This window comes from Meiothermus sp. (genome assembly GCF_026004075.1).
GTDB lineage: Bacteria > Deinococcota > Deinococci > Deinococcales > Thermaceae > Meiothermus.
In genome coordinates, this window is record NZ_BPIK01000001.1 from 321,441 (window position 1) to 432,884 (window position 111,444).

107 protein-coding genes and 2 tRNA genes (2 of these 109 running past the window's edge) are annotated in these 111,444 nt (G+C 62.1%); 55 read left to right on the top strand and 54 right to left on the bottom strand.

Annotated features, from left to right (window positions below):
• Window positions 1-263, top strand: the final stretch of a protein-coding gene (locus Q0X18_RS01570) for a TRAP transporter large permease subunit (RefSeq protein ID WP_297557635.1). The gene continues 1,162 nt to the left of window position 1, outside the view; the window shows 263 of its 1,425 coding nt (coding positions 1,163-1,425); its start codon lies beyond the left edge, outside the window; the stop codon is at window positions 261-263.
• Here Q0X18_RS01570 and Q0X18_RS01575 read toward each other — a convergent pair.
• Both Q0X18_RS01575 and nagZ read right to left on the bottom strand, forming a co-directional pair.
• Window positions 260-1,222 carry a quinone oxidoreductase gene (locus tag Q0X18_RS01575; RefSeq protein ID WP_297557638.1) on the bottom strand — a complete coding sequence of 321 codons (963 nt, stop codon included), beginning with the start codon at window positions 1,220-1,222 and terminating at the stop codon, window positions 260-262. The genes Q0X18_RS01570 and Q0X18_RS01575 overlap by 4 nt on opposite strands.
• A 2-nt stretch (window positions 1,223-1,224) precedes the next feature.
• Window positions 1,225-2,760 carry a beta-N-acetylhexosaminidase gene (gene nagZ, locus Q0X18_RS01580; protein ID WP_297557641.1) on the bottom strand — a complete coding sequence of 512 codons (1,536 nt, stop codon included), beginning with the start codon at window positions 2,758-2,760 and terminating at the stop codon, window positions 1,225-1,227.
• Window positions 2,761-2,941: 181 nt separating this feature from the next.
• Here nagZ and Q0X18_RS01585 point away from each other — a divergent pair, with 181 nt between their 5' ends.
• From Q0X18_RS01585 to Q0X18_RS01635, 11 genes are all read left to right on the top strand, one after another.
• The gene (locus tag Q0X18_RS01585; RefSeq protein WP_297557643.1) at window positions 2,942-3,628 is read left to right on the top strand and encodes an N-acetylmannosamine-6-phosphate 2-epimerase; all 687 of its coding nucleotides are present in this window, start codon (window positions 2,942-2,944) and stop codon (window positions 3,626-3,628) included.
• A gap of 75 nt (window positions 3,629-3,703) precedes the next feature.
• Entirely contained in the window at window positions 3,704-4,543 is an 840-nt protein-coding gene (locus Q0X18_RS01590) for a MurR/RpiR family transcriptional regulator (RefSeq protein ID WP_297557648.1), read from the top strand.
• A gap of 130 nt (window positions 4,544-4,673) precedes the next feature.
• Entirely contained in the window at window positions 4,674-5,918 is a 1,245-nt protein-coding gene (locus Q0X18_RS01595; RefSeq protein WP_297557651.1) for a sugar ABC transporter substrate-binding protein, read from the top strand.
• A gap of 79 nt (window positions 5,919-5,997) precedes the next feature.
• Window positions 5,998-6,912 (top strand): carbohydrate ABC transporter permease, encoded by a 915-nt coding sequence (locus Q0X18_RS01600; RefSeq protein ID WP_297557655.1) that lies wholly within the window; start codon window positions 5,998-6,000, stop codon window positions 6,910-6,912.
• Window positions 6,909-7,790: a carbohydrate ABC transporter permease gene (locus tag Q0X18_RS01605; RefSeq protein WP_297557658.1), complete on the top strand. Its 882-nt coding sequence runs from the start codon at window positions 6,909-6,911 to the stop codon at window positions 7,788-7,790. The genes Q0X18_RS01600 and Q0X18_RS01605 overlap by 4 nt, the downstream gene beginning before the upstream one ends.
• Window positions 7,791-7,916: 126 nt before the next feature.
• Window positions 7,917-9,470 carry a DUF4127 family protein gene (locus tag Q0X18_RS01610; protein ID WP_297557661.1) on the top strand — a complete coding sequence of 518 codons (1,554 nt, stop codon included), beginning with the start codon at window positions 7,917-7,919 and terminating at the stop codon, window positions 9,468-9,470.
• A complete protein-coding gene (locus Q0X18_RS01615; protein ID WP_297557664.1) occupies window positions 9,470-12,724 on the top strand; it encodes a glycoside hydrolase family 38 C-terminal domain-containing protein in 3,255 nt (1,084 codons plus the stop codon). Before Q0X18_RS01610 ends, Q0X18_RS01615 begins: the two co-directional genes overlap by 1 nt.
• The gene (nagA, locus tag Q0X18_RS01620; RefSeq protein ID WP_297557666.1) at window positions 12,725-13,822 is read left to right on the top strand and encodes an N-acetylglucosamine-6-phosphate deacetylase; all 1,098 of its coding nucleotides are present in this window, start codon (window positions 12,725-12,727) and stop codon (window positions 13,820-13,822) included.
• A complete protein-coding gene (locus tag Q0X18_RS01625) occupies window positions 13,819-14,862 on the top strand; it encodes an SIS domain-containing protein (RefSeq protein WP_297557669.1) in 1,044 nt (347 codons plus the stop codon). Before nagA ends, Q0X18_RS01625 begins: the two co-directional genes overlap by 4 nt.
• A 27-nt stretch (window positions 14,863-14,889) precedes the next feature.
• The gene (locus Q0X18_RS01630) at window positions 14,890-15,762 is read left to right on the top strand and encodes a 3-hydroxybutyryl-CoA dehydrogenase (RefSeq protein WP_297557672.1); all 873 of its coding nucleotides are present in this window, start codon (window positions 14,890-14,892) and stop codon (window positions 15,760-15,762) included.
• Window positions 15,759-16,418: a VOC family protein gene (locus Q0X18_RS01635; protein WP_297557676.1), complete on the top strand. Its 660-nt coding sequence runs from the start codon at window positions 15,759-15,761 to the stop codon at window positions 16,416-16,418. Before Q0X18_RS01630 ends, Q0X18_RS01635 begins: the two co-directional genes overlap by 4 nt.
• On the opposite strand, the gene Q0X18_RS01640 is transcribed toward Q0X18_RS01635, so the two are convergent.
• The 16 genes from Q0X18_RS01640 to lptB form a co-directional block, all read right to left on the bottom strand.
• Entirely contained in the window at window positions 16,357-17,268 is a 912-nt protein-coding gene (locus Q0X18_RS01640; RefSeq protein WP_297557678.1) for a DUF4032 domain-containing protein, read from the bottom strand. The two genes, Q0X18_RS01635 and Q0X18_RS01640, sit on opposite strands and share 62 nt — an antisense overlap.
• A gap of 236 nt (window positions 17,269-17,504) precedes the next feature.
• Window positions 17,505-18,113 (bottom strand): helix-turn-helix domain-containing protein, encoded by a 609-nt coding sequence (locus Q0X18_RS01645; protein WP_297557680.1) that lies wholly within the window; start codon window positions 18,111-18,113, stop codon window positions 17,505-17,507.
• 163 nt (window positions 18,114-18,276) lie between these two features.
• Window positions 18,277-19,185, bottom strand: coding sequence for a magnesium transporter CorA family protein (locus tag Q0X18_RS01650; protein WP_297557683.1), 909 nt, complete (start codon window positions 19,183-19,185; stop codon window positions 18,277-18,279).
• Window positions 19,186-19,201: 16 nt separating this feature from the next.
• Window positions 19,202-19,513 carry a divalent-cation tolerance protein CutA gene (gene cutA, locus Q0X18_RS01655; protein WP_297557686.1) on the bottom strand — a complete coding sequence of 104 codons (312 nt, stop codon included), beginning with the start codon at window positions 19,511-19,513 and terminating at the stop codon, window positions 19,202-19,204.
• Between the two features lie 10 nt (window positions 19,514-19,523).
• Window positions 19,524-20,420 (bottom strand): delta(1)-pyrroline-2-carboxylate reductase family protein, encoded by an 897-nt coding sequence (locus tag Q0X18_RS01660; protein WP_297557689.1) that lies wholly within the window; start codon window positions 20,418-20,420, stop codon window positions 19,524-19,526.
• A gap of 9 nt (window positions 20,421-20,429) precedes the next feature.
• Window positions 20,430-20,885, bottom strand: coding sequence for an MOSC domain-containing protein (locus tag Q0X18_RS01665; protein ID WP_297557692.1), 456 nt, complete (start codon window positions 20,883-20,885; stop codon window positions 20,430-20,432).
• 1 nt (window position 20,886) lies between these two features.
• Window positions 20,887-21,588 carry a c-type cytochrome gene (locus tag Q0X18_RS01670; RefSeq protein ID WP_297557694.1) on the bottom strand — a complete coding sequence of 234 codons (702 nt, stop codon included), beginning with the start codon at window positions 21,586-21,588 and terminating at the stop codon, window positions 20,887-20,889.
• Between the two features lie 150 nt (window positions 21,589-21,738).
• On the bottom strand, window positions 21,739-22,983 hold the full coding sequence (locus tag Q0X18_RS01675; protein WP_297557695.1) for a molybdopterin-dependent oxidoreductase: 1,245 nt from the start codon (window positions 22,981-22,983) through the stop codon (window positions 21,739-21,741).
• 120 nt (window positions 22,984-23,103) lie between these two features.
• Window positions 23,104-24,738, bottom strand: a complete 1,635-nt coding sequence (gene mutL, locus Q0X18_RS01680; RefSeq protein ID WP_297557698.1) for a DNA mismatch repair endonuclease MutL — start codon at window positions 24,736-24,738, stop codon at window positions 23,104-23,106.
• On the bottom strand, window positions 24,735-27,296 hold the full coding sequence (gene mutS / locus Q0X18_RS01685) for a DNA mismatch repair protein MutS (protein WP_297557701.1): 2,562 nt from the start codon (window positions 27,294-27,296) through the stop codon (window positions 24,735-24,737). Before mutS ends, mutL begins: the two co-directional genes overlap by 4 nt.
• 61 nt (window positions 27,297-27,357) lie before the next feature.
• Window positions 27,358-27,870: a molybdenum cofactor biosynthesis protein B gene (locus tag Q0X18_RS01690; protein WP_297557703.1), complete on the bottom strand. Its 513-nt coding sequence runs from the start codon at window positions 27,868-27,870 to the stop codon at window positions 27,358-27,360.
• 146 nt (window positions 27,871-28,016) lie between these two features.
• A complete protein-coding gene (locus Q0X18_RS01695) occupies window positions 28,017-28,637 on the bottom strand; it encodes a deoxynucleoside kinase (protein ID WP_297557705.1) in 621 nt (206 codons plus the stop codon).
• Window positions 28,638-28,715: 78 nt separating this feature from the next.
• Window positions 28,716-29,369, bottom strand: a complete 654-nt coding sequence (locus Q0X18_RS01700) for a deoxynucleoside kinase (RefSeq protein ID WP_297557708.1) — start codon at window positions 29,367-29,369, stop codon at window positions 28,716-28,718.
• 93 nt (window positions 29,370-29,462) lie between these two features.
• Window positions 29,463-30,521, bottom strand: a complete 1,059-nt coding sequence (locus tag Q0X18_RS01705) for a S1C family serine protease (protein ID WP_297557711.1) — start codon at window positions 30,519-30,521, stop codon at window positions 29,463-29,465.
• Window positions 30,522-30,699: 178 nt separating this feature from the next.
• Window positions 30,700-32,148 (bottom strand): DUF3084 domain-containing protein, encoded by a 1,449-nt coding sequence (locus tag Q0X18_RS01710; RefSeq protein WP_297557713.1) that lies wholly within the window; start codon window positions 32,146-32,148, stop codon window positions 30,700-30,702.
• Between the two features lie 27 nt (window positions 32,149-32,175).
• Window positions 32,176-32,946 carry an LPS export ABC transporter ATP-binding protein gene (gene lptB / locus Q0X18_RS01715; RefSeq protein ID WP_297557716.1) on the bottom strand — a complete coding sequence of 257 codons (771 nt, stop codon included), beginning with the start codon at window positions 32,944-32,946 and terminating at the stop codon, window positions 32,176-32,178.
• A gap of 104 nt (window positions 32,947-33,050) precedes the next feature.
• Between lptB and gltX the strand changes: the two genes are divergently transcribed.
• Window positions 33,051-34,490 carry a glutamate--tRNA ligase gene (gene gltX, locus Q0X18_RS01720; RefSeq protein ID WP_297557718.1) on the top strand — a complete coding sequence of 480 codons (1,440 nt, stop codon included), beginning with the start codon at window positions 33,051-33,053 and terminating at the stop codon, window positions 34,488-34,490.
• Window positions 34,491-34,505: 15 nt separating this feature from the next.
• Here the strand turns inward: gltX and Q0X18_RS01725 are convergent, their stop codons facing one another.
• A complete protein-coding gene (locus Q0X18_RS01725; protein ID WP_297557721.1) occupies window positions 34,506-35,321 on the bottom strand; it encodes a pyruvate, water dikinase regulatory protein in 816 nt (271 codons plus the stop codon).
• 146 nt (window positions 35,322-35,467) lie between these two features.
• Here Q0X18_RS01725 and ppsA point away from each other — a divergent pair, with 146 nt between their 5' ends.
• Window positions 35,468-37,843: a phosphoenolpyruvate synthase gene (gene ppsA / locus Q0X18_RS01730; RefSeq protein WP_297557723.1), complete on the top strand. Its 2,376-nt coding sequence runs from the start codon at window positions 35,468-35,470 to the stop codon at window positions 37,841-37,843.
• A 306-nt stretch (window positions 37,844-38,149) separates the two neighbouring features.
• Here ppsA and Q0X18_RS01735 read toward each other — a convergent pair whose 3' ends face one another.
• The 3 genes from Q0X18_RS01735 to pyrE form a co-directional block, all read right to left on the bottom strand.
• Window positions 38,150-39,178 carry an NAD(P)H-dependent glycerol-3-phosphate dehydrogenase gene (locus Q0X18_RS01735; RefSeq protein WP_297557725.1) on the bottom strand — a complete coding sequence of 343 codons (1,029 nt, stop codon included), beginning with the start codon at window positions 39,176-39,178 and terminating at the stop codon, window positions 38,150-38,152.
• 92 nt (window positions 39,179-39,270) lie between these two features.
• Complete coding sequence (locus Q0X18_RS01740; RefSeq protein WP_297557728.1) at window positions 39,271-40,335, bottom strand: stage II sporulation protein M; 1,065 nt, start codon at window positions 40,333-40,335, stop codon at window positions 39,271-39,273.
• 23 nt (window positions 40,336-40,358) lie between these two features.
• The gene (pyrE, locus tag Q0X18_RS01745) at window positions 40,359-40,910 is read right to left on the bottom strand and encodes an orotate phosphoribosyltransferase (protein WP_297557730.1); all 552 of its coding nucleotides are present in this window, start codon (window positions 40,908-40,910) and stop codon (window positions 40,359-40,361) included.
• A gap of 38 nt (window positions 40,911-40,948) precedes the next feature.
• Between pyrE and Q0X18_RS01750 the strand changes: the two genes are divergently transcribed.
• The 3 genes from Q0X18_RS01750 to Q0X18_RS01760 are packed head-to-tail and all read left to right on the top strand — an operon-like array spanning window position 40,949 to window position 43,273.
• Entirely contained in the window at window positions 40,949-41,692 is a 744-nt protein-coding gene (locus Q0X18_RS01750) for a hypothetical protein (RefSeq protein ID WP_297557733.1), read from the top strand.
• The gene (locus tag Q0X18_RS01755) at window positions 41,685-42,767 is read left to right on the top strand and encodes an enolase C-terminal domain-like protein (RefSeq protein ID WP_297557735.1); all 1,083 of its coding nucleotides are present in this window, start codon (window positions 41,685-41,687) and stop codon (window positions 42,765-42,767) included. The genes Q0X18_RS01750 and Q0X18_RS01755 overlap by 8 nt, the downstream gene beginning before the upstream one ends.
• Before the next feature lie 5 nt (window positions 42,768-42,772).
• On the top strand, window positions 42,773-43,273 hold the full coding sequence (locus Q0X18_RS01760; RefSeq protein ID WP_297557738.1) for a nucleotidyltransferase domain-containing protein: 501 nt from the start codon (window positions 42,773-42,775) through the stop codon (window positions 43,271-43,273).
• Here Q0X18_RS01760 and Q0X18_RS01765 read toward each other — a convergent pair.
• Complete coding sequence (locus Q0X18_RS01765; protein ID WP_297557740.1) at window positions 43,270-44,139, bottom strand: GNAT family N-acetyltransferase; 870 nt, start codon at window positions 44,137-44,139, stop codon at window positions 43,270-43,272. The two genes, Q0X18_RS01760 and Q0X18_RS01765, sit on opposite strands and share 4 nt — an antisense overlap.
• A 123-nt stretch (window positions 44,140-44,262) precedes the next feature.
• On the opposite strand from Q0X18_RS01765, the gene Q0X18_RS01770 reads away from it, so the two are divergent.
• The 3 genes from Q0X18_RS01770 to Q0X18_RS01780 all read left to right on the top strand — a co-directional run bounded on the left by Q0X18_RS01770 (window position 44,263) and on the right by Q0X18_RS01780 (window position 47,552).
• On the top strand, window positions 44,263-45,153 hold the full coding sequence (locus Q0X18_RS01770; RefSeq protein WP_297557742.1) for a diacylglycerol kinase family protein: 891 nt from the start codon (window positions 44,263-44,265) through the stop codon (window positions 45,151-45,153).
• Between the two features lie 114 nt (window positions 45,154-45,267).
• Window positions 45,268-47,262 (top strand): GGDEF domain-containing phosphodiesterase, encoded by a 1,995-nt coding sequence (locus Q0X18_RS01775; protein ID WP_297557744.1) that lies wholly within the window; start codon window positions 45,268-45,270, stop codon window positions 47,260-47,262.
• Between the two features lie 20 nt (window positions 47,263-47,282).
• Window positions 47,283-47,552 (top strand): hypothetical protein, encoded by a 270-nt coding sequence (locus Q0X18_RS01780; RefSeq protein WP_297557747.1) that lies wholly within the window; start codon window positions 47,283-47,285, stop codon window positions 47,550-47,552.
• A 36-nt stretch (window positions 47,553-47,588) separates the two neighbouring features.
• Here Q0X18_RS01780 and Q0X18_RS01785 read toward each other — a convergent pair.
• Window positions 47,589-47,665, bottom strand: a tRNA-Arg gene (locus Q0X18_RS01785).
• 155 nt (window positions 47,666-47,820) lie between these two features.
• Here Q0X18_RS01785 and mnmA point away from each other — a divergent pair.
• Together mnmA and Q0X18_RS01795 are read left to right on the top strand one after the other, a co-directional pair.
• The gene (gene mnmA / locus Q0X18_RS01790) at window positions 47,821-48,912 is read left to right on the top strand and encodes a tRNA 2-thiouridine(34) synthase MnmA (protein ID WP_297557750.1); all 1,092 of its coding nucleotides are present in this window, start codon (window positions 47,821-47,823) and stop codon (window positions 48,910-48,912) included.
• A gap of 66 nt (window positions 48,913-48,978) precedes the next feature.
• The gene (locus Q0X18_RS01795) at window positions 48,979-49,908 is read left to right on the top strand and encodes a sodium:calcium antiporter (RefSeq protein ID WP_297557752.1); all 930 of its coding nucleotides are present in this window, start codon (window positions 48,979-48,981) and stop codon (window positions 49,906-49,908) included.
• A gap of 83 nt (window positions 49,909-49,991) precedes the next feature.
• On the opposite strand, the gene Q0X18_RS01800 is transcribed toward Q0X18_RS01795, so the two are convergent.
• The 7 genes from Q0X18_RS01800 to Q0X18_RS01830 all read right to left on the bottom strand — a co-directional run bounded on the left by Q0X18_RS01800 (window position 49,992) and on the right by Q0X18_RS01830 (window position 58,463).
• Window positions 49,992-51,248, bottom strand: coding sequence for an ABC transporter substrate-binding protein (locus tag Q0X18_RS01800; protein ID WP_297557754.1), 1,257 nt, complete (start codon window positions 51,246-51,248; stop codon window positions 49,992-49,994).
• 83 nt (window positions 51,249-51,331) lie between these two features.
• Window positions 51,332-52,480: a carbohydrate ABC transporter permease gene (locus Q0X18_RS01805; protein ID WP_297562911.1), complete on the bottom strand. Its 1,149-nt coding sequence runs from the start codon at window positions 52,478-52,480 to the stop codon at window positions 51,332-51,334.
• A gap of 93 nt (window positions 52,481-52,573) precedes the next feature.
• Window positions 52,574-53,767, bottom strand: a complete 1,194-nt coding sequence (locus tag Q0X18_RS01810) for a carbohydrate ABC transporter permease (protein ID WP_297562913.1) — start codon at window positions 53,765-53,767, stop codon at window positions 52,574-52,576.
• A gap of 120 nt (window positions 53,768-53,887) precedes the next feature.
• Window positions 53,888-54,961, bottom strand: a complete 1,074-nt coding sequence (locus tag Q0X18_RS01815) for a GGDEF domain-containing protein (RefSeq protein ID WP_297557756.1) — start codon at window positions 54,959-54,961, stop codon at window positions 53,888-53,890.
• A gap of 137 nt (window positions 54,962-55,098) precedes the next feature.
• On the bottom strand, window positions 55,099-55,869 hold the full coding sequence (locus tag Q0X18_RS01820) for a succinate dehydrogenase/fumarate reductase iron-sulfur subunit (RefSeq protein ID WP_297557759.1): 771 nt from the start codon (window positions 55,867-55,869) through the stop codon (window positions 55,099-55,101).
• Between the two features lies 1 nt (window position 55,870).
• Complete coding sequence (locus tag Q0X18_RS01825) at window positions 55,871-57,700, bottom strand: fumarate reductase/succinate dehydrogenase flavoprotein subunit (RefSeq protein ID WP_297557761.1); 1,830 nt, start codon at window positions 57,698-57,700, stop codon at window positions 55,871-55,873.
• A 10-nt stretch (window positions 57,701-57,710) separates the two neighbouring features.
• On the bottom strand, window positions 57,711-58,463 hold the full coding sequence (locus Q0X18_RS01830; protein ID WP_297557763.1) for a succinate dehydrogenase: 753 nt from the start codon (window positions 58,461-58,463) through the stop codon (window positions 57,711-57,713).
• Window positions 58,464-58,744: 281 nt separating this feature from the next.
• Here Q0X18_RS01830 and speD point away from each other — a divergent pair, with 281 nt between their 5' ends.
• Complete coding sequence (gene speD / locus Q0X18_RS01835; protein WP_297557765.1) at window positions 58,745-59,185, top strand: adenosylmethionine decarboxylase; 441 nt, start codon at window positions 58,745-58,747, stop codon at window positions 59,183-59,185.
• Window positions 59,186-59,209: 24 nt separating this feature from the next.
• Here the strand turns inward: speD and Q0X18_RS01840 are convergent, their stop codons facing one another.
• Entirely contained in the window at window positions 59,210-60,007 is a 798-nt protein-coding gene (locus Q0X18_RS01840; RefSeq protein WP_297557769.1) for an IclR family transcriptional regulator, read from the bottom strand.
• A gap of 129 nt (window positions 60,008-60,136) precedes the next feature.
• Between Q0X18_RS01840 and aceB the strand changes: the two genes are divergently transcribed.
• The gene (gene aceB / locus Q0X18_RS01845; protein ID WP_297557771.1) at window positions 60,137-61,711 is read left to right on the top strand and encodes a malate synthase A; all 1,575 of its coding nucleotides are present in this window, start codon (window positions 60,137-60,139) and stop codon (window positions 61,709-61,711) included.
• 144 nt (window positions 61,712-61,855) lie between these two features.
• Here the strand turns inward: aceB and Q0X18_RS01850 are convergent, their stop codons facing one another.
• Window positions 61,856-62,596: a single-stranded DNA-binding protein gene (locus Q0X18_RS01850; RefSeq protein ID WP_297557776.1), complete on the bottom strand. Its 741-nt coding sequence runs from the start codon at window positions 62,594-62,596 to the stop codon at window positions 61,856-61,858.
• Window positions 62,597-63,212: 616 nt separating this feature from the next.
• Here Q0X18_RS01850 and Q0X18_RS01855 point away from each other — a divergent pair.
• Entirely contained in the window at window positions 63,213-63,833 is a 621-nt protein-coding gene (locus Q0X18_RS01855; protein ID WP_297557779.1) for a 50S ribosomal protein L25, read from the top strand.
• Window positions 63,834-63,928: 95 nt separating this feature from the next.
• Entirely contained in the window at window positions 63,929-64,507 is a 579-nt protein-coding gene (pth, locus tag Q0X18_RS01860; protein ID WP_297557782.1) for an aminoacyl-tRNA hydrolase, read from the top strand.
• Here pth and pstB read toward each other — a convergent pair.
• From pstB to Q0X18_RS01880, 4 genes are read right to left on the bottom strand one after another with little or no spacing between them, the layout of a single operon-like run.
• A complete protein-coding gene (gene pstB / locus Q0X18_RS01865) occupies window positions 64,504-65,310 on the bottom strand; it encodes a phosphate ABC transporter ATP-binding protein PstB (RefSeq protein ID WP_297557785.1) in 807 nt (268 codons plus the stop codon). The two genes, pth and pstB, sit on opposite strands and share 4 nt — an antisense overlap.
• Window positions 65,311-65,312: 2 nt before the next feature.
• The gene (gene pstA / locus Q0X18_RS01870) at window positions 65,313-66,530 is read right to left on the bottom strand and encodes a phosphate ABC transporter permease PstA (protein ID WP_297557788.1); all 1,218 of its coding nucleotides are present in this window, start codon (window positions 66,528-66,530) and stop codon (window positions 65,313-65,315) included.
• Window positions 66,530-67,456: a phosphate ABC transporter permease subunit PstC gene (gene pstC / locus Q0X18_RS01875; RefSeq protein ID WP_297557790.1), complete on the bottom strand. Its 927-nt coding sequence runs from the start codon at window positions 67,454-67,456 to the stop codon at window positions 66,530-66,532. The genes pstA and pstC overlap by 1 nt, the downstream gene beginning before the upstream one ends.
• A 54-nt stretch (window positions 67,457-67,510) precedes the next feature.
• The gene (locus tag Q0X18_RS01880) at window positions 67,511-68,491 is read right to left on the bottom strand and encodes a PstS family phosphate ABC transporter substrate-binding protein (RefSeq protein ID WP_297557793.1); all 981 of its coding nucleotides are present in this window, start codon (window positions 68,489-68,491) and stop codon (window positions 67,511-67,513) included.
• 148 nt (window positions 68,492-68,639) lie between these two features.
• Between Q0X18_RS01880 and Q0X18_RS01885 the strand changes: the two genes are divergently transcribed.
• The gene (locus Q0X18_RS01885; RefSeq protein WP_297557795.1) at window positions 68,640-69,188 is read left to right on the top strand and encodes a molybdenum cofactor guanylyltransferase; all 549 of its coding nucleotides are present in this window, start codon (window positions 68,640-68,642) and stop codon (window positions 69,186-69,188) included.
• A 13-nt stretch (window positions 69,189-69,201) separates the two neighbouring features.
• Here the strand turns inward: Q0X18_RS01885 and Q0X18_RS01890 are convergent, their stop codons facing one another.
• The 4 genes from Q0X18_RS01890 to Q0X18_RS01905 form a co-directional block, all read right to left on the bottom strand.
• Window positions 69,202-69,819, bottom strand: coding sequence for a YceH family protein (locus Q0X18_RS01890; protein WP_297557797.1), 618 nt, complete (start codon window positions 69,817-69,819; stop codon window positions 69,202-69,204).
• Window positions 69,820-70,171: 352 nt separating this feature from the next.
• The gene (gene pdxY, locus Q0X18_RS01895; protein ID WP_297557799.1) at window positions 70,172-71,053 is read right to left on the bottom strand and encodes a pyridoxal kinase PdxY; all 882 of its coding nucleotides are present in this window, start codon (window positions 71,051-71,053) and stop codon (window positions 70,172-70,174) included.
• Between the two features lie 125 nt (window positions 71,054-71,178).
• Window positions 71,179-72,069 (bottom strand): histone deacetylase, encoded by an 891-nt coding sequence (locus tag Q0X18_RS01900; protein ID WP_297557802.1) that lies wholly within the window; start codon window positions 72,067-72,069, stop codon window positions 71,179-71,181.
• A 241-nt stretch (window positions 72,070-72,310) separates the two neighbouring features.
• Window positions 72,311-72,715 carry a hypothetical protein gene (locus Q0X18_RS01905; protein ID WP_297557805.1) on the bottom strand — a complete coding sequence of 135 codons (405 nt, stop codon included), beginning with the start codon at window positions 72,713-72,715 and terminating at the stop codon, window positions 72,311-72,313.
• 41 nt (window positions 72,716-72,756) lie between these two features.
• Here Q0X18_RS01905 and Q0X18_RS01910 point away from each other — a divergent pair, with 41 nt between their 5' ends.
• The 6 genes from Q0X18_RS01910 to Q0X18_RS01935 are packed head-to-tail and all read left to right on the top strand — an operon-like array spanning window position 72,757 to window position 77,330.
• The gene (locus Q0X18_RS01910) at window positions 72,757-73,161 is read left to right on the top strand and encodes a rhodanese-like domain-containing protein (RefSeq protein WP_297557808.1); all 405 of its coding nucleotides are present in this window, start codon (window positions 72,757-72,759) and stop codon (window positions 73,159-73,161) included.
• A 19-nt stretch (window positions 73,162-73,180) separates the two neighbouring features.
• A complete protein-coding gene (locus Q0X18_RS01915) occupies window positions 73,181-74,626 on the top strand; it encodes a UDP-N-acetylmuramoyl-L-alanyl-D-glutamate--2,6-diaminopimelate ligase (RefSeq protein ID WP_297557810.1) in 1,446 nt (481 codons plus the stop codon).
• 4 nt (window positions 74,627-74,630) lie between these two features.
• Entirely contained in the window at window positions 74,631-75,383 is a 753-nt protein-coding gene (locus tag Q0X18_RS01920; RefSeq protein ID WP_297557813.1) for a Nif3-like dinuclear metal center hexameric protein, read from the top strand.
• 1 nt (window position 75,384) lies between these two features.
• Window positions 75,385-75,999, top strand: a complete 615-nt coding sequence (gene tmk, locus Q0X18_RS01925) for a dTMP kinase (protein ID WP_297557815.1) — start codon at window positions 75,385-75,387, stop codon at window positions 75,997-75,999.
• A 45-nt stretch (window positions 76,000-76,044) separates the two neighbouring features.
• Window positions 76,045-76,806, top strand: coding sequence for a glutaminyl-peptide cyclotransferase (locus tag Q0X18_RS01930; protein ID WP_297557818.1), 762 nt, complete (start codon window positions 76,045-76,047; stop codon window positions 76,804-76,806).
• Window positions 76,803-77,330 (top strand): DUF192 domain-containing protein, encoded by a 528-nt coding sequence (locus Q0X18_RS01935; protein WP_297557820.1) that lies wholly within the window; start codon window positions 76,803-76,805, stop codon window positions 77,328-77,330. Before Q0X18_RS01930 ends, Q0X18_RS01935 begins: the two co-directional genes overlap by 4 nt.
• Before the next feature lie 4 nt (window positions 77,331-77,334).
• Here the strand turns inward: Q0X18_RS01935 and Q0X18_RS01940 are convergent, their stop codons facing one another.
• A complete protein-coding gene (locus tag Q0X18_RS01940) occupies window positions 77,335-78,294 on the bottom strand; it encodes a prohibitin family protein (protein WP_297557822.1) in 960 nt (319 codons plus the stop codon).
• Window positions 78,295-78,522: 228 nt separating this feature from the next.
• Window positions 78,523-78,759 (bottom strand): FmdB family transcriptional regulator, encoded by a 237-nt coding sequence (locus Q0X18_RS01945; RefSeq protein WP_297557824.1) that lies wholly within the window; start codon window positions 78,757-78,759, stop codon window positions 78,523-78,525.
• A gap of 157 nt (window positions 78,760-78,916) precedes the next feature.
• Here Q0X18_RS01945 and Q0X18_RS01950 point away from each other — a divergent pair, with 157 nt between their 5' ends.
• Entirely contained in the window at window positions 78,917-79,465 is a 549-nt protein-coding gene (locus Q0X18_RS01950; RefSeq protein WP_297557826.1) for a 5-formyltetrahydrofolate cyclo-ligase, read from the top strand.
• Between the two features lie 9 nt (window positions 79,466-79,474).
• Here Q0X18_RS01950 and Q0X18_RS01955 read toward each other — a convergent pair whose 3' ends face one another.
• The 3 genes from Q0X18_RS01955 to Q0X18_RS01965 all read right to left on the bottom strand — a co-directional run bounded on the left by Q0X18_RS01955 (window position 79,475) and on the right by Q0X18_RS01965 (window position 81,198).
• A complete protein-coding gene (locus Q0X18_RS01955) occupies window positions 79,475-80,470 on the bottom strand; it encodes a M23 family metallopeptidase (protein WP_297557828.1) in 996 nt (331 codons plus the stop codon).
• 62 nt (window positions 80,471-80,532) lie between these two features.
• A complete protein-coding gene (locus Q0X18_RS01960; RefSeq protein ID WP_297557829.1) occupies window positions 80,533-80,898 on the bottom strand; it encodes a DUF86 domain-containing protein in 366 nt (121 codons plus the stop codon).
• A 9-nt stretch (window positions 80,899-80,907) separates the two neighbouring features.
• On the bottom strand, window positions 80,908-81,198 hold the full coding sequence (locus Q0X18_RS01965; RefSeq protein WP_297557831.1) for a nucleotidyltransferase family protein: 291 nt from the start codon (window positions 81,196-81,198) through the stop codon (window positions 80,908-80,910).
• An 81-nt stretch (window positions 81,199-81,279) separates the two neighbouring features.
• On the opposite strand from Q0X18_RS01965, the gene Q0X18_RS01970 reads away from it, so the two are divergent.
• Genes Q0X18_RS01970 through Q0X18_RS01980 form a run of 3 tightly spaced genes read left to right on the top strand, consistent with a single transcriptional unit; the run spans window position 81,280 to window position 82,943 of the window.
• On the top strand, window positions 81,280-81,843 hold the full coding sequence (locus tag Q0X18_RS01970; RefSeq protein WP_297557833.1) for a cob(I)yrinic acid a,c-diamide adenosyltransferase: 564 nt from the start codon (window positions 81,280-81,282) through the stop codon (window positions 81,841-81,843).
• A gap of 12 nt (window positions 81,844-81,855) precedes the next feature.
• Window positions 81,856-82,641 carry a cobalamin-binding protein gene (locus Q0X18_RS01975; protein WP_297557835.1) on the top strand — a complete coding sequence of 262 codons (786 nt, stop codon included), beginning with the start codon at window positions 81,856-81,858 and terminating at the stop codon, window positions 82,639-82,641.
• Complete coding sequence (locus tag Q0X18_RS01980) at window positions 82,638-82,943, top strand: hypothetical protein (protein ID WP_297557837.1); 306 nt, start codon at window positions 82,638-82,640, stop codon at window positions 82,941-82,943. Before Q0X18_RS01975 ends, Q0X18_RS01980 begins: the two co-directional genes overlap by 4 nt.
• Here the strand turns inward: Q0X18_RS01980 and Q0X18_RS01985 are convergent.
• Entirely contained in the window at window positions 82,929-84,695 is a 1,767-nt protein-coding gene (locus Q0X18_RS01985; protein WP_297557840.1) for a WD40 repeat domain-containing protein, read from the bottom strand. The genes Q0X18_RS01980 and Q0X18_RS01985 overlap by 15 nt on opposite strands.
• A gap of 93 nt (window positions 84,696-84,788) precedes the next feature.
• On the opposite strand from Q0X18_RS01985, the gene Q0X18_RS01990 reads away from it, so the two are divergent.
• Complete coding sequence (locus tag Q0X18_RS01990) at window positions 84,789-85,592, top strand: AMP/ADP-polyphosphate phosphotransferase (RefSeq protein WP_297557842.1); 804 nt, start codon at window positions 84,789-84,791, stop codon at window positions 85,590-85,592.
• A 160-nt stretch (window positions 85,593-85,752) separates the two neighbouring features.
• Window positions 85,753-86,739 (top strand): site-specific DNA-methyltransferase, encoded by a 987-nt coding sequence (locus Q0X18_RS01995; RefSeq protein ID WP_297557844.1) that lies wholly within the window; start codon window positions 85,753-85,755, stop codon window positions 86,737-86,739.
• A gap of 116 nt (window positions 86,740-86,855) precedes the next feature.
• Here the strand turns inward: Q0X18_RS01995 and Q0X18_RS02000 are convergent, their stop codons facing one another.
• On the bottom strand, window positions 86,856-87,650 hold the full coding sequence (locus Q0X18_RS02000; RefSeq protein WP_297557846.1) for a class I SAM-dependent methyltransferase: 795 nt from the start codon (window positions 87,648-87,650) through the stop codon (window positions 86,856-86,858).
• A 219-nt stretch (window positions 87,651-87,869) separates the two neighbouring features.
• Here Q0X18_RS02000 and Q0X18_RS02005 point away from each other — a divergent pair, with 219 nt between their 5' ends.
• The 4 genes from Q0X18_RS02005 to Q0X18_RS02020 are packed head-to-tail and all read left to right on the top strand — an operon-like array spanning window position 87,870 to window position 92,200.
• Window positions 87,870-89,501: a PASTA domain-containing protein gene (locus Q0X18_RS02005; RefSeq protein WP_297557849.1), complete on the top strand. Its 1,632-nt coding sequence runs from the start codon at window positions 87,870-87,872 to the stop codon at window positions 89,499-89,501.
• On the top strand, window positions 89,498-89,824 hold the full coding sequence (locus Q0X18_RS02010) for a YraN family protein (protein ID WP_297557852.1): 327 nt from the start codon (window positions 89,498-89,500) through the stop codon (window positions 89,822-89,824). Before Q0X18_RS02005 ends, Q0X18_RS02010 begins: the two co-directional genes overlap by 4 nt.
• Before the next feature lie 35 nt (window positions 89,825-89,859).
• Entirely contained in the window at window positions 89,860-90,384 is a 525-nt protein-coding gene (locus Q0X18_RS02015; RefSeq protein ID WP_297557855.1) for a hypothetical protein, read from the top strand.
• Window positions 90,385-90,394: 10 nt separating this feature from the next.
• Window positions 90,395-92,200 carry a menaquinone biosynthesis decarboxylase gene (locus tag Q0X18_RS02020; RefSeq protein WP_297557857.1) on the top strand — a complete coding sequence of 602 codons (1,806 nt, stop codon included), beginning with the start codon at window positions 90,395-90,397 and terminating at the stop codon, window positions 92,198-92,200.
• Here the strand turns inward: Q0X18_RS02020 and Q0X18_RS02025 are convergent.
• Complete coding sequence (locus tag Q0X18_RS02025; protein WP_119342530.1) at window positions 92,197-93,003, bottom strand: IS5 family transposase; 807 nt, start codon at window positions 93,001-93,003, stop codon at window positions 92,197-92,199. The genes Q0X18_RS02020 and Q0X18_RS02025 overlap by 4 nt on opposite strands.
• A gap of 124 nt (window positions 93,004-93,127) precedes the next feature.
• Here Q0X18_RS02025 and Q0X18_RS02030 point away from each other — a divergent pair, with 124 nt between their 5' ends.
• The 4 genes from Q0X18_RS02030 to perR all read left to right on the top strand — a co-directional run bounded on the left by Q0X18_RS02030 (window position 93,128) and on the right by perR (window position 95,286).
• Window positions 93,128-93,556: a hypothetical protein gene (locus tag Q0X18_RS02030; protein ID WP_297557859.1), complete on the top strand. Its 429-nt coding sequence runs from the start codon at window positions 93,128-93,130 to the stop codon at window positions 93,554-93,556.
• 9 nt (window positions 93,557-93,565) lie between these two features.
• Entirely contained in the window at window positions 93,566-93,823 is a 258-nt protein-coding gene (locus Q0X18_RS02035) for a hypothetical protein (RefSeq protein ID WP_297557863.1), read from the top strand.
• A gap of 72 nt (window positions 93,824-93,895) precedes the next feature.
• A complete protein-coding gene (gene hemC, locus Q0X18_RS02040; RefSeq protein ID WP_297557866.1) occupies window positions 93,896-94,789 on the top strand; it encodes a hydroxymethylbilane synthase in 894 nt (297 codons plus the stop codon).
• 98 nt (window positions 94,790-94,887) lie between these two features.
• Window positions 94,888-95,286 (top strand): manganese-dependent transcriptional regulator PerR, encoded by a 399-nt coding sequence (perR, locus tag Q0X18_RS02045; RefSeq protein WP_297557868.1) that lies wholly within the window; start codon window positions 94,888-94,890, stop codon window positions 95,284-95,286.
• Here the strand turns inward: perR and Q0X18_RS02050 are convergent.
• The 4 genes from Q0X18_RS02050 to ftsH form a co-directional block, all read right to left on the bottom strand.
• Entirely contained in the window at window positions 95,273-96,133 is an 861-nt protein-coding gene (locus Q0X18_RS02050; RefSeq protein ID WP_297557871.1) for an alpha/beta fold hydrolase, read from the bottom strand. The genes perR and Q0X18_RS02050 overlap by 14 nt on opposite strands.
• 6 nt (window positions 96,134-96,139) lie before the next feature.
• Entirely contained in the window at window positions 96,140-96,790 is a 651-nt protein-coding gene (locus Q0X18_RS02055; RefSeq protein ID WP_297557874.1) for a DUF5639 domain-containing protein, read from the bottom strand.
• 23 nt (window positions 96,791-96,813) lie between these two features.
• The gene (locus Q0X18_RS02060) at window positions 96,814-98,340 is read right to left on the bottom strand and encodes a carboxylesterase/lipase family protein (protein WP_297557877.1); all 1,527 of its coding nucleotides are present in this window, start codon (window positions 98,338-98,340) and stop codon (window positions 96,814-96,816) included.
• Between the two features lie 65 nt (window positions 98,341-98,405).
• Window positions 98,406-100,271, bottom strand: a complete 1,866-nt coding sequence (gene ftsH, locus Q0X18_RS02065) for an ATP-dependent zinc metalloprotease FtsH (RefSeq protein WP_297557880.1) — start codon at window positions 100,269-100,271, stop codon at window positions 98,406-98,408.
• A 450-nt stretch (window positions 100,272-100,721) separates the two neighbouring features.
• On the opposite strand from ftsH, the gene Q0X18_RS02070 reads away from it, so the two are divergent.
• From Q0X18_RS02070 to Q0X18_RS02085, 4 genes are all read left to right on the top strand, one after another.
• Window positions 100,722-102,086: a tetratricopeptide repeat protein gene (locus Q0X18_RS02070; protein WP_297557882.1), complete on the top strand. Its 1,365-nt coding sequence runs from the start codon at window positions 100,722-100,724 to the stop codon at window positions 102,084-102,086.
• Between the two features lie 187 nt (window positions 102,087-102,273).
• Window positions 102,274-102,675 carry a methylglyoxal synthase gene (mgsA, locus tag Q0X18_RS02075; RefSeq protein ID WP_297557884.1) on the top strand — a complete coding sequence of 134 codons (402 nt, stop codon included), beginning with the start codon at window positions 102,274-102,276 and terminating at the stop codon, window positions 102,673-102,675.
• Window positions 102,676-102,773: 98 nt separating this feature from the next.
• A complete protein-coding gene (locus Q0X18_RS02080) occupies window positions 102,774-102,971 on the top strand; it encodes a hypothetical protein (protein ID WP_297557887.1) in 198 nt (65 codons plus the stop codon).
• 230 nt (window positions 102,972-103,201) lie between these two features.
• Window positions 103,202-105,517 carry a GNAT family N-acetyltransferase gene (locus tag Q0X18_RS02085; RefSeq protein ID WP_297557889.1) on the top strand — a complete coding sequence of 772 codons (2,316 nt, stop codon included), beginning with the start codon at window positions 103,202-103,204 and terminating at the stop codon, window positions 105,515-105,517.
• A gap of 65 nt (window positions 105,518-105,582) precedes the next feature.
• Here Q0X18_RS02085 and Q0X18_RS02090 read toward each other — a convergent pair whose 3' ends face one another.
• Complete coding sequence (locus tag Q0X18_RS02090; protein WP_297557891.1) at window positions 105,583-106,536, bottom strand: carbohydrate kinase family protein; 954 nt, start codon at window positions 106,534-106,536, stop codon at window positions 105,583-105,585.
• Window positions 106,537-106,609: 73 nt separating this feature from the next.
• Between Q0X18_RS02090 and Q0X18_RS02095 the strand changes: the two genes are divergently transcribed.
• From Q0X18_RS02095 to Q0X18_RS02110, 4 genes are all read left to right on the top strand, one after another.
• Window positions 106,610-106,686, top strand: a tRNA-Trp gene (locus tag Q0X18_RS02095).
• 527 nt (window positions 106,687-107,213) lie between these two features.
• The gene (locus Q0X18_RS02100; protein ID WP_297557894.1) at window positions 107,214-109,241 is read left to right on the top strand and encodes a DEAD/DEAH box helicase; all 2,028 of its coding nucleotides are present in this window, start codon (window positions 107,214-107,216) and stop codon (window positions 109,239-109,241) included.
• Window positions 109,207-110,013, top strand: a complete 807-nt coding sequence (locus tag Q0X18_RS02105) for an IS5 family transposase (RefSeq protein WP_119342530.1) — start codon at window positions 109,207-109,209, stop codon at window positions 110,011-110,013. Before Q0X18_RS02100 ends, Q0X18_RS02105 begins: the two co-directional genes overlap by 35 nt.
• Before the next feature lie 242 nt (window positions 110,014-110,255).
• Window positions 110,256-111,444: the 5' portion of a RecQ family zinc-binding domain-containing protein gene (locus Q0X18_RS02110; RefSeq protein ID WP_297557896.1), read on the top strand. The gene runs 443 nt beyond the window's last position; only the first 1,189 of its 1,632 coding nucleotides appear in the window; its start codon is at window positions 110,256-110,258; its stop codon lies beyond the right edge, outside the window.

Genomic DNA, 111,444 nt, shown 5'->3' on the forward strand with positions numbered 1-111,444 from the left:
CCACCGAGGCCTTTGTGCAGCAAAAGCTATTGTGGTTTGGCATCGTGCTGGCCATGAACCTGCAGACCAGCTTCCTCACTCCGCCCTTTGGTTTTGCTCTCTTCTACCTGCGCGGAGTGGCCCCACCGGAGGTCAAGACCACCGAGATCTACAAAGGGGTGATTCCCTTCATTATCGTCCAGCTTATTGTGCTTGTGATGGTCATTGCCTTCCCCAGCCTGAGCAGTTGGCTGCCCTCGCTGCGGGGGGTACCAGGGGGCTAGGGTATCAGCAGCACCTTGCCAGTGGTCTCGCGGCTTTGCAGCGCCCGATGGGCCTGGGCGGCCTGGGCCAGGGGGAACTCGGCCCCGATTCGGATTTTGAGCTGGCCTTCCAGGGCCCAGCGCATCACGTCGCCGGCCCGCCACTCCAGCTCCTGCCGGGTCTGGGTGTAGTGCCACAGAGAGGGCCGGGTCAGGTAGAGGCCGCCTTTCTGGTTGAGGATTTGTGGGTTGAAGGGGGGCACCGGCCCGCTGCTCTGCCCGTACAGCACCAGCATGCCCCGGATGCGCAGGCTGTTCAGGCTGCCTTCCCAGGTGGACTGCCCCACCCCGTCGTAGACCACATCCACCCCTTTTCCACCGGTAATTTCGCGGACTTTCTGGTCGAAGCCTTCGTAGGGCAGGGCGTAATCGGCCCCGGCTTCCTTGGCCAGGGCCCGCTTTTCCTCCGAGGAAGCAGTAGTGATGACGGTGGCCCCAATTCGCTTGGCCATCTGAATTAAGAGGAGCCCCACCCCACCAGCCCCGGCGTGCACGAGGCAGGTCTCACCGGCCTTGAGAGGGTAGGTGCTGTAAACCAGGTAGTGGGCGGTCATGCCCTGTAGCATGCCGGCCACGGCAATTTTGGCCTCGAGCCCATCCGGAATCTGCACCAGTTTGTTGGCGGGCACCACGGCGTACTCGGCGTAGCTGCCTTGCACATTGGAGTAGACCACCCGGTCGCCGGGCTTCACACCAGCCACCCCCGGCCCCACTGCCTCGACCACACCGGCCCCCTCCTCGCCCACCGTAAAGGGGGTGGGGACGCTGTACAGGCCAGCGCGCTTGTAGATATCAATAAAATTGACCCCAATGGCCTGAAGGCGTACCAGGGCCTGGCCTTCGCCGGGGGTGGGGATAGGGATTTCTTCCAGTTGCAGGGCCTCGAGGCCGCCGGGTTGGTGTACGCGAATGGCTTTCATAGCTATAGACTAACCCGATTTTGGCGCAACTTGAACGGCAAGGAACCCCTGGCCCGCGCGCCGCCCAGCACCTTGACCAGGGCTCGCAGGGTGGGGGCGCGGAAGCCATAGGTCACGAAGGCCGGTTTGCGCAGGCTCAGGATGTGGTAGGGGTTCCACAAAGCGATGTGCGCGGCCCGTTTGCCCAGGGTGAAAGCATGCTTGAGGAGCTGGGTTTCCGCCTCGCTCAGGCTGCCGCGACCGACCGAGACCACCAACAGGTAGTCGGCCTTGGCGGCGGCCTGTTCCAGCCCGCTCTTGAAGGCATCGGCCTGTTTGGGGTCGTAGACAAACTGACTGACCCTGGCGAAGCGGGTCTCGAGCAGATCGGCAAAGTCCTTGACTGCGAGGGTCTCGCCGTAAGGGCCGGCCTCGAAGGTGCTGCCCGCCGAGACTACCAAAATTCGATCCGAGCGCCGGGGGCGCAGCGGCCGGCGGTAGGCGGTAATGCTCCGCAGGGCCACCTGTTCCATGAGAGTCTGGTCGCGCTTCTGCTGGGCTGCGGGGTAGGGCTGGGCCTGGCCGGGGAAGCGCTGGGCTGCCTCCAGCAAACGCAGCTGGCTTTGTCGGGCCTGCGCCTCGGAAAGTGAGCCGTTTTCAAGGGCTTGCTGGATGGCGGTGGCCTGGGCGATATGCACCTCGGGCTTGCCCAGCGACAGAATCATATCGGCCCCGGCCTGCAAGCTTTTTACGGCAGCCTCGCCGATGGAGTAGTTTTTGGTGATGGCTTTCATGTCCAGCGCATCGGTGACGATGATGCCCTGAAAGCCCAGTTTTTTACGCAAGAACCCGGTGAGGATTTTTTTAGAGAGGGTGGCCGGGTGCTGTTTGTCCAGGGCGGGAAAGCGGATATGGGCGCTCATAATCGAGCTGATCTGGGCTTCCACGGCTTTGCGAAAGGGGTAGAGTTCGGTGCGCTCGAGCTCTTCCAGCGTTTTATCCACCACCGGCAGCTCGAGGTGCGAGTCCAGGAAGGTGTCGCCGTGTCCGGGGAAATGCTTGACCGCGGCCATTACCCCGGCCTGCTCAAGGCCCCGGGCCCAGGCCAGCGCCAGCCGGGCTACTTTTTTGGGGTCGGAGCCAAAGCTGCGGTCGCCGATCACCGGGTTTTTGGGGTTGGTGTTCACGTCCACGGAGGGGGCAAAGTTCCAGTTGATGCCCAGTGAGATGAGGGTACGCCCCACCGCCGCCCCCACCGCTTCGGCCGTCTTGACATCCCCCACGGCGCCCAGGGCCATCGGGGAAGGGGCCAGGGCAGACTCCAGTACCCGCTGCACCGCCCCGCCCTCCTGGTCAATGGCAATCCAGGCCTGGGGCCCCAGCAGCGAGCGAATCTCGGCGACCAGTTCGCGAACCTGATCGGGGTTCTGGATGTTTTTGCGAAACAAACATACTCCCCCAAAGCGGTAACGCTCGAGGTGGGCGCGGGTGGCCGCATCCAGGGTGGGGCCGGGGATGTCTACCATCATCAGGCTGGTGGCAAGATACAGGCTTTCCATGAGCACCTCTTCATTGTATGGCCGTGAAGTTCAGGGGTTTTGTAAGGGGATGGGCGTCCTTAGCTTACTGTTCTTTGCTGGGTTTTCGGGGGCACAGACTGGCTGAAACCTACGGCGTCTTGACAAAATACTACTTCATAAACTAGCATTTTCAATAGAAAAAAACTTCAAAGAGGTTCCCTTGCTAAACAGAGCGCAAATTCTTGAGCAGCTTCGTCACGGTTTGATTGCCTCGTGCCAGCCGGTGCGGGGTGGGCCATTGGATCGCCCCCCGTTGGTTGCGGCCTTGGCCCAGGCTACCTTGGCAGGGGGGGCTGTGGGGTTGCGTATTGAGGGCCTGGCAGATTTAGAAGCCACCCGCGCCGCTACATCGGTTCCGATCGTTGGTCTGGTCAAGCGGGAGGTGCCGGGCTCGCCGGTATACATCACCCCTGAGCTATCCGATGTCAGGGCCCTGGCCGAGCGGGGAGCCGACATCATCGCTTTTGACGCCACCCTGCGCCCGCGCCCGGTAGGGGTGGGGACGATGATCGAGGCCATTCATGCATTGGGGTGTCTGGCCATGGCCGACATCTCGACCCTGGAGGAGGGCCTCGAGGCCCATCGGCTGGGCGCCGATTTTGTGGGTTCGACCATGTCGGGCTATACCGAGTATTCACCGCAGCTATCCGGCCCCGATTTGGAGCTGGTGCAGGAGCTTTCCAAGCGAGGCGCGAGGGTCATTGCCGAAGGCCGCATTGCGACACCGGAGCAGGCCAGGGCGGCCCTGGAGGCGGGGGCTTTTGCGGTGACGGTGGGAACCGCTCTAACCCGTATCGAGCTTCTGACGCAAGGGTTTGTGAACGCACTGAGGAGGGTGGCGAAATGAGCCGGGCCGCAGTTTTGTGGTTTGGTGCTGGGCGTAAGACACTGCTCTTAAGCTTTGTCCGGGGGGGATGCACGCATGCCTAATGGGGCGCTGGCATCGTTGCGAAGCCTCGGGGGTCATATGACCCCTGCACTGCGCAAGATTGCCGACTACGTGCAGGAGAATCCGGAAAAACTGCTCTACCAAACGGTGGTGGAGGTAGCCGATGGCTCGGGCTCTTCGGAAGCCAGCGTGATTCGCTTCTGCCGTGACCTGGGTTTTAGCGGGTTCCAGGAGTTCAAGCTGGCCCTGGCCTCTGACCTGGCTGCCAGCCCGGTGGGGCTGGGGCCGCAGGATAACCCCCGAACCCCCGAAGAGGCCCTCGAGTACGTCCTGCATCACGCCAAGCAGGCGCTCGAGGATACCCGCCGCCTGGTAGATTTGAAACTGATAACCAAGGCGGTAAACCTAATTCTGAAGGCCCAGCGCATTGATATCTACGGCGTGGGGGCCTCGGGGGTAACCGCGCAGGACTTTGCCTACAAGTTTATGCGCCTGGGCTACGCTACCCAGGCCTACCCCGACCCCCATATGGCCGCCATGGCGGCTGCAACCCTGGATAAAAAGTCCCTGGCTATCGGCATCACCCGTTCGGGCACTACCATTGACACGGTCAAAGCCATGGAGATTGCCAAGCGTTCGGGGGCGGCGACCATTGCCATCACCCAGCGCACCAAAAGCCCGGTGGCCCGTTTTGCCGATGTGGTGCTGGTCACATCGGTGTCTGAAAGCCCCCTGACGGGCGGGTCGGTAACGGCCAAAATGGGACAACTGCTGGTACTGGATCTGCTCTATACCTTGGTGGCCCTGGGCCGAAAACAGGCTTCGGACTTTATTGCCCGCACGGCAGCAGCCGTGGCGGATAGGAACTACTGAGATGCGCAGCAACAAGTGCCAAGGATTCACTGGCCGCGGGGGTTTTGGGCCCCCTGCGCTAGTTGGATGCTCGAGGCTTCCCATCGGCTTTTCGGGTTGATACCCGTTGGCAATCGTAGGAGGATAAACTATGGTTAAGCGTTTGTTGGCAGCGTCGGCGTTGGCCCTGGGCTTGAGCGCATTTGCCCAGACCCAGATCGAGTTCTGGACCTACTACCTGAGCCCGAACTTCGACAACTACATCAAAAGCACCATTGCCGATTTCGAGAAGGAAAACCCCACCATCAAGGTGCGCTGGGTAGACAAGCAGGACACCATGGAGCGCGACCTGACCGCAGCGGTGGCTTTGGGCCGGGCCCCCGATGTGGTGAACCTCTGGCAGGACTCCACCTTTGCTGCTGCTCAGAACAAGATCCTTACCCCCATCACCCAACTGGTCAACCGCAATGTGCTCAACCAGCTCTACTACCCCAACGTGCTGGACATGTTCGTGATGGAGGGTCAGGTCTACGGGCTGCCCTGGTACGGCTGGCTCGACCAGGGCGTGATGATGTACAACCCCGACCTGCTGCAAAAGGCCGGGGTAGACGTGCGTACTATTCGCAATACCGACGATCTCCTGGCGGCCTCGGCCCGCATTAAGCAAGCCACGGGGGCCTATGGCTGGCTGCCGCCGGTCAAAGACCCCAACGGGGCCAGCTTTCTGGGCCGCTTCTTCCTGGAAGGGCTGCCGATCTACGACAAAGACGGCAAAGCAGCTTTCAACTCTCCGGCCCACGTAGCCCTGCTGCAAAAGTACGTGGATGCCATGAAAAACGACGTGATCCCCCAGGAGCTCTTGCGCAAGGAAGCCTTCCAGCTTTCCAACGAGCTCTATAGCCAGGGTAAGGCTGCCATTGTGGTGGGGGCACCGACTACCCTCAACCGGGTCAAGGAGGCCAACCCCGACCTCTACGCCAAGACCCGCATCGTGCCCGCGCCCTTGGGCAAAGCGGGGATTCAGACTGGCGGCGCCATGAGCCTGGTAATTCCCAGCGCATCGAAGAACAAGAGCGCTGCCATTCGCTTCGCCCTCTTCGTGACCAACCGCACCAACCAGGTCAAGTTTGCCAATGTGGTGCCTATCGTTTCTACTGCGGCGGGCTCGGAAAACGACCCTGGCCTGAAGGCCAAGAGCAACGACCCCCTGGAAATTGGCAAGGGCATGAACTCCGCCTCGGGCCGCCTGATTAACCCCGGCTTCAAGCCCCCCAAAAACACCGACGATGTCTACAAGAACTTCAACGACAACATCGAGGCGGCCTTCCTGGGGCGTAAGACCGCCAAACAGGCTCTGGACGATGCGGTAGCTTTTTGGAACGCCAACGCCAAGTGAGCCGATAGCCAGTAGCGGATAGCTGATAGCCTGTGGATTCTCCGGCCATGGGCTATCAGCTATCGGCCAAGGGTTCTTTATGAAACAACAGGCTTTCACCACCACCCTCATCGCCTATGCTTTTTTGGCACCGGCCTTGGTGCTGATGGGGTTATTTACGTTTTATCCGGTTATTTATGGCTCCTATCTGGGTTTTACCGACTACACCGTGGCCGACCTGGCTACGGGCGAGGGGCCCAAGTGGGTGGGGCTCAAAAATATCCAGTTTGTGTTGGCCGACCCTCTGTTTCAGACAGGTATCCTCAATTCGCTCAAATACTTGCTGGTGGTGCCCATTCTCCAGATTGCTTCGTTGGCGGTAGCGGTGCTGGTCAACCAGAAGCTGCCCTTTATGGCGTTTTTTCGGGTGGGTTACTACATTCCGGTGGTCACTTCCATCTCGCTGGCAGCGGTGATGTGGGAGTGGATTTTTCAGAAAGAAGGTTTTCTAAACTGGTCTTTGCAACTGCTCAACGTGTTGAACAGCGAAGGCCGCTTTAACTGGCTGCTCAACGAAAACACCGCGCTGTGGGCCATCATGCTGGTTACCTTCTGGCGGGGCTTTGGTTACTACATGGTGCTCTACCTGGCGGGTTTGCAGAGCATCCCTGCCGAGCTCGAGGAAGCCGCCACCCTGGACGGTGCTTCGGCCTGGCAGCGTTTCTGGCTGATTATCGTGCCGCTGATGCGACCCACCCTGCTCTTGTGCAGCCTGCTTTCGACCATTGCGGCCATACGGGTGCTCGAGGAGATCATCGTTTTCACCGGAGGCAGCGGTGGGCCGCTCAACAGCACCTACACCGCCTTGCTTTATGTCTACAACAAGAGTTGGGGCAATATGCTCAACGCCAACTTCGGGGTGGCCGGGGCGGCCGGGTTGCTGATTGCCCTGGTAGGGTTTGCCCTGAGCTACGTCAACTTTCGCCTGACCCGTGAAGAAAGGAGCGAGCGATGAGCCCACAGACCCAGGAAGCGGCCCGTTTGCGGGCTCGAGCCGCCCTGCGCAAGGGGCTCGGCACCGCTTTGAGCTACGCGCTCATGCTGCTGATACTGGCCTTTGCCATCTTTCCTTTTTTGTGGACGCTGGCCATTTCGATTACCGATAAACAGGCCAGTGGCATTAGCATCTACGACTTTCCCAGCAGCCTGTTTCCTCCAGCCGTCACGCTGGGTAACTTTTTCGAGGTCATCACCAAACTCAACCTGGGCAAGTATTTCCTCAACTCGGTCATCATCACCGCACTGACGGTGGTTGGAACCCTGGTGGTCTCGGCCCTGGCAGCCTATCCGCTGGCCCGCTTGCAGTTTCCGGGCCGAGCCCTGATTTTTGGTGCCATTGTTTCGACCCTGGTCTTGCCGACCGAGATTGCCTTTATCGTCAATGTGCTGACGCTGCGCGATCTGGGACTTTTGGGCACGTATGCAGGGGTGGTGCTGCCCATCATCGCAACAGCCTTTGGCATCTTTCTGATGCGCCAGGCTTACCTGGCCATTCCCGGCACCCTGATGGAAGCGGCCCGCATAGATGGCGCTACCGAGCTACAAATCCTGTGGCGGGTGATGATTCCCCTTTCGGTGCCCTCGCTGACCGCCTTGGGCATCTTTACCCTGGTGGGCACCTGGAATGCCTTTTTCTGGCCCTCGGTGGCCCTCCTGACCAACGACGACCTATTGCCCATGTCGGTAGCGATTCTCAAGCTCAAGGGTCAGTTCAACTACGACGTGTTCAACGTGGCCGCAGGGGCCATGATTATGATGATTCCGGTACTGGTGGTGTTTTTCATGGCCCAGCGCTTCTTCATGCGGGGCATGGAAGGGGCCGTAAAGGGCTGAATAGGTCAGGCGCACGAACCCAACCGGATAGCGCTTAGGAGGTACGGGACATCTGCCGAAGGGCCAGATGAACGCCAGGCTGCTCAGTGGTTCGGGTAGATTGAGAAACAGGTTGCCATCCGACGTATGAAGCGAGTTCTACTGCTGCCAGCCGATACCAGACCCGTAACCCTCGAGCTGCCCCACCAACTGGCGCGGGTAGCGGGGCTGGAGATGCGCTCGCCTGCACTGGAAATTTTGAACCGGATGAACGAACCGGGAAATACCGCGGCCCTTGCGGAGTGGTTGCGGCGGGAGGCGCCTGTGGCCGATGTGGCCATCGTAAGCCTGGAAACCCTCTGTTTGGGGGGTATGATTCCGGCCCGACGGGTCTCGGATAGCCTGGAAGCGACATTGCAGCGCCTCGAGGTTCTGCGGGAGATCAAGCACAAGCACCCCGGTCTGCGCATCCTGGCCCATGGTGTGGTGGTTCGGGTGGCCCACGACAACGACCCCTTGGAGGAAAAGCCCTACTACGGCGAATGGGGGGCGGCGTTGCGCAAGGTTTCGGAGTGGATGGATCGCCTGGAGCGGCAGCAGGCCGCTGGGCAAGCGCTGGGCGATGCGCCGATGGAGCTGGATCGGGCTCGCTTGCACCTGCCCAAAGAGGTTTTGCAGGACTGGCTCGAGACCCGCGAGCGCAACCATGCCCTGCATATGGCGGCAATTGACCTGCTCAACGAGGGCATCCTCGAGCATCTGTGCCTCACCCTGGACGACACCACCCCCTATGGCCTGGCGGCCCGGGATCGAAGGCGGCTCGAGGCCCGCCTGGACGAACTGGGCCTGTGGAGCGAGGCCGATATCTACCCTGGGGCCGACGAGGTAGCCTGCACCTTGCTGGCAAGGGCCCTGGTCAACCACTCCGGGCGCAGAACCAGGGTCTTGGTGCGTTACCCTTCGGTGCTGGCGGAGCAGGCGGAGATGCTGTATGAAGATCGCCCGCTGGGGGAACTGGTCAGGGCCCATGTGCGGGCTGCGGGAGGCTTGATGGTGCAGACAGTAGAGGAGGCCGACCTGGTTCTGGCCGTGAACGCACCTGCCATCCGGCAAGCCCACCACCAGCCCGACTTTGAGACGGTGGATACTGCAGCCCGCCACCTGCCCGACTTTGTAGACCGTCTGGTGGCCGACCAGGCCGCCGGCCGGATGGTGGCGGTGGCCGATGTGGCCTATGCCAACGGGGCCGAGAACCGCTTCGTGCAATTGTTGTTGCAGTCGGTGAACCTTCCGGGGCTGGCCGGTTTTGCAGCCTGGAATACCGCTGGCAATAGCCTGGGTAGCGCCCTCGCAACAGGAATTTGCGCTTTGTATGGCGACGACCCGGTCTCGCTGGCCGAGGCCAATTTTTCCCGGTTGGTGGACGACTGGCTTTATCAGAGCCGGGTGCGCCCAGAGGTACACGACAAACTAACCGAGGAAATCGGTAAGCCGCCCAGCCCCTTCGACCTGGGCGACCTTAAGTGGGGGGCCGAGCTCGCCATTGATCAGCGTCTTACCCCTTTGGCCTATGGGCTTTGGCAGCAGTTTTTCGCTCCCAGTCTGCCGGGGGTAAAGCTGGAGTGGAACCGCCCCAGGCTGGCCTGGCCGCGTTTGTTTACCGGAGTGTTTCCGTTGCGCCTGGTACGGGAGGATGGGTAATGCAGGATTTGCAGCGTTTGTGGGTTCGCTGGAAGGAGTTATTGGCCTGGCAGAACCTGGAAGCCCAGCCCATTAGAGGGGAGTTTCAGGCTGCGGGTGGCCCCCGGGTCTCCATCCAGCCCGGTGACCTATGGCCTGATCGTAGCTTTCCGGTACGCTTCTTTTTTGAGGTCACCGTACCCCCACCCTGGGCTGGGAAACCTGTCTGGATTCGCATCAAACCGGGGGGGGAGGGTTTGTTGCTCGCTAACGACAGGCCCCTGGGGGGGCTTAACCCTTACCACGCCGAGTACCCTTTGCTGGAACCTGCACAGGGAGACGAAAAGATACGCCTCGAGGTCGAGGCGGTGCCCAAAGGGGTGTTTGGTAGTCCAGTGCAAGAACCCCGGCTCGAGCAGGCCACCTTACTGGTGCCCGACCTCCAGGTGCGGGCTTTATGCACCGACCTGGCCTGCGCGCTGGAGGCGGTGCCATACCTTGCCCCCGACCTGGCCCAACACCTGCTGGACGTGCTGAGCGAAACCTTTTCCCGTATCGAGCTGCCGCGCAGCCCGGCACAGGCCTACCTGAACCAGCTCGAGCGTTCGGCCTGGGCTCAGGAAACCGCCAAGCTGTGGGAGGAGTGGCGCTTCGAGGGGCCGGGCCTTCCCTTGCAAGAGGGGCACCGAAAAAGCCTCGAGGCCGCTCGAGACTTCTTCCGGCAAGCCCTGGCGCACCTCCGCCAACGCTACCCAGCCTCCGGCAAGCTCTTGCTCTCCGGGCATGCCCACATAGACCTGGCCTGGCTGTGGCCCATCGCCGAGACCCGGCGCAAGATCCGCCGTACCTTTGCTACGGTGCTGCACCTGATGGAGCGTTATCCCGAGCTCCATTTCAACCAGTCCAGCGCCCAGGCTTATGCCTGGCTCGAGCAGGACGCCCCGGCGTTGTTTGAACAGGTGAGGGCACGGGTGCAGGAGGGGCGCTGGGAGCTGGTGGGTGGCATGTGGGTGGAGCCCGATGGCCAGCTGCTTTCGGGGGAGTCCTGGGTGCGGCAGTTGCTCTATGGACAGCGCTACTTTCAGCAGAAGTTCGGCATCCGGGCCCAGGTGGCCTGGTTGCCCGACACCTTCGGTTTTGCCGCCAACCTGCCCCAGCTTTTGAAGCAGGCGGGCCTCCCTTACTTTTTCACCACCAAGCTCAACTGGAACGAGACCAACCCCTTTCCCCACGACCTCTGGGAGTGGGAGGGCCTGGACGGCTCGAGGGTGCTGGCCCACGGCTTCTGGAACCCCAACGAGGGCTATAACGGGCGGCTGGAAGCCCTCGATCTGGCGGGCACCTGGAAGAACTTCAAGGGCAAGCGCTACCACGATACCTCGCTGCTTACCTTTGGCTATGGCGATGGCGGTGGCGGCCCCAGCGCCGAGATGATGGAGCGCTACGCCCGTTACCGCGAATTCCCCGGCCTGCCCAGCGTGGAGATTGGGCGGATAGATGGGTTTTACCGGGGCGTGGAGCGCAGGGGGGCCGGGCTTGGTGAAGCTCAGGGTACTCGCAACGGACAGGGGGCAGGGGAGAAGGGGGAAGAAAATGGCGAGGGCTTTATGGGGCCCTGGCCGCTGCCAACCTGGAGTGGGGAACTCTACCTCGAGCTGCACCGGGCCACCTACACCACCCAGGCCGCCCTCAAAGCGCTCAACCAGCGCCTCGAGCAAACCCTGCTGGAGGCGGAGATGGCCTGGACGCTGGCTTCCCTCAAGAAAATAGACCCCCGCCTGACCCTGGATGAACCCAGCTATCCGGCGCGCGACCTCGAGGGTCTCTGGAAGGTCTTGTTGCTGCACCAGTTCCACGACATCCTGCCGGGCTCCAGCATTCACAGCGTGCCAAAGGAGGCGGCCGAAAGCCTGCGGGTGGCCCTGATTCAGGCCGAGGAAGTGCGGCAGGAGGCCCTGGGGCTGCTTTCGGCGGAGGTGCGCAAGGTGCACCCCGAGGCGGTGGCGCATCTGGTGGTGTGGAACCTGAGCACCTCGCCGCGCCCCTTGCGGTTCAAGCTCCTTCGCCCCACCGAGCAGTTCTTCCGCTTGCTCACCAGCACCGGCAACGAGGTACCCTACCAGGAGTCAGGCCCCTATATCCTGATCGCTGCCGAGGAGACCGTGCCGGCCCTGGGCTACCTGGCTTTGGCGGTGGTAGGTCATCTAGACGCCCGCCGAACTCCTGCGGTGCGGGTCAAGGGCCTCGAGCGGGTGCTGGAAAACCAACATCTGCGGCTGGAGGTGGCCCCGGATGGCACCATAAGCCGCCTCTACGACAAAGACCACCGGCGCGAGGTGCTGGCCGGACGCGGCAATCAGATCTGGGTTTATACCGATGTGCCGCGCTACTGGGAAGCCTGGGATCTGGACGCTTCGTATGTCCGGGAGGGCCGCGAAATCCCCGCCACCCAGGTCAAGCTGATTGAGGGAGGCCCCATGCGGGCCGGTATCTGGGTGGAGCGCAAAATAGGCGCGTCGCGCCTCGAGCAGACCTACTGGCTGTGGGGCGGTTCGCGTCGCCTGGAGATCGAGACCACCGTCCACTGGCAGGAGCGCCGCACCCTGCTCAGGGCTTTGTTTCCAGTAAACGTGCGAAGCCATGAAGCCTGGTTCGACACCGCTTTTGGTGCCGTGCCGCGACCTACCCACACCAACACCGGTTGGGATGCAGCCCGTTTCGAGGTTCCGGCCCTGCGCTGGGCCGATCTGAGCGAGGCCGGGTATGGGGTGAGCCTGCTGGGCGGCTTCAAACACGGCTACAGCGCCCGAGGGAACGTGCTGGGTCTGTCGCTCCTGCGGGGGGCCATCTGGCCCGATCCGCTGGCCGATGTGGGCGAGCACCATTTCAGCTATGCGCTCTATCCGCACCCAGGGGACTGGCGCAGCGGAACGGTGGCCCAGGCCGAAGACTTCCTGGCCCCCTTGTTGTCGCTGGCCCTGCCGGTGCATGCCGGAGGCCAGCCTTCCAGTCGCCAGTTTTTGCGCCTGTCGCCCTCGAGCCTGCGCATAGCCGCGTTCAAGCGGGCCGAGGAGGGCTTTGGCTACATTTTGCGGCTCTACGAGGCGCATGGTGGACGGGGTGAGGTGGAGCTCGACCTTACGGCCCTGGGCATTCGCAGTGCCAGCCGGGTGAACCTGCTGGAAGAAACGGAAAAAACCCTTTCCCTGCGGAACGGTCACCTGACCCTTTCCTATGCCCCCTATCAGGTGATTACCCTGAAACTGGAGCTGTAGATGACAGTGCTCGCAGGTACACTGATAACCCCCAAGCTGTCCTATTCGGGCCGTATTGTGTTCTCGGAGCAGGTCGAGGCTCTGGAGCCACTGGATGCCGCCCAGGACTGCCCAGAACGCTACATTCTTCCGGGTTTTATAGACCTGCACGTGCATGGGGGGGGTGGGGCCGACTGCATGGATGGGGAGCAGGCCGTGCGACAGATGGCCCGTTTCCACGCCCAGCATGGCACCACTGCCCTGCTCGCTACCACCGTCACGGCGCCGCTGGAGGAGCTCGAGGCCGCCCTAAGGGGCATCGCTGCAGTGGTGCACAACCCCGGCCCCGGCGAGGCGCGGGTGCTGGGGGTGCACCTGGAGGGGCCGTTTATCAGCCCGGAAAGGCTGGGGGCCCAGCCGCCCTACACCCTCGAGCCCAGCATCGCAATCATGCGCTACCTGCTTTCCCTGGCCCCAATTCGAGTGGTGACGCTGGCCCCCGAACGGCCGGGGGCGCTCGAGCTAATCCGCTTCCTGACCGAGCAGGGGGTGCGGGTGCAGCAAGGCCACACAGCGGCCACCTACGCCCAGTCGCTAGCAGGTTTTGAGGCCGGGGCCCAGGGTTTTACCCATTTCTACAACGCCATGACCCCCCTGCGCCACCGCGAGCCAGGGGTGGTGGGGCTGGGCCTCGAGCGCGCCCGCTGGGCCGAGGTTATCCCGGACGGACTGCACGTGCACCCGGCGGCCATCCGTGCGCTGGCCCGAGCCATCCCCCAGACCTATGCTGTAACCGATGCGGTGGCTGCCGCAGGACGGCCCGAGGGGGAGTACCGGTTGGGGCGGCACCGCGTCTACAAGAAAAGCCAGGGGGTTTTCCTGGCCGATGGCACCCTGGCTGGGAGCGCTCTTACCATGGACAGGGCTGCGTATAATCTGCGCTGCTGGGGCTATACCGTGCCTGAGGTGATGCAGATAACCTCGAGCTTTGCCGCCCAATACCTGGGAATCCCGCATGGGCTGGAAATAGGCCGGCCCGCCGACCTGGTAGTGCTCGACGAGCAGTTACAGCTTGTGGAGGTGTATGTGCGAGGCCAGAAAGTGGAGGTCTCTGGATGAAAGCGGTCGAAACCAAGATGTTCAAAGAGGCCCATCAAGCCCCTGCGGTGGTGGAGCAGGCCTTGCGAGAAAACAAGAGCGAGATGGAGCTACTGGGCACCTTCTTGCGCCGCCATACCCCGCCCTTCGCGCTGACGGTGGCTCGAGGTAGCTCCGACCATGCGGCACTTTATGGCAAGTACCTGATCGAAAGCCTGCTGGGTCTGGTCTGCTCCTCGGCCATACCTTCCATCCACACCGTATACGGTCGCCACCTGTCGGTGAACAAAGCTCTGGTGATCGCAGTTTCCCAATCCGGGGAAAGCCCCGACCTGATCGAGGTCACCCGCCAGGCCCGGCGCGACGGGGCCCTGACCCTGGCCTTTGTAAACAAGGAAAACTCGCCCCTGGCCCAGACTGCCGAGGTGGTGCTGCCGCTCTGGGCAGGCCTCGAGGAAGCGGTGGCGGCCACCAAAAGCTACCTGGCCACCCTGGCCTCGCTGGCCCAGTTGGTCGCCGCCTGGGCCGAAGACAAAACCCTTAAAGAAGCCCTGGCGGTGTTGCCGGAAGCCCTGTACAAAGCCGCACACGCCAACTGGCAGGCGGGGCTGGAGCCGCTGGTGGAAGCGGAAAACGGCCTGGTGGTGGGACGCGGTTATGCTTTTGCGGTGGCCAACGAGCTGGCCCTCAAACTCAAAGAGACCAGCGCCTTTCACGCCGAGGCCATGTCGGGCGCCGAGCTCTTGCACGGCCCGGTTGCGCTGGTAGAGCCCGACTTCCCCCTGCTGGTACTGGCTCCCAAAGACAAACCCCTGCCCGGCATGCTGAGCTTGCTGGAAAACCTGCGCGGTAAAGGCGGACACCTGCTGGTGGCCTCCTCCGAAAGCGAGGTGCTGGAGCTGGCCCATACCCCCTTGCCGCTCCCCGGCAGGCTCCACCCGGTGCTGGACTCCATTCTGCTGGCCCAGGCCTTCTACCCCTTCGCCGCCGAACTCTCGGTGGCCCGGGGCTTCGACCCCGATGCCCCGCGCAATCTGTCCAAGGTGACCCGCACGCGCTGAGGTGCTTCGGATTGATAGGATACAGCTATGGAAATTCGCAAGATTGGTGTGATCGGTGCAGGGCAGATGGGGGCGGGCATTGCCCAGGTGGCGGCCCAGGCAGGTTATCAGGTGGTGCTGCGCGACCTCGAGCAGACCTTCCTCGAGCGCGGCCTTAGCAGCATTAAGCGTTCCATCGGCAAGCTGCTGGAAAAAGGCAGGCTCGATCAGCAGGCCCACGACGCGGCCCTGAGCCGCATTGTGACCACCACCCACCTGGCCGACCTCAAAGACTGCGACCTGGTGATCGAGGCCATCGTGGAGCACGAGCCCACCAAGCTCGAGCTTTTCCGCGAGCTCGACGCCCTCGTCCAGCCCGCGGCCATCCTGGCCTCCAACACCTCCTCGATTCCCATCACCCGCCTGGCCTCGGCCACCCGCCGACCGGAGCGCTTTATCGGGATGCACTTTATGAACCCGGTGCCCCTGATGGAACTGGTAGAGGTAATCCGGGGCTACCTCACCGACGAGGCCACCACCCAGGCCGTGCTGGAAGCGGCCCGCCGCATGGGCAAGACCCCGGTGGAGGTCAACGACTACCCCGGTTTCGTCTCCAACCGCATCCTGCTGCCCATGCTCAACGAGGCCATCCAGTGCGTGATGGAGGGGGTGGCTACGCCCGAGGCCATCGACCAGGTGATGAAGCTGGGCATGAACCACCCCATGGGCCCCCTCACCCTGGCCGACTTCATCGGCCTGGACACCTGTCTCTCCATCATGGAAGTTCTGCACCGGGGGCTGGGCGATGACAAATACCGGCCCTCGCCCCTGCTGCGCAAGATGGTGCAGGCTGGGCTTTTGGGCCGCAAGAGCGGGCGGGGTTTTTACCGCTACGACGAAAAGGGCAACAAGATCGGATGACCCGGCTGGATCACCTGGTGCTGGCCGCCCGGACCCTGCAAGAGGGGGTGGAGTACGTTCAGGACACCCTGGAGGTGCTGCTTCCATCGGCGGGGGGCCGGCACCCCTTGATGGGCACGCACAACCGCTTGTTGAACCTGGGGGGCGGCGTGTATCTGGAGATCATCGCCATTGACCCCCAGGCGCCCGCGCCGGGCCGCCCGCGCTGGTTCGAACTGGATCGCTTCGCGGGGCCGCCGCGCCTTCTGACCTGGGTGGCCCGCACCGAGGGCCTCGAGCGCTACGCTGCGCTGGGGCTGGGCCCGGTGACCAAAGCCAGCCGGGGCGACCTCGAGTGGCACATCACCCTCCCCGAGGATGGGCGCCTGCACTGGGGCGGGGTGGTGCCCTACCTGATTCAGTGGGGTTCCCACCACCCTACCGATACCCTGCCGGACGCAGGCTGCCGCCTGCTGGCCTGGAAGCTACAGCACCCCCAGCCCGAGGCCGTAGCCCCGGTGCTGCAACAACTGGGCCTCGAGTATTCGTTAGAAGTATCTTTACATCCGGGGCTCTGGGCCCTCGTCCAGACCCCCGCCGGACGCAAGGTGCTCTTTAGCCAGGCTGGGGGCTCTGCCGGACAAAAAACCGGCCCAGCCAGTCCAGAAATCGGCTGATGGGGCCTTTCTGGACGCTGCGCTGCACCGAAAGGGCCGCCTCTTCGGGGCCCACATCGTGCCCGATGGCCTGGGACAAAAAGTAGCGGTGGTCGGAGATCCACAGGTACAGGTCGGCCTCGGTACGGCCCGGGAAGTTTTTCAGCACGCCGTTCTCGCGAATCTCCAGAATGGTGGGTAGGTAGAGGTTGTCGTACCAGTCGACAACCGCCTCTTCCCAGCTAATCGAGCGCTTCTGCTCGAGGCCCATGAAATACTGATGGGTGCGGATGTGATCGAGCAGCACGTCGTAGCGGCCAGGCCGGCTGAACAGGATGGGTTCGTGGTTGGGGCGCAGCTGGGGCAGCCGGGTCTTCTCTAAGAACTCGGCGTACTCCCCTTTCAGAATCACATCCTTGATGGTGTCGTGAGGCTCGAGGTCTACCGGAACGTCGAGCTCGATGACGTAGGCATCTATGTAATGCTGGCCTTGGGCTTTGGCTAAAGCCGTGCGGTGGTTGCCGTCTTTTACAAAGTAGGCATCGCCAACCTTGTAAACGTGAATAGGGGGAAACTCCACCCCCTCGAGCTGTGCCTGCCGGAGCTTGGCCCAGCGATCCAGGGTAAAGGGTTCTTTGGGCATGAACTCGGCGTCGAAGTCGCCATAACGATCGACCGAACCAATGATTTTATCTACCTCGATAGTCTGTAGCCCTTTGTAAGACTCGCCCCTGGGGCGCAGGCTGGAAGAAACCGCGCTGTAGGGCAGCAGATCGTTGGGCTGGCCGCGCAGACGGCGTAGAATATCGTGAACTAACACACGACGCGACAATGCCTCGGCCTCTAGCTGGGCTTGGTGTTCTGAATCCATGGGGCTCACCTTGATACGCTTTCGAATCTGCGCTGTGTTGGTGCAGCCAGGCTGGGGCTTCTCCTAATGGCTTGAAATCTGGCGTAAGGCTTTGCTGTGGCGGAATTGGGTTGAGGTTTTCGCCACAACCCGGCTCGAGTATAACCCAGCCCCAAAGCACCCCCGACCGACCATAGCCAAAAAATGAGCACACACCTGCCATATGCAGCGGGTGTGTGTAAGCAGTTTAAGCAGTTCTAGGCGGCCTCTTTGGAAAGGCGCTCGAGGCCGCTGGGGTTTTCCAGCACCAGCTTGCCATAGCCAGAGCGGATGTAGCCCTCGCGGGTCAGCTCGCCGATTACCTTGGTTACGGTTTCGCGCACCGAGCCCACCGCCGAGGCAATCTCGTCGTGGGTGGCCCGAACCCCCACCCGCCCGTTTTTCTCGGTGTAGGCCACGGGGGTACGGGAGAGGTCGAGCAGGGTGGCCGCGATACGGTTCTTGAGACGCTGGCCGGAGATGCGCTGGATGGTCTGGTAGGTCTGGGCCAGGGCTTTGACCAGGCCCTGCACCAGGCTGGCCATTTCTTGGGCCGAGAGCTGGCCAGGGGCCAGGGCGTCTACCTTGGTTTCGGTTACGGCTTCGGCAAAGTAGGTGCGCTCGGCGCCCGAGATGACCTCTTCGCCGAAATACTCACCAGGGCGCACGAACCGCAGGGTTAGGGCGTTGCCTTCGTCGTCTACGCTTTGCAGCCGTACCAGACCCTCCCGCACCCGGTAGAGCTGATCCTTGGGGCTGGGCTCTCCGGGGTAGAGAATGATCTCGCCAGGATCGAAGGTTAGGGTGTCCAGGATGCTGGTTTGCATAGCTTCATCACTCCTTGAATTGCAATATAGCAGGACTTGGTGATTTTGTAAACATTCATGTTGATTTATTTGAAGTGAGTGAGGCCACATTTGGAAAAATGTGTAATGTGGACTGGATACCCAGCTATACGCGTGGACATAGCAGGTTGGATGTGAGCGGCTTTCACCACCAGCCCCGGCGCTTCATCCAGAGGGCCAGCCCGCCCCCAATGGCCAGCAGCCCCCCCCAGAAATACGCCCGCCCTGCGGGCCACTGGTACTCGGTAAAGGCTTCGAAATTGGTGCCGTAGATGCCGGCCCAGAGGGTCATGGGCAGGAACAGCACCGAGATGACCGTAAGGGCCTGCACCACCCGGTTGAGCCGGTTGTTCTGGGCCGAGAGGTACACCTCCAGCACGTTGGATAGCTCGTCTCGGGCTGCATCCAGCCCCTCGTAGACCCGGCCCATGCGGTCGGTGAGGTCGCGGAAAAGATAAGCCTCGCCGCCCAGGAGGGGGAGGCGCTCGAGGTGCAGCAAGGCCTCGCGGGCCTGCGAGACCAGGCGGCGGGTGCGTAGCACCTCGCGGCGGGCGGAAAACACCTGGCGGGGGATTTCGGGGGTGTTGTCGCCATTCAGGGCCAGCTCTTCCAGGTCTTCGACCCGGTCGGTGAGGGCATCGGTGTACTCGAAAAAGGTTTGCACGCCCTGATCGAGCAGGCGTTGCCACAGTCGCAGGCACGCACCCCCCCGGAAGCTATTCCAGATTTGCTCGAGGTAGTCTACCGGCTCGTTGCGGTAGGTGAGCAGCACCTGGGTCTCGGGGAAGTAAAAGTACGAGACCCGCTCAGTGCGGCTGTGGGCGTTATGGGGGGACTCGAGGGTACGAAAGATCAGAAAAAGGTGCTTGGGGTACTCCTCGAAGCGGCTCCAGTGTCCGATCTCCTGGGCATCGGCCAGGGCCAGGGGGTTGAGGGGGTACTGCTTCCCAATGAGTGCCAGTTCCTCGGGTGTGGGGGTTTCGACATCCACCCAGACCTGGGTTTCCAGCAGGCCGCAAGTGGCCCCGTTGGAGAGTTGCTTGGCCCGAATCATGATTTATGGCTTGTTGCTAGCCCACGCTCTGGCCGATCCACTCGAGGTAGCTCTGCGACCCCGTCTCAATCTCGTGAGCGATAATCTCGGGCACCTGGTAGGGATGCAGCGCTTTGATGCGGGTTTCTAGGGCTGGGTAGCGCTCCTGGCGGGTTTTGATGATGAGCAGCAGTTCGCTGCTTTCCTCCACCTGGCCTTGCCAGCGGTAGACCGAGGTGAGGCCCGGTAAGACATTGACACAGGCCGCCAGTTCCTCGTGTACTACCGTATGGGCGATGCGCCGGGCGGTCTCGAGGTCGGGGACGGTGCAAAAAACCGTGAGGTACATGCCTACCAGATTACCGGATGCCCAGCGTTTGCACCGCCAGGCGGGCTGCGGCCAGATCCCAAAGCGCGTGGCCCACGCTCTTGAACAGCACTATACCCGAGGCCGGTCGGGGCTGGTGCAGGGCCGCCTCGAGCGGCTGCACAAGGTTCCAGTCTACCCCGGCTTGCAGCAGGTCGCCCGCCTCCGAACGGGCCCCCTCGAGGGTATCCACGTACAGCCGGGCCTGCCGCACCAGCTCCGGGGCGACCTCGGCCATCTCGGGGCGGTAGGCTCCCACGGCGGCAATAAAGGCGCTCGAGGGGGCCTGCCGCAGCACCGGGGTGGGGCTGGTGGTGGCAGTTACGATCAGACGCACCTCCTCGAGGACGGGCTCGAGGCTGCGCACGGCCTGGGCCAGCAGGCCGCGCCCACGGGCATAGGAGGCCAGGGCTTCGGCGTGCTCGAAGTGGCGCGAGTACACGTACACCTTGTCGGTGCCCAGCCCCTCCTGGAAGGCCTCCAGATGGCTTCTGGCCTGCACACCTGCCCCGATGACGAGCAGGGTGCCGGTGGGGTGGGGGGCCAGGGTCTGGGCGGCCAGCAGCGAGACCGCCGCCGTGCGCCGGGCCGTTACCACTGCGCCGTCCAGCAGGGCCAGGCGTTGGCCGGTATCGGTGCGCATCACCCAGACCTCGGCCCGCACGCTGGGGCGCTCTTGGGGGTGCACCGTCACCAGCTTGGTTACGGTGATCTGGGGGTCGGTGGCCGGCATCAGCAGCAGGGTAGCCCCACCCGCCAGCGGCACCACCAGGCGCTCGGGGGCCTGAACCGCTCCCTGGGCGCGGGCCTCGAGCACCCCGGCGATGGCCTGGGCCAGGGCTGGGTAGGGGAGGGCCTGGGCGGTTTCTTCGGCTGTGAGAATGCGCATGACCCCAGCCTACCCCATGCGGAGCAGGGAATCTGGGGTGAGCACCTCCACCGGGTCGCCCACCCGCACCAGCCCGCCCTGCAGGACTCTGGCGTAGACACCTCGGGCGCTGTAGAGCACCTTGGGTAAGCGCAGGTCGAAGGCCGATAGGGTGTTGCAAACCGTACAGACGGTGGTGAGCTCGAGCACCGCCGTTCCAATCTTCAACCGACTGTGCGGGCCCAGCGTATGGGGGTCGAAATCTATCAGCAGGTTCTCGCCCAGAGCGCCCCAGGGCAGCTCGATGCCGGCCTGGCGCGCTCTAGCGTAGCTGGTCTGCCCCGCTACCAGCACCGCCCGGTCGGGGTGCTTGCCAAAATGCCGGTCGCCCTCCACCCCCTGGCCCTCGACCAGACGAACCTGCAATAAGGCCGGTTTGGGCAGGCTGGGGGCGAGCCCAGCGTGGAGGGAGAGCAGTTGCGGCATTTTACTTGAGCTCGAGCTTGGCCCGCTCGGCGTAGACCTGCGCGGGGGTCATTTGTTTGCGCAGGCCTTTGACCTCATCGGCAGTGTAGGGCTTGAAGTCTTTGAGCAGGCGGTCGTTGCCCCAGGCAGTGGCAATGTAGTTGAGCAGATCGGCGAGCTGTGCATCGCTGAGGCTGGGGAATCCCGGCATGGGGGTGTTGTAGTTGGTGGCGCCTACACGGATGCTGCCCTGCAGGCCGTTGACAACCACCAGGGGCAGGTAGGCCCGCCCACCTTTGGCATTCAGGATGTCGGCGACGTGCCCGGCCAGGGGTGGAAAAGCGCCGGCCACGCCTGCTCCATTGGGTTGGTGGCAGCCCTGGCACACCGCATAGGCCTGGCTGGGGCTGGTCGCGCTCGAGGTGGTCTGGGGGGCGGCGGGTGCGCTGCTTTGTGGGCCAAAATTCTCGGCCAGATACGCCACAAGGGTCTTGCGCTCCTCCGGGTTCACCTGGGCCCCAAAACCGATCATCTGCCCGACGATAAAGTCCCAGTCGTTGGCGTTCAGGCGCTGGCTGGTGACGACTTCCAGCCCATGGCAGACGGCGCATTTTTGCTCCAGCAGGGCCTTGCCAGGCCCCTCCGGTAGCTGTGCCTGCCCTAGCGCCAGGAATAGAGCAGCACACAGTCCAACCCAAGCCCACACGAAGGTTTTTTTCATCATTGGTTCCTAACTGTTTTGTACCAGCTTTACCAAGCTAAATGCAGACCTGGTAGGGGTACATCTTGGTGAAGCCTAGCGAACTTTCTTTGATCGGGGCGGAGAGGCCCCAATGGGAACTTTCCACCCCAACTGGGTACTGGGCAATTTGGGCTAGCCCACCCGAATCCTGACTTTGTCTACGGCGTTCCACTCGTAACCGTTGGGGTTCCAGAAGATGGCCCCGTCAATCGGCTGGCTGCGCCCCAAGGCGTCGGTGGCGCGCGACCAGATCTCGCTGTCGCCGGCAGCCACCAGTACCCGGATGCGCCAGCGGTACCAGCCGTAGGGTGAGGAGGGTTTTTCCAGGGTGGCAGCCTGCCAGCTCCGGCCCTGGTTGGTGGAGACCTCCACGCTGGTGATGGGTGCCGAGCCGTCGTTCCAGGCCACCCCGGTTACGTCAATCAGGCCGCTCACGGCTTCACCCTCGGTGGGGCTGAAGATAATGGACTTGACGTTTTGCCGCCAGTTGGGCCGGCTGTTGTCGAGGGTGAACTGGAAGCTGCTGCCCACTGGGATGGGGTTGTTGGGCACGCGGTAGCGGGGAATCATGGTGTTGTTGTTGGAAGGGGCGGCCTCGAGGCGCAGCTTGTTGACCCACTTTATGTTGTTGATGCCGTAGTACCCCGGCACAATCAGGCGCAAAGGCCCACCGTGTACCGTGGGCAGCGGCTCGCCGTTCATCTCGTAGGCCAGCATACCGTTGGCCAGAATGTCGGACAGCGGGATGCTGCGCTCGATATCGGCGGCGTTGGGGTTGGCGGGCTGGTCGGCGCCCTCGGCGGTGAGAAACCGGGCCTCGGCCTTGATGCCTGCAGCCTCGAGCAGGTTGGAGAGCTTAACCCCCTTCCAGCGCACGTTGGCCATAGAGCCGCGCTCCCACTGGGCGCCGCTGGCTCGGGCATATTTAGAGAAGAAACTGCGGCCGTTGCCCGAGCACTGCAGTACCATCTCGAGCTCTGTGGCCGGCAACGCTTTGAGCTGGGAAAGCCGTAGGGTGATGGGGCGATCCACAAGGCCGGTCACTTCCACCGTCCAGTCGCTGACCTGGGGCGGAGCGGTGGTGGGGGTCATGCCCGGTGGCACCGGCTGGTTGTTGCGGATGTACATGATGCTCTTGGGGGTGAGGGCGTGCTGCCGGAGCAGGCTGACGGGGGTCTCGAGTTCGATGGGGTTGGTGTTGCGTACGATTAGGCCGGGGTCTTTACCCGCTACCAGCGTATCGGCAGTGGGTTGTTGCTGGGCCATGCCCATGCCCATCAGGCCTACCGCTGCACCGGCTGCGGCAGATTTTTTTAGAAAGGTGCGACGATCCATCTCGAGTTGCTCTAGATCCAGCTCTTTTTCTTTTTCCTTCATACGAGCCTCCCTGTCGCTTGACGAAACAATAAAGCTTGGTAAGGTTGGTTGCTGTTTTCTCAACTATAACCACCGACCCATAGATACTCAAGAGGGGTATATAAAATAAAGCTATAACGGCTATTCGCTTCGGGATAAAGCGGGTTCTACTACGGCTCGAACACCCCGCCGGCCAAAGCGCCGGGCCAGCTCGCCCTCGCCCAGTACCAGCACAGTGGGCCGCCCGTGTGGGCAGACCCAGGGCAGTTCGCAGCCGGCCAGCGCGTCCAGCAGGGCCTGGGCCGAGGCGCTGGAGAGCGGGTGTCCGGCCTTGATGGCCGGCAGGCAGGCCAGCCGGGCCAGTACTGTGCGCCAGGCAGCAGCGAAGCTCGAGGCCCCCAGGCTGCCCTTCACTACCTCGCCCACCAGCGAGGGGTAGCCAGCCAGGAAGGCTGGTATGGTGCGGACGCGGTACCTGCCAGGGCCAAAGGGTTCGATCTGCAACCCGGCCTGCTCGAGCGCCTCCAGCCGTTCGGCCAGGTTCATCTCTTCGCCCAGGCTCAAGGAAAGCAGCTCGGGGTGGGGCAGCTCGAGCGGGGGCTCCTCGAGGTAGCGGCGCGACAGCTCCTCGTAGAGGATGCGCTCGTGAGCGGCGTGCTGATCCACCACATACAGCTCGTCTCCGGCCTCGGCCAGCAGGTACAGCTCGCGGAAGCTGCCCAGGTAGCGCAGGTGCGGGAAGTGGGCCCGCTGCACCGGGGCCGGGCCGGTGAGGGGGGTGGGTTCGGGCAGGGCGCGGGCCAGGGGGTGGGCCGAGAGCAGTCCCTGCACGGCCTGGGAGACAAAGCCCAGGATGGCCTCGGGCCGGATGAGCCTGACCCTGGACTTGTCGGGCGAGGTGTTGATAAGCAGGTGATCGGTGGGAAGCTCCAGGTTCAGCACCCCCACCGGAAACTGGCCGGCGGGGAGAAGTTCCTTGTAGGCGGCCAGCACCGCTTGTAGCAAAGGCTCGGGCCACTCCACCGGGCGCCGGTTGAGCGCCAGCAGCAGCCGGTCGCGCCGGGGGCGGGAGAGTTCTGGCCTGGAGAGCAGGCCCCGCAGGGTAAAAGGCCCCTCGGCGGCCTCGAGCGGCAGCAGCCGGTTGGCGACCACCGAGCCCCACAGCAGCTTGACCACCTCTGCAAAGCCACCCCCGGCGTGGGCGATTTTTTCCTCGCCGTCCACCACCAGCCGCAGGGCTATTTCCGGGCGGTGCAGCAGGTAGCGCGAGACCAGGTGCACCACCTTGCGCGCCTCGGCGGCGGGGGCCTCGAGGGCGTTGCGGCGGGCGGGCAGGTGACAGAAGAGCGCCGTCACCTCGACCTGGGTTCCGGCGGGGGCAGGGTGTTCGAGCAGCTCGGTTTTGTCCTGAAAAGCCGTCAGGGTGGCCCCGCCGAGCTGCTGGGGGGGCCTCGAGGTGAGCCGCACCTGGGCGGCCTGGCGGATGGCCCACAGCCCCTCCCCCCGAAAGCCCAGGGTGTGGATATTTTGCAGGTCGGTGAGCTTGCTGGTGGTGTGGTGCTCGAGGGCCAGTTCCAGCTCCTCCTTGGGGATGCCCAGGCCGTTGTCGCGCACCAGGATTTTGTCCAGCCCCCCGCCCCACAGCTCGATGTAGAGCCGAGTGGCGCCCGCGTCCAGGGCGTTCTCAAGCAGCTCCCGCACCACGTCGGCGGGGCCCGAGATCACCTCACCGGCGGCAATCTCGCGGATGAGTTCGGGTGGCAGTTTGCGAATCATACCTGCGAAAGGCGTTCCGCTTCGGCCTCCTGGGGGGCCAGGCCCCGGAGCTGGTCCTGCAGCCGGCGCAGGAACAGCAAGGCCTCCAGGGGGCTGGTACGGGCCAGGTCGAGCTGCAAAAGCTCTTCCAGAATCTCCTTGGACAGCCCCTTCTGGCTGGCTTCCAGACTCTCTAGCACGCTTCTGGCCCGCTGCAAGACGGCCTGGGGGAGCCCTGCCAGCCGGGCTACCTCGAGGCCGTAGCTCTGGCTAGCCGGGCCAGGCAGAACCTGGTGATAAAACACCAGCCCCCCTGCTTCCTCTTTGGCAGCTACGTGGGCGTTGCGGGCCGCGGCCATGCGCAGGGGCAGGGCGGTGAGCTCGAAGTAGTGGGTGGCAAACAGGGTGTAGGCCCGCACCTGGTCGTGCAGGTACTCGCAGGCCGCCCAGGCCAGGGCCAGCCCGTCGTAGGTGCTGGTGCCGCGCCCGATCTCGTCCAGCAGTACCAGGCTCCTGGGCGTGGCCCCCTGCAGGATGCCGGCCAGCTCGTCCATCTCCACCATAAAGGTGCTGCGCCCGCCGGCGATATCGTCGGAGGCCCCAATCCGGGTGTAGATGCGGTCGAAGAGGGGCAGGGTGGCCGACTCGGCGGGTACGAAGGAGCCCACCTGGGCCAGCAGGGCGATCAGGGCGGTCTGCCGCAGGTAGGTGGATTTGCCGGCCATGTTGGGGCCGGTCAGGATCAGCAGCCGGGCCGCCGGGCTCAGCGAAAGATCGTTGGGGATGAAGGGGTTGTTGCGTTCCACCACCGGGTGACGCCCGGCCACAATCTGCAGGGTTCCATCCCGGGAGAAGCGGGGGCGGCTGTAGCTGTACTCCACCGCGGCCTCAGCCAGTGCAGCGTACACGTCCAGCTCGGCCAGCACCTGGGCAGCCTGGCGCACCTCGTCGGCGGCCTGGGCCACCCGTTCGCGCAGCTCGAGGAAGACTGCGTACTCGCGCTTGACGGCCTCGGTCTCGGCCTGCAGAATTCTGCGCTCCTGCTCCTTGAGTTCGGGTGTGCTAAAGCGCATGCGGTCTTTGAGGGTTTGCAGGGCCCGCCAGTCCTGGGGCACCAGGGCGTAGTGGGGCCGGGTGACCTCGAGGTAATACCCAAACACCGCGTTGTAGCCCACCTTCAGGTTGGGGATGCCGGTCTTCTCGCGCGCCTCGCTTTCCAGCCGGGCGATCCAGGCCCGCCCCTCCTCGGCCCGCTGACGCAGCTCGTCCAACTCGGGGTCGAAGCCCTCGCGGATCAGGCCGCCGTCGGTAATTTTGAGCGGTGGATCTTCTACCAGCGCCGCGGCGATCTGCTCGGCCACCGCCACCGGCTGGGGCAGGCGCTCGGATACGCTCAGGAGCGGCCCTACCCCGGCCAGCAGTCCGGCCAGCTCGGGCAGCAGCGCCAGGCTGCGCTGCAAGGCCGCAAGGTCGCGGGGGCTGGCCCGTCCGGCCAGCAGGCGGGCGGCCAGGCGCTCGAGGTCGTGCATTCGGTAGAGCACCTTGCGCACCTCGGCCCGCAGCACCCCGTCCTTTACCAGGGCCTCCACCGCATCCAGCCGGGCTTGCAGGGGGGCTTCCTCCACCAGCGGATGCCGCAGCCAGGCCCGCAGCAGACGCCGCCCCGGCGCGGTGCGGGTCAGGCCCAGCACCCCCAGGAGGGTGCGCTCCTCGCTGCGGTCGCCCACAAAGCTGGGCTCGAAGATCTCCAGGGTGCGCAGGGTGGCCTCGCTAAGCTGCATGAAGGCGCCGGGGTCGTAGCGCACGAAGCTGCGCACCTGGGGCAGCCCGTTTTCCTGCACCCGCAGGGCGTAGGCCAGCACCGCCCCCGCCGAACGCTGCAGCGCGGGGTGCTCGAGGCCGGCGGGCAGGGGGTTGAACTGCTTGTGCAGGGCGGCTTTTCCTACCCCGTCCTGAAAGCCCTCCTCCGAGAGCATCACCGGAAAGCGCCGCTGGAACTCCTGCAAAAAGGTGGGGTTGTGGTACAGCTCCGAGGCCAGCAGCACCTCGGCGGGCCGGAAGCGGAAAAGCTCGTCGTATAGGGCGCTTTTGCTATAGAGCACGCTGCCCCGAAACTCCCCGGTGGAGACGTCCAGCAGGGCCAGGCCGTAGCCGTCGCCGGTGCTGATGGCGGCCAGGTAGTTGGCTTCTGGCTTCAGCAGGTTCTCGCGCAGGATGGTGCCGGGGGTGAGCAGTTGCGTGACCTCGCGGCGCACCAGCTTGTCGGCCTCTTCGGCCAGCTCGACCTGGTCGGCCACCGCCACCCGGAAGCCCAGTTTGAGCAGTTTTTCCAGGTGCACGTCCACCGCGCGCACCGGAATGCCGGCCATGGGGGTGGTGAAGTCCTTGGCGGTTTTGTGGGTGAGGGTGAGGTTCAGGGCCCTGGAGAGCCGCTCGGCGTCCTCGCCGAAGGCCTCGTAAAAGTCGCCGACCTGGAATAGCAGCAGGTAATCGGGATAAGCGTCCCGCAGTTCGACGTACTGCTCGAGCAGAGGTGGTAGGGGCCCCGGCCCCTGGCCCTTGAGGGTCATGCTCCCCATGATACCCCCAAGTAGCCGGGTTCAAGGATGGGCGCTTGTGTTGTGCAGGACAGAGGAAGAACTACCGGGCCACTTCCCAGGCCAGGTGCTCGAGCTCGGGCTTGATTAGCTTTTCCCAGGCTACCTTCACCGCGTTGGGCGAGCCGGGAGTGGAGATCACCACCTTTTGGCGGTAGGTGCCGGCGGTCGCCCGCGAGAGCATGGCCGCGGCCCCCACCTCGCTGTAGGAGAGCATCCGGAACAGCTCACCGAAGCCCGGCATGGGTTTTTCAATCTTGCGGGCCAGCACGTCGTAGGTGGTGTCGCGCGGGGCGATGCCGGTACCACCATTGAACAGAATAATTTGTGCTCCGCTGTTCACCATCTCCTCGAGGGCCCCGGCCACCTGGTCGGGCTCGTCCTTGATGATGCGGTAGCCCACCACCCTGTGCCCCAGCGCCTCAATTTCGGGCTTAAGGTAGTGGTAGTTGGTGTCGGTCTCGGGGGTGCGGGTATCGGAAACCGTCACGATGGCGAGGTTCACCGGGCCCCTGGTTTTGGCGATCTCCTTGTGCTTTACGGTGCTCTCGGACATATCTGTTTATACCGACTTCATAAAGAAACGCATAAAAAGAGGCGCATCTTTGTGCGGCCTGGCTTACTCCTGGATATTATTCTACGCTACACGCTCTCAGACCAGGAGCCTCATAAGCCTTCACACCCATCCCCGCTACAAAAGCCTCATACCAAGGGCTTGCTTAAGCCATAGGCCTCGAGCATCCTGAACACCAAATCGCGGGTTTCTTCGTCGTCGGCGTAGTTAACGCTGTCGCTGGAAATTACCAGCACCGGCGACAGGTCGTAGGCCCTAATCCAGGCTTCATAGAGGCGATTGAGGGAGGCCAGGTACTCCAGGGGAATGTGCTGCTCGTAGTCCCGCCCCCGGCGGGCGATGTGGGCCTGGAGGGTCTCGACCGAGGCCCGCACGTAAATGAGCAGATCGGGTTTCCGCAACGCTGGCGCAATGCCCTCATAGAGGGCCAGGTAGGTCTGCCAGTCGCGCTCGGCCAGGTGGCCCGAGACCCGCAGGTTCTGGGCAAAGATGAAGGCGTCCTCGTAGATGGTGCGATCCTGCACCACGTACTGGGCGGGGTTGATCTGCTCGAGGTGCTGTTTGAGCCGCTTGGCCAGAAAAAACACCTGCGACTGAAAGGCCCAGCGTCCCATGTCGGAATAAAAGTCGGCCAGGTAAGGGTTCTCGTCCACGGTTTCGTAGACCGGCAAGAGCCCGTAGTGCTGGGCCAGTAGCCCGGTCAGGGTAGACTTGCCGGAACCAATGTTGCCTGCGATTGCGATATACATGGTGATTGTGAAGCTAAGGACTAAAAAGCCAGGTTATATGCAGTGAGGCTGGGCTTCCCCAGATCTGGATATCTGGCACTACGAACGCTTCAGGCTGGCGATGGGCGAGGGGTTGGGCTGGTGGTCAGAGCGAGCAGTGAGCCCCAACTTTTCCTGCACCTGCCGGACTATCCAGTCCTGGTCGGCCTCGAGCTCGGCGAAGTTGAACTCCTGGGTCTCGAGAATCCAGAGCGGATGGGGGTAGGTGGCAAAATGGTGCTCGTAAAACTCGTGGAGACGGGCCAGGTACTCCGGTTCCATCTGCTGCTCGAAGGCCCGCCCCCTCCGCTGGATGCGCTCCAGGATGACCGGCAAAGGCGCGCGCAGGTAGAGGGTCAGATCGGGGGTGGGGATTTTGGGCGCCAGACTTTTGTAGAGGTCGTTGTATAGATCCCACTCGGCCCCGGAGAGGTTCATGGCCGCAAAAATGGCGTCCTTGTCGAAGAGGTAGTCGGCCACCACCCCACCGGTAAACAGGCTGGGTTGGGCCAGGGGCAGCAGTTGCTTGTACCTCGAGAGCAAAAAGAAGACCTGCACCTTGAAGCCGTAGCGGACGGGGTCTTGATAAAAAAGTGGCAAAAAAGGATTTTCTTCCACTACCTCGAGCAAACTCTCGGCTCCCAGCCGCTCGGCCAGTAGCCGGGCCAGGGTGGTTTTACCTACACCAATTACCCCTTCAATCGCGACATACATCCGCTTAAGGCTAAAAGCTAAAAGCCCAAAGGGGAAGTCTTGACAAGCGGGGGCAGAAGCCTTTTTCCCCGCCCAGGCAGTCGGCGCGATGGCCTAGCGCCGGGCAATCATGGTCACAACCACGTCCAGCCGCTGCCCGTTGCGCCAGATGGTCAGGTTCACCCGGTCGCCGGGGCGGTAGCGGGCGATGGTCTGGGTGACCTCGCTGGCGTTGCGCATGGTGCGGCCACCCACAGCCAGGATGATATCGCCCAGACTGACCAGCTTGCCGCGCTGGTCGCGCTGGGCCGGGCGCAGGCCGGCCCGGGCTGCCGGGGAGCCGGGTTGCACCTTTTCGATCATGGCCCCGCGGGTGGAGAGCAGGCCCACCCGTCCCAGCAGGATGGGGTCGAGTTCGTCTAGGTCGAGCAGGGTGGCCCCCAGGTTGCCGCGCTGGGGAACGCCGAAGCGCTCGAGGTCGCTCACGCTCTGCCGCACCAGGTCGCCCGGAATCGCCACCCCTACCCCGCCCACGCCGCTCAGGTCGCCCAGGGTGGCGTTGGCTACCCCCACCACCCGGCCCTGCAAATCGAGCACCGGGCCCCCGGAGTTGCCCTGCACGATGCGGGCGTCGGTAAAGAGCAGGTCGCCAATTTCTGCGCCAATCTCGGGGTCGAGGTCGTTTTTCTCGGCAGAAGTGGGGCCAATGCCGGCCAGAATGCCATACGAAGCCAGGTTGCGCTGCCCAAAGGGGCTTCCAATCACCACCAACCCCATGCCCACCGGCAGGTTCTGTGAGCTGCCAAAGGAAAGCTGGGCCGGGGCGGTCACGCCCTGCACGGTCAGTATGGCGATGTCAATGCCCTTGTCCACTGCAAACACCTGGGCCGGAAAGGTGCGCCCATCGAACAACTCCACGCTGATGTCGCGCAGATCCTGCACCACGTGGTAGTTGGTGATGATGCGGCTGGGGGCATAAAAAAAGCCGGAGCCGTTGGTGGGGCCTTCGTTGCCAGTCTGGGGGTCGCGCAGGATGCCAAAAATCTTGACCACTGCCGGTAAAGCCCGGCGGATGACTTCTACCCGGGCCACCTCCTCGGGGGTGGTGAGGCGGGGGGCCTGGGCCAGGGCCTGGGATAGGGTAAGCAGAACCAATAAAATGACCATGCGCATCGTCAACAAACCTTCTACATTGTCATATGCCGGTGTGGAGTTATCAATAGCTGGTTCTTACCGGTGCAAAAGACACTTTTCCCTGTGCAGGTAGAGCAAGGCGTTCAAAAAGGGTTTTGGGGGGTTATTCAAGAAACCTTAATATGCCCCTGAACCTGAATCTGGTCGGGGTATGGCATCACGGCAGCAGCCTGAGGCCCAGCCGGGGTGGATCGGTGGGGTAGAGGTTGTCCAGTGCTACCACTACAATCCGCGCCCCACCCCGTCTACCCGAAAGCTGGGAGGCCAGGACTACGAATTCCTCGAGGGCGATTCCCCCCTTGGCCAGTTTTTCGGGCACCCAGCCTGCCTCGCTGAGCCGGTTTTCGGCGTTCTGGCTCAGGATATCAAGACGCCGGCGCAGCTCGGCCTGGCTGGCCGGCAGGATCAGGTAGGTGGAGGCCAGCACATCCCCCTGGGAAAAGGCCTGTTCGCGGGCCCGGTACTCGACCACCACCCGCGCCCGCCCATCGGCGCCGATGCTTTGGATGCGGGCCAGAAATATCCCCGGCTTGAGGTTTGCCAAAGTCGGGTTCTCCAGGATCTCTGCACCCCGCAACCCGATCAGACGAACCCGGCTGTCGACCCGTCGAGTAATCTCGTTCAAGGCCACCAGTTCGTTGCCTGGTAAGACCAGCTCCTCTGCCAGGAGATTCTGGCGCAGGTTTTTGTCCAGACTGGCGACCAGCGTCTGATTGCGCTCACGCAATTGCTGCAATTCGCGCTGAGCCTCAGTAAGCTTGCTCTTGAGCTCGCTGTTGCTGCGCTGCAGCGCCTCGAGCAGACGGTTATCACTAGGAGGCGTCGAAGTAGAGACGCCGCTCAGGATGGCCACGTCCCCCTCGAGACTGCGCTTGTCGGCCTCGAGCTGGCTCAGACGGCTCTCGAGCTCCTTGGTACGAGCCTGGAGGCTACTCAGGCGGGCTCTGGCCTCGCGGCTGGCGGCTTCGAAAGCCTGTAGCTGCTGCTTGGCTTTACGGGCCTGGGCCAGGAGTTCTGTGCGACTAGCTAGCAATTGCTCCTTTTCCTTCAAGAGCTGCTCTTTTTCCTGCAGCAGACTGGTGCGAGCCTGCCTGAGCTGATCGAGGGTTTTGCGCTGAGCGGTGCTGTCTGCCTGAAGTTTTTCTACTTCCTGGCGTAGCTTTTCCCGCTCCACCAGAGCATTCTCCAGATCCTGGCGGGTTTGGCGCTGGAACTCGGCGTTCTGCGCGAGCTGCCGGGCTAGCAGGGTATTGTTTTTCTCAAACTCATCGCGCTCGAGCTTGAGCTGCTCGTACTGACTAAAGATACTGGCCGCACGGCTTTCCAGTCGTCCCACCTCGGTGCGCAGTCGGTCGCGCTCCTGTCGTACCGCCTCGGCCTGCAAGATGGTCTCGCGGGCATCCCGCACCACCAGAAAGAAAGCCCCAAAAGCCCCCAGTCCAATGAGCACCCCGGTGCCCACGGCCACCAGGGTTGCGGTGGTCTTGGGGCGCAGTCCCAGAAAGCGCCAGTGGCGCTTGCCCACCCGCTTGGCCACCAGGTCGCCCACGTAGGCTACCAGTCCGGCCACGAGCACCAGGAGGATGAGGATGGCCCAGAATGTCATAGGGAATAGATGGGGGCGGCGAAAAGGTCAAAGCTCGTACTCGTCCCCCAGGTAGTGGGTTCGCACCCCTGCGTCTCGAGCGAACTCCTCAGGTGAACCCTGGAAGGCCACCTGGCCGTCGTACATCAGGTAGATGCGGTCGGCAATGGCCAGCGTTTCGCGCACCGAGTGGTCGGTGATGAAGATGCCCACCCCGCGCCGCTCGCGCAGTTCGGAGATGAGTTTCTGAATGTCGTGGACGTTTTTGGGGTCTACGCCGGTGAAGGGCTCGTCCAGCAGGATGAAATCGGGGTTGGTGCAGAGGGCGCGGGCAATTTCCAGTCGCCGCCGCTCGCCCCCTGAAAGGGTGTAGGCATATTTGTCGCGCAAGTGGCTAATGCCCAGCTCCTCCAGAAGCTCGGCAGCCCGCTGGGCCCGCTCGGCTTTGGAGAGGGGCTGGAACTCCAGCACCGCCAGCAGGTTTTCCAGGGCGGTCATGCGGCGGAAGGCCGAGGGCTCCTGGGGCAGGTAGCCCAGCCCCAGTCGGGCCCGCTTGTACATGGGCAGCCGGGAGACATCCCGCCCGCCCAGGCGGATCTGCCCGGCGTTGGGTTCGATGAATCCGACCAGCATGTAAAAAGTGGTGGTTTTGCCGGCCCCGTTGGGGCCGAATAGGGCCACAATCTCGCCGCGGGAGAGCTCGAGGCTTACTCCCCGCACCACCTCCCGCTTGCCGTAGCGCTTGACCAGCCCAATGGCCTCGAGGCGGGTGGCAGGGCTCTTGGTTAGGCCAGGACTCTGTTGCAATGCCGCTTCCATCTGGTTATCAGGGTATCATCACCGGCTAAGGCGGCTGTGAGAGGTATAACCCAAACGCCAGGCTGGGCTTTCGGCTTTGGGCTTTGGGCCTTAAGCTATCGGTTATGGTTGTGACGCGTATCGCCCCCAGCCCTACCGGCGACCCCCATGTGGGGACGGCGTACCAGGCCCTGTTCAACTACGTTTTCGCCAAACAGCACGGCGGCAAGTTCATTGTTCGCATCGAGGATACCGACCGTACCCGCTACAACCCCACCTCCGAGCGGCGCATTCTGGAGATGCTGGACTGGCTGGGGCTTTCCCCCGACGAGTCGCCCATCAAAGGTGGCCCCAACGGCCCCTATGTGCAGTCGCAGCGCCTGCACATCTACCGGCAGCACGTGCAGATGCTGCTGGAAAAAGGAGCTGCTTACCGCGCTTTTGACACCCCGGAAGAGCTGGCTGCTGCCCGCGAGGCCGCGCAAAGAGCCGGCCACAAAGAGCAGGGCTATAACCGGCGCTACCGCGACTACCCGGTCGAGGAGGCCGAGCGCCGGGCCGCAGCGGGGGAGCCCCATGTGGTGCGGCTCAAGGTGCCCCTCGAGGGTAAGACCATCGTCCACGACTTACTGCGTGGTCCTATCGAGTTCGACAATGCCGCCCTGGACGACAAGGTAATCCTGAAGGCCGATGGCTACCCTACCTACCACCTGGCGGCCATGGTAGACGACCACCTGATGGGCGTGACCCACGTGATCCGGGCCGAGGAGTGGATTACCAGCACCCCCTTTCACATCCTGATTTTGCGGGCTTTTGGCTGGGAGGAGCCGGTCTGGTGTCATACCCCCCTGTTGCGCAACCCCGATAAGTCCAAGCTTTCCAAGCGCAAGATGGACACCAGCGTGGACAGCTACCGGGCCCAGGGCTATTTACCCGAGGCCTTGCTCAACTACCTGGGCACCATGGCCTGGAGCATGCCCGACGGGCGGGAAATTTTCAGCCTGCAAGACATGATCGAGCACTTTAGCCTCGAGCGCATCAGCCTGGGCGGGCCGGTCTTCGACCTAAACAAGCTCAAATGGATGAACGGCAAGTACATCCGCGAAGTCCTGACCCTGGACGACCTGGCCGAGCGGGTTAAGCCCTTCCTCGAGCGGGCCGGGCTTGCTTACCCCTCCGAAACTTACCTCAAGCAGGTGCTCGAGGCCATGCGGGCCCGCTTCGAGACCCTGCAGGAGTTCGTGGATAAGTCCCTCTACTTTTTCAGCGAGGCCTACCCCATGCAGGAGAAAGCCCTGGCCAAGCTGCGTGAGGGAGCGGCTTTTCTACCCGAGCTACACGAGCAACTATCCAGGCTTCCGGATATGCTGCAAGACAGCACCGAGCCCCTGCTCAAGTCCTTTGCCGAGGCCAAGGGCGTCAAGGCCGCCGCGGTGATGCAGCCGCTGCGGGCGGCCCTTACGGGCAGCCTCGAGACCCCCGGTATGTTCGATATCCTGACCCTGCTGGGTAAGGAGCGGGTGCTGAAAAGGCTCGAGCGGGCCATTGAGCTGGTCAAAGACTAGAGGGGCCGGCTCCTATCAGCCGATCCGACGCTGTAGACCGGCGCTCTGTACGATGTTGGTGGCAATTTCCTCTATGGAGGCGCTGGTGGTGTCGAAGTACGGAACGCCCAGCCGCTTGAACAGCTGCTCGGCCCGGCGCACCTCGTACTCGCACTGCTCGAGCGAGGCGTACCGGCTGTTGGGCCTGCGCTGAGTACGTATCTGATGCAGCCGGCCTGGGGCAATGGTCAGGCCAAACACCTTATCCTTGTAGGCCCTGACCGGCTCGGGCAGCGTGTCGCGCTCGAAGTCGTCCTCGGCCAGGGGGTAGTTGGAGGCCCGCAGACCATACTGCAGGCCCAAAAACAAGCAGGTGGGGGTTTTGCCTGCGCGACTGACGCCAATCAGGATTACGTCGGCCATCTGATAGTGGCGGTCGCCAATCCCGTCGTCGGTGGCCAGTACGAAATCGACCGCATCGATGCGGGTGAAATAACCGTTATCGTTCACGCTGTGCAGCCGGCCGACCCGGCCTGTGGGGGGCTGGCCGAGTTCGCGCTCGAGCTCTCCTAGGTAGGTACTAAAAAGGTCGAAATGCAGGGCGGGCGCGGCTTTGAGTTGGTCGTACAGTGCCCGATTGGCCAGGGTGGAGAACACGATGGGTCGCACCCGCTCGCGCTGGTAAAGCGAGTTAATCTCGTATACAAGGTCGTAGACCTCTTCCTCGGTATCCGTGAAGGGCCGGGTTACATAACGGAACGAAACCGACTCAAACTGAGCCAGCAAACTCCTGGCCACCGACTCCGCTGTCAGGCCCGTATGATCTGAGACGATAAAAACGGTACGTTCCATAAGTGGGCTTCCAAGAGAACCCAAATAACAGTGTAGTTTATGTGTGTAGCACTCTTTACACAGAACGGCGGGCTATACATACACCAAAACCGGCGGCTCCAATTCGCCTAACACACAAACTACCATCAATCTCAACGAGGTGTGTTATGGCATATATCCGCTGGTTTGAGACACTGAGCATGAAAGACCTCGAGATCGTGGGAGGCAAAAACGCCTCCATTGGCGAGATGATGGCCAATCTTTCCCAGGCTGGGGTGCGGGTGCCGGGGGGGTTTGCCACTACCGCGGAGGCCTTTCGCGAGTTTTTGCGTCACAATCGGCTAGAAGAACGTATTTATAAGGCGCTGCAAAACCTCGATACCGACAACGTGGACGAGCTGGCCCGGGTGGGGGCCGAGATTCGCAGCTGGGTAGAAAATGCCGAGCTACCCAAGGCCCTGGAAGTAGCCATCGTAGATGCCTATATTCGCCTCGAGTCCGCCTCCCAGGGCGGGCTTTCAGTTGCGGTGCGCTCCTCAGCCACTGCCGAAGACCTACCCGAGGCCAGCTTTGCCGGGCAGCAAGAGACTTTTTTGAATGTGCAGGGAGTGGAGAGCGTACTGCAGCACATCAAGAAGGTCTTTGCCTCCTTGTACAACGACCGAGCCATTGCCTACCGTGTGCACCACGGGTTCGCCCACGAGGAGGTGGCCCTCTCGGCGGGCGTGCAGCGCATGGTGCGCAGCGACCTGGGGGCTTCGGGAGTGGCCTTTACCCTGGATACTGAGTCGGGGTTCCGGGACGTGATTTTCGTGACCTCGAGCTACGGTTTAGGGGAGCTGATCGTGCAGGGAGCGGTTAACCCCGATGAGTTTTATGTGTATAAGAAAGGCCTGGCCGAGGGCCGTAACACCATCCTGCAGCGTACCCTGGGAACCAAGCTACAAAAGATGGTGTACGCGGTGGAGGGCCGTGGGGTAGAAACTGTCCCGACGTCGGAACTCGAGCGCCGCAGCTTCTCTCTTTCCGATGCAGAACTGCTGGAGCTGGCTCGACAGACCCTCTTGATTGAGCAGCACTATGGCCGGCCCATGGACATCGAGTGGGCCAAGGACGGGCTGGATGGACAGATCTATATCCTGCAGGCCCGCCCTGAGACCGTGCAGAGCCGTTCGGGACGGGTGCTGGAACGCTTCGAGATGCTGGAGCGTGCGCCGGTGCTGGTAACGGGCCGGGCAGTGGGGCAGCGCATCGGGGTGGGCCCGGTGCGGGTTATTAGCCACCCCCGCGAGATGAACCGCGTGCAACCCGGCGACGTGCTGGTGGCCGATATGACTGACCCCGACTGGGAGCCGGTTATGAAAAAAGCTGCGGCCATCGTGACCAACCGGGGTGGACGCACCTGCCACGCAGCCATCGTAGCGCGGGAACTGAACATCCCGGCGGTGGTGGGGACTGGTAATGCCACCCAGGTACTGCGCGATGGGGATATGGTCACGGTTTCCTGCGCCGAGGGCGATACCGGTCGGGTGTATGCCGGTACGCCGCGCTTCGAGGTGAAGCGGATTGAGCTGGACAACATGCCGCCCATCCCCACCAAGATCATGATGAACGTGGCCTCGCCCGAGCGGGCCTTCAGCTTTGCCAGCTTGCCCAACGCCGGGGTGGGGCTGGCGCGGCTCGAGTTCATCATCAACAACACCATCGGCATCCATCCCAAAGCGCTTTTGCAATTCGATCAGCAGCCTGAAGAACTCAAAGCCGAAATCACCCGGCGCACTGCGGGCTACCAAAGCCCGGTGGACTTCTACCGCGAAAAGCTGGCCGAGGGCATCAGCATGATTGCAGCGGCTTTTGCGCCCAATCCGGTCATCGTGCGGATGTCGGACTTCAAATCGAACGAGTATGCCCATCTGCTGGGGGGCAGCCGCTACGAGCCCAAGGAAGAAAACCCCATGATTGGCTTCCGGGGGGCCGCGCGCTACCGCAGCCCGGAGTTTGCCGAGGCCTTTGCGCTGGAGTGCCAGGCTATCCGGGAGGTGCGCGAAGAGAAAGGCCTCACCAACGTCTGGGTGATGATACCTTTCGTGCGTACGGTGGGGGAGGCCAGGGCGGTAATCGAAATCTTGAAGACCCACGGCCTCGAGCGCGGTCGGGACGGGCTCAAGCTGATCATGATGTGCGAGGTGCCTTCCAACGCGATTCTGGCCGAGCAGTTCTTAGAGTTGTTCGACGGCTTTTCGATTGGCTCCAACGACCTGACCCAGCTCACCCTCGCGCTGGATCGCGACTCGGGGCTGGTGGCCGATCTGTTCAGCGAACAGGACGAGGCGGTGAAGTTCCTGCTCGAGCGGGCCATCGGCTCTGCCCGGCGCATGGGCAAATATATCGGCATCTGCGGCCAGGGTCCCTCCGACCACCCCGAGTTTGCCTTGTGGCTCGTGCAGCAGGGTATCGAGAGCATCTCGCTCAATCCCGACAGTGTGCTGGAAACCTGGCTGTATCTAGCCGAACAGCAAAATATACTGACCAGGGCAGAATAATATCGCTCTGCACGTGGTGTGGAGTAATACGCATTTCGGCAGTATCGTTCACTTCGGCGAGCCTAAACGATACTACCGAAATGCTTTTCTACTCCCTTCGGTCGGCTTGAATCCTTCACCTCTGACTGCGGCGGGCGGCGAAGGATTCAAGCGGAAACGGTATAATATACCCAGCACAGTAAAAACTGCTGTACTGGGCGTTCGCGACCCCCTCTTTTTTGCTGCCAGCCCTGGTGGCAAAAATAGAGTTCAACAAAGCTTGTTGACTTTTGAGGAAGACCTAAAAGGTAGTGGAGACCATACTGCTTACTCCGGTTTGGCCTCGCGGCTCATCAGGCGGATGAGCTCCTGCATGGGATCGGCCCCCTGGTAGATGACCCGGTACACAGCTTCGGTAATCGGGAGATCGGCCCCGGTGGCCCGATCCCAGGCGTGCAGGGCTTTGACCGTGTAGATGCCTTCCACCACGGTTTTCTGGGCCTCGAGCTGGGCCAGGGTCAGGCCCTTGACGATCTGCTCCCCTGCGGTGCGGTTGCGCGAATAAGGGCTGCTGGCGGTGGCAATCAGATCACCCAGCCCCGAGAGGCCCATGAAGGTGGTTTCCTGGGCACCCTGGGCCACACCAAATCTGGTAATTTCGCGCAGACCCCTGGTAATCAGGGCAGCTTTGGCGTTGTCGCCGAGCCTGAGGCCGTCCACCATACCCGCAGCCAGGGCAATTACATTCTTGAGTGCGCCGCCCAGCTCCACCCCCACCCGGTCGGTTGAGGTGTAGACCCGGAAGCTCTTACCCGAAAAGACCCGCTGTACCTGCTGGGCCAGTGCCGGGTCTTGAGCCGCCACTACCGCCGCAGCAGGTAAAAACCGGGCAATCTCCTCGGCCAGATTGGGGCCCGACAATACGGCCACCTGCGAAACCCCGGTCACCGCCTCGATGACCTGGCTCATGCGCAGTAGGTGTTGGTCGGTAAACTGCAACCCCTTAGTGACCGAAACATAGGCGCTGGCCCTGGGCAATTGTGCTAGGGTTTCCCGCAGGGCCTTGGATGGGACGGCCACAACTGCGAACTGGGCTTTATGCAGGGCTTCTTCGGGGTCGGCTGTTGGGTAAAGCGATTCGGGGAACGCTACGCCGGGTAGGTACTCCCGGTTTTGCCGCTCGAGCTGCATGGCCAGGGCGTGCTCGGCCCGACGGGCCCAAAGATAAACCGGAACCCCTTTAGACGAGGCCAGCAAAGCCAGGGCGGTGCCCCAAGATCCTGCGCCCAGCACGGCTATAGGACTTTTCCCCTCACGGGTGCTGTGGCTTTGGGTACGTGACACACCAGACGACATGGACATAACGCTTTGCTCGAGGTCAAGTTTGCGTTGGACAGATTGCTCTTAGGTCAGAGAAAAGCGGTGGCTGAATGCCCCATGCTATCGTTCTATGGGCGCATTAGAAACAGTATCGAGAAAGCCTCGTACCAGGCACCTACCAGCAGGAAGAAAGCCCCAAGGTAAATGGTGAGGCCCAGGGCCCGCAATCCAGCCCGATAGCCTTCGCCCCGCAGGGTTTTGAGCATCAGCACCAGCCCGCCAAAAGTGACCAGGATATAAGCCTGTAGCTCCACCACAATGGTGGGCAGGTGCAGTAGGTAGTTGGCTGCGGGCAGGGCCACCGGGCTCAGGGCAAAGCCCAGCACAAAGTAGCGCAGCGCGTTGAACAGCAGGGCCGGAATACCCAGCAATAAGCCCGGTACAGCTGTGGTTAGCAGCAGACCGTTGGTGAAATTCCAGTAAAAGATCACGGTGGCAAGGCCCAGGACACCCCCTGCCAGGGCGCTGCCCAGACCGATTTGCTCGAGCGCCCCGCCCACCAGCTCCTGCATCAGCCGCACCATCTGGGGGTTGGTATAGGCCACCAGCCCGCCCAGGGCAAACAAACCATACAGGCCGATGTTGGTACCCAGGTACAACCCCCGGTACTGGCGCACCAGGGCCCAGCCTTCGGCCCACCAGCGGGCCAGGGCGCTGTTGCTGCGCAGGGCTACCAGCCAACCCAGGGAGAGGGCTGCAAACAGCACCCAGGCCACGGGGCTTTTGAGCCAAGCTGGTAACAACCCGCCCTCGGGAGTAAACCCTATCCGGGTTACCGCCCCATCCCGGATGGTGACCCGCACCTCGCCGCCGCGCCCAGCTACAGTAGCAGGAAATTTAACGATGGTGCCGTTGGGGATGGACTCTTCTAAGGGCTCATTTAAGTTAACCAAAAGCTCGCGGGGTGGAGGAGGGAAGGCCAGGCTCTGCTCGAGCAGCCGGATGGCCTCCTCGGTGGGCTTGCCCAGGGCTTGCGAGGGATCTGTCTGGTATTTGCCGGCCTGCCAGTCCTGTACGGCCTGACGGGCCAGCTCCAGGTTGGACTGAGCCAGAGCCAGCCCCAGCAACAGCCCGGTTGCCAGCAGCCACCTTCCAATTTGGGGCGGTGCGAGAAAAGCAACACGTCGCAACATATGCTTTAGCCTACCAAGTCTGCCTAGACTTCTTGTAAGGGCTCGCCCCGCTGGCACAAGGGGCAGGTTTCCGGGGCATAGGTAGGAAAGTCGAGCTGCACCAGCGAGCGGTAGGGCACGCTGAACTCGGCCCGGCCTGCACTGCGATCAACGATGGCTCCAACGGCCACGCAGCGAGCCCCCCTGGCCTCGGCAGCCCGGATGGCCTGCTGCACCGAGCCCCCGGTGGTAACCACGTCCTCTACAGCGAGAAAGCGCTCGCCAGGATGAATGGTGAGCCCTTCGCGCACCCGCATACTCCCCTGGCCGTCCTTCTCGGCAAAGAGGGCCCGTACACCCAGGGCCTTGGCAGTTACAAAGGACAGTATGACACCTCCCATGGCCGGGCCAATTACAAAGTCGAGCTCGAGCGTCTCGAAGAGTTCGCCTAGGGCCTGTCCCACGGCCTCGGCGTACAGGGGGTGTTGGAGCAAAGTGGTGGACTGCAGAAACTTGGGAGAGTGCCGTCCAGATCGTAATAAAAAATGACCCTCCAGCAGGGCTCCGGTTTCTTTGTAAAGATTAAGTACGTCCATCACTCCATGCTACTAGAACCGGCTTACACTAGAACAGCATGAGCCAGCGTATTCCCAGAGCCAATCTATACCTGCCGGGTGAAAATGCCCCGCAAGAAAGCCGTCGTCTGACCGAACTACCCCTGCTGATTTTGGTGGGCCTGACTGGTGTGGGCAAAACCAGTCTGCTCGAGCGCCTGGGTTATCCCACCCTGCCCGATCGACGGGAGCTGGTAGACCGCTACGTGTTTCCCCTGTACGGCTACTCCGGCCAGACGCTCGACCGCAGCGAACGTTTTGCCCTTACCCGACGCTTTCGCCAGGAGCATCCCGGCGGGGTAGCGGAGATTTTGCTTAGCGCTCGCGCTGTGCCTACCTGGCCCCTGCTGTTTGACGGCTTGCGTGGTGAGGAGGAGGTGCGATTTGCCCTGGCACACCTGCCTCAAAGCCGCTTTATTGTACTGGAGGCCCGCGATCTGACCCGGCTCTCACGCCTGTTGACACGGGGAGATGCCTTCGACCGGGTGCGGGTCGAACAGAGCGACCTGACTACCCTGCGCGAGCTGGCCCAGGGGGTACTGGGTGAAGAGGAGCTTGAGGAAGCCCTGGGCTGGAACGTTCCCATACCCGAGCTGATTGCCAAGCTCAAGATTGTGGCCGAGGAGCGCAAGAACTACAACCCCGATGCAGCCCGTGAGGCGCTTCAGGACTCGCCGCGGGCCTTGTTTCTGGATACCGAAGCCCTGAGCCTGGACGAAGAGGCGGCGGCCATCCGGGCCTTTGTGGAGCGGAGCCATGCCTAGTCTAAAGCGAATCACCCCACGTCCTTTCCGCCTGCCCCTGCGGGGTGCTTTGCGCTGGGGTAAGGCTTCGGAGCTGGCCGCACTGGAGCATGTTCTGCTCGAGGTTGAGCTTTCTGATGGTTCCATTGGCCGTGCGGAGATTCCGCCGCGCCCTACCATTTACGGCGAAACCCTGGGTACAGTGCTGGCGGCGCTGGAATATCTATCGCCACAGCTTCTGGGCCTCGAGGTCGAGGACACCACGGCCATCCAAAGGGTTCTCAACAGCTTTCCCAACAACCTCACCACCAAGGCGGGCCTGGACATTGCGCTGTGGGAGGCCTGGGCCCATAGCGAAGGGCAGACCCTCTGGCAGGTGTTTGAGCCCCATCAACCTAAGGTGCAGGTCAGCTACATTCTGGGCATTGCCGACGAGACCGAGATGCTGGCCGACGCCGCAGCGGCCTATGAGGCCGGGGTGCGGGTGCTCAAAGTCAAGGTAGGCCGCGACCTGCAAGGCGACTTATTTCGGATAGCAGCCCTCAAGGAGCGCTTCCCCGATATGGCCCTGTACGCCGATGCCAACGAGACACTTTCCCCAGAGGAGGCCCCGGCCTACTTGCAAAAGTGGGCTGGGGCTGGGCTTCTATACGTAGAAGAACCCCTGCCAATAGCCGAGATATTGGCCCGCAAGCGCCTGCGACAGGCCGCCATTCTGCCCCTTATCGCTGACGACTCGGCCTTTACGTTGCGCGACCTGTGGCGTGAGATTCAGCTCGAGACCTACGACATCCTGAACCTCAAACCCGCCCGCACTGGCTATACCCAGACCCTAGAGATGCTGGCCCTGAACCGCGCCGAGGGCAAAAAGGCCATGGTAGGCTCACAGGCTCTCTCCAGCTTTGGAGCCTACCAGACCGCTCTGATGGCTTTCCAGGAAGGGGTCAGCGAGCCGTGTGAGCTGGCCTTTCACCTCAAGGCCGAGGGCGGCTTTTGTACCTTTCCCCCTCTAAAGGAGGGTTGGTTATACTGGGAAGACCTTGCCCAGTGTCGCTTCGACCCCCAGGCCTTCGAGCGTTATGCCCTGAACACGTGATGGCGATGACACCTATTTTGCTGCCCGAACGAATCGTCCAGGTGCTACGGGTTATCTGCCCCATCCTGAACGATGCTCAAGTGGAATGGGCGACGAGCGGCAGCCTGGCCCTGGCCCTGCATGGGTTGCCGGTGGTGCCCAAGGATGTAGTCCTTAAAACCGACCGGGTGGGGGTCGAACAGACAGCCCGACTGCTAGTCGAGTACCTCAGCCATCCGCCGGGTCTGCACCTGGGGGTGCGTTTGATACGCGCGTACATGGCTCAGCTCAAGATTCAAGGCCTCGAGGTCGAGGTCATGGGAAACCTGGAATTCCAGAGCCCAGATGGTCGCTGGAACCCCGCACCAGACTTCCGGCACAGGCGCACTGTAATCGACTACCTGGGCCTCAGCATCCCGGTGGTTTCGCTGGAGTTTTTGTTTGCGCTGTACACCCAGCTCCAGCGCCCAGGCCGGGCAGCCCTGATCAAAGCCCGTTTAGAAGCCCTGGGTGGTGGGTTGGGTTAGTAAAGCTCGAGCGCGTAGGTCACAACGGCACTGGTCTGCTGGAAACCCAGTCGCTTATAAAGAGCCTGAGCGGCTTTTTCGTGGTCATGGGCGCGCACCTGTAGGGTCTCGATCTGCGGATTGGCAAAGGCCCATTCGGCAGCAGCCCCCAACAGCGCTCGCCCCAGGCCCTTGCCCCGGGCTTGCGGCACCACCCCGATGTAAGCGATCTCGGCCTGGGTATCGTCGAGTTCGAGCTCGGCCAGACCCACAGGCTCCCCGGTGGTATCGGCGTAGGCCATAAAAAGCTCGACTTCGGAGCCGATAAAGTGCTGGCGCAGCTCTTCGTCGGTCCAGTGTAGCCGAAGGCTCCAGCCATCCTCGACGCGGCTGTACAGATCGCGGTACACCTTGGGGTCGCAGGGCTCGGCCCGCTCAATCTTGTAGCCGACAGGAACGGGATAAGCCAGATCGGTGCGGCCAATGGCGTAGAAATAAGTGGTGTGCTCAGCAGAAAAGCCCATCTGCTCTAGCAGGGCTCGAGCCTGATGGTTGCTAGCCTCGGGGAAGGCATAAAGGGTGGGATATCCTTCCTGGCGGGCTTTTCTGATCAGGTGCTCCAAAAGCGCTTTACCGTTGCCCCCGCGGATGATGGGGCCCTCGAGGGCTGCCCCGTCCCAGAAGGGAACCAAAGCGCCATATCCCTGTACCCGGCCAGCCTCGAGCCAGACCCAGGCTTTTTCGTCCTCGCCGGCCAGCACCTCCCACCACAGCCCTTCGGGGGTACGTGCCTCAGGGGCCAGCGAACGGCGCTCGGGTGTTTCATCCATCCAGCAGAGCAGCTCGGCGAGCTGCGAAAGGTGGGCTTGTGCGACGGGTCGGTTCATAGAACCTTCCTTAAATATCTCCGGGCTCCTACCCATATACCATGCAAGCGGTGCTGCGGAAACCCCGTTTAGATATGGCTGTATTGTACAACGTCGGCCTCTGCTAGAATCTTACGAAACACAATGCGTAGCTATACGATTTTTGTCATCAATCCAGCAGCAGGGCGGGGGCGGGTGGGCCAGATGCTGGGCCTGCTCGAGGCCGCTATCCGGCGTGCCCAGTCTTCAGATACCGAGATGGTGGTGACCCAGGCCCCGGGGCACGCGATCCAGATTGCCCGGAACGCTCCAGCCGGCAGTCGGGTGGTTGCGGTGGGGGGCGATGGGACGGTACACGAGGTGGTGCGCGGAATCGCCGGTTCAGATAAGGCTATTGGAGTGGTGCCCATCGGCAGCGGTAACGACTTTGCCCGCATGGTGGGACTGCACAAGCTACCCCTTGAGGCTGCTTTGCATACAGCCTTGCGGGGCCCCATCCGCCATGTAGACCTGGGCCTGGTTAATAACCAGCCATATGGAACCAGCCTGGGTATCGGTTTCGATGCAGCAGTGGCTCGGAAGGCTCTCACTGCTCCTACTTTTTTGCGGGGAATGCCGCGTTACTTATACTCCATTTTTGCTGTACTGAAGGGGCTCGATCTGCCTAACCTCGAGCTTATCCAGAACAACCAAATCCTCTACCAGGGCCCTAGCCTGCTGGTAGCCCTGATGAATGGCCCGTGCTATGGTGGGGGTATTCCCATTGTGCCCGATGCACGGCCTACCGATGGCCTTATTTCCGTAGCGGTGGCCGGGGCCTTTAGCCGCCTGGGGGTGGTGGGGATTCTACCCCGGTTGATTGTGGGTAAGCACGTACACCACCCCCGTCTGCACTTCTTTCACGGAACCGAGTTTATCGTCCGCTTCGACCGTCCGGTTCCGGCCCACACCGATGGGGAACTGCTTGAGCCCAGCCACGAGTATCGGGTACAGGTCATCCCTGATGGGCTACGGGTGATTACCCAGAGGGCGTAACCCGGGCGCACAGATTATCGCGAGAGCTGGTGACCAATAACCATGCACATCACCCTGTACCTTGTACATTAGAATTGTGGCTGCTTGGAGCCCCCGCAGAAAGGATTGGCATTGGTGAACGAGGTTAGTTGGAAGCTATTTGCACCGCTCTCGATTGAAGGGGCCACCCTCCTGATTGAGCACCAGGATATGCCTTCTGGTATGGCTATACGCCTGGGAGGGGCTGGGGGTGTGGTACTCAAACCCCAAGAAGCGCAAGAGTTGCTGCTCAACCTGCTTACCGGCGAATCTTGGGTGAGCAGCCGTTTGGTTTGGGCAGCACCACGGCTACACATTGGGCAAAAAGGCTACAACTTAAACGAGCGGGCCAAGCTGGCCCTGATCGAGGCCTTGCAGTCGTTGCTGGTCGAATCCCAGGGTGTGGCTGTCAACCCCATGCCTAAGGAATCCTGGCAGCGTTCACTGCTCGAGATTACCCAGCACCGCTTCGCCAGCGTAGAGGAAGCACTACCCAAGCTAGGGGAGATGCTAATTTCTCTAGGATTCAAGGGCCTCTGCCTGTGGCTGCGTGAAGGCAGTGCGCGCAGCCTGAAACCGGCTGGGCAATATCCCGAAGCGGCTCCACTCGAGGAACTCCAGCCCGAACGCCACCCGGTCTATTTTCAGGTACTTGAGCGCAACCTGCTGATTGCCGCCGACGACACCCGCCAGGATGCCCGCATGAATGAGTTGCGCGACATCCTGATCGGACGTGGTCTGGGGGCGGTTTTGCAGGCGGTCTTGCATGGGGAAGGGGGATTGCGGGGTGTGGTATGGATTGAAAGCCTGCAGCCCCGTAAGTGGAGCAATGCCGACGAGACCCTGGCCCTGGCCGTGGCCCAGGTGATTGATCGTATCCTGCGCCCGCTCAAAGACGAGATTAAAATCCAGACCTCCGAGCGCAAGTCACTGGCGGTTAAGCGCAGCGAATTTGAGCTCAATTTGGCCCAGGCGCTCTCGATGGCCCAGCGGTATGAGCGTTCGCTGGCTTTAATGCGCATTCAGATTGATGGGATGAACAAGGCCCAGACCGAACGGGCTGCCCGGGAGATTGCCTACACCCTGCGCCAGAGCGACTCGCTGGCTTACCTGGGTGAACAGGGCTTCGCCCTGCTGCTATCCGAGGTGCGCTGGACAGCTGGGGCCAGCCGGGTGGCGCACCGCCTGCTGGGCCGTCTACGGGCTGCTCTGTCGGGTTTAAAGGTGGGCATTGGGATTGCTATGTACCCGCAAGACGCCACTACCGTAGACGGACTCTGGGGCCAGGCCGAACAAGCCTGCCAGATGGCTCTCGAGGCGGGTGGGGGTATCCGGTTGCTGACCCCCGGTGCAACCGAACTGCAGGAAGCTATCTCGCAAGATGGCCTAACCCTGCATTTCCAGCCAGTATTCAACCTAAGCGACCTCGAGCTAGTAGCCGTGGAGGCCCTGGCCCGCTGGCCCAGGCCCAAAGGGCTGCATCAAGCCGGGGAGTTCCTGCCCCTGGCCGAGCAGGTGGGCCTGATGAGCGTTCAGGATCGCTGGACCCTGGAAAAAGTGCTCGAGCAGGCCGCCCTCTGGAGGCCTTCTGGGGTTAACGCCCGCTTCAGTATTAACGTCTCTACCGAAACCCTTATCGATCCAAACTTTCCCAGTGTGCTGCAAGAGATGCTCTCGGCTAAGCGTCTTCCGGCCGATACCCTCATCGTAGAACTGCGTGAAGAGGCTATCCTGAGCGACCTCGAGACCACCAGCCGCAGCCTCGAGATCCTCAAGCACCTGGGCGTTCTGGTTGCTCTCGATAATTTTGGTTCCAATCCCCTTCCCCTCACCCAGCTCAAACGGCTACCCATCGACTGGATAAAACTTAATCCCGTCCTTTCGGTCTCAGAAAACGCCATGCTGGCGAAGGCAGCCATCGATATGGTGCATGCTGTGGGCGCCAAGGCTGTGGCCAAAGGTTTGGAGGAACAGTCTCAGCTTACCCGCATGAAAGAGCTGGGCGCCGATCACGGTCAGGGCCATATCCTGGGCTGGCCGGTTCCTGCCGAGGACCTGGGGGCCTTGCTGGTCTGGGGCATCGGCTCGTAAAGCTCTGCTACCATAAGTTCATGACCGAAGGCGCGGTGCTGCTGCTGCGGCTGTTGTTGTGGCTTCTTCCTGGCCTGCTGGCCTTTCTCTCGGTGCGCAGCTTGCTGACCGGGCGTATCCGCGTGGGCCTGGGCTTGCTGGTGGGTGCCGTGTTGGCGGTGTTCCTGATCAAACCCATCCCGGTGAGTCTGGCTTTTTTGCTTATCGGCGGACTGGCGGCCCTGGGGGGCGGGCGCAACCCCCGCTATGCCCGCGAACTGCGCGAGCGTCTGGAGGAGTGGCGAAAATAAAAAAGCACGGAGTGGATAAACTCCGTGCTTTTTGTATGGCGGGCGCGGCAGGATTCGAACCCACGACCTACTGATCCGTAGTCAGTCGCTCTATCCAACTGAGCTACGCGCCCTTGCCGCATTGGTGTGTACCACCAAATGCGTCCTGTAGGTTAACACAGGCGCTGCAAGCTGTCAACACGAACGAGGTTGCACGCCTGGGGGAAGTGTGCCCTGGCTCCTAAAAGCATCGGGTACACTTATCTAGGAGCCTCGAGGCTCCCTTGGTATGGGTAAGCGCGTACTGGCAGCCATGAGCGGGGGGGTGGACTCCTCGGTGAGTGCGGCTTTGCTTAAGGAGCAGGGCTACGAGGTCATCGGGGCCATGATGCGCTTCTGGCCCGATAACAAAAAAGACGACTGCTTCGAGACCTGCTGCTCGCCCGACGCGGCCTACGAGGCCCGGCGGGTGGCTGATATCCTCGGTATTCCCTTTTACCTGCTCGACTACCGCGAGGAGTTTCAGGAAAAAATTATCGATCCCTTTATCGCGGGCTACCGGGCTGGCGAGACCCCCAACCCCTGCGTCAACTGCAACACCCGCGTCAAGTTCGACTCGCTTTTGAAGAAAGCCCGGATGCTGGGCTGCGACTACGTGGCGACCGGGCACTACGTCATCAACCGCGACGGGGGTCTGTACCGGGGCGACCCCAAGAAAGACCAGACCTACTTTTTGTGGGGCACGCCCAAGGAGGCCATTCCCCATATGCTCTTCCCGGTGGGGCACCTGGAAAAGCCCCAGGTGCGGGCCCTGGCCGAGCAGTTTGGTCTGCCTACGGCCAAAAAGCCCGAGAGCCAGAACATCTGCTTTGTGCAGGGCGACCTGAAGGATTTTCTGGCCCAGCACCTCTCGGCCCGTCCGGGGCCGCTGATTGATCTCGAGACCGGCCAGCAGATTGGCGAACACAGCGGGGCGCAGTTCTACACGGTGGGCCAGAAAAAAGGCCTGGGTCTGTGGAAGAGCCACCTCGAGCGCTACGTGGTGCAGGTTAACACCACCACCAACGAGGTGATTGTGGGGCCCAAGGAAGCCTGTATGTGGGGGGGCCTCGAGGCCCGCGAGGTCAACCTGCTGATCGAACCAGAGAACCTACCCGAGCGCCTCGAGGTGCAGGTGCGCTACCGCACTAAGCCGGTGCCGGCCCAGGTGGAGGCCATGGGCGCAGGGCGGCTGGTCATCCGGCTGGAAGAGCCCCAGTTTGCCGTGACCTCAGGCCAGTCGGCGGTGCTGTACCAAGGTGAACGGCTTTTGGGCGGGGGCTTTATCGCCAGGCCGCTGTACAACGCCCTCGGGTTAGGGCGGTCTTTGATACCTGCCTAGCAGAGCACTTCCCGATCCATTTGCTTTTTCCCAAACCCTCCGGGTAGCCTCGAGCAGGAGCTACCCATGTTGTTACTTTTCCTGACCTTTTTTGGAAGCCTGGCCCTGCTGTTGGTTTCGGCGCGCTTGTTTACCGGAGCCGCCGAGCGCATAGGGCTGGCCCTGGGGCTGTCTAGCTTCATGGTGGGCGTGATTATCGTGGGGGTGGGCACCTCGCTGCCTGAACTCATCACCGGGCTTTTTTCGGTGAGCCAGGGGGTTTCCCAGATTGTCAGCGGCAACGTACTGGGGGCCAACGTCTCCAACCTGCTCCTGATTCTGGGGGTCAGCACGGTTTTCTCGGTGCTGCGTCCGGTCTATCTGGGTGAGGCCTATATCGCCATTGACCTGCACTTTCTGGTGGGCTCGGCGTTTGTGCTGGGGGTGGTGATGTTCGATGGGGTGGTGGGCCGGGTGGAAGGGCTGTGTTTGCTGGCGGTGTATGGGGTATATGTGGCCTACTTACTCAAAGAGGGCAGCAGCGGCCAGAAGGGCGAAACCCGCACTTCCATCGCCCCGCGCGACCTTCTTTTGGTGGCCCTTAGCGCGGTGGGCATCTACTTTGGCGCCGAATGGACTGTGAACAGCCTCCAGGGGCTTGCCATGGGCCTGGGCGTACCCACCGCTATCGTGGCGGTCACCATTCTGGCCCTGGGTACCACCCTGCCCGAGCTGGTGGTGAGTATCGGTGCAGCCCGGCAGGGCAAGGCCTCGCTGGCGGTGGGCAACATCCTGGGTTCCTGCATTTTCAACGCGCTGGTGGTGGTGGGGGCTGGTGCGGTTTATGGCACCGTCAAAGTGACACCCGAGCTGACCGGCTTTGCCCTGCCCTTTGCGGTGGGAGCTTCGCTGTTGTTCTACCTGCTGGTGCAGGATCGGCGCATCTCGAGCTGGGAGGGGATGCTGTTCTTGGTGATGTATGGGTTGTTTGTGCTGAAGGTTAGCGGCCTGGCTTGAGGCATAGCAGCTTTTGAAGGAAGATGGAAATGCAATAAAACGCGCGCCTCACGGTAGTGAGGCGCAGCGTGAGCGTGGGAGGTTTAGCGCGTACGGCCCGACAGCAAGTCCTCGGCGGCTTTCTGGGCCTTGTCCAATGCAGCTTTGGGGGTGGCCTGGCCCAGCACAGCCTCTTTGATGGCCTGCCCCAGGATATCGAAGCGGATCTGCTCCCAGTCGGAAAGGGCCGGCTCAAACTTGGCGTAGCGGGCCTGGGTGATGGCCACACCAAAGGCGGGGTTCTGCTTGATGTAGCGGGTTACCACGGGGTCGGCGCCCGAGCCCAGGTTGACGGGCACGTAGTTGGTGGCGACCCCGAAAACCGCCTGCACCCTGGGCGAGATCACAAACTTCAGGAAGTCGGCGGCGACCTTTTTCTCTTTTTCGTCAGCCCGTTTGAAAACCACCAGGTTGGTGCCCTGCACCAGTCCGAAACCAGGCTGCTTGTCGGTGCGGCCCGGCAGGGTGGCCACACCCAGGTCGAACTTGGCGGCCTGGAGATAAAAGCTGTAACCCGCCGAGGTATCGGTGGAGAAGGCGAAGGGGCCCACGCCAAAGTTGGCGTTGATGAAGCCGCTGGTAATGGGCCGGGCCCAGCCGTCTTTGACGCCCTGCACCAGGAGCTCGAGCGTCTCGACGGCCTTGGGCGAGTTGAGCACCAGCTTCCCGTTTTGCAGGTAGCTCCCGCCCAGGGTGAAGAACCAGTACGAGAAGGTCGAGGTGTCGGGCTGGAAGAAATAGACCGGGGCTTTTTCTCCCTGGGAAATTTGCTTGGCGGTGGATATAAACCCTTCGATGGTAGTGGGCACCTTGGCGTTGTACTTCTTGAGCAGGTCGCGGTTGAAATACAGGATCTGGATGCTTTTGTTGAAGGGAACTCCGTAAGCTTGCTTGTTGAAGGTTACCGCATTCACAAAAAGGGGGTTGACCCCTTTCAGGTCCACACCCAGCGCCGACATGGGTGTAAGGGCGTCGGACTCGAGGTACAGCGCCATGTTGTTCTCGAAGGCCTGGGCCATCACTGGCACCTTGCCGCTGGCGAAAGCGGCCTTAATCTTGGTGGAAAGATCGCGGTAATTGCCCTGCGCAATGGGGCGCACGCACACCTGGCCGTTCTGGGTGCGGTTGAACTCCACCACCAGGTTCTCCAGGGCGGTCTTGGGAGCGCCACCGGTAAAGCCGTGCCACAGCTCGGCCACCACGCTGGCCTTCTCACACTGGCTCTTGATGATGTCCTCGGGCCGCTGCTGCGCTAGAGACAGGCTCAGGAAAGCGAAAAAAGCGATGGTTAGATATCTCATCTCACGTCTCCTTTTCGTTTGTTTATACCCACAACAACGTCAGCTAAGGGTCAGGTCGTCTACTACATTACCCTATGGTGGGCCTACTTGATCCCGCTGCGGGCCACCCCCTGGATAAACTGCCGCTGTGCCAGAAAATACCCCAGCACAATGGGCAAAATAGCCAGCGTTGAGGCGGCCATCAGGGCCCCGTAGTCGCTGCCGGCCTCCCCGATGAAAACCTGCAGGCCCCGCTGAATGGTGTACATCTCGGGCCGGTCGGTCACAATCAAGGGCCACAGCAGGGCATTGTAGGCTCCCAGAAAAGTAAAGATGCCATAGGTGACCAGCCCCGGTATCGAAAGCGGCAGGGCAATGCGCACGAGCTGCGTCCAGTAGCTGGCCCCGTCAATCCGGGCCGCATCGAACAGATCCCTGGGCAGCGAGAGGTAAAACTGCCGCAGCAGGAAAATTCCGAATACCGAGGCCAGCCAGGGCACCACTAGGGCGTAGTAGGTGTTGATCCACTCGAGCCTCGAGAGCAGGATGTAGTTGGGGATGAGCAGTACCTCGCCGGGAATCATCAGAGTTGCCAGGATCATGAGCCAGACCAGATTCTTACCGGGGAACTCGATGCGGGCCAGGGCGAAAGCGGCCATGGCGGCCAGCAGCAGCCCCACCAGCACCTGGGTTCCTGCGGTTATAAAGCTGTTGAAGAAGTACTGCCCGAAAGGAGCGGCCAGCCAGGCCTCGCGGTAGTTGTGGAACACATAGCCCAGTGCGCCGGGGGCCAGATTGACCCATTCCAGCCGCCAGTCGTCGCCGCTCGAGCGCACCGCATCGGGGGGTAGCTCGGGCCGGTAGCTCGAGTAGCTTTTGGAAAGCAGCACCACCGCCGGGAGCAGCCGGAAAGACTCACCCGAGGCGTTGGTGAAAGTGATCTCCCAGTGATCCCCCTGGTAGCGGGTGCGAATCTGGGTGCCCTCGGCCCGGGGGTCGCTGAAAGCGCCCACAGCCGTGGGAATAAAGACCTGGGGCTCGGGCCCCATCCGGTCGGTGTAGATGCGCAAGGTGACGCTTCGGCCGTCCTGGTAGCCGCCCCAGAGGGGGGTTCCACCTGCGGCACCGAGCTGGGCTGCAACCCTCCAGTTGGCGGGCTTGAGCCGCTCGGGAACCCAGATGGGCTGGGCCTGCTGGGCCTCCTGGGGGCTTTTCAGGCTGGTAGCCAGCATCCAGTAAAAAGGGAAAGCCATTGCAATGGCCCCTAGGCTCAAAACCAGGTAGATCAGCAGGCGGCTCAGGGCATACGGGAGGGTCATGAGGTTCCTTCCTTTGCGCTGTTGAAATCAGGTCTCATAGGTTACTCTGCGCTCGAGCACCCGCTGCTGCACCAGCGTGAGCACCAAAATAACCGCAAACACCACCACCGCGATGGCGCTGGCGTAGGAGAAATCGGAGTCGCGGAAGCCCTTGTTGTACATGTACAGGGTGATGGTCAGGGTGTCTTGCAAGACCCCGCCGGTGGGGGTCATGATCAGCACCTGGGTAAAAACCTGAAAAGCTCCGATCAGGCCCAGCGTGGAAAGAAAAAAGGTGGTGGGGGAGAGCAGGGGCCAGGTGATGTAGCGCTGCTGCTGCCACCAGCTTGCGCCGTCGAGCTGGGCGGCCTCGTAGTACTCCTTGGGGATGTTTTGCAGCCCGGCCAGAATGACCACCACCTGGTAGCCCAGCAGGTGCCACAGGCTCATCACCATGATCGCCACAAAAGCCACGCTGGGCCCGGCCCAGAAGCCTTGAAGCTGGATGCCCAGTGGGGCCATAGCCAGGGCAAAGATGCCCTGGGGGGTAGAGAGCCAGTCCAGCCCTGGCGTGCCGAGCACCCAGTTGAGGAAGCCAAACTCGGGGTGATAGATCCAGTCCCATACCGCGGCGGCCGCGGTGAGCGCCGTAATGTAGGGCAGGAAGTAGAGCGTGCGGAAGAAGCCCAGCAGGCGCACCCTTTCGTTGAGCAAAATGGCCACCAGCGTCGCCAGCAGAATCCCCAGGGGAACTGTAAAAATCACGAACCAGAAAGTGTTGCCCATGGCTTTCCAGAACAGGGGATCGCGCGTGAGCAGGATTTCGTAGTTAAGGAGCCCTGCGAACCTGCTCTGGCCGATGAAGTTAAACCGATCCAAAAACGAAAGCCACAGGGCGTACAAGCTGGGGAAGATCTGCCAGACCAAGAGTAGCCCCACTGCAGGCCAGACCAGCAACCACCCCCAGAAGCTGGCCTGTTCGCGCTCGGACATCTGGGGAGCCCAGGCCCAGTAAAGAGCGCCCACCCCAAGCAGGGCCAGCAGCACGGCAGGGGCGGTACTGTACCCCAGTCCGAGCCCCGCCAGCAGGAGGCCCAGCCCCGGCAGTAGGGATGGCTTGTAGGCTCGAACCAACGCCTCGAGGGTCACCCCAAAAAGCAGGATGGTTCCCACCCCATAAGCCCAGGCGGGGAGTAGCTCGAGCGCCACAGCCAGCCGAACCAGGGCCAGCAGCACCGTCATGCCGAGCACCAGGGTGGGACGGTGGCCGAGTGGGGGTTTATTTGTAGACCCACGAAGCGTTCGCACGGCGTAAGTCTATCAAGCCGGGGTTCTGAGGTGGAGTGGAACCAGAAAACCCATCTAGCCCACTACCTCAATGCGGTTGCCACCTGCCTGCTTGGAAAGGTACATGGCCGCATCGGCCCGTGAAACCAGCTGATCCGGGGTATCACCCGGAATGGCGCTGGCTATCCCAAAGCTGGCCGATACGGGGCGTAGAGATTCCAGCGAGTTTTCAGCCAAAAGCTGCCGGAGTCGATGGCATAATTCCTGGGCTTCTTGAAGAGAGGTACTGGGCAGCAGCAGCACAAACTCCTCGCCGCCCCATCTTCCCATGTAGTCACCCTGCCGCAGGTTTTGCCGCATCAACCTGGCCACATGCACCAGCACCTTATCGCCTGTTTCGTGCCCGTATTGGTCATTGACCTTCTTAAAGTGATCTAGATCCAACAGTACCAGCGACAAGGGCTCTTTGGTTTTGTTGTGGTGCTCGAGGGCCCGGTGCATAGCCTCTATGATCGAGCGTCGATTGGCCACGCCGGTCAGGGGATCGGTGTGGGCGAGCTGGTATAGCTGGATGGCTTTAATCTGGGCTTGAAGGGCATGTTCTTTGGCCAGAATCAACAGCCTGAAAAGCACCAGGTAACATAGCTGCGAGATATAAAGTTGCAATACTGCATTTGAGTCTATGGGAGCACCTGCTGTTACTTGGGGAGCCAGTGCCAGGACGCCGGCCACCCCAAAGGCTGTAAAGATTCCCAGTGAGACCCGCCAGGCTGTCCGGGGTTCAAACACAAAATAGGCCAGCACAAATACCATGGCAATCCAAACCGAAGAAGGCCACAGGCTTTCTTCAGCGACGGATAGCAGATTGTAGTAAATATTGAGCACCATCAATAGTGCAGTGCCCCAGAAAATACCACCCTCAACGGCACGGAAAGGTACCCATCTAGGCAACAACAAACCTGCCCAGCAGAGGAGGAGCCATGAGGCTATGACCAGCAGCGAATACTTTTCGTACAAGTTTTCTTGGGCGGGGAGATCCAGTTTAGCCCAGGCAAAAAGGGCCGCGTAAGCTGCCACAGGCAAAAAGAAAAGATATATTTTCGTCCGCACCGCAGCGGTGGAATCTAACCCCTGAGTCGATGCTGGCATAGACTAACAACATTCTCCTGCATTTTGTCTTATAGACAAGCCCATATTCGGGGAGCAATACACTACCAGCCCGACTGCCAAAAAAAGCACCGGCCGGTACTGGCCGATGCTTTTGCTCAGCTGGAAGAGATTTTTTGCTAGTCGTCGGCCGCCTGGCTCGAGGCAGCGGCCTGCTTTTTGCTACCGAACAGCCGCCGGAAGAAGCCCAGGATTGGGTCGTAGTACTCGTCCACCACCCGCTCTTTGAGCGGGATGATGGCGTTATCGGTAATGTGGATGTGCTCGGGGCAGACCTCGGTGCAGCACTTGGTGATGTTGCAGTAGCCGATACCCCCTTCGTTTTTGAGCATATCCAGGCGGTTTTCCACGTCCAGGGGGTGCATCTCGAGGCTGGCGGTGCGTACCAGCAAGCGCGGCCCAATAAAGCCGGTTTTTTCGTCGTGCTCGCGCAGCACGTGGCAAACGTTCTGGCACAGGAAGCACTCGATGCACTTCCTGAATTCCTGCACCCGATCCACGTCCTCCTGGAACATGATCCAGTCGGTGTTGGGGGCTGGGGTGAAGGGCTTGATTTTTTTGTTGGCCTCGTAGTTCCACTTCACATCGGTGGCTAGGTCGCGGATCACCGGGAAGGTTTTCATGGGCCGTACCGTGACCGGCTTGCTGGTGTCGATGGTGTCCAGCCGGGTCATGCACATCAGGGTGGGCTTCCCATTGACCTCGGCCCCGCAGGAGCCACACTTGCCGGCCTTGCAGTTCCAGCGGCAGGCCAGATCGGGGGCCTGTTCGGCCTGGATCTGGTGGATGGCGTCCAGCACCACCATGCCTTCCTGGACTTCGATGGTGTAGTCCTTCAACTCACCACCATTGCGATCCCCACGAAAAATTCTAAAAGTGACGGTCGACATCTCAGGCACCTACCTTGTCACTGAGCTCCTTGAGGTCTTTGGCCTCAGCCACTTTACGCAGCTCCTCCGGCATCTCGGGCAGTGGCTCAGCCACCACCGTAAGGGTTCCATCGCTGCTGCGCCGGATGATGTGGTTGATTTTGGCAAAGGTGGGGTCGGGGTCGGGGTAGTCGAGGCGCGCATGGCCCCCCCGGCTTTCCTTGCGTGCTAGGGCGGCCAGCACCACGGCCTCGGAAATCTCCACCATCAGGCGCATGTCCAGGGCCGTGTGCCAGCCGGGGTTGTAGGCCCGACTGCCCGAGACCGAGGTGTTCCAGGCCCGCTTTTTGAGGTTAGCCAGAATCTCGAGCTGGGCTTTGAGTTCGCTTTCTTCGCGCATAATGCCAGCGTTTTTCTGCATGGTGGCGCGAAGCTCTTTCATGAGTGCAAAGGGGTTCTCGCCCTGGGGGTTGTTGAAGGGTTGCAGGGCCTCGGCGATGTAGGCCCGTACCTGGGCCTCGTCCACCTGGTAGGAGCCGGTCTGCTTGGCCGCATACTCAGCGGCAGCCATACCGGCCCGCCGCCCAAACACCACCAGGTCGGACAGGGAGTTGCCGCCCAGGCGGTTGGCCCCATGGAGTCCCCCCGCCACCTCGCCCGCAGCGTACAGCCCTGGTACGTTGGTGGCCTGGGTGTCCGGGTCGACCCGCACCCCACCCATCACGTAGTGGCAGGTGGGGCCCACCTCCATGGGTTCTTTGGTGATATCCAGGTTGCCCAGCTTCATGAACTGGTGGTACATGCTGGGCAGTTTCTTTTTGATGTAGTCGGCAGGGCGTCGGCTGGCAATGTCGAGGTAAGCACCACCGTGGGGGCTTCCCCGGCCCTCGTTAACCTCCTTGCGGATGGCCCTTGCGACTACGTCGCGGGTTAGCAACTCGGGCGGACGGCGGGCGCTGCGGTCGCCCTGGAGCCAGCGCTCGGCTTCCTCCTCGGTTTCGGCAAACTCGCCTTTGTAGCGCTCGGGCACATTGTCGAACATGAAGCGCCTGCCCTCGCTGTTCTTGAGGACACCCCCTTCGCCCCGCACGCCTTCGGTCACCAGAATACCCATCACGCTGGGCGGCCAGACCATCCCGGTAGGGTGGAACTGGATGAACTCCATATCGATCAGATCGGCGCCCACCATGCTGGCCAGCGAGAAGCCATCGCCGGTGCACTCCCAGGAGTTGGAGGTGATCTGGTAGATGCGGCCCAGCCCGCCTGTAGCCAGCACCACCGCCTTGGCCCGGAAGACCAGGAATTCCCCGGTCTGGCGGTTAAAGCCTAGGGCCCCTACTACCCGGCCGGCATCGGTCAGAAGGCGGTAGACGGTGGTCTCCATGTGGGCATGGATGCCCATCTTTACCGCGTGGTCTTGTAGGGTGCGGATGAGCTCGAGGCCGGTGCGGTCGCCGACGTGGGCCAGCCGGGGGTAGGAGTGCCCCCCAAAGTTGCGCTGGTTGATCCGGCCATCGGGGGTACGGTCGAAGACAGCCCCCCATTGTTCTAGCTCACGCACCCGGTCGGGGGCTTCCTTGGTGTAGTTCTCCACCATCTTCCAGTTGTTGAGCATGCCCCCGCCCTTGAGGGTGTCGCGGAAATGTACTTTCCAGTTGTCCTCCGGGCGTACGTTGCCCATCGCGGCCGCCATGCCCCCCTCGGCCATCACGGTGTGGGCCTTGCCCAGGAGGCTCTTGGTAACCACCCCCACCTTGGCCCCTTGCTCGATGGCCGCGATGGCAGCCCGCAGACCGGCGCCCCCAGCGCCGATAACAAGTACGTCGTAGTCGTGGATTGTATAGGATTCCATATTGGCTCCTTTAGAACAGGCGAATGTCGGTGATGGTGCCCATGGAGCACAGGCGGATGTAGACGTCGGTGAACCACACCGAGAGCATGCTGGTTACCCCCCAGAAGCCGTGGCTCTCGTTGATGCGGGTGATGCGCTGCCACAGGGTATAGCGGGTTTTATGTTTGGACATGCAGTTGAGGCAGCCGCCCGCCAGGTGCCGCCAGGCGTGGCAGGAGAAGGTGTAGTACGAGAGCAGAATCACGTTGCCCAGCATGACCAGGCTGCCCACACCCACCCCGAAGCCGTCCTCGAAGAAAAAGGCCCGGATGGCATCGTACCAGAGGAAAGCCACCACCGGCACCGAGAGATACCAGAAGTAGCGGTGCAGGTTGTTTAGCACAAAGGGGAAGGCCCGCTCACCGCTATAGGCTTTGCGCAACTCGGGCACAGCGCAGGCCGGGGGGTCCCAGAAGAAGGCCCGGTAATAGGCTTTGCGGTAGTAGTAGCAGGTTGCGCGGAAGCCCAGGGGAATCCAGAGCACCAGGAAGGCCGGCGAGATGGCCAGCCAGTCGAGGTCTTTGGCGTGAACGCCGGGTATGGGTATGGAGTAGAACGGCGATAGGTAGGGCCCGAACTCAAAGTGTTGACGGTTCCAGGCTACCCAAAGGGCGTATACCCCAAACAAGCCCAGGCTCAGCACCGTGAAAAGGGGCTCGATCCACCAGGCGTCCTGCCGATCGCTTTGCCGAGATTCTGTACCTGAAACGGGTTTCGTACTCATTTCCTCTAAACTATACCTGTTTGTGCGCAGGTATGGAAACTTCGATGGGCTACATTGAACCCTGGGCAGTACTGGTGTAATTAATAACACTTATTCCAAACAACCTTGGCTCAAGTCGTGGAATTGCCTTTTCAGAAGGAAGATTTCAATGAGGATTGACAGGATATGCCCTCGAGTCCATAATTGTTGGCTGTTAAGACGCCCCTTGGGTGGCCGTCTAACGAGGCGCTGCGGACAAGGCACTTGTGCTTGAAAGCCGCAAGCTTTTGGAGGATACGAGGTTGGAACTGTTTGGTTTTGGCCCGCACCTGATGATCGACGGCTACCATGCAAACGCTGAAAAACTGGCCGATTTCGAGCTTATTCGGCAGGTTCTGGATCAGCTTCCCGAAGAGATGGAGATGACCAAGGTGCTGCCGCCGGTAGTGCAGCGCTACCCGGCGCTTCCAGGTCATGCGGAGGGGATTACGGGGGTGGTGATCATCGCCGAGAGCCACATTGCCATACACACCTTCCCCAGCGAGCGTTTTATTAGCGTGGATATTTTTTCCTGCAAAGAATTCGACCTGGGCAAAGCCCTCAAGCGGGTGGTGGAGCACTTCGAGATTGGACGCTACGAGACCTACCTGATTAACCGGGGCAAGGAGTATCCCAAGGACCTCGAGCTGGCCCGGCAGATAGTGGCCGGGGAGCGGGAGTACGTACAGGCCCGCATCGGTTAGCCGGGTGAAACCCCGGCTAATTTTTTAGCCCGACCAGCCCAGCCGCGCCGAGACTGCATCGGCAGCCTGGCGCACCCGCGCGCCGAGTTCGGGCAGACGCTCGTTGGGAACGCGGGTGGTAGGGGCCGATAGCGACATGGAGGCAACCACCTTGCCCCGGTTGTCGTGGATGGGGGCCGCAATGCAGCGTACCCCGTCTTCCCGCTCTTCATCGTCCAGCACGTAACGGCGCTGGCGGGCTTCCTGCAGGGTTTTCAAGAAGCCTTCCAGGGTGGTGATGGTCTTGGCGGTGTAGGGTTTGAAGGGCCCTGCGCCCACAATCCGGCGAATTTCCGGCTCACTGTGTTCTAAAAGCAGGGCTTTGCCCACCCCGGTGCAGTAGATGGGGGCCCTGGCCCCGATGCGGGTGAACATCCGGATGAGCTGCCGCCCCTCCACCTGAGCGATGTAGATGACCTCGTTGCCGTCCAGAACGGCCAGGTTGACGGTTTCGTTGAGTTCGTCTACCAGTTTCTCCATCTCCGGGGTAGCGGCCTCGATTAGCCCGCCCCGCGTCAGGAAGGCCGAACCTACCTGATAAGCCCGCAGGCCCACCTTCCACAGGCCCCGGGTCTCGTCCCAGTCGGCAAAGCCTCGGCGGCGCAGAGTTTCTAGAAGCCGGTAGGCGGTGCTGGGTGAGAGGTCGGTTTTGCGGGCCAGCTCTGAGAGAGAGAGGGTCTCGGCCTCAGATAGAACCTCCAGCAGGTGCAGGCCGCGCTCGAGTGTCCGTACCTCACCAACCTCGGTCGAACGGCTGCGCCCTGGGCGACGCTTGGTATTCATGGCCGTAGCATAGGGGAGTCGGGGCATTTTTTCAATAAATGGAAAACAATCCCGTAGATTGACAAACTGATTCCACCGAGGCTAGGCTTTGACCTAGCCGCGTGTCCGGCCATTCCACAGGAGACTGCCATGAGCGAGATGCCCAAAGGTGTGCAAATTCTAGGCCCCAAACTCCCTGCCTCCGATACGGTGCTGACCCCTGAGGCCCTGGCTTTTTTGGCCGGACTTCAGCGTGAGTTCAATGCGGTGCGCAAGGGTTTGTTGCAACGTCGCGCCGAAGTAGCCCAGCGCATCCAGGCCGGCGAAAAGCCCGGATTCCTCGAGCACACCCGGTTTGTCCGGGAAGGGGACTGGAAGGTGGCCCCCGCCCCCCCCGACCTCAACGACCGGCGGGTCGAGATTACCGGCCCTACCGAACGCAAAATGATGATTAATGCCCTTAACTCCGGGGCCAAGGTCTTCATGGCCGACTGCGAGGACTCGCTCTCGCCAACCTGGGAAAACGTGGTGCAGGGCCAGCAAAACCTGATGGATGCTGTGCGCCGTACCATTTCCCTGAGCACTCCCGAGAAGGAATACCGACTGAACGAGAAAATTGCCACTCTGGTGGTGCGCCCCAGGGGCTGGCACCTGAACGAACGGCATGTGCTGGTGGATGGCGAACCCATGTCCGGAAGCCTCTTCGACTTCGGGCTTTACTTTTTCCACAACGCCCACGAGCTACTAAAGCGCGGTAGCGGCCCCTACTTCTACCTGCCCAAGCTGGAGAACCACCTCGAGGCCCGCCTCTGGAACGACGTCTTCAAGTTTGCCCAGAGCTATATGGGCATTCCCCAGGGCACCATCCGGGCCACGGTGCTCATCGAGACCATCCTGGCCGCTTTCGAGATGGAGGAAATCCTCTACGAGTTGCGCGAGCACGCCGCCGGCCTCAACGCAGGGCGCTGGGACTACATCTTTAGCTGCATCAAGAAGTTCGCCACCCACGAGGTGCTCTTCCCCGACCGGGCCCAGGTCACCATGACCGTGCCTTTCATGCGGGCCTACACCGAGCTGCTGGTGCGCACCTGCCATAAGCGCGGAGCCCACGCCATTGGGGGGATGTCGGCCTTCATCCCCAGCCGCAAAGACCCCGAGGTGAACGCCAAGGCCATCGAGCAGGTCACCAAAGATAAGGAGCGGGAGTCGGGGGACGGCTTCGACGGCACCTGGGTGGCCCACCCCGACCTGGTGCCGGTAGCCATGGCGGTATTCGATAAGGTGCTGGGTGATAAACCCAACCAGAAAGACCGCCTGCGCGAGGATGTGGACGGCAAGATTAAGGCCGAAGATCTGATTAACTTCGAGGTGCCGGGTGGCAAGATTACCGAGGCGGGGATTCGCAACAACATCAGCGTGGAGTTGCAGTACATGGCGGCCTGGCTGGGCGGAAGCGGCGCGGTAGCCATCTTCAACCTAATGGAAGACGCTGCTACCGCCGAAATTTCCCGCTCACAACTGTGGCAGTGGCTCCGCAAGGGGGCTAGGTTGGACGATGGGCGCACCTTTACCCAGGAGCTATACGCAAAGCTCAAGCAGGAAGAGATGGCTAAACTGGCGGGTCTGAAGAACCTGGAAGAGGCCGCCCAACTCCTGGATGAACTGGTGCTGCAGCCAGAGTTCAAAGAATTCCTGACCCTGCCGGCCTACGAGCGGCTGGGTTGAAAAGTGCCCTACCGCTGGTTCTCCTTCATCTGGGAAGCGCAAGCAAAAGGGCGAAGCTTCCCATGGGGGTGCTGGTGGGTATCTCCACGGGACTTTGGGTGGACGGCCCGAATGTCCACCCAAAACCCGGTAATTGTTGCTGCTCTAGGCGGCTTTAGTCTTCTGCTTTGACTTGGTGCGAGGCTTGACCTGTGCAGGTGCATCCTGGACTCGTTCGGTAGGGCGGATGCGGGCCAGCGGGGTCACGCGCTGGACTTCCAAAACCCGCTTGTAGCGCCTGGTTTTGGTTTCTTGGTCTTCCCAGACCTCGGTCTTGAGCGCACCTTCCAGCAGCACCGGCGAGCCCTTCTTGAGGCTTGCGAACGGTGCGGCCAGCTCGCGCCAGGCTTCCAGCTCAATGTAATGGCTCCTGGCTTGCTTGGCTGAAGCGTCCCAGCTCGAGAAGCCCAGGCTGGCCCTGGCTACCGGGGTCTTGCGCGGGGTCTGGCGGATCTCGGGGTCGGCGGTCAGGCCACCGGACAGGATCACCCGGTTCTCGGCCCCGTAGAGCACCGGGCCCTGTTCTTCCTGCCGCACATCGGCGTTTTCCAGCCTGAAGAGATCCTCGCCCACGATGCGCAGGCGCGAACCTTTTTGTCCATCGGCCTCCCAGGACTCATAGACCAGGTGGCCCATCGCCTGATAGGCTTCTCCAGCTACCAGATGGTTGGCCCAGTGCTCGGCCATCCTGCCATAGAAGGTCAGGTCGGCGCGGGAGAAAATATGCTCGTTGCCAACGGCCCGTTTGCCGATCAGGGTGACCTCGAGCACCGGGGTACCTTTAGGGGTATAGCGAAGGTCGTGTTTGCTCAGAACACCGCTGATGAAGACTAGGTTGGTGGACATGTTTGGCTCTCCTTGTACGTTACGGTCAGATGCTGTGGGTTTGGCGGGTGGATTGTTTGTTGGGCCATAAGAACCTACGCTATGGCCGGTGCAAGCGGCTAGGCCTGGCAGGGGGATGGGGGATTCTCGAGCGTTTTCATCGTTCACGTCCGTTGCGGTCTGCGCCACAAGGGGCACACTGAGTATGAGGTTTGGGGTTTCGGTCGGCTCGTCTTGGGTGCGTTGCGGTCAGTTCTTCAGCTCTTCTACGTTTCGTTCCTTCCCCCGTTTGGTTGTACCAAATCGGATGAACTTAGAGTATAACATAATGCCGGTTTTGTCTAGGGTCTATGAACAATAAAACAAAACCCAATCGAAACGGAATTTTTACAAAACCAAGCCCTGTCCGACACCGGTTTACTGCTGTAATGACGCCTGGATTACGTCAAAAACGTATAGGAGGGTTCTAATGTAGGTGCCGAGCAAGCAGCCCCATAGATAGGCTTTTCGAGTGGCCGGGGGTTATGGTAGACTTTGAAGGCTTGTGTTTTGAACCCTGCTTGGCTGGGGTGGTGTGAGCAGATAAAAAATCCAGAGCTGGCCAATGCTGGCAACGGAAAAGTTTTGGAGGAAGGGAATGGAATACCGCATCAAAGCCCAAATCCGTGGGAACGAAAAACCCATGGCCCTGCGCGACGCCGGCAAGCTGCCGGGGGTGGTCTACAACCGCAGCGAAAACTATAAGGTTACGGTAGACCTCAAGGAGTTCAACAAGGTCTTTATGGCCGCTGGGATCCACCACGTGATCACCCTCGAGCTCGAGAACGGGAAAACCGTGGATACCCTGGTGCGCCAGGTCAACCTGGATAAGCGCCGCCGTCGCCCCGAGCATGTCGACTTCTACGCCCTCTCGGATGAGCCGGTGCAGATGTGGATTCCGGTCAAGATTGTGGGTACGGCGCAGGGTGTACGTGAAGGCGGGGTGCTGCAACTCGTCAACAACGATGTGCAGGTCAAGGTTTCGCCCAAGGCCATTCCGCCCCATATCGAGGTCAACGTAAGCCACCTGCGGATTGGCGATAGCATCCATGCCGACGAGCTGAGCCTGCCGCCGGGTGTAAAGCTGGCCATGAACCCCCGCGACACCATTGTCGCCATCGTGCCACCTGAGGATGCTGAGAAGCTGGAAGCCCAGGCTGCGGCGGCTCCTGCCGAAGTGGAAGTCATCAAGAAGGGCAAGACCGAGGAAGAGAAGTAGCCATCCCTCGGGCGGCCCAGGGGTCGAGAGCCAGAGTGGTCTCTCGACCCTTCCTTTTGGCGCCTTAGGCCCAAATAAAAACCAAACGCTGAATTATGTTTCTGATCGTAGGACAGGGCAACCCCGGCCTGCAATATGCCCGTACCAAACACAACGTGGGGTTCTGGGTGCTGGATCGGCTTAGCTCGGAATTTCGTCCCAAGGGCAATGCACTGATAGCTGAAATAAAGCTTCAGAGGCCATCAGGTGAGTGGGTTTCAGGCCTGCTGGTCAAGCCCACCACCTTTTACAACGCCACCGGCGAGGCCGTAGCCCCGCTGGCCCGCTACTACAAGGTGCCCCCCGAGCGCATCCTGGTGATTCACGACGAGCTGGATCTGCCCCCTGGCCGGCTGCGCTTCAAAGCCGGTGGGAGCAACGCGGGCAACTACGGCCTGGAGTCCATTACCGCCCACCTGGGTACACGGGATTTCCACCGCTTGCGCATTGGTATCGGCAAGCCCCCTTCACCCGAGGCAGGGGCAGGCTGGGTGCTCTCGGGTTTTCATCCCGATTTGGTGCCAGTAATGGACAGGGTGATTGCCGCCGCAGCCGAAGCAGCCAAACTCTGGGCGACCGAAGGCCTCGAGGCCGCCCAGAAAAAATACAACGGTCTCAGACTCGATGTGGCCTAACCGAACCGGCCCGTTACATAGGCCTCGGTGCGGGGGTCGCGCGGCACCGTGAAGATTTCGTTGGTGGGGCCTTCCTCGATGAGCACACCCAGGTGCATGAAGGCGGTGCGGTCGGCGATGCGCGCGGCCTGCTGCATGTTGTGGGTCACAATTACCAGCGAGAAGCGCTTTTTGAGTTCCAGCAAAAGCTCCTCGATGCGTTCGGTGGCGATGGGGTCGAGGGCGCTGGTGGGCTCGTCCAGGAGCAGCAGTGGGGGCTCGGTGGCGATGGCCCGGGCGATGCACAAGCGTTGCTGCTGACCGCCCGAGAGCCTGAGCGCAACCTCGCCAAGCTTGTCTTTGACCTCCTCGTAGAGTGCGGCGCGCTCGAGGGCTTGCTTTACTGCTTGCTCGAGGCCCGCTTTTTGCCCTTGTAAGCGCAGCCCAAAGGCTACGTTCTCGAAGATGCTTTTGGGGAAGGGGTTGGGCTTCTGAAAGACCATGCCGATGTGGCGGCGCACCTCCACCGGGTCAACCTGGGGGTCGTAGATATCAATCCCCTCGTAGATGACCTTGCCCTCGAGGCGTACCCCCGGCACCAGGTCGTTCATGCGGTTGAGGGAGCGTAGCAGGGTAGACTTGCCGCACCCCGAAGGCCCAATGATGGCGGTAATCTTGTTGCGCGGGAAGTTGATGCTTACGTTGTAGAGGGCCTGATGCTTGCCGTAAAAGAGGCTGAGGTTCTGTACCTGTACAACGGCTTCCTCGGCTGGCACCGGCTCGCGCCGAACGGTCTGGTGTCCAATTGCAATCTCTTGAACCATAGTTACCACTCCACCCTAAAGCGCCGCCGTACCCAGAAGGCCAGCGCATACAAACCGGCCAGCGTCAGGAGCAGCACGATGATACCTGCCGCTGCGGTGTTGGCAAACTCACTCAGATTGGCCGAGATCCACAGGTAAATCTGCACCGGTAGCACGGTGTACTCCGACATAGGCCCCTGCGGTACAAAGGCTACATAGGCCGCTGCCCCTACCAGCAGAAGCGGGGCTGCCTCGCCAATGGCCCGGGCCGCAGCCAGAATAACCCCCGTAGCGATGCCGGGAATGGTAGCCGGAATGACCACCCTGGAGATAGTCTGCCACTTGGTGGCTCCCAGCGCATAGGCCGCCAGGCGTACCGAGTCGGGCACGGCCCGCAAAGCCTCGCGGGCCGCGATGGTAATGGTGGGCATGATCAAAAGGGCCATGGTCAGGGCGGCGGCGGCCAGGGTGGGGCCCAGGTTCATCCCGCGCACGAAGACCGCCAGCCCCAGCAGCCCAAAGACGATGCTGGGCACCCCGGCCAGGTTGCGCAGGTTGATCTCGATGAAGCGGGTCAGGGCGTTTTTGGGGGCGTACTCCTCGAGGTAAATAGCCGTACCTACCCCAATGGGAACGCTTAGCAGCAGGGTCATGGTCAGGAGCCACAGGGTGCCGAACAGGGCCACCCGCAGCCCTGCCGAGATGGGGTTGCGCGAGGGGTCGCGGTTAAGAAAGGAATAGTCGAGCCAGGGATTGAGGCGAAGTTGCTGGTTTTCCTGCAAGCCCGCTTTGAGTTCGTTCCAGCGCCGCAGGCCCTCGAGGAGCGAGTAGTTGCTCACGCGTTCGTCGTCAATGCTGCTGACCACCCAGCGCAGCGGCCCGTCCTGGGTTGCCCACATCAGCTCGACCCGGTTGCGGAGTCCAAAGATGCGCATCTCCTCCGGATCGGCCATCAGCCGGTTCACCTCTTCCTCAGGCAGACCCTGGGCCAGAAGCTCGAGGCGGATCACCTGTTCGGCGTTCCAGGCCTGCCCCAGGGGAAAACTCTTCCCGCTGGTCTCGGTGACCTCGACCACCTGCACCGAGATGGTGTCGTATAGGGTGTCCAGAATCAGCACGGCGATCAGGGCCAGCGCCAGCGCGGTGGGTACAATCACCGCACGGGCGAACACCCGGTTGATCCGTTCGCGCCGCAGGTTCTCTGGACTTTTAGAGGACTCCAGCGATAAACCCCGTTGCATTATTCGTACCTCTCGCGGTAGCGCTCGACCACCCGTTGGGCCAGGATGTTGAACGTCAGGGTAAACATAAACAGCGTAGCCCCCACCGAGAAGAGGGCCCTCGAGGCTAGCGAACCGGCAGGCTGGTCGCCGGTGGCCGCCTGCACGATGTAGGAGGTCATGGTGGCGATGGTCTCGCGCGGATCGAGGGTCAGGAGCGGACGTTGTCCCGCGGCGATGGCGGCAATCATAGTCTCGCCCACAGCCCGGCTGGTAGCCAGCAAGATGGCCGCTACAATGCCCGAGATGGCTGCTGGAAAAACCACCCGCGTGACCACCTCAAACTTGGTGGCCCCCAGCGCATAGGCAGCCTCGCGCAGGCTGCGGGGAACCGCCATCATGGCGTCGGAGGCCACGTTGGAGATGTAGGGCAGGATGGCAAACCCCAGTACCAGGCCAGCCGATATGGGGTTAAAAAGGTTAAGACCTGGAATCAGGCTTTGTAGGATGGGGGTCACGAAAAGCAAAGCAAAGTAGCCAAACACCACCGTAGGCACCCCCTCGAGCAGCTCCATAATGCCCTTAACCCGCACGCTTTGCTCGAAAGGGGCATACTCCGAGAGGTAGGCCGCGGTCATCAGGCCCAGGGGAATGGCCACAACGAGGCCGATACCGGTAAACAAAAAGGTTCCGGCCAGCAGCGCCCCAATCCCATAGCGGGGGTCGGCAAAAAGGGGTGTCCACTCGGGGGCGAAGAGAAACTCGGTGAGGGGAACCTGGCGGAAAAACTGAAAAGTCTCGCTGAAAAGTACCACAATCACCGCGGCGGTGGTTAGCACGGAGATAGTGGCCAGGATAAACAAACCTGTCCCAATGAGGCGTTCAGACAGGCTCTTTCCGGGATGTTTGTTGGCCCAGGAATTGGCGTTTTGGGAGGAAGTGCTCATCGCTACGAGAAAATAATACCCTGCCCTCTAAGGAAGAGGGCAGGGGGTAGGGGGTTACTTGGCCTCGGCCTCGAGCTTCTTCATGATCTCGACCAGGGGGGTGCCGGGCTCAATACCGCTGAAAACCGAGCCCTTGACCCGCTTGTCCACCAGCACCTTACCGATGCGGTAGGCCTCGTCGGGGAGCAGCACGTAGCCGGTTTTGCGGATGGCGGTGCGGGCACGGCTGTTGGTCAGGAGGAAGTTGACGAAGTCCTGCAACGAGCGCTTCTCGTTGAGGCTCTTGACGCTAACGTAAATGAACAGGGGCCGCGAAAGGGGCGCGTAGGTGCCGTTGTTGATGGTGGCCTCGGTGGGGGCTACGCAGCCTTTGCCGTTGTCCACCGAAACAGCCTTGAGCTTGCCCCTTTCCTCGACGTAGTAGGCATAGCCGAAGAAGCCCATGGCGTTGATATTGCCCTCGACCCCGCGCACCAGCACGTTGTCATCTTCCGAGGGGAAGTAGTCCTTGCGGATGGCCTTGGCCTTACCGTTAATGGCCTCGGTGAAGTAGTCGAAGGTGCCCGAGTCGGTACCCGCGCCATAAAGCACCAGCGGGCGGTTGGGGAAGCTGGGGCGTACCTGGTTCCAGTTGGTGACCTTGGAGTCGGGCTCCCAGATCCGCTTGAGTTCGGCCACGGTCAGGCACTGGGCCCAGGTGTTCTGGGGATTGACCACCACCGTGAGGCCGTCGAAGGCCACCGGAATCTCGATGAACTCCACCCCGTTTTTACGGCACTCGTCCATCTCGGCTTTGGTGATGGGGCGGCTGGCGTTCTGCAGGTCGGTCTCACCGACGCAGAACTTCTTAAAGCCCCCACCGGTGCCGGAGAAGGCCACAGTGACCCTAACGTCGGGCCGAGCGATGTTGAACTCCTCGGCCACTGCCTGGGTAATGGGATATACCGTTGAGGAGCCGTCGCCGCGGATGGGCTGGGCCAGGGCTAGGCCAGCAAGTCCCAAAAGTGCAGCGGCTGTGATAAATAACCTTTTCATCTTTAACCTCCGGTTGCTTTTGTAGCGGCAGGTATGCTCACTACCAGCCACCCATAGCTTGTCGTTCAGATGTCAGGAGATTGTCAGGAGGAGGGCAAAAAACCCATGAATTTCGAAATTTATACCCCTGCGTACTAAGCTATTTTTGATGCGCTGGAGTGGAGCCGTTTTAGCAGGAGGCAGGTCGAGCCGGTTTGGCCAGGACAAGGCGCTCTACGTATACAAAGGCAAACCCCTCATCGCCTGGGTGCTGGACTCGATGGCCGGGGCCTCCGAGCGTTTGGTTATTGCCAACCGCCCCTACCCAGGGCTCGAGGTCTATCCCGACCTCTGGCGCGGGGGGGATACCCTGTCGGGGTTGCATTCGGCGCTCGCGCACGCCCAGCAAGACTGGGTGGGGGCGGCAGCCTGCGACCAGCCTTTCCTGAGCCAGGGCTTCTGGTCGTTTATGCTCGAGCACACCCGGGCCAATATCCAGGCGGTGGTAGCGGTTTCGGACGATTTTTACGAACCGTTGGGTGCGCTGTACCACAAATCGCTCGAGCCCGAGGTTCTACGCCGCCTCGAGGCGGGCAACCTCAAGATGCAGGCGCTGCTACATGACATTCCCCTGATATCTCTGGATAAGCGGGCGCTCGAGGCCCGCTTTGGTTCTCATTTATTCCTAAACGCCAACCGCCCACAGGATCTTCCCTGAACAGGCATAGGCATCAGCTCAGCATCCTTTTGAGCTCTTCTAACTGGGTTCGCAGGTCGTGTACCTCGGCTTCCAGGGCCTCTAGACGTTGCTCGAGCTCGCTTCTGGCCTCCGTGCGCACAAGGGGGGCTGGCTTTCCGGCCAGCAGATGGGCATAGCGTACCTCGCGTTCGCCGGGCTGGCGCTCGAGGGGGGTCACCAGGGGGTGGGGGGCCAGGTTAATGAGCCCCTGTAGCACCGCCTCCACTTCTTGCAGCGAGGCGAACTTGTGGTTCATGCTCTCGGCCCGGGCCCGCAGCTCGCCCAGGGTTTGGGGGCCACGCAGCATCAGCAGAGCCATCAGGATGGTGGCGGGAGCATCTAACCTGAACTCCCGATCCAGAAACTGCCGGTACTTGGGAGCCCTGGCGTTGTGCTCGCGGAACATCCCGCACAGCCGTTTGCGCTGGAGGGCATCCAGGACCTCGCGAACCTCGGTTTCGCTCAGGTTGGTAACGGGCTGGCGGTTGTTTTTTTGGTTGGCTCCCAGCCGGACGGCGTTCTCGGTCAGGGGGTAGTGGTCGGGGGTGGCGTACTGCTTCTCGATCAGGGTGCCCAGCACCCGAACTTCGGCCTCGCTCAGTAGCTCCATCGGTGAAGATTGTAAGCCAGGTTAGGGCCTTGGCTGGATGACCGATTCTGCTTGAATCCTTCATTGTTACGTGCAGTCGTCAACCGAGGGGAGTAGAAAGGTATTTTTGATAATATTGTTCGGGCTTGTCAAAGTGAACGATACTACCGAAATGCGCATAAAAGAGCACTTTGGAGGTAGTTTGGTGGACAGACCGTCAAATAACCAACCCCTAGGGGTTTTTCTTGCTAGGCTGAAAGTATCCTTCGGAGGTGTCTGGGTCGGGTAGCCTCGAGGGGAGGTGTTTCCGAACCTACACCGCTCAAAGCACACCTTCCGAAGTAAGCTGGGCGGCTCGAGGGGAGCCGCCTTTTTATTTCACTGGTTCGGCTTCAAAGTGCCGGCTAGGGTTGGTGTATTCCTCCTGGGCGGCGACGAGCTGAATTTCGCGGGTGTTCATCTGGTGCGTGAGCAGCAGCAGGCTGTACATAGCCGAGACGGCGTGCTCGAGGCTCTGGGCCACGTTGCCGGTCTTGAGGTAGCGGCCTAGAAACAGGGCGGCAATGGCATCGCCGGTTCCGTTGCGGGGGGGCTCGAGGGGGATGCGGGGGGTGCGCACCAGCCAGGCCCCCTCATCGGCCACAGCAAGGGTTTCGATGATATTTTCAGGGGCTCCCTGGCGCAGCAGGCTGGTTACCACCACGATGCGGGGGCCATCTGGGTGCATCCGGGCTCGAGCCATGCGGGCCGCCTCGAGCGCCTCCGGCAGGGTTTTGCTGGAATGCCCGGTGAGGAGCTCGAGCTCGAACTGGTTGGGGGTGAGGATATCGGCCTGGGGCAGCACCTGGTTTTTGATGATCTCGGGGATTTCTGGGCGCACAAACAGGCCCCGGCCCTCGTCGCCCATCACTGGATCGCAGCAGAACAGTGCGCTGGGGTTGAGCTGTCGTACCTTGCTCAGAGCCGACAGAATCGCCTCGGCAGTATCGCCACTGCCCATGTAGCCCGATAGCACCGCGTCGCACTGGCCCAGCACGCCGCGCTCGGCAATGCCCTCCACGACTGCTGCCAGATGCTCTGGCGGTAGGATCATGCCCTTCCACTGTCCGTAGCCGGTGTGATTGGAGAACTGCACGGTGTGGATGGCCCAGACCTCGAAGCCCATGCGTTGCAGTGGAAACACTGCGGCGGCATTGCCGACATGGCCGTAGCTGACCCAGCTCTGGATTGAGAGAATGTTGCGGGGCGGCTGCATGGGGGAAGTTTATCGCACACCACCCATTACAACGTACCGTGTGTGTCGTTCACAGCGATGGCAATTACTCCCGTGGTGAGGGGTGCGCAGGTACCGAGGCGAACGGGATGTGGGATGTCTTGGACTCACCGATTCTCGAGCACCTCGAGGGCCAGGCGGTAGGTCTGGGCATGGCCAGCAACGGTCACCTGTGGGTCGCGATTGTAGCCGCCGCCCATCACCACCACCAGCGGAAGGTGGGCCTGCTGAACCTTTGCCAGCACCTGCCGATCCCGCTCGGCCAGCCCTTGCAGGCTCAGGCCCAGGCGCCCGAAGCGGTCGTTTTGCAGCACATCCACCCCGGCGTTGTAGAAAACCAGATCTGGCCGGTGAGCGAAGGCCTGTTCCAGTGCAGGCTCCAACGCTTCCAGATACGTTGCATCGTTGGTGGCATCCGCCAACCCTATGTCCAGGTTGCTCTCCTCTTTTTTAAGGGGGTAGTTGCGCTCGGCGTGCACCGAAAGGGTAAAGACGGTGGGGTCGTTCCGAAAAAAAGCCGCTGTGCCATTGCCCTGGTGAGCATCGAGATCCACGATCAGCACCCGGCCATTCCAGCCCTGGGCCCGCAAGTAAGCAATTGCTACAGCTACATCGTTGAACAGGCAGTAGCCCTCGGCCCGCCCCGGATAGGCGTGGTGGGTTCCTCCGGCCAGGTTGAGGCCCAGGCCGGTCTGAAGCGCGTCCAGGGTGGCGGCCAGGGTTCCGCCTGCTGCATGCAAGGCCCGGGTGAGCAGGCTCTGGCTCCAGGGCAGCCCCACCTTGTGCGATTCCTGCCGGCTGAGCCCTTCCAGCCGAAGCTTTTGCAGGTAGTCCGGGGCGTGGGCCAGGGCCAGGGTCTCCCAGGCGATGGCTGGGGCGGGTTGTACGTTCAGCTCATTCTGCAGTGCCTCGGCGACCCCGGCGTACTTGTACTTGGGAAAAGGGTGGTAATCGGGAAGCTCGAGGGTGCAGTGAGCGGTGGAGTAGGCCCGGCGCATCGAGATCAGAATGCCACAAACCCTCGAGGCGCTATGTGGCCTGGGCTTTCAATATCTTTTGCATAACTCGTTGCTACTATGCAGTTGCTTGGCCCTGAGCCACCCCTGCTCAAAAAGGCTCCCATTGGAGCCCCTCAGGGCCAAGCAACCTAACCAAACCGCACATTCGCACCCGTATTTGCCCGACATTACGTCCCCCTGCCAAAGGGGGACTTTATTTTGGGTACAATTTCGAACCTACTCAAAAATCTATCTCGAGCTTGTAGCGCCCACTTTTGCCCTGCTGGTCGAGCTCGAGCTTGAAGCGCTCGGCCCCGCGGCGGTACTCGGCCTCGAGTTGGCTGGCCGGGCCTTTGTACTCGAGGCGGGTGCGCACCCAGCCCCGGCTGGCGAGCCAGTTGTGGAAGAAGGCGTAGACCTGCTCGAGGGAATCGCGGGTCTCGAACTCGGCCTCGCTCGAGCCGCCCCGCTCCTCGCGCTTGAGGGCAACGCTGCCCGGATAGGGCGGCAGGCCCAGCCGGGCATTCAGCACGAAACCGGAGGTCTGGGGTACGGGCCGCACCGGCGGGGGAGGGGCGGGTTCGGGCCGCACGCCCACCACACAGGCCGAAAGCACCAAGGGTAAAAGCCAAAGCAAACCACGCATACCTTAGCTAGCTTAAACCGCTCGGATGAGTAAATTGAGGCATGGAAATGAAGGTCGGCTATAAAAAGCTGCTCGAGCAGGCCCTGGCCGAGATCGAGACCATCCCGGCAGAGGAGGCCAAAGGCTACCTGGGCCACCCCGACTACGTGTTTGTGGACTTGCGGGATATTCGCGAACTCCAGCGCGAGGGCAAGATCCCCGGCGCTTTTCACGCCCCCAGGGGCATGCTGGAGTTCTGGATAGACCCCGAAAGCCCCTACCACAAGCCCATCTTCGCCTCGGGTAAAAAGTTCGTGTTTTACTGCGCGGGGGGCTGGCGCTCGGCCCTGGCAGCCCAGACCGCCCAGCGGATGGGATTGGAGCCGGTCTGCCACATCGAGGGCGGCTTCAAAGCCTGGGCCGAGGCCGGGGGGCCGGTCGAGCGGCTCGAGGGGCCCAAAAATTAAGCCTAACGGAGCGGCCCGGATGCCAACCTTACGAGAGCTTTTTGGACTGTTCGGCCAGACCGCCCCGGCCCTGGAGGTGCGGGGTGTGACCCACGACTCGCGCCTGGTGCAGCCGGGTTTTATCTTCGTGGCGATTCCCGGCGTGCCCCTGCCGAGCCGCAAACCTTTCGATGGGCACGACTACATCCCCCAGGCCATCCAGAACGGGGCGGTGGCGGTGGTGGGGATGCGCGAGCTGCACCTGAACGCGCCCTACCTGCGGGTGGCCGATGCGCGCGCGGCCCTGGCCGATCTGTCGGCGGCCTTCTGGGGGTATCCGGCGCAACGGCTGGAGCTGCTGGGGGTGACCGGCTCCAAGGGCAAAACCACCGTTGCGGTGCTGCTCCATCACCTGCTGCAAAAGGCCCGTCCGCCGGTGGGCAGGCTCTCCACGGTGGGGATCAAAATTGGCGAAGAAGAGCTTTTTTTGCCCGGCCACTTCACCACCCCCGAGGCCCCGCAGGTACAGGAGATGCTGTACCGCTTTGTGCAGGCGGGCTGTCGGCAGGCAGTGCTCGAGGTCAGCAGCCACGCACTGGCGCTGGAGCGGGTGCGGGGGCTGGAATACCGGGTGGGCGTCTTCACCAACCTCTACGAAGACCACCTCGACCTGCACGGGAGCATGGAGAACTACTTTGCTGAGAAAAAGAAGCTCCTGGAGCGCTCGAGGTTCGCCGTTGTGAATAGCGACAACCCCTGGACCCAGACCCTGCGGGGCCGCCCCCAGACCTGGAGCTACGGCCAGCAAGGGGACTGGCGGGCCCAGCACCTGGTGGAAAGCAGTACGGGCCTCGAGTTCGAGGTGGTCTCGCCCATGGGCCGGTTTGCCGTGCAGCTTCCCATGGTGGGCCGCTTCAATGCCGAGAACGCCCTGGCTGCCATGGCCGCTGCTGCGCAGGTGGGCCTCTCGGTGGGGCAAATCCAGGAGGGCCTGGCCAGTTTTCCCGGCGTGCCGGGCCGGATGCAGCTCGTGCAGGCCGCGCCCTTTCGGGTGGTGGTGGACTTTGCCCACACCGGGGCCAGCCTCGAGGCCGCCCTCCAGACCCTGCGCCCCACCACCCAGGGCCGCCTGGTGGTGGTGATCGGGGCCGCTGGGAATCAGGATCCCAGCCGACGCGTGGGCATCGGCCAGGTGGCGGCGCGGCTGGCCGATCTCGCCATCTTTACCGAGGAAGACCACCGCACCGAGCCGCTGGAGGCCATTTTGGAGGCCATGGCCCAGGCCCACGGCGACCCCCGCCGCTACATCCTCATCCCCGATCGGCGCGAGGCCATCCGCTACGCCATCCGGGAAGCCCAGCCGGGCGATACCCTGCTCTTTAGCGGCAAGGGCCACGAGCGGACGCTCGAGCGGGGCACGGAGGCCATCCCCTGGAACGAGGTGGACGAGGTGCGCAAGGCCCTGGCGGCGCAACCGGTAGACTGAGGCCATGCAGCGCGATGATCTGGTTCGCTGGCTGGACGAGTACCTAAAGATACGGGAGTTCAAAGACCCCTCGCTCAACGGCTTGCAGGTGGAAGGCCGGGAAGAGGTGCGCCGGGTGGGGGCCGCGGTGGACGCAGCCCAGGCCATTTTCGACAAAGCCGCCGAGGCTGGGGTGGATTTCCTTATCACTCACCATGGCCTCTTCTGGGGGCAGCCTTTTGCTATTGTGGGCTATCAGAAGAAGCGCCTTGAGCGGCTTTTTTCGGCGGGTATCAGCCTCTACACGGCCCACCTACCCCTCGACGCCCATCCCGAGGTGGGCAACAACGCCGTCCTGGCCCGCGAGCTGGGGCTGCAAAGCCTGGAGCCCTTCCCGCACCCCAAGTACGGCAACATCGGCTACATCGGCCAGTTTGCCGAGCCGGCGCCGCTGGCCCTGGTGGAAGACCGCATCGGCGAGCTGACCGGTATGCAGCCTCTGGTGGTGCGGGCGGGGCTGGACGAGGTGCGCCGGGTGGGCATTGTCTCGGGGGGTGGGGCCGGGGATGTGGGGCTGGCCAAAGCCCTGGGCTGCGACCTTTTCATCACCGGCGAGCCTGCCCACGCCCACTACCACGAGCCCTTCGAGCTGGGCCTGAACGTGATTTACGCCGGCCACTACGACAGCGAGACCTTCGGGGTCAAGGCCCTGGCCGCCCGGCTGGAGCGGGAGTTTGGCCTGCCCTGGGTGTTTATTGAGCATCCGACCGGGCTGTAGCATGAAAGGTCTTTTTATAACTTTTGAAGGCCCCGAGGGGGCGGGCAAGTCGACCCAGGCCCGGCTTCTGGCGGAGTGGCTTCGCGCAAAAGGGCGTGAGGTGGTGCTCACCCGCGAGCCGGGCGGCACCCGGCTGGGTCAGGCCATCCGCGGGCTTTTGTTACATCAGGATCACATGTGCGCCGAGGCCGAGTACCTGCTCTACTCCGCCGACCGCGCCGAGCATATGCAAACCCTGATCCGGCCAGCCCTGCAGCAAGGCCAGGTGGTGCTGTGCGACCGCTGGCTGGACTCCTCCCTGGCCTACCAGGGCTACGGGCGGGGGCTGGACTTGGGCTGGCTGCGGGCCGTGGCCCAGGGGGCGACGCAGGGTATCCGGCCTCACAAGACCTTTCTGCTCGATTTGCCGCCGGAGGTGGGTCTGGAGCGGTTCGAAGGACGCGACCGCCTCGAGCGCGAGCCGCTCGAGTTTCACCGGCGGGTGCGGCAGGGCTACCTCGAGCTGGCCCAGGCCGAACCCGAACGCTTTGTGCTACTGGATGCAACCCAGCCCCTCGAGGCCCTGCAAGCCCAGCTAAGGGCTCATCTGGAAAGCCTGCTCTTGGCCAACCCTTGACCCCGGTCTCATTCATCTTGGGGGCCTTGCGGTAAGGTAAAGGGCGTGGCTCGAGCGTTCCTTGCCCTCTTGGCCCTGCTGGGCCTGGCCCTGGCCCAGCCCTCGGTTCCGGTCTGGGGTTTTCGCATCGTCAACACCTACCCCCACGACCCCCAGGCCTTCACCCAGGGCCTCATCTACCACAACGGTTTTCTGTACGAGGGCACCGGCCTCTACGGCCAGTCCAGCCTGCGCAAAGTGGAGCTCCAGACTGGGCGGGTGCTGCAAAGCCGGCCTTTGCCGCAGAAATACTTTGGCGAGGGCATCACCCTCTTCCAGAACCGCTTCTATCAGCTCACCTGGCAGAACCAGGAGGGCTTTATCTACGACCTGAACTTCAACCCGGTGGGGCGCTTCACCTACCAGACCGAGGGCTGGGGCCTGACCCACGACGGCCAGCGCCTGATTATGTCGGACGGCTCGGCCCAGCTATTCTTCCTCAACCCCCGCACCCTCCGGCCCGAGCGCACCCTTACGGTGCGAGCCGGGGGGCAGCCGGTAACCCGGCTGAACGAGCTCGAGTACATCCAGGGCCGCATCTGGGCCAATGTCTGGCAGACCAGCCGCATCGCCGTTATTAATCCCCAAAGCGGCAACGTGGAGGCCTGGCTCGACCTGGGCGGGCTTGCGCTCCTGGCCCAGGCCCGTAACCCCAACCCCGACGCCGTGCTCAACGGTATCGCCTACGACAGCCAGAACCGGCGCATCTTCGTCACCGGCAAGCTCTGGCCCTTCTTGTTCGAGATTGCAGTGGTAAGCAACCCATGAACGGCTCTGGACGCCTGCGTGGCTATGGTCTGGGGCTCATTGCCCTGGTGGTGGCGTTGTCCACCACGGGCTACTTTTGGGCTGGTCAGATTCTGAGCCGTCCGCAAGAGCGGCGCATCCCGCCCATGTCCAGCGCGGTGGTGAGCATTGCGAGTCCCAAAGGGACGGTGGAACTGCCAGTGTACACGCGCGCCAACCCCCGGGCGCTCGACCTCCTGGCCCGAAAAGCCCATCAGGGCACGCTGTATAGCTTTTTGCAGCCTCGCGACGATGGCTGGACGGGGCTGGGTCTGGAAAAGCCTGTCTCGGCGGCCTTTTTGGATAGCCGCGGCACCATTCTGGCGATTCTGGACATCGAGCCCTGCCCCACGCCCCCCCCAGGCAAAGGCTGCCGCAGCTATGCGCCGGGGGTGGTCTACCGGCAGGTGCTCGAGGTGGGGCGGGGTTGGTTTGCGCTGAACCAGGTGGGGCCCGGTGCTACGGTTCGTGTGCGAACGCTCGAGGCCACCCCCAACGGCCAGTAGGCGTCTACCGTGCGGGCTGCGCCGGCTGGGCCTGCTGCAGGCTGCGCAGGTCAAGCAGGAAGTTGCCGGTGGTGGGCACCATGATGGTCTGGATGTTGGGGGCCAGCTTCTCGGCCACCGTGAGCTGGATGACCTGGGGGCTTTGCCGCAGGGCCTCGCCGCGCAGGCGGATGGCCTGGGCCTCGCCCTCGGCCCGCAGAATGGCGGCGTCGCGCTCGCCCTTGGCCTGTACCACGGCCCGCTGAGCGGCGATCTCGGCCTGCTGGCGGCGGTTGATCTCCACCTGCACCTGCTGCTCGGCGGTTTGCTTCTCCTCGATCACCTTGGCCACCGAGGGCGGAATGTCAATCCGGCGCAACAGCACCGAGATCAGTTCGATGTGTTGTGCGCCAAGGTCCTCGCGCAGCTCCTTGGTTACGGCGGCCTCGAGCTGGGTTCGCTGGGTGCTGATGAGTTCGGCGGCGTTGAACAAACCCACCGCGTCGCGCACCTTGCTGCGAATCTGGGGCACGATCAGGGTCTCGAGGTAGTTCGGCCCCAGGTTGCGGTGAAGCTGGGGGGCCTCCTCGCGCTTGATGCGGTACTGCACGGTGACGTCTACTCCAATGTCCAGCCCCTCCTTGCTGCGGGCGGTAATGGCGTCCTCGCCGGGGGTGCTGGTACCTGCGGGGGCCGGCCCCTTGGCCAGGGTTACTTCCTTCAGGCGGGCATCGTAAAGGATGACGTTTTGAATGCCCGGTATCACGATGCGGAAGCCTTCCCCCAGGGGGGCGGGCTGCACGCCGCCAAACACGTTGAACACCACCCCCACATGGCCTGCCGGAACCACCACAAAGCTCTGGGAGATGGCCGCTATAGCCAGCCCAACGAGCAGGAGCGGCGCACCCAGCGCCCGCCGCCCCCCGGGCTGCGCAAGCAGGACGATGCCCAGGATAGCCACCACGATGCCTAAGAGCAGGAACATACACACCTCGCTTTTCTCAGCATACGACCCCAGTATGGTGGATAAAGGGCTGCTTAGGATAGAGGCAAAGGCCAAAGCCCGGGTGCCCTACCCCTAAGGGCCCCGTGGGAAGCGAAAGTGAGTTTTCGAACAGGAAAATCTTGTTTGTGGCGACGGGTTATTAGAAGAAGCCCGGCCACAAAGGGGCCAGGGCTTCAGGTTATGTAAGTTTTGAGACCATCCCCGAAACTAATCGGCTGCCGCGCTCCCAGTGTCCTTGCTGCCGGACTCGGACTTGCCGTTGGATCCGGCCTTGGAGTCTTTGATGTACCAGCCCGAGCCCTTGAACACCACCGCCGGGGCAAAAATCAGACGCTTAATGGGGGCGCCGGTCTCGGGGTGATGGGTGTAGGCGGGATCGTGAAAACCCTGCTCGAACTCGTATTGTTCGCCGGTCTCGAGGTTCTGGTAAACGTATCTGGGCATAGCTGACTCCTGTAGGACAAAAGTGTCTCGAGGGGTCACCTCCCTCATCTGTAGGATTTTGACAGACAACACCCCCGACTGTCAACCAAATTCCTGGTGATGCCAGCCATAACTTCTGGTCAGCCGATGGGGGCTAGCAGGTGAAATACTAGCTGCTATGAGTAAGGCCGAACTCCGACGCTGGGCCAAAGAGGTGCGCAAAAACCTTCCCACCGGAACGCTTTCGCAAGAAGTGAACCAACACCTGGCCAGTTTTTTGCAAGAACACCGGGCCCAGCACATCCTGCTCTACAGCGCTTTTGGCTCCGAGCTCGACCCCGCCGCACTGCAGCGCCTGTACCCCGCTGCCTACTACCTGCCCAGGGCCCGCACCTACCAGCTCGAGGTGCATCCCCTGCCCTGCCGGCTGGTCAAGCACAAGTACGGCTTCTGGGAGCCGGCCCCCGAGACGCCCAAGGTGGCGCTCGAGGTGCTGGATGCCGTGCTGGTGCCGGGCCTGGCCTTCGACTCCTGGGGCCACCGGCTGGGCTATGGGCAGGGCTTCTACGACCGCTTTCTAGCGCAACTGCGTCCGCAGACCCTGACCCTGGGGTTGGTGCCGGAAGCCTTGGTGCTGCCCGAGCTGCCCCACGACCCCTGGGACGTGCCCGTGCAGTTTCTGGCTACCGAGCAAGGGGTTCGCCCGGCGCGCTGTGTCACCCTGTAGGCCGCCGGGTCAGGGAACGCTCAGGAACCAGGGGGCAGGGTTGGTGGGGATGCCCCGCACCCGGATCTCGAAGTGCAGGTGGGGCCCGTTGGACAGGCCGGTGTTGCCCGAGTAGCCGAGCAGGTCGCCGGCCTGCACGGCCTGGCCCGGCTTTACTGCAATGCGCGAGAGGTGCCAGTAGCCGCTGCACACCCCCAGCCCGTGGTCGAGGGTGACGGCGTTCCCCCGCACCTCAAGCCGTTCGGCCAGGCCCACCACGCCGGGGGCCGGGGCATAGACCGGGGTGCCTTCGGGTACGCCGTAGTCGAGCCCCTCGTGGTAGGAGTAGGTGCGCCCCTGGTCGTAGCTGCGGCGGGTGCCGAAGGGGTCGGTGATACGGTTGGTCTGGATGGGCTTTCGGAAGGGGCCCCGCCACTGCTGGGGCCGGTCGAAGTCGCAGGAGCCCACCACCTTGAGCCGCTCGGCCCGCAGCCGCTCAGGCACCAGCAGGGCCCGGCGGTCGGGGGGTAGTTGCAGCACAAAGCGCCCAAAGCTTCCGGCCACCACCCGCACCTCGAGCCCCACCTCCGCACCGCCCACCCGCAGCCGGGCGGGGTAGACCCCAGGGGCTTGCAGGGCCGGTACGGGCAGCAGTACGCGGTTTTGCTGGATGGGGTAGGTGTTGCCCAGGAAGCGCACCTCGCCCTGTACCGGCGCCGGGGCTGTTATGCGTACCACGGCGAGGTGGCCCTGGATGGTCTCGCGGGGCCACTCGAGGGCCTCGATGGGGGCCGGAGCCTGGGTAAGCCGGTGCAGGGCTAGGCTGGGCCGTCCGGTTACCCGCAAGACCTGCCCCACCCGAAGTTGGGTGGGGTCTGCGATGTTATTCAGCACCTGCAGGGCTTCCACGCTGGTGTTGTACTGCCTGGCGATGCGGTAGAGGGTCTCGCCGGGCTGGACGGTGTGGGTGGTCTGGGCCAGGGTGAGGGAACACAGGACAAGGAACGCAGAAAGCGGGCGGCGCATAGGGCCAGTTTATCGCTTTGGATGAGGTGTTTAAAAACCCATTTTCTCCTACCGGATTGATGTTATGACGGCCGCTCGAGGGCCTCCTCCAGCACCACCAGCCAGTAGGGCAGGGTGCACTGGATTAAGTCCCAGATAATTTCGTCCTGAATGCCAAAGTGAAGGTGGCCGACCAGGTCGGGCAGATCCAGGATGCTCCTCCAGTCCAGTTCGGGCAGCTCCTCGCGCAGGCTGGGGTGCATGGCAGCAGCCAGCGTGCCCAGGCGGTGCAGGTTGTGGCTTATGGCGTCCTGGGTACGTGTATCGGCAGTAAATGCGGCGAAGTCCATCCCGGCGGTGTAGCGCAGGACTTGCCGGGCGGCTTCTTGCATCTGCTCGAGGTAGACCCGCTTGAGCAGATGGGGATTGGGGGTCTGGGCATGGCGCATAGGCCCCCTTCAAATAAGTTGCAAGACATCGGCCTCGAGGTGAGGACGCAGCTCGGCCGGTACTTTTTTGGCGCTGACCAGATCCACCTTGCAGCCCAGCAGATCCTCCAGGCTGTGTTTGAGGCCGATGTAGTGCTCGAAGGTGGGTTGGGCCAATCTCACCAAAAAATCCACATCGCTATCGGGATTGGCCTCGTCGCGGGCGGTGGAGCCGAACAGGTACAGGCTTTTGATGCTGTACTGCTCAGCCAGACTGGGTAGCTGTTCCTCCAGGATGGCCAGCACACTTCCCCTGCGCATGAGACCATAGTACTGCCAGGCATAGTGAGGTATGTTGGGCGCGACCCACTCGAGCCGCCTCGGGTAGAGTTAAATGGAGGCATGAAAATCTACACCAAAACCGGCGACGCGGGGGAGACCGGCCTGTACGGGGCCGACCGGGTGGGCAAGGACCACCCCAGGGTGGAGGCCTACGGCACGGTGGACGAGGCCAACAGCGCCATCGGGCTGGCCCGCGCGGCCCTGGGCGCGGCCCATGCCGACCTCGAGGCCGACCTCGAGTACCTCCAGAACGCCCTCTTTGACCTGGGAGCCGACCTCGCCACCCGCGCCGGCGGCCCTTACGAGCGCAACCTGGCCCGCATGGACACCTCGGACGTGGAGAAGCTCGAGGCCCTGATTGACCGCTACCAGGAAGAAGCCCCCCGCTTCACCGGCTTCATCCATCCCGGCGGCCACCCCGCGGCGGCGGCCCTGCACCTCGCCCGCACCATTGTGCGCCGGGCCGAGCGCCGGGTGGTGGAGCTGATGCGCCACGAGGAGGTGAACCCGGAGGCCCTGCGCTACCTCAACCGGCTCTCGGATCTGCTTTTTACGCTGGCTCGAGTGGTCAACCAACGCGAAGGCTTCGCCGAGGAGAAGTGGCTGGTCAAAAAACGCCGGTGAAGGAGGGCTGGTATGCGCCTGGTAAGCCTGACCTGCTCCAACACCGAGATCGTCTGGGCCCTGGGCTGCCTGGACAGGCTGGTGGGGGTGGACAGCAACTCCGACTTTCCCCCCGAAGTGGCCCGGCTGCCCCGGGTGGGGCCCGACCTTCAGATTGACCTGGACAGGGTCGAGGCCCTGAAGCCCGACCTGGTGCTGGCCAGCCTGAGCGTGCCGGGCATGCAGCGGGTGGTGGAGGGTTTGCAGGCGCGGCAAATCCCCCACGTGGTGCTCGACCCGCAAAGCCTGCAAGACGTCTACGACGATATTATGCGGGTGGCGGGTCTCCTGGGGGTGGCCTCGCAGGGCCGGCATGTGGTGCGGGCCATGCAATGGATGATCGCCCAGGCCCGGGGCTCGCTGCCCAACTGGGTGCGCCCCCCCAGGGTGATGGTGGAGTGGTGGCCCCGGCCCATGATTGCCGCCGGGCAACACAGCTGGGTAACGCAGATGCTGGAGGCGCTGGGGGCGGAAAACGCCTTTGCCCACCTGCCGGTGCGCTCCCAACCCCTCACCCCCGCCCTGGTGGAGGAGGCCCAGCCCGACCTGATTACGGTCTCGTGGTGCGGGGCGAAAAAACTGCGCCCAGAGGTGGTTTTGCAGCGCGAACTGAAAATTCCTGCCCTGAAGCATAAGCAGGTGTTCGCCCTCGAGGAGGCCTACCTGGGCCGTCCGGGGCCGCGCCTGGCCGAGGGGGCGAAAAAACTCGCCGATCTACTGCGGCAGGTGCCGGTCTGGCAGCACGGAGGCCGGCCATGACCCCCCTCAAGGTGGTCACCTTCTGGGTGCGCCCGCTGGAGGGTGAGCCCCTGCCCGAGGCCAGGGCCTTGCTGGAGGGCCTTCTGGCTATTTTTTACGAGGCTTTTCCGGAATACGCCGGGGTGCTCACCTTCAGCCAGTCGCCCCGCCCGCCCGGCTATGTGTTTGTTTATGTGAACCAGGGCTGCACCGGCCTGCTGCCCATGGCGGGGCGGTTCTTACAGGAACTCTTGCAGCAGGCCTTCCCCCAGGGTGAGGTGCGTCCCTATGGGCGGGTCTGGCCTGAGCTAGGGTCTGAATAAAGCCACGGTGCCGGCCTGCCGCAGGGTGCCGCTGCCCACCGCCAGCCGGCCATCCGGGGCCCAGGCCACCGCGTAGAGGGGCCGCACAAACCCCGAGGTGGTCTGCAAAAGCTGCCCCTGCACGCTCCACAGGCGCAGGGTCTTGTCCCAGCCTACGCTGGCCAGCCGTCGGCCGTCGGGCGCGAAGGCCAGGGCCTGGGCGGCCTCGGTGTGCCCTTCCAGCACCCGGAGTAGCTTGCCCGACTGGGCATCCCAGAGCTTGAGGGTCTGGTCGTGGCTGGCGGTGGCCAGGAGGCGTCCGTTGGGGCTCAGGGCCAGGCCATAGAGGCCCCTGGCGTGGGCCATGACCCGGCGCAGGAGCCCTACCCCTTCGGGGCGCAGGCGCCACCAGGCCAGGCTTTCATCGCTGCTGCTGCTGTATAGGGTGCGTCCGTCGGGGCTAAAAGCCAGGCCCGTTACGTGCGACTCGTGGGCGCGGAACTCGAGCACCTTCCGGCCACCCTGCCAGTCCCAGACCCGGATCAAGCGGTCGCGCCCGCCGATGGCCAGCGCCCGCCCGTTGGGGGCGAAGGCCAGGGCCCCCACCCCGTTGCCGTGGGCCTCGAGGCTCTGCTCCAGCCGTCCGCTGGTGGTTTGATAGATGCGGGTCAGGCCGTCGCGGCTGCCCGCGGCCAGGTGTCGTCCGTCCGGGCTGAAGGCCAGGGCGGTAATTTCCAGGGTGGCCTCGCCCAGCCTGTGAACAGGCTGCCCCTGGCGGTTCCACAGCCAGACCTCGCCGTCCCAGCCCCCGCTGGCGAGCAGGCGTCCATCGGGGCTGTAGACCAGGACGCTCACCGAGGCCGCGGGGGGCTCGAGGGTGCGCAACAGCGTCCCTTGCAGGCTCCATAGCCGGGCCCGCCCGTCGTCGTGGCCGCTCAGGAGCCGGCTTTCATTCACCGCCAGGGCCAGCACCGAGGCGGTCTGAAGGGTTTTCTGGGGCTGGTTTTTTTCCCAGAGGATAATCTGCCCGTCCTGCCCGCCGCTGATGAGCTGGGCATCGCTGCTCCAGGCCAGGGCGCCCACCGCGAGCTGGTGGGCGTTCCACTGCTGCAAAAAGCGCCCCTCTACATCCCACAGTTGTATCTGTCCATCGCGGTCGCCGGTAGCCAGGTAGCCCTGCGGCCCCCAGGCCAGGCTTCGCACCGAGAGTTTCCCTAAAAGAGGCAGCCGGTAGCCGCTCTGAGGATTCCATAAGAGCACGCCATCCTGTCCTCCAGCCGCCCACCTATTTCCTGCTGGAGAAAGTCCAATGCTGTATATCCAGCCATGCCCTGCGTAAATGGATAGAGATGGCCTCGAGCCCTGGGTATCCCAGAGGCGCAATTCGCCATCGGCCCCGCCACTCAACACCTGCCGTGCATCCGGGCGAATCCGGGCCGTCCAGACCTGATCGCGGTGGCCTTGCAGCACGCCTTGCAGCAGACCGTTCCGGGGATTCCAGAGCCTGAGGGTGGTATCGGAGGATGCGCTGAGCAGGGTGCCATCCGATGCGAAATCCAGCGCCCGCACCGTGTCGGTGTGTCCGCTCAGGGTACGTAAAAAACGCCCATCGGCTTGGTAGAGTTGAATATAGGCATCCGCGCCCAGGGCCAGGGTGCCCCCAGGGCCGATAGCCACAGCCCCAACCGGGGCCCGGTGACCTGCAAGAAGCTGTGCCGGTTGCTGGGCTGCCGCCAGCGACAAGCACAAAAGCCAGCTAATCCACCGCTGCACGCCTACAGATTACCGGATGGGCCTGCAAGCAAAGGTGAGGTCGAGGTCTTGGCGAATTTGTGCGCCCAGCCTAAAATTCCGATGGGAGTTCCAATGGATAAATACCGCATCCAAGCTGCCAGTCGCTTTCGCCTCGAGGATTTCGACCCCAACGATACCAGCGCCTTTGAGGGGGGTAAGCAAGAAGCTCTGGAAGCCCTGGCTGGGCTCAATAAGCGGCTGGAGAAACTGCAGGAGCTACTCTATGCCGAGGGCAAGCATAAGGTGCTGGTGGTATTGCAGGCGATGGATGCGGGTGGTAAGGACGGCACTATTCGGGTGGTTTTCGATGGAGTAAACCCCAGTGGGGTACGGGTAGCCAGCTTTGGCGTACCCACCGAGCATGAGCTGGCCCGCGACTACCTCTGGCGGGTTCACCAACAGGTGCCACGCAAGGGCGAGCTGGTTATTTTCAACCGCTCTCACTACGAGGATGTGCTGGTGGTGCGGGTCAAAAACCTGGTGCCCCAGTACGTCTGGCAGAGGCGCTATCATCACATCCGTGAGTTCGAGCGTATGCTGGTCGAGGAGGGAACCACCATCCTCAAATTCTTCCTGCACATCTCCAAAGACGAGCAACGTAAACGCCTGCAAGAGCGCCTGGACAACCCCGAGAAGCGCTGGAAGTTCCGCAAGGGCGACCTCGAGGATCGCAAGCTTTGGGATGCCTATCAGGAAGCCTTTGAGGTAGCCATTCGGGAGACCAGTACCGAGTATGCTCCCTGGTACGTCATTCCGGCCAACAAGAACTGGTACCGCAACTGGCTGGTGAGCCGCATTCTGGTGGAAACCCTCGAGGGGCTCGGGATGCAGTACCCTCAGCCCGAGACTGGCTTAGAGAAAATTGTGATCGAATAGTCCAGGCATCCCACGGAAAGCACCACCTCCTGGCCCTTCTCGAACAAATATTTGTGCTTCCCGCACGGCCCAGGATGGGGGAAAATTGGTGGTAGGTGCTTGGCAAGACAAACAATTTCTTTCCGCTCAGCAGAAATCTTTTCAACGGCAAAATGAGGACATGCCAAACGCACACCAGGTTTATCAGCGGGTACTGCAAGCAGGCCGGGCATTCCTGAACCGGCCGGAAGCCGACGACCAACAGATTGCCTCGAGCCTATTGGGGCTGGATCAGGCTGCGTTTAAGGTTTTTACTCATCAGGTGGGGATGACCAGCACCAAGCACCTGCGCTACACGGTGCTCTCCCTGGTCTGTTTAGAACCACCTATTGGCCCCCTCTTGCGTGAGATTTTGGCGGATGGGGCCAGCTTTGCAGAGGTGCACAGGCTTCTGAGCCGATACCGAAGGCGGGACTTGGAACTGGTCGAATTACAGGAGGCCGTCCGGATAGGTTCCTGGCGCAGCTTGCTTACACCAGGCCAGGCCCAACCCGACTGGGCGAGTAAGCCAGTCTGGATTTTTCCTGCGAATAAGCGGGCCCGTCGGCTCGAGGGCCTGAATCCGGTGATAGCTGAAGCATTGATTGGGCGCTATAGCAAGCCGGGGGCGCTGGTGGTTGACCCCATGGCGGGTGCGGGCACGGTGGTGAAAAAAGCCCTGGAGATGGGGCGCCAAGCCTGGGGTAGCGACATTGCCGGAGATGGCCGGCTGGTAAGAAAAATGGATATTGCCGGCCTGGTAAGCGCCATCGGAGAAGAAGTGGCCGACCTGCTGGTGCTACACCCTCCTACATTTGCCTGGTTTGTTCGCAAGGTGTTTGATCCCAGCGTGCACGATCACCCCGAAACCGACTACACCAACTGGCTTTCCCAGCACCTAGAACGCGCCCTGCCGGTACTCAAGCCGGGTGGCCGACTGATTCTAATCGTGCGACCCGAGCACAAGCCCCGGCGGCTTATCCGGCAGGATGGACTTACACGCTGGGCCTTTGTGGCCCCGCTGGAACTCTTGCTAAGTGAGCACGAACTCGAGCCCCTACACTACCACCTGGCCGTTTCGGAGGACGGAGTGGAGGACTGGAGTATTTTTGTGGGCCAGAAGCCCTGAACTGGATTTCCCACAAATAAACTGTATTCGATACCGATTTGCTCATACGCCGTTTCAGTACGGTACGCTGTGCCAGGTAACCGTGCAACTGCTCCAATGTCTTGAACAAGGCTGCACTAGGGCACCCTGCTAGTACGCACCACGAATTTCCACTGAACGGGGTATTCCATGTCGGGGTCGGGATAGGTGGCTTCCACCCATCTGGCCAACTCGGCCACTGAGGGCCTAAAAACATCCTCGGGAACGTTCCAGGTAAAGGAATAGATGCGCTCCAGCAGCATCTCGAGGCTGGTACGGGGGCTGCGCGGTTCGACCCATTCGGCTACTATTCGAACCCTGGGATCGAGGCCGAGCCGAACCAGCTCCTGTTCTACCTCTGCCAGGCGAGCCTGATGACGACCTCGTATCAGCGGGTAGCCCATGCCGGCCAGAATTTCCTTCCACTTTTGCTGGATACGACAGTCCTCGCTTTCGCCGTCGGACTGATCCCAGCCTTCAAACAAGAACCCGCCTTGGCGCAACACCCGCAGGCTTTCGTGTAGGGCTTGCTGCCAGTTGTCGACCAGGTGCCAGAAATGCACTGCAATCACCGCGTGGAGGCTACCCCGTTCGAAGGGTAGCTCACGGGCATCGGCTTCGATCAGGCGGGCTTTGCGGGCTACCCCGGCCACCTTTTGCCGCAAGACCTCGAGCATGGCCGGGTTATTGTCCAGGGCGATATAGCGATAGCCCCGCGCGATAATCGGGACTGCGATTCGACCTGTCCCTGCTCCAATTTCCAAAAACAAGGGGTCGCGGAACAGCTTCTCAACGGGCGCGGTGATGGCGGTAGCGATGCGTCCGGAAACCTCGGGTGGATGATACCGCGTCCGGTCGTAGGTAAAAGCTACCCGACTGAAATGAGAAGTCATGCTCGGCTTTATGATAGCAACGAAGTATAAATTTGCAAATTTACCCCGAAAAAGTCGGCTCGAGTGTGGATAGCTCGGTGAGGCGTAAACTTCACTATGGCCAAAGTTTTTTTGCCCCACGACCTGGCGGGTGCTCTGCGAGACGGCTCCCTGTTATGTGATCAATGCGAACGGCCAGCCCTCATAAAGCCCTCGGCGCGGTTTGTATAATCGCTTGTGGTGTCGCTACTGGACGATAAGTTTACCATTCTGACCGAAGAGCCGGCCCATGGCTTTGTACGCCCTTATTGGGTGCAAACACTGGAGGGGCTTAAAGGCCAGTTGTATTGGTTTGAAGTGCATAGCCCGGAGGCCCGCACTGCTTTTCACCGCTACAAGAATGCTATTCGCCGACTCGAAGGCCAGGGCTTTTTGCCCTCAGGGGTACTGGTCTCGGCCAATCCGGGGCGTTACTATGCCTTCTGGCCCGAGCAGCCCAAGATAGCCCTCAAATCTCGGCGGCTCAAGCCGATTTTGGAGGCTCTCGAGCCCTTCGGCTACCAGGAAAGCGACCTCGAGGCCACCGAAGTAAATGGACGACCCCTGGTGGGGAAGCTGCGTCCCCAGATCGCTGGCACAAGCCGCCCCGATCTGGCCTCTGCCCTTCCTCCAACTCCCCAAGCCACTCCCGTCCAAGAGCCCTCGACCAAAGTTGAGATGCCCCGCAAATCCAGCCCACCCCACCCCACCCACCCGGGAGCCAAAGCTCGTGCCGAGCAGCATGTTCTGCGTGCAAACTGGCTCGGCTGGCTTCCGGGCTTGCTGATGTTGGCGTTGGGCGGTATGGCGCTCTGGCAAGCTGCCAACCACTACCTGAATCCGCCGCAATACGTGTTGCCCGATCTGGTGGGTAAAACTCCCCGGCAGGCCTTGGAGGCGGTACGTGCCTATGGCCTCAAGGTGGAGTTTGCCGAGGGTAGCGACGTTTCGCTGCCCAAAGATCAGATTCTGGAGCAGACTCCTGACCCCGGCACCCGTGTCAAACCGGGCCGACGGCTCGAGCTGGTGATCAACAAACCCCGCTTTGGCAGCGTACCTACCGTAAGCGGGCGCTCGCTCGAGGATGCCCGCCAGGCCCTCGAGGCCGCCGGCTACCGCGTCGCCGGTATTACCCGCATCGCCTCGGGCGACACCGCCGATACCGTTCTGTCCAGCATTCCCCGCGAGGGCCAGCCCCTGCGCCCCGGCGAGGGGGTACGGCTTCTGGTCTCCACCGGAACCCGCCCGCCGGTGCGCGAGACCCTGCTGCCCGACCTAACCGGCCTGACCGAGGAGGAGGCCCGTTACATCCTTACGGTGGCCGAACTCCAGGCCCAGGTGGTGCGGGTAGCCTCGGGCGCACCCGACGGGCTGGTGGTGGGGCAGGAGCCCGGCCCCGGCGTGGTGCTGCCGCGCGAGACCGTGGTGCGCGTTGTGGTGGCCGCCCAGCCGGTGGCCACCCTCCCCAAAGCCGCCCCCTTCGCCCCCCCGCGCCTAGAACCACCCCCACCGCCCGAGCCCGCACCAACCCCCATCCCCGAACCAACACCAACCCCCACGCCGGCACCCACCAACCCAGACGTAAACCAGCCCACCCCGCCCCCGGCTCCTACCGGGCCGCAAGAGCGCCGGGTCAACGTGAGCTACACCCTGCCGGAAGACATCCCCAACGCGGTAGTGGTTATCACCGTGCAGGACGAGGTACTGGTCAATACGGTGTTTGAGGGGCCGGTGCAGCAGCCCTGGAGCTTTAGCCAGGAGATTGTGGTGCGCGGCAGCGCGGTGCTGCGGGTGGTGGTCAACGGGCAGCAGGTGCTGGAAAGCCCCTTATGAAGGGGGCCTGGGCCGAGGCCCTGGCCTGCCAGCATCTACAGGCCAAGGGCTATGTGTTGCTGGGGCAGAACAAGCGCACCCCTTTTGGCGAGATTGATCTCTGGATGCAGGACGGCCCCACCTATGTGGCGGTCGAGGTCAAGCAGCGCCGCAGCGAGGCCTTTGGCACCCCCCTCGAGGCCCTTACCCCCGCCAAGTACCGGCGCATCTACCAGTCGGTGGTTTACCTGCTGGGCCGGGACGACCTACCGGTGCGCCTCGAGGCCGTCCTGGTCTACGGCACGCCCCGACAGCACCGCCTCGAGCACCTCCGCCTTGATTAAGGCACGGCCGCCCGGCTCGCCCTATACTGGCTTCTATGCTGGGCAAGTTAATCAAAAAACTGCGGGCGCTTCACCGGGGCCCTGCGCTGCCCGCACCATCGCCTGAACAAACCATCCAAGCCCACCGCATCTGGCTGTACCTGAACCAGGCCAGCCTTTCGCGTCCCCGGCTCACCCCGCCCGTGCCCCTTTCGGCCCGTACGGCCCTCGAGCTTTTCCTGCAGTGGCAGGGCCGGAAGCCCGTAGCGCTGCTGGAGGTCGGGTTCATCCGCCTGAAGGATCGCAAAGCCCTGACGCTCTGCCACCCCGGCCCCCTGAAGCCGGGCCGGAGCCTGCACCTGCAATACGACGGCCTCGAGCTGGCCGCCCGCCTGGGCTACGGCGAGGCGCTGGCCCCCTACGTGCGCACCGCCGAGGGTCGGCTGTACTACGAGCAGCCCTTCGTCTTCGAGGCCGAGCTGGCCGCGGTGGCAGTGCCGCTCAAACCCCGGCCCCAAACCCTGCAGGGCCGGGCCCAACCCCTGGGCGAACCTACAGTCAGCAGGCGCTTCAGGCCGTAATCTGGACTGGATGTACAAGAACCTCCAGGCCTTCATTCACGAACTCGAGCGCCGCCAGGAGCTCGTTCGCATCAAGGAACCGGTCTCCTGCGAGCTGGAAATCACCGAGATTGCCGACCGCATGGTCAAGTCGGGCGGCCCGGCCCTGCTGTTTGAAAATGTAGAGGGGCGCGACTTCCCGGTTTTCATCGGGGGTTTTGGCACCGCCGAGCGCACCGCGCGGGCCATGGGCGTGAAAAGCCTGGACGACCTGGCGGTGCGGGTAGCCAACCTGATGAACCTCAACCCCGGCAAGGGCGGCCTCAAGGCGGCCTTCGCTATGCTGCCCAAGCTGCGGGAACTCAAGGGCTTCTTCCCCAAAAAAGTGCGCGGCGGGCCGGTGCAGGAGGTGGTCTGGCGGGGCGACCAGGTAGACCTCTTCCGAATTCCCATCCTCAAGTGCTGGCCCCTGGACGGCGGCCCCTATATCACGCTGCCGCTGGTGATCTCCAAAGACCCGGAAACGGGCGAGCTTAACCTGGGCATGTACCGGATGCAGGTGCTGGACAAGCAGTCCACCGCCATGCACTGGCAACTGCACAAGGTGGGTCGGCGGCACTACGACAAAGCCAAAAAACTGGGGAAGCGGCTGGAAGTGGCGGTGGCCCTGGGCGGCGACCCCATCCTGACCTACGCTGCCACCGCCCCTGTGCCCCCCATTCCGGGCGTCAACGAGTTCAACCTGGCGGGGTTCTTGCGGGGCCAGCCGGTCGAGCTGACCCGCGGTGTCACGGTAGACCTGCCGGTGCCCGCCGAGGCCGAGTTCGTGCTCGAGGGCTACATCGACCCCGCCGAAGACCTGGTGGTGGAGGGGCCTTTCGGCGACCACACCGGCTTTTACACCCTGGAAGACCTCTACCCCCGCTTCCACCTCACCGCCATCACCCACCGCAAAAACGCCGTCTACCCGGCCACCATCGTGGGCCGCCCGCCCATGGAGGACGCCTACCTGATCGAGGCCTCCGAACGGCTCTTTCTGCCCGCGGCCCAGCTCATCCTGCCGGAGATCCACGACTACCACATGCCGCCCGCCGGGGTGGCCCACAACTGGGTCAACGTGAGCATCGAGAAGCGCTACCCCGGCCAGGCCTACAAGGTGGCCAACGGCCTGTTTGGGCTGGGCCAGATGATGTTTGCCAAGGTGATCGTGGTGCTGGATGCGGGCGCTCCTTTGAAGGGGCCCGAGGCCCTGCAAAAAGCCCTCGAGCACGCCGTGCCGGGGCGCGACACCCTCATCTCGCGCGGCCCCATTGACGTGCTCGACCATTCCTCCCGCGCCATGGGCTACGGGGGCAAGCTGATTGTGGACGGTACGGCCAAGCTCGAGGAAGAAGGCGGCGCCCTGCCCTTTACCCTCCGGGCCCACCCTAGCCTGCCGGGTATTCCGGGGGTGCGGCAGAAGCAACTGCCGGGCATCTGGATGGTCACCTTCGAGAAAACCCGCCCCCACCAGGCCAAAGAGCTTGCCGAGCGCCTGCTGGTAGCCCCCCACAGCGCGGGCATTCGGCTGATGCTCCTGACCGATGCCGACACCCACCTCGAGTTCGACGAGGTGATGTGGGCAGTGCTCAACAACATTGACCCCGAGCGCGACGCCTGGGTGTTGCCGGGGGTGGAGGGCCCGGTGCTGGTGCTGGACGGCACCCGCAAGCTGGCCGAGGAGGGCTTTACCCGCCGCTGGCCGCCCAAAATCGTGATGGCGCCCGAGATCGTGCGCCGGGTAGACGAGCGCTGGAACCGCCTGGGGCTGCCCCCGTTGCCGCCTAGAGCCTGCTAACTAGCTGTTCGTAAAAGCTCCACAGTTTTCGCTGTCATCAGAATCGAAAAAGCCAACCAGTGCCAACCTCGCAAGGTCTCAGCCAGCCGCTCATAGTCTCGCGCCAGCCTGCGAAACCGGGATGTCCAGGCAAACGAACGTTCCACCACCCAACGCTTCGGCAGCAGCACGAATCCTCGTTTGGCCCCTTCCACCTTGACCACACACAGGGCGATGCCTTCCGCCTCTGCCGCTTGTGCCGCTTCCTCCCCAGTGTAACCCTGATCCACAAAGGCCACTTCCACCTGCTCCCCCGTCACTTCCTGCACCTGTTGACTGAGGGCTCCCACCTGGGCCCGTTCCTGTTCACTGGCCGCCGTTACTACCAGGGCCAGCAGATGCCCCAGGGTATCTACCGCCAGGTGAACTTTGCTTCCCTTGCGTCGTTTGTACCCATCGTATCCGGCCCGCTCCCCACTTTGCGGGGTGGACTGTAGGGTGCGAGCATCGTAGATGGCAGCGCTGGGATGGGCGGCTTTGCCCTGGAGCATTCGCAGGGTCATGCGCAGGTCGTGTACCAGGTCTTCGAAGACCCCCCGGTTCATCCAGCGGTAGGCTTGCGCCTGAACGATATGGGGGGGTGGGAAGTCGTGGGGCAGGTAGTCCCACTGAGCACCGGTTCGAACCATCCAGCGCAGGGCGTTGAACACTTCGCGCAGGTCGTACTTGCGCTGGGGTGCTTCCAGCGGGGCGAGGGTCAAATAGGGCAGCACCAGAGCCCATTCCTCATCACGGACGTCCGATGGGTAAGCACGGCGGTTCATGCTCTAAACATAACTGCAGTGCCTGATTTGGGTAAGGTGGTTTGTAGATTCTAAGGATACCCCGGTCGGCCAGTCCTGAGGCAAATAACCCAGCAGCCCCGCTGCTCGCCGATATGCTCGAGGCATGAAGACCCTTTTGCTTGGCTTGCTGCTCCTGCTGGGCGCTCCGGCCCTGGCCCAGACCCTGGTCGAGGTGACCACGGTGGCGGCCATCGCCTCCAGCCTGGATGCCAGTGTGCGCTTTCCCTCGGGCTCCTTCAAGGCCGGGCGCGGCAGCGAGGCCATTGTAGCCCGCATCCCCGATGCCAGCCGGTTCAACCTGGAGGTCTACGCGGCCAGGGGCGTGGCGGCCCGGCTGCAACCCGGTTTCGTTCAGCAGATTCTGACCAGCTTTGCGGCCTCCGGCTACTTCGTGGAGAATCAGCAGGAAACCCAGGTAGCGGGTGAGGTGCGCACCCGCTACAACCTGCGGGACGAGGCTGGCAGGGCCGCCATTCTGTTTGTGGTACGCAAGGGCGACGAACTGGTCTTTGCCTTTGGCAAGGCGAAATAGGGGATGGGGATGAGCCGGCGTTGGCGGTGGTCGGCGCTTGAGGCCCAGATACCCCTGCCGGAACTGCCCGCCTTCCACCGGGCTTTTCTCAAGCTGCACCGGCCCGAACTGGCCGCCGAGACCCTCCCGCTGCGGCGGGTGCAGCAGTACGTAAGCCAGACACTGCACCTGCTGGAGAAAGAAGGCAAGGCCTGGTCCGTGGAAGGAGATTTCGAGCTCGAGCTGGACTGCATTCCTTTGCCCTACCGCCGACAATTATCCGATTGAACCTTTAATGTCGAGCCTGGCTCAGGTGCTGCATACCACAGCCGGCAATTTCCGGCTAATATATTGGGCGTTATGCGCGTTATCGTAATAGGGGCACGGGCGAGCCTGCTGGCGCAAGCCCAGACCCGCTGGGTGGTGGAACGCCTCAAAGAGAACTGGCCCGAGACCGAGTTCAAAATACGCACCATACAGTCGAAGCACACTTCGGAGCAAAGCGCAGCCGAAGCCTTGCGACAGGCACTTGGCAAGCGGGAAGTGGATATTGCCGTGTATTCGCTCAAACACCTGCCCACCCAGGAAGCACCGGGGATTCGCCTGGTGGCCGTGCCCAAGCGCGTGGAGCCGCGCGAGGCCCTGGTCGGGCGCAGCGCCAAGCGCCTGGAAGATCTGCCCAAGGGGGCTATCGTGGGGGTCAACAGCCTGCGGCGCAAGGCCCAGTTGCTGGCCTACCGCCCCGACCTGAGCCTGCACGACCTCGAGGGCGACGTAGACGACCGCCTCAGCGCCCTCGGAACCGGCGAGTACGATGCAGTGATTATTGGAGCAGCCAGCCTGCTGCGGCTGGACTTGAGAAACCGCATTGACCAGCTCATAGACCCCGAAATTGTGCTGCCCGCACCCGGTCAGGGGGCGCTGGGCCTCGAGGTGCGCCAGGGCGACGACTGGGCCGAGGAACTGGCCTATAGCCTGAACCACCGGGCCTCTTTCGCGCGGACGGCTGCCGAGCGGGCCTTCTTGAAGGCCCTGGGCGCGGGCGACGAGTGCGCCGCTGCTGCGCTGGCTACCCTCGAGGGCGACGACACCCTGCTGCTGCAAGGGGTGGTGGCCTCGCCCGATGGCCGCGAACTCATCCGGGCCGAGATTGAGGGCGACGCCGAAGAAGCCGCCGAGCTGGGCCACGACCTGGCCCAGGACTTGCTGGCCGAAGGCGGGCGGGAGTTGCTGGGCACGGTGCAGGCGCGATAAGCGTGTACTTTGCCCACCACCCCACTTTCCCGCTGTCGTTTTGCGGTAAACTTGAGATAAATAGTCGGGATTGCTCCGGCTAAACATGGTTGGCAAATATGGGAATGAAACGACTCACCAAGCAGCGCAAGGCCGTGCTCGAGGTGGTTCGTAGTGCCAAGGGCCACCACCCCGACGCTGCTTGGGTCTACGCCGAAGTGCGCAAGCAGGTGCCCAGCATCAGCCTGGGCACGGTGTACCGCACCCTGGACGCCCTCACCGAGGAGGGCTATCTGGTGCCCCTGGCCCGACCCGGAGAGGCCCTGCGCTACGAGGCCAACCTGGACGGCCACCTGCACATGGTCTGCCGCAGGTGCAACCGCTTCTTCGACATCGTGCACCCGCTGCCCGACCTGCTGAGCGAGGTCAAGGCCAAGTACCCCGCCTTTGCAATCGAAGACGTGCAGGTGGAGTACCAGGGCCTCTGTCCGGCCTGCCAGGCTGCTACTGCAAAATAAGCCGGGCCAGCTCGAGGGGTTTTTCCTGCTGGGGCAGGTGCCCGCAGCCGGGAATGACGTGGAGTTTTGCACTGGGCATAGAGCCCTGCAGGGTTTTGGCGGCCTCGAGGGGAATTACTGCGTCCTGCTCGCCCCAGACCAGCAGCATAGGGGTTTTTATCTGGTCAAAGCGGGCCGGGCCCAGCAGGCTCTCCAAAGCCATCCAGCGGAAGGTGGAGAAGAAAGCCCGCCGCTGGTCGTCGCTCCAGACCCGATCCCAGACCCGCTCCCGCAAAAACTGGCGGTCTTCCGGCGGCAGGGCATCCAGGCTGGCATAGTAGGGCCGCAGGCTCTCAAAAGCGGCCTCCTGCGAGCTGCGGAAGCTGTTGTATAGCTTTTCGCCCTGGCCCGGTATCAAAAACATAAGTTGCACCCGGTTAAGCCGGCCCCGCACCGGCGGGCCATCCACCAGCACCAGCCGCGCTACCAGGTCGGCCCGCCGCTGGGCCACCCGCAGGGCCACCGCGGCCCCCATCGAGCTGCCCACCAGGACGGCCTGCGGAACCTTAAGGTTCTCCAGCAGGGCGGCCATGGTGTCGGCAAAAAAGTTGAGGGTGTAGGCCCGCCGGGGGTGCTCCGAACGGCCAAAACCCGGCAGGTCGGGGGCCACCACCCGGCCCCGCCCGGTTAGCAGCGGAAACACCTTGCGCCAGCTATCGGCCTCGTCGCCCAGGCCATGAATCAGCAAAAAAGTGGGGTCCTGGGCCTGGGCCGGCCCCGAGTCGTAGAGGTGCAGACCCACCCCGTTGACACGAACCCGGCGTTGGTAGGGCTTCAGATGGTCGGGAACGGTAAATTTGGGTCTCATGGGTTCCTAAATCGCCTCCGCTAAGCGCCGAAAAACCTCGGGCAGCCCGGGCTTGGCTCCGCCGTTGGCCCAGCTAAAGCGCAGATCACTCAGGCTGCCCGGCCCCACCCCCATGCCCTCCGGGAACAGCCCGGTGTAGTCCAGCGGCCCCTGTACGGTCTCTCCGCCAAAGGTTTCTGCGAAGCGCTGAACCTCGAGGGGGTGTCCAAAGTGAAAAGCGTAGGTATGGGCCAGCGCCTGCCACAAAAAACGAGGCCGGATGGGGAGGGTGGAAAGCTCGCCTGTTCGGCGCAGAAACACCCAGGCCCGCCCGGGCCGCAGGCGCAGGGTGGCCTCGAGCACATCCCCCAGCGCCCCAAAACTGCCCACAAAAGGGCGCACCAGGTCGTAGCCCTGCACGTTTTTTACGGTGAGGCCCCCCGCCTGAATGATGTGTCCCCTGGGCGACCTGAACTTAAGCCCCAGCACCTCGCTGCCCATAAAAAAAGTCTGGGCGAAGCCGCCGCGCTTGAGCAGGCCGTCCAGGCCCCCCGGCAGTTCGACCGGGGGAAAGGGCGGAAACAGCCCTTGGGGCAGGGCGGCCCAGACCTCGAGCAAGGGCGTGTCGCCGCTGGCGATGAGATACTGGTCGGCGGCAGAAACCTGAAGTACCGGCACCCTTTTATGCTATTCAGTTGGGCCTAGCGAAACAACCCACAGCGTTCGGGGTAGGGGTCGGGGATGCGGCCCGGCTGGGCAGAAAAGCCCATCGCATAGCCGGCCCTGGTCTCGGGCCAGCCCAGTAAAAAAGGCGCCCCGGTGCGGGCAAAATTGAGCCACTGGGCCTGCAAGGCCTGGGCCAGGGAGCGGGAGTTCTGCAGGGCCTCCTGAGTTAGAAACAGGGCCAGCGCAGGCCAGCTCGTCTCGGTTCCAAAGAGCAGGGGCAGCTCGATTCCGTGGAAGCTACCCAGCCCCTCGAGCACCGGTGAGGCCCAGTCCACCAGGTAGCTGTAGGTGGGTGCATGGGCGGCCTGGGCCTGCCCGGCGGCCAGCGTGGGGCAGAGCAGAATCCGATCGGTCTGGAAGTAGGCCCAGGCCTCGGCAGGGGAAGCAGAACGGGCCCGGTAAAGCTGCTCGGCTCGAGCCCCCTGCCCCGGCAGCTTTTCCTCTACGCGCTTGGCAAATTCGCCCCAGCTGGACGGCCCTGAAAGACGCTCCCCCCAGGTCTCCTGAGCGGTAGCCCCCACCACCAGGGGTATCCCTGTCGCATCGCCCTCGCGCAAGGCCCGAAGGGGCACTTTTTTCAACCAGACCCCGTCCAGGTGGGGCTTCCAGGGCACCTCGGCAAACTCCCCGGCCTCGACCCGTTGCAACAGCGCCCCAATGCTACGGTCTTCAGGTGGGAAGAGGCGCTCCAGGGGAATCCGGCGCAAGCAGGCCAGGTCGCCCGCCCCGCACCCCATCCGCGCGGCCCACTGCTCACCCCAGGCCAGTCCCTGCTCGAGGGTACGCACGTACTCGCACCCCCCCGACTGAATAATGGCCTTGTGGAAGAGGCCCCTGGCCGCCGGGGTAGCCAGCAGGGTGCAGACCGCCATCCCCCCCGCCGACTGCCCGAAGAGCGTCACGTTGTCGGGGTTGCCCCCGAAGGCGGCGATGTTGCGCTGTACCCAGCGCAGGGCCTCGAGCATATCCAACAGTCCGTAGTTGCCAGTAGAACCGCGGGGGTCTTCCTGTTGCAGCGCAGGCAGGGCCAGCCAGCCCAGCGAACCCAGCCGGTAGTTGAACCCCACCACCACCGCGCCCTGCGAGGCCAGGGCCGTGCCGTCGTAGAGGGGCTCGGCCCAGCTACCGCCGGTGTAGCTGCCCCCATGAATAAAGACCATCACCGGGTAGCCCTCCGGCGGGGGAGCGGCCATGGGCATCCAGACCCCCAGGTTCAGGCAGTCTTCGCTCTGGGGCGGGAGGTAGCCCCCCAGGCGGGTGGTGAAGACCCCGCGCTGGGGACAGGCCGGGCCTGGCTGGGTGGCCTTGAACACCCCCTCGAGGCGCAAAACCGGTTGTGGGGCTTTCCAGCGTTCGGCCCTGGCATAGGGGATACCGAGGAAGTAGGCCACCTGAGCTTGTTCGCTGTAGCCCCCCTGAATGCGTCCCTGAGGGGTGAGCACCACAACCGAGTGCCCGTACACTAGACCCAACCATGCTGCTAGAGCTAAAAACCAGCGCATGGCTATATTTTGGTGTAGCTACAAGACTTTTCCTGGCCAAAAACTACAGGGCGTTGCAGTAACGCCTAGGCCTCGGGATTAAAAGCCACGGACGCTACTTCAGGCTGCTTGCTCTGGGCGATGATCTCGCGTACACGCTCGCCTTGGACAATTTCTGTCTCCAGGAGCTCCGCAGCCAGCTGATGCATGGCCTTGGCGTTGCTGGACAGAACTTGCTTGGCACGCTCGTAGGCCCGATCCAGAATAGCCCGGATGTCCGCATCGATGAGGCGGCTGGTTTCCTCGGAGTGATCCTGCTTCTTGGCAATTTCCTCGCCCAGGAATATGGGGCCGGTATTGGAGCCCCAGGCTACGTTTTTAAAGTGATCCCCCATGCCCCAGTCGAGCACCATCTGTTTAGCCAGGCTGGTGGCCTGTTTGAAATCGTTGGCGGCGCCAGTGGTAATGGTGCCCACAAACAACTCTTCGGCCGCCCGACCCGCCAGGGTCATGGCCAGGGTGTCCTCGAGGTGCTCTTTGCTCATCAGAATTCGCTCCTCGGGCTTGCTCCAGCGCACCCCAAGCGCCATACCCCTGGGCACAATCGAAACCTTTTCGGTTTTGTCGGCATAAGGTAGTTCCTCGCCCGCAATCGCGTGACCGGCCTCGTGGTATGCCACAGCCCGCTTTTCCTGCTCGCTCAGCTTAAGGGTGCCCCGTTCCAGGCCCAGCATGATTTTGTCGAGCGCGGCCTGGAAGTGGGCGTTGGAAATTTCGCTTGCATTCTCGCGGGCCGCCTGAAGCGCGGCTTCGTTGACCAGGTTTTTGAGGTCGGCACCGCTAAACTGCGGGGTCAGGCGGGCTAAGCTGTTAACGTCCACATCGGACGCAAACTTTTTGCCCCGCATGTGCACCTGCAGGATTTCCTTGCGCTCTTCCAGGGTAGGCAGCCCAATCACTACCTGGCGATCAAAGCGTCCAGGACGCAACAGGGCAGGGTCGAGGATGTCGGGACGGTTGGTCGCGGCCAGCACGATTACGCTGGTATCTTTCTCGAAGCCATCCATCTCGGAGAGAATTTGGTTGAGGGTCTGCTCGCGTTCGTCGTGACCGCCCCCGATACCGGCCCCGCGCTTGCGGCCAATAGAGTCCAGCTCGTCAATAAAAATGATGGCCGGGGCATTACGCCGGGCTTCATCAAATAGGGTTCGTACCCGACTGGCCCCCACGCCCACAAACATCTCCATAAACTCCGAGGCCGAAACAGAAAAGAATGGTACGCCGGCCTCGCCGGCCACGGCACGGGTCAGAAGGGTCTTGCCAGTACCGGGTGGCCCTACCAGCAGTACCCCTTTGGGAATCTCGGCCCCGATGGCGATGTATTTTTGTGGGTTTTTGAGGAAGTCCACCACTTCCATCAGCTCGCGCTTGGCCTCGTGATGACCGGCCACATCCTTGAAGGTGGTATTAACCCGGCGCTCCTTACCGTACTGACGCGCCCGGCTCTGACCAAACTGCATTACCTGCCCCGCCCCACCCTGTGAGCGCATGAAGAAGAACCACCAGAAGGCAATCAGCGCAGCGACAGGTACTAGGGTATAGAGAAGTTGGGGCCAGATACTGGGTAAGCGGTTTTCGATAACTACGCCGTTCTGGCGGAGCAGGTTGGCAAACTGGGGGTCGCTGTAACCTGCCGGAAGGGCAATGACGGTAAAACGGTCAGTGGTTTCGGTGGTATTGCCGACTTGAATGCGCTCGGGCGCTTTGAAAAAGCCGTTTATGCGGCCTTCCTGCAAGATGACCCGGGCCACCTTGCCCTGTTCAACATAATTGATGAAATCGCTATACGGAATACTGGTACGGGTGTTGTTACCACCACCGAATAAGGTAAAGAGCCAGTACGCCAGGATGACGACAAGGATTAAGCTCCAGGGGTTGATACGTGTTGGCAAACCAGAACCTCCATTGGGCGCCTGCGATACAGGCCATGCCTATTCCGCCGATTATATTACGGCAGGCAGGTGCACTAAACCATGGTACTTAATCCTGGCATGAGGAATGGGTGCTAGGGACTAATGCCGCCAAAAAGGTAGCCATGCAAAAGAGCTATCTTTTCTGATAGTTACCAAGTCATACCGGATTCAAAAAACAATGGTCAATCAAAAATTCCATGAGGCTGTCTTTTTTAATTGAGCACTCCCTTCGGTCGGGTTGTTTTGTCGCTGCTTGGCAACGAAACAACCGAATCTGGTATCACACCCTTTGCTTCGCCCGGCGAATAAAGCATATTCCGTTGGTGTACGGCGTGGGCTTGCCCTGACAGGAGATCGCTGCTATATGCAGGCAACCACAGCGAACCTGGTTCTCATTGGTTTAAGGTTTCGGCCTTATGATGGGAGACGATGCAGGTAGTACTCGAGGCCCTCCACAAAGGCGACTACGATACGGCGTTTGAAACGCTGATACGCACGCTGGCGCTGGCGCAAGGGCAGGAAGCAGCCGAGGCAGCCCTATTGCTGGCCGAGGCCTACTCCCTGTACGGCGAGGGGGGTATTGATGGGGCCAACCGGGCCCTGGAAGAGGGCTTGAGCAGCGTGCCCTTGCTTGGGTCTCATCCCCGCTATCGCTCCATTCTGGGTGAGATGCGTGCACTGGAGGGCGCTTCGGAGGAAGAAGTACGGCAAATTCTGCCAAAAACAGCCGATCCTCGAGCCCTTTACCACCAGGCCCAGGCGCTGATGTATCTGGGCTTGCCAGAAGAAGCCCTGGAAATCCTGAACCGCCCCCTCGAGCTGCCCGCTTTTCTGGCCTGGCGCGCCCATACCCTGCGGGGGAAAGCTCTCGAGCGGCTGGGGCAGGCTGCCGAGGCGGCCGCAGCCTACAAAGAAGCCTCGCGCCTGGCCGTCGGGATGGAGCATTACTGGAACCTGATTGATGCTTCGGCAATGTTCGTGGAGGCCGGAATGGGCCTCGAGGCCCTGCAAGCCCTGCAGGAAGCCGAAACCGATGTACCCGAGCTGGAAGACCCTGAAGAGGCGGCCACCCGCTACTACCTGATTGCGCGCAGCCATCTCCTGCTTGGCAACCCCAACCTGGCCCTCGAGGCCATCCAGCGGGCTTTGGAGATGGAGCGGGCGGGTGCAGAACCGGCTCACGGTACACCCTTGGTGCACGGGCAGGCCCTTATGCAGCTGGGACAGCCCCGTGAGGCCATTGAGGCTTTCCAGGAGGCTGTACGGCGGGCCGAAGAGCCAGACAAAAGCTATGCCTTACATGAGCTGGCTGTCGCATACCTGGAAGCCGGGGAGCTGGCCGAGGCCGAGGCTACCCTGCGGGAGGTTTTGCGTGACCCCGAGTACGGCCATCTGGGCGATGCCTACGGAGATTTGGCCGAGGTACTCTACCGCCTGGGCCGTTACGACGAGGCAGCCCAGGCAGCTCAAGCGGCAATTCGCCAGGGAAGCCCGAGTGCTGGACACCTGATTTTGGGTAACCTGGCCTACGACCTGCTGCACCTGGAGGAGGCTCTCGAGCATTACATCCAGGCCTGCGAAACTGCCCCCGAGGGCAGCCGCGATTGGGTCACAGCCCAACAAATGGTGGTGGATACCCTGGCCCAGCTAGGCTTTCGTCATCCAAACGAAATAATTGCACGCAGCGAGGCAGTGCTTCCCTACCTACACCCTGCCGACGAATGGCACCAAGCTCTTAGCAGCTACCTCGAGCGGGCCCGCAACCTGGTGGATGGCAACCGAACGCTCAACTAGAGGGGACGACCCCCGCGGAACGAAGCAGGCCCCGTGCGCTAGCGGGACAAACTGCTGATACGATTGTCTCTCAGCAGGATGAGCTTCTTGGGGGCAGTTCGTGCCACCAACTGACTGTGAAACAAGCCCCTGAGCAGGTGCAATGCAGCCAAGCGTGTTTCACCTCGGCCGCGATAACATAGAGCTGATGAAAGCACTGGCCCTCATTGCCCACGATGGCAAGAAAACCGATATGGTATCGTTTGCCAAAGACCACAAAGATCTATTGGTACGCTTTCCTCTGATAGCTACGGGCACTACCGGGCGGCTGTTAAAGGAGAAGGCCGGTCTGGGTGTGACCTGTATGCTCTCAGGGCCACTTGGGGGCGACCAGCAGATTGGGGCTATGGTAGCTGAAGACAAAGTACTGGCTGTTATCTTTCTGCGCGACCCACTTCAGGCCCAGCCCCACGAACCCGACGTTCAGGCCCTGATGCGGGTCTGTGATGTGCATAACGTACCCCTTGCTACCAACCTGACGGCTGCTGAGGCGATACTGGCCTGGCTGCAAAGTGAGCTATCGGCCAACGAACGGCAGGTGGGTCGCTAGGCCAATCCGAACACAGATAGTGTCAGAAAACCGAATGTTAGAAAAGTTGAGTGCTATATTAGCAAGTAGATATGACACCGGTAGAGTGGATCCAGCAAATGGTAGAAGCCAATCGCGAAGCTCTTCGGCAGATGCCATTTCCACCCGGAATGGCGGAGTACGTGGAGGAGCTGGTACGTGCGGGCCAAACCGAGCAGATTATCGCCATCATCAAGATGGGTTTCCTGATCGGGGTTCAGCAAGGGGCTCGAGGGGAGCCTGTACCCACCACACCGCCCGCACGCATACAGGCCTGAGCAAAGCGTCCGACACCCAAAAGCACCCTACCGGCTGGGGTGCTTTTAAAACAGACCCCTTTCGAAAAGCCTCAAGCGGCGGTGGGTATTCTACCCACCAAGACACGAATTGCCGCTTCAGTACTGAGCTTGAGCAGGCGATCCCTGGGTTCGTGTGTAGGTAGGTGGCTGGGGTTTGCGGGACAGTTTTCTTAACCGACGGCTACTATGCTGTTAGGGAGGACGGTTCTATGCCACAACGTTACATCCCACCCCCCACCCCACAGTACGCGCTCGAGTCCGGCCCTATACTGCTCAAGGATGGCCGCACCGCAACCCTTCGGCCAGCCCGCCCCGAAGACCGACCCCTGTTTGTGGAGTTTCTCGAGCGCCTATCCCCACAGGCCCGTACCTTTCGGTTTTTCTCTGAGGTTAACCCCGAAACCGCCGCCGACCTACTGCTGCGCAAGCCGCCCGACGAAGACAAAGTAACCCTGGTAGTGCTTACCGGCGACCCCGAACGTATCATCGCTACCGGCGAGTATGTGCAAGAAGGGCCGGGCTCTACCTCGGCCGAGGTGGCTTTTTTGGTAGACGACTGGTATCAGGGGCGGGGCTTGGGTTCACTGCTGCTCGAGCGACTCGCCCTGATTGGGGTGCAGCGGGGCATACGGCGCTTCCACGCCTTTACCCTGGCCGAGAACAAGCAGATGCTGGACGTGTTCAAGGCCAGCGGCTTTAAGGTTGAGTCGCACGCCGAATCCGGGGAAGTAGAGGTCAGCTTCGAAATTGAGCCGAACCCCGAGATGGTAGCCAAGTTTGAGCTGCGTGAGCGGGTGGCTACGGTGGCCTCCCTCATGCCGGTTTTGCGCCCCAAGGGTGTAGCGGTGGTGGGTGCTTCAAGAGACCCTGCCAGTGTGGGCTATCAGGTGCTAGAACACCTGGTGCTCAACCGCTTCCAGGGCCCGGTGTACCCGGTTAACACCGCCGCTACCCCTGCCGCAGGCGAGGTGCCGGTGGTGGGCTCGATGCTGGCCTATACCTCCGTGAAGGCCGTGCCGGGCCCGATTGACCTGGCTATAATCACCACCCCCCGCGATAAGGTGCTGGAGGCCGCCGAGGCCTGTGGACAGCGGGGCGTAAGGGCCCTGATGGTGATCACTACCGACATGGAGATGCCGCAAATTAAGGCCCTGGTACAAACCTGCCGCCACTATGGTATGCGGCTGCTGGGGCCGGGCTCGCTGGCCTTAATGAGCACCAGCCCAGATGTGCAGCTTTGTGCTGGCCTGGCCCCTCAACTCCCCTTACGCGGTCGCATTGCCATGTCCAGTCAGAGTGGCGCGGTAGGGCTGGCGGTTTTGGAGTACGCCCGAGAGATGGGGATGGGATTCTCTAACTTTGTTTCGCTGGGCGCAAAAGTAGACATTTCCTCTAACGACCTCATCCAATACTGGGAAGAAGACCCCGAGACCGGGCTCATTCTCCTTTATGTGGAGTCGTTTGGAAACCCCAGGCGCTTTGCCCGTTTGGCCCGGCGAGTAGGTCGCAAGAAACCCATTCTGGCTGTGCGGCCGGGGCGCGACCCGGTAGTAGAGGCCCTCTTCAAGCAGACCGGGGTGGTACTGGCGGAAAACCTGGAAGAGATGTTCGACATCGCAGCAATTCTGGCGCACCAACCCCTACCCGAAGGCCCTAGGGTGGCCCTGCTCACCAACGCCTCGGGGCCTGCCAACCTAGCCAAGGATGCCCTCGAGGCCGAGGGCTTACAAGCTGAGACCCGTGACCTGGGCTCGAGGGCATCCGCCGAGGCCTATCTGGAGGCCGCACGAGAACTCCTGTCCGGTGGTTATCATGCCGTCATCGCCCTCTTTGTACCGCTAGGTTACGCAACCCTGGAAGAGGTCACCAGGGCACTCCAAACCGCCTTTAATGAGGCTCGAGCCCAGAATGTCCAGATTCCGGTGCTTACCTGCTTTATGACTGCCGGACGGCCACGGGTGCGACTGGGGGCCGAGCTGGTACCCTCGTACCGCTTTCCGGAGTCGGCAGGGTGGGCATTGGCTGCTGCATATGCCTACGCCCAATGGCGCAAAACCCCACCCGGAGAAATCCCTGATCATGGGGTACAAGAAGACGCTGCTCGAGCCCTGGTAAGCAAAGTCAAGAACCACTTCACCCCTGGGCAAATCCAGGAACTGCTGGGATATTTCGGCATCTCACTAAAGCCCGCTACCGGCCAGGGCATCACAATGGTGCTGCGTATCCGACACGACGCCCTTTTCGGCCCGGTGCTGAGCCTATCCCTGACCGAACTGCCCCTAGGCGAGCAACTGCTGGGCCTTCGCATTACTCCTCTTACCGACCGGGAAGCCCTGGAAATGCTGCAACCACTGTCCGGTAAAGCCCACCTCGCGAGCTTACAAGACCTGCTGCTGCGGGTCTCGCGCCTGGTCGAGGAACTGCCCGAGCTGGAAGGGCTCGAGCTCAAACTGCTAAGCCAGCCCGAGGAGACGCGGGTTGTCCAGGCCCAGGCATGGCTGCGCGGCCACCCTTCTTCGCCGTAGTGCCAAGCTTGGATGCACTGCTTCGTAGCTTTGGGAGCCGCCAAAACTCGTGGACATGCTCGGGTTTATTTGAGCGTGAAGCCAAACTGCTCGAGACGTCGCTTGATCTCTGCGTCCATGGGTGGGCGGGCCCCAAACCGCCCAATCACCCAGCCCGCTACCTGCACCGCAAGCTGACCGGCAGCCAGGGTGTCTTTAGAACGCAGGTAATGCCCCAGGAAGGCCCCCCCAAACGAATCCCCGGCCCCGGTAGCGTCTACCGGCTGGTCGCGGGTGGCCGGGAGTTCGATGAGCCGGCCCCGGTCGAGAATCAGGGCCCCGTCGGCGGCCAGCTTGAGCAGAATCATGGCCTCGGGGTAGAGCTTTTGCAGCACCTCGAGGATGTCCTTGGGGTCCCGCGCCCCGGTCAGGGCCTGGCCCTCATCCAGGTTGGGAAAAACAAAATCCAGCGAAAGATCGCGGGTCATGCGGCGGAACTCCTCGCGCCCGATCTCCCGGATCATCTGGAACGAGGCCGGGTCAAAAGAGACCGTCACGCCGGCCTCGCGTGCGACGTGCACGGCCTTGAGGGCGGCCTGGCGCGGCGGGTCGGTAAAGAGCGACCAGGCCGTTATGTGCAGGTGCCCGGCTTGCCGAATCACCTCTACCGGTACTTCCTCCGGGCGCAGTTCGAAGTCGGCCCCCTGGGAGGTGAGCATGGAGCGCTGTCCGGCGGCGTCAATCAGCACCAGAACCACGCTGGTAGGAGTGTTGCTGTTCCAGATGATGTGTGGTTCTACACCCTCTTCGGCCAGCTCCTGTACCGCAAACTCGCCGAAGCGGTCGCGCCCAACCTCCCCGATAAATCCCGCTGGGTAGCCCACCCGGGCCGCCCACACCGCCACGTTGGCCGCACTTCCGCCGCCCATCAGCAAAACCCGTCCGGTGGTATCGCCGCCGGGCAGGAGCAGGGTATTGGGTTTGGCCAGCACGTCCCAGGTGAGGTCGCCCAGGGCAACGAGGGGTTTGAGGGTAGTCATCGGGCCGATTCTACCCTGGCCTGCCCCGGTTGTCGGTTCTCTGTCCCTGTGCTACAATCCGATGCGCCAGTGTGGGCCGTTAGCTCAGCCCGGTAGAGCACTCGTCTCCAAAACGAGGTGTCGGAGGTTCGAATCCTTCACGGCCCGCCAGTCCAGGACGCGAAAAACCCGAGGGTGCGAATCCTCGGGTTTGCGTTTGACCCCACGTTTTGACCCCAATAAAGTTTGAGGGGTTTATGAGTCAGGCTTTGGGGCGGGATTTGAGCAGATCTTCAGGGTCGAGCACCCAACCTTGCCGTTTGTGCTCCAGCAGGTGACGGTAAACCGACAGGGTAATGTTGGGGTTCGATTTGATGAGCATGTTGACAACACCCGGGAAGCTTCCTGGCAGGCCTATACCCAACTAGGCCCTGACCTGCTGCTTGACGAATGGTGGAGGGGGTAATGCTGCCAACTGCTCTCTAAGTCAAGCTTTTCTATTCGGTGTGTATAACCTCTGAGTCTATTGCCATGGTCAAATTCGCTTTCCTGGAAAGCTTCGCATATCTAGGATGAATGCTGTATCTAGAACTTTTCGCTGAGGTGTGCTGTTGAATCCAATATGGTCACTTTCTTACCACCTGTCTGGGGTAACGCTCCTAGGTGTTACCCCTCAAGAGCCTCTGGGAACACTGCCGATGCCCGTCCGCGGTGCGGTGCTGCTAGCGGCAGCGCGCATTGACCCAGGTGCCCTCGACCTCGAGGTGCGCAAGGACGATTTGTTATACGGTGAAGGCGAGTATCGGTGGGTGGGTCGCTGGCGTTTCAAAGACCCGGCGCTGGCCGAGGCTCTCAAAGCATCACGGCCCGGCAAACGGGCTACCTTTTCTTCGCTCGAGGGCTACTACCGCTTCAACAAGCTGCTGCCGCCTAGAGACCCTAAAGAGCGCGATGAGCACTATGCTGAGCGCGTGTTTATTGAAGAGGCTTTCCTGCCAGTTTTTGGTTTGGAAGGTCTATCCTATCTGCGCTCCCAAGTCGAGTTTGTGGACTCAAAGAAGCGCAAGCGGCGCATTGACTTCGTGCTCGAGGGGAAGGCGAAGTATGCCATCGAAGTAGAGGGTGCCGCTTACCATGCACATGCCAGTATCGGTGACGAGAAGTTCAACGATGAGAAGCAGCGCCAGCGTGACTTGGGCCAGGCGGGGTATCGTTACTTCCCCTTTAGCTTCGGCGATATTCGCCAGAAGCGAGCCCAGGCAGTGCTCACTGAGCTAGCCCTCGAGGATCCCATACTCCACCGTTTGTTTTTGGCTAACCAGCGTTCGGAGCATACCACTGAGCCTTCTGAGCTAGCACGTCTGGAGCAGCTTCTGCGCTTCCTACCAAAGCGCTTTCCGCTCTACCAGAAGGCTGTCCTGGCGATGCTCGAGAGAGCCAACCGGGAGGGCAAGAACGAACTCACGCTGGTGGACTACGAGCCTGTCACTCCTGGCTTGACCTTGGCGCTGTTGGACACCTTTGCCTTGGTTGAGCGGGTAGCTGAGCTCTATGGGCAGCCGGTGGTCTTGCCTAAGGTAAAACTCTACGTGCTCCGCCCTCCCGACCCTGACCTCTTCTTGCAAGTAATGGAGTTTTATCGATGTCATGGTGGAAGCTCCTTTGTAGACTTGCCCCGAACCCACGTCGAGTACGAACTGGTGAACCGGGTGCCGGACGCCGACTTATTGGACTACATCTTTGCCGCCGAGGCGGCCTCGAGCCCGCCGTCTGGGTCACTGGACGAGTCTCGCCTTGAGCGCTTTTCTGCGCACTTTGTAAGTGAAGTTGGTCCAAGGCCGCCCTCGAACACCAACCCGGTTTCGGTCGAGCGCACCCTTCTGGACTTCTTTGCTCGCCGCTACTTTGCTGTGCGTGACCTAAAGCCTGAACAAGTTCAGCTTCTTCAGCGAGCTCTGCTTGGGCAAAGTGGGCTGGGCATCCTGCCTACGGGCTTTGGTAAGTCACTGGTGTTCCAGCTCTACGGTCTGCTCATACCTCGCACCACCCTGGTCATCAGCCCGCTCAAGGCCCTCATCCGTGACCAGGTTCACTCTATGCACCGGCTGGGATTGGTCTGTGTGGACTCTATCAGCAGCTTCGACTCCTCGGCGGCGAAAGAGCGCAAGCTGGCTGAATTCCGTGGTCATCGCTACCGTCTGCTTTACATATCTCCTGAGCGTCTTCAGATAAAGGGCTTCTATGAGGAGCTTAGGGCAAGCATGCAGGACACTCCAGTAGGTGCACTGGTCATCGATGAAGCCCACTGTGTTTCAGAGTGGGGGCATGACTTCCGCCCTGCGTACTTGCAAATAGGTCGCCTCCGACGCCTCTTAGAAGAGGCGTCGGGGCGATCCATCCCCATCATTGCCCTCACAGCTACTGCTTCCGAGGCGGTGCGTAAAGATGTGTGCGATATTCTGGGCCTCGAGCTGCAAAGCGTTGTGCAACTCGCCAGTAGTGACCGGCCTAACCTTAGCCTTTCCGTGCATCCAAGCGGGGCTTACGGCCTCGAGGCCAAGGAAGAAGTGCTCGAGCACGTCCTAACCAAGGTAGTGCCTACTGCCCTACGTATGGAGAAGGAAAATCTCATCCCTCTTAGAATCTACAAACCACCTTACCCAAATCAGGCACTGCAGTTATGTTTAGAGCATGAACCGCCGTGCTTACCCATCGGACGTCCGTGATGAGGAATGGGCTCTGGTGCTGCCCTATTTGACCCTCGCCCCGCTGGAAGCACCCCAGCGCAAGTACGACCTGCGCGAAGTGTTCAACGCCCTGCGCTGGATGGTTCGAACCGGTGCTCAGTGGGACTACCTGCCCCACGACTTCCCACCCCCCCATATCGTTCAGGCGCAAGCCTACCGCTGGATGAACCGGGGGGTCTTCGAAGACCTGGTACACGACCTGCGCATGACCCTGCGAATGCTCCAGGGCAAAGCCGCCCATCCCAGCGCTGCCATCTACGATGCTCGCACCCTACAGTCCACCCCGCAAAGTGGGGAGCGGGCCGGATACGATGGGTACAAACGACGCAAGGGAAGCAAAGTTCACCTGGCGGTAGATACCCTGGGGCATCTGCTGGCCCTGGTAGTAACGGCGGCCAGTGAACAGGAACGGGCCCAGGTGGGAGCCCTCAGTCAACAGGTGCAGGAAGTGACGGGGGAGCAGGTGGAAGTGGCCTTTGTGGATCAGGGTTACACTGGGGAGGAAGCGGCACAAGCGGCAGAGGCGGAAGGCATCGCCCTGTGTGTGGTCAAGGTGGAAGGGGCCAAACGAGGATTCGTGCTGCTGCCGAAGCGTTGGGTGGTGGAACGTTCGTTTGCCTGGACATCCCGGTTTCGCAGGCTGGCGCGAGACTATGAGCGGCTGGCTGAGACCTTGCGAGGTTGGCACTGGTTGGCTTTTTCGATTCTGATGACAGCGAAAACTGTGGAGCTTTTACGAACAGCTAGTTAGCAGGCTCTAGGGAGGAGCCCCCCTACGAGCACGCTGGAGTAGTCTTTGGCATTTACGCCAACCCCCATGGTAAGACGACGATAGCGGAGGGGGTTCACCACATCGCCAAAGTTATTCGTGAGCGCGTGTCACCTGACCCTGGGTTCGTGCAGGTGCATGCCAGCACACCGCCTACCGTTTGCCCAAATTGCGGCTCCCAGCTTTACCTGTCGCTCACGAGCAGGGAGCTGAAGCTTTATGGTATGACCCAGGGCTATAGCTGTCTGGAGTGCAAGGAGGTTTTTTCCCGCTACGCCTACGCGAGCGACTGGGAGAACACCATTCTCGAGCGCCAAGATGCTTTCCAGGACAACCAGTTCCCCATTCTGGTAGCCACCAAGGGTTATGGCATGGGTATTGACAAGCGGAACATACGCTTCATCATTCACCATGCGCTTTCGAGCGGTCTGGAGGGTTACTACCAGGAAGCCGGGCGTGCTGGGCGCGATGGTAAGCAATCGCATGTGGCCCTCATTTACTCACCACCGACGCGGAAGTGCTACGAAGAGCACCTGCGTTACCACCAGGAGCCGCCCTGCGTCTCCGGGCCCGGCAACTTTAAGTTCCACAAGTGCCCATACGAGCTGCCAGGCCTTTGCGACTACGGCAGGCAAGCTTTTTTCGTCAAGGCAAGCTATCCTGGGCTTCAGACAGACCTCGAGCGGGCCTTATCGGTGTACGACCGGCTGGTGGCTGGAGAGGCGCTTATCAAGAATAGCTTTGACGATGACGATGAGGAGAGCAAGGGTATCCAACTTGCCCTGTATCGTCTTCAGCAGCTCGGGGTCGTCGAGGGGTATTCGCTCACTTACAAGAGTTTACGTGAGGTGGTCTTCGAGGCCGAGTTCAACCCCAACTGGCAACCCGAGGCGGTGCTGCACCACCTGCGGCAGTATCTGCTCCGCACCGAAGGTGAGGCTTATGTCGAGCAGCGCTTAGCTGAGCTGAGCCAGCGGGTGAATGGCAAGCGCAGGCGCGTGGGCGTGCCCGGTGGGGAGAGGCGGCGGTTGATAGAGATGGCCCTCGAGGTGCTGCTTGAGCGGGTTTATACCACCATTCGCAAGACCCGCTACTACATGCTCGAGCGTGAGCTCGACTACGCGCAGAGTCACAACGAGGGTGTCTGCCGCCGGGTGAAAATTCGCAGCTACTTTGACGACGTGGGTTTCTCGGATGACTACCGCTGTGGCTTCTGTGATGTGTGCGTTCCTGATCTCAACTTCACCCGTGACCAGGCGGAAATACCTGTGCGAGATGCTCAGGTGGACGACTTGGCTCGCATCCTGCCCGAACTGGTTTCTAGCTTTCAGCCGGACAAGCTCGCTGAGGCGGTTCGGGTCACCGTCGACCGCGGCGCAGTGGTGGGGATGACTTCGCGTATCGCCAACCGCC

Coding starts and splice junctions, on each gene's coding strand:
- Q0X18_RS01855 (WP_297557779.1), top strand. CDS start 63,213: ATGGAATACCGCATCAAAGCCCAAATCCGTGGGAACGAAAAACCCATG.
- Q0X18_RS01980 (WP_297557837.1), top strand. CDS start 82,638: ATGACCCCCCTCAAGGTGGTCACCTTCTGGGTGCGCCCGCTGGAGGGT.
- Q0X18_RS01820 (WP_297557759.1), bottom strand. CDS start 55,869: ATGTCGACCGTCACTTTTAGAATTTTTCGTGGGGATCGCAATGGTGGT.
- Q0X18_RS01810 (WP_297562913.1), bottom strand. CDS start 53,767: ATGACGGTGCTGCTGGCCCTGGTTCGGCTGGCTGTGGCGCTCGAGCTA.
- Q0X18_RS01800 (WP_297557754.1), bottom strand. CDS start 51,248: ATGAGATATCTAACCATCGCTTTTTTCGCTTTCCTGAGCCTGTCTCTA.
- Q0X18_RS01645 (WP_297557680.1), bottom strand. CDS start 18,113: ATGCAAACCAGCATCCTGGACACCCTAACCTTCGATCCTGGCGAGATC.
- Q0X18_RS01955 (WP_297557828.1), bottom strand. CDS start 80,470: ATGCGCCGCCCGCTTTCTGCGTTCCTTGTCCTGTGTTCCCTCACCCTG.
- Q0X18_RS01735 (WP_297557725.1), bottom strand. CDS start 39,178: ATGTCGTCTGGTGTGTCACGTACCCAAAGCCACAGCACCCGTGAGGGG.
- Q0X18_RS02030 (WP_297557859.1), top strand. CDS start 93,128: ATGAAGACCCTTTTGCTTGGCTTGCTGCTCCTGCTGGGCGCTCCGGCC.
- Q0X18_RS01825 (WP_297557761.1), bottom strand. CDS start 57,700: ATGGAATCCTATACAATCCACGACTACGACGTACTTGTTATCGGCGCT.
- Q0X18_RS01915 (WP_297557810.1), top strand. CDS start 73,181: ATGCCAACCTTACGAGAGCTTTTTGGACTGTTCGGCCAGACCGCCCCG.
- nagA (WP_297557666.1), top strand. CDS start 12,725: ATGACAGTGCTCGCAGGTACACTGATAACCCCCAAGCTGTCCTATTCG.
- Q0X18_RS01935 (WP_297557820.1), top strand. CDS start 76,803: ATGAACGGCTCTGGACGCCTGCGTGGCTATGGTCTGGGGCTCATTGCC.
- Q0X18_RS02025 (WP_119342530.1), bottom strand. CDS start 93,003: ATGAACCGCCGTGCTTACCCATCGGACGTCCGTGATGAGGAATGGGCT.
- Q0X18_RS01795 (WP_297557752.1), top strand. CDS start 48,979: ATGTTGTTACTTTTCCTGACCTTTTTTGGAAGCCTGGCCCTGCTGTTG.
- Q0X18_RS01960 (WP_297557829.1), bottom strand. CDS start 80,898: ATGCGCCATGCCCAGACCCCCAATCCCCATCTGCTCAAGCGGGTCTAC.
- Q0X18_RS01970 (WP_297557833.1), top strand. CDS start 81,280: ATGAAAATCTACACCAAAACCGGCGACGCGGGGGAGACCGGCCTGTAC.
- Q0X18_RS01725 (WP_297557721.1), bottom strand. CDS start 35,321: ATGGAACGTACCGTTTTTATCGTCTCAGATCATACGGGCCTGACAGCG.
- gltX (WP_297557718.1), top strand. CDS start 33,051: ATGGTTGTGACGCGTATCGCCCCCAGCCCTACCGGCGACCCCCATGTG.
- Q0X18_RS01750 (WP_297557733.1), top strand. CDS start 40,949: ATGAGCCAGCGTATTCCCAGAGCCAATCTATACCTGCCGGGTGAAAAT.
- Q0X18_RS02080 (WP_297557887.1), top strand. CDS start 102,774: ATGGTAGAAGCCAATCGCGAAGCTCTTCGGCAGATGCCATTTCCACCC.
- pyrE (WP_297557730.1), bottom strand. CDS start 40,910: ATGGACGTACTTAATCTTTACAAAGAAACCGGAGCCCTGCTGGAGGGT.
- Q0X18_RS01635 (WP_297557676.1), top strand. CDS start 15,759: ATGACCCGGCTGGATCACCTGGTGCTGGCCGCCCGGACCCTGCAAGAG.
- Q0X18_RS01765 (WP_297557740.1), bottom strand. CDS start 44,139: ATGAACCGACCCGTCGCACAAGCCCACCTTTCGCAGCTCGCCGAGCTG.
- Q0X18_RS01690 (WP_297557703.1), bottom strand. CDS start 27,870: ATGTCCGAGAGCACCGTAAAGCACAAGGAGATCGCCAAAACCAGGGGC.
- Q0X18_RS01665 (WP_297557692.1), bottom strand. CDS start 20,885: ATGCCGCAACTGCTCTCCCTCCACGCTGGGCTCGCCCCCAGCCTGCCC.
- Q0X18_RS01595 (WP_297557651.1), top strand. CDS start 4,674: ATGGTTAAGCGTTTGTTGGCAGCGTCGGCGTTGGCCCTGGGCTTGAGC.
- pth (WP_297557782.1), top strand. CDS start 63,929: ATGTTTCTGATCGTAGGACAGGGCAACCCCGGCCTGCAATATGCCCGT.
- Q0X18_RS01705 (WP_297557711.1), bottom strand. CDS start 30,521: ATGCGCATGGTCATTTTATTGGTTCTGCTTACCCTATCCCAGGCCCTG.
- lptB (WP_297557716.1), bottom strand. CDS start 32,946: ATGGAAGCGGCATTGCAACAGAGTCCTGGCCTAACCAAGAGCCCTGCC.
- Q0X18_RS02050 (WP_297557871.1), bottom strand. CDS start 96,133: ATGAGACCCAAATTTACCGTTCCCGACCATCTGAAGCCCTACCAACGC.
- hemC (WP_297557866.1), top strand. CDS start 93,896: ATGCGCGTTATCGTAATAGGGGCACGGGCGAGCCTGCTGGCGCAAGCC.
- ppsA (WP_297557723.1), top strand. CDS start 35,468: ATGGCATATATCCGCTGGTTTGAGACACTGAGCATGAAAGACCTCGAG.
- cutA (WP_297557686.1), bottom strand. CDS start 19,513: ATGTACCTCACGGTTTTTTGCACCGTCCCCGACCTCGAGACCGCCCGG.
- Q0X18_RS01910 (WP_297557808.1), top strand. CDS start 72,757: ATGGAAATGAAGGTCGGCTATAAAAAGCTGCTCGAGCAGGCCCTGGCC.
- Q0X18_RS01885 (WP_297557795.1), top strand. CDS start 68,640: ATGCGCTGGAGTGGAGCCGTTTTAGCAGGAGGCAGGTCGAGCCGGTTT.
- Q0X18_RS01760 (WP_297557738.1), top strand. CDS start 42,773: ATGACACCTATTTTGCTGCCCGAACGAATCGTCCAGGTGCTACGGGTT.
- mnmA (WP_297557750.1), top strand. CDS start 47,821: ATGGGTAAGCGCGTACTGGCAGCCATGAGCGGGGGGGTGGACTCCTCG.
- Q0X18_RS01740 (WP_297557728.1), bottom strand. CDS start 40,335: ATGTTGCGACGTGTTGCTTTTCTCGCACCGCCCCAAATTGGAAGGTGG.
- Q0X18_RS02085 (WP_297557889.1), top strand. CDS start 103,202: ATGCCACAACGTTACATCCCACCCCCCACCCCACAGTACGCGCTCGAG.
- pdxY (WP_297557799.1), bottom strand. CDS start 71,053: ATGCAGCCGCCCCGCAACATTCTCTCAATCCAGAGCTGGGTCAGCTAC.
- Q0X18_RS01650 (WP_297557683.1), bottom strand. CDS start 19,185: ATGATTCGGGCCAAGCAACTCTCCAACGGGGCCACTTGCGGCCTGCTG.
- Q0X18_RS01575 (WP_297557638.1), bottom strand. CDS start 1,222: ATGAAAGCCATTCGCGTACACCAACCCGGCGGCCTCGAGGCCCTGCAA.
- Q0X18_RS01625 (WP_297557669.1), top strand. CDS start 13,819: ATGAAAGCGGTCGAAACCAAGATGTTCAAAGAGGCCCATCAAGCCCCT.
- Q0X18_RS01830 (WP_297557763.1), bottom strand. CDS start 58,463: ATGAGTACGAAACCCGTTTCAGGTACAGAATCTCGGCAAAGCGATCGG.
- Q0X18_RS02060 (WP_297557877.1), bottom strand. CDS start 98,340: ATGCGCTGGTTTTTAGCTCTAGCAGCATGGTTGGGTCTAGTGTACGGG.
- Q0X18_RS01660 (WP_297557689.1), bottom strand. CDS start 20,420: ATGCGCATTCTCACAGCCGAAGAAACCGCCCAGGCCCTCCCCTACCCA.
- Q0X18_RS01880 (WP_297557793.1), bottom strand. CDS start 68,491: ATGAAAAGGTTATTTATCACAGCCGCTGCACTTTTGGGACTTGCTGGC.
- Q0X18_RS02105 (WP_119342530.1), top strand. CDS start 109,207: ATGAACCGCCGTGCTTACCCATCGGACGTCCGTGATGAGGAATGGGCT.
- mgsA (WP_297557884.1), top strand. CDS start 102,274: ATGAAAGCACTGGCCCTCATTGCCCACGATGGCAAGAAAACCGATATG.
- Q0X18_RS01840 (WP_297557769.1), bottom strand. CDS start 60,007: ATGAATACCAAGCGTCGCCCAGGGCGCAGCCGTTCGACCGAGGTTGGT.
- Q0X18_RS01850 (WP_297557776.1), bottom strand. CDS start 62,596: ATGTCCACCAACCTAGTCTTCATCAGCGGTGTTCTGAGCAAACACGAC.
- Q0X18_RS02010 (WP_297557852.1), top strand. CDS start 89,498: ATGAAGGGGGCCTGGGCCGAGGCCCTGGCCTGCCAGCATCTACAGGCC.
- Q0X18_RS02035 (WP_297557863.1), top strand. CDS start 93,566: ATGAGCCGGCGTTGGCGGTGGTCGGCGCTTGAGGCCCAGATACCCCTG.
- Q0X18_RS01695 (WP_297557705.1), bottom strand. CDS start 28,637: ATGTATATCGCAATCGCAGGCAACATTGGTTCCGGCAAGTCTACCCTG.
- Q0X18_RS01615 (WP_297557664.1), top strand. CDS start 9,470: ATGCAGGATTTGCAGCGTTTGTGGGTTCGCTGGAAGGAGTTATTGGCC.
- perR (WP_297557868.1), top strand. CDS start 94,888: ATGGGAATGAAACGACTCACCAAGCAGCGCAAGGCCGTGCTCGAGGTG.
- Q0X18_RS02015 (WP_297557855.1), top strand. CDS start 89,860: ATGCTGGGCAAGTTAATCAAAAAACTGCGGGCGCTTCACCGGGGCCCT.
- Q0X18_RS01630 (WP_297557672.1), top strand. CDS start 14,890: ATGGAAATTCGCAAGATTGGTGTGATCGGTGCAGGGCAGATGGGGGCG.
- Q0X18_RS01770 (WP_297557742.1), top strand. CDS start 44,263: ATGCGTAGCTATACGATTTTTGTCATCAATCCAGCAGCAGGGCGGGGG.
- Q0X18_RS01940 (WP_297557822.1), bottom strand. CDS start 78,294: ATGTTCCTGCTCTTAGGCATCGTGGTGGCTATCCTGGGCATCGTCCTG.
- Q0X18_RS01905 (WP_297557805.1), bottom strand. CDS start 72,715: ATGCGTGGTTTGCTTTGGCTTTTACCCTTGGTGCTTTCGGCCTGTGTG.
- pstB (WP_297557785.1), bottom strand. CDS start 65,310: ATGGTTCAAGAGATTGCAATTGGACACCAGACCGTTCGGCGCGAGCCG.
- Q0X18_RS01755 (WP_297557735.1), top strand. CDS start 41,685: ATGCCTAGTCTAAAGCGAATCACCCCACGTCCTTTCCGCCTGCCCCTG.
- Q0X18_RS01990 (WP_297557842.1), top strand. CDS start 84,789: ATGGATAAATACCGCATCCAAGCTGCCAGTCGCTTTCGCCTCGAGGAT.
- Q0X18_RS01945 (WP_297557824.1), bottom strand. CDS start 78,759: ATGCCCAGATACGTTTACCAGAACCTCGAGACCGGCGAACAATACGAG.
- Q0X18_RS01815 (WP_297557756.1), bottom strand. CDS start 54,961: ATGCCAGCATCGACTCAGGGGTTAGATTCCACCGCTGCGGTGCGGACG.
- Q0X18_RS01780 (WP_297557747.1), top strand. CDS start 47,283: ATGACCGAAGGCGCGGTGCTGCTGCTGCGGCTGTTGTTGTGGCTTCTT.
- Q0X18_RS01995 (WP_297557844.1), top strand. CDS start 85,753: ATGCCAAACGCACACCAGGTTTATCAGCGGGTACTGCAAGCAGGCCGG.
- pstC (WP_297557790.1), bottom strand. CDS start 67,456: ATGAGCACTTCCTCCCAAAACGCCAATTCCTGGGCCAACAAACATCCC.
- mutS (WP_297557701.1), bottom strand. CDS start 27,296: ATGGGGAGCATGACCCTCAAGGGCCAGGGGCCGGGGCCCCTACCACCT.
- nagZ (WP_297557641.1), bottom strand. CDS start 2,760: ATGGAAAGCCTGTATCTTGCCACCAGCCTGATGATGGTAGACATCCCC.
- Q0X18_RS01610 (WP_297557661.1), top strand. CDS start 7,917: ATGAAGCGAGTTCTACTGCTGCCAGCCGATACCAGACCCGTAACCCTC.
- Q0X18_RS02090 (WP_297557891.1), bottom strand. CDS start 106,536: ATGACTACCCTCAAACCCCTCGTTGCCCTGGGCGACCTCACCTGGGAC.
- aceB (WP_297557771.1), top strand. CDS start 60,137: ATGAGCGAGATGCCCAAAGGTGTGCAAATTCTAGGCCCCAAACTCCCT.
- Q0X18_RS02100 (WP_297557894.1), top strand. CDS start 107,214: ATGCCCGTCCGCGGTGCGGTGCTGCTAGCGGCAGCGCGCATTGACCCA.
- Q0X18_RS02000 (WP_297557846.1), bottom strand. CDS start 87,650: ATGACTTCTCATTTCAGTCGGGTAGCTTTTACCTACGACCGGACGCGG.
- pstA (WP_297557788.1), bottom strand. CDS start 66,530: ATGCAACGGGGTTTATCGCTGGAGTCCTCTAAAAGTCCAGAGAACCTG.
- Q0X18_RS01590 (WP_297557648.1), top strand. CDS start 3,704: ATGCCTAATGGGGCGCTGGCATCGTTGCGAAGCCTCGGGGGTCATATG.
- mutL (WP_297557698.1), bottom strand. CDS start 24,738: ATGATTCGCAAACTGCCACCCGAACTCATCCGCGAGATTGCCGCCGGT.
- Q0X18_RS01605 (WP_297557658.1), top strand. CDS start 6,909: ATGAGCCCACAGACCCAGGAAGCGGCCCGTTTGCGGGCTCGAGCCGCC.
- Q0X18_RS01920 (WP_297557813.1), top strand. CDS start 74,631: ATGCAGCGCGATGATCTGGTTCGCTGGCTGGACGAGTACCTAAAGATA.
- Q0X18_RS01890 (WP_297557797.1), bottom strand. CDS start 69,819: ATGGAGCTACTGAGCGAGGCCGAAGTTCGGGTGCTGGGCACCCTGATC.
- Q0X18_RS01805 (WP_297562911.1), bottom strand. CDS start 52,480: ATGGCTTTCCCTTTTTACTGGATGCTGGCTACCAGCCTGAAAAGCCCC.
- Q0X18_RS02020 (WP_297557857.1), top strand. CDS start 90,395: ATGTACAAGAACCTCCAGGCCTTCATTCACGAACTCGAGCGCCGCCAG.
- tmk (WP_297557815.1), top strand. CDS start 75,385: ATGAAAGGTCTTTTTATAACTTTTGAAGGCCCCGAGGGGGCGGGCAAG.
- Q0X18_RS01675 (WP_297557695.1), bottom strand. CDS start 22,983: ATGAAGGAAAAAGAAAAAGAGCTGGATCTAGAGCAACTCGAGATGGAT.
- Q0X18_RS02070 (WP_297557882.1), top strand. CDS start 100,722: ATGCAGGTAGTACTCGAGGCCCTCCACAAAGGCGACTACGATACGGCG.
- Q0X18_RS01965 (WP_297557831.1), bottom strand. CDS start 81,198: ATGCGCAGGGGAAGTGTGCTGGCCATCCTGGAGGAACAGCTACCCAGT.
- Q0X18_RS01975 (WP_297557835.1), top strand. CDS start 81,856: ATGCGCCTGGTAAGCCTGACCTGCTCCAACACCGAGATCGTCTGGGCC.
- Q0X18_RS01670 (WP_297557694.1), bottom strand. CDS start 21,588: ATGATGAAAAAAACCTTCGTGTGGGCTTGGGTTGGACTGTGTGCTGCT.
- Q0X18_RS01600 (WP_297557655.1), top strand. CDS start 5,998: ATGAAACAACAGGCTTTCACCACCACCCTCATCGCCTATGCTTTTTTG.
- Q0X18_RS01640 (WP_297557678.1), bottom strand. CDS start 17,268: ATGGATTCAGAACACCAAGCCCAGCTAGAGGCCGAGGCATTGTCGCGT.
- Q0X18_RS01950 (WP_297557826.1), top strand. CDS start 78,917: ATGAGTAAGGCCGAACTCCGACGCTGGGCCAAAGAGGTGCGCAAAAAC.
- Q0X18_RS01700 (WP_297557708.1), bottom strand. CDS start 29,369: ATGTATGTCGCGATTGAAGGGGTAATTGGTGTAGGTAAAACCACCCTG.
- Q0X18_RS01710 (WP_297557713.1), bottom strand. CDS start 32,148: ATGACATTCTGGGCCATCCTCATCCTCCTGGTGCTCGTGGCCGGACTG.
- Q0X18_RS01900 (WP_297557802.1), bottom strand. CDS start 72,069: ATGCGCCGGGCCTACTCCACCGCTCACTGCACCCTCGAGCTTCCCGAT.